The following is a 115,343-nucleotide window of genomic DNA, read 5'->3' on the forward strand; positions in this document are numbered from 1 at the left end:
ACCTGATGTTGCGTTGCGCCTTGCGCTGTGCCGTCTCAGTGGTTGCGCATTATAGGGAGATTCGATTCTGGTGCAAGACTTTATTTGAAGTTTTTCACACTTTTCTATTAATCACTCAAAAAACAAACAATGCGTTTACTTTATCTTCACTAAGGTGCTGGCAAATGCTGCTAAATCAGCATATTTGCCATTAGCGAGTGCTAAACCTTCTTCAGTTAACGCTTTACCCGTTTCAACCAATACATTAGTACCAACGCCAGCCGCAATGCCAGCCTGTATGTCTGCCGTTTTATCACCGACAAAATATGAATTGGCTAAATCGATACCTAGCTCTTTGGTTGCAGTGAGCAGCATCCCCGGAGCAGGTTTACGACATTCACACACTTGTTTGTATTCTTCAACTGTTGCTTCAGGATGATGTGGACAGTAATAGATGCCATCGAGATCTACGTCTCTGTCAGCAAGAGACCAATCCATCCACTCAGTCAAATTCATAAAGTCGTCTTCGCTATAATAGCCACGACCGATCCCTGACTGATTGGTTACCAAAACTAATAAGTAGCCTTTTTGTTTTATCTCTTGGCAAGCTTCTATTGCCCCTTCAACAAACTCAAAATCATCCACTTCATAGACATAACCGTGATCAACATTAAGCACACCATCACGATCTATAAATACAGCAGGTTTAGACACACATATTTCCTTCATTACTAAAACAGGACAGAAACCAATAATCTATTGTTGATAATAATCACGATACCAATCAACAAACTGACTGATCCCAAGTTCAATTGAAGTCGTCGGCTTATAACCTACATCTTCAATCAAGGCATCGATATCAGCAAATGTTGCTGGCACATCACCAGGTTGAATTGGCATCATATTCTTTTTCGCCTCCATATCGAGGCTTTTTTCAATTTGTTCAATAAAATAGCCTAATTGCACTGGCTGATTATTGCCGATATTGTAAACACGATATGGTGCAGAGCTTTGCGCGGGGCTGGAGTGTTCCGGTGTCCAAGCCGCATTCGCTTGTGGCACTTTATACAGTGAGCGAACCACGCCTTCAACAATATCGTCGATGTAAGTAAAATCACGCTGCATTTTGCCATAGTTAAATACATTAATGGGCTTACCTTCCATAATCGCTTTAGTGAACAAAAACAGCGCCATGTCTGGTCGTCCCCATGGACCATAAACGGTAAAAAAACGTAATCCCGTGGTCGGCAATGCAAATAAGTGACTGTAAGTATGCGCCATTAGCTCATTTGATTTTTTCGTTGCTGCATATAAAGAAACCGGATGGTCGACACTGTGCTCGACTGAAAATGGCATTTGGGTATTAAGGCCATAGACCGAACTTGATGACGCATAAACCAGATGCTTAACTTGGTGATGACGACAGCCTTCTAGAATATTAACAAAGCCAACTATATTTGAGTCTACATAAGAGTGTGGGTTTTCTAATGAATATCGAACGCCGGCTTGAGCGGCTAAATTGATAACACCGTCAAATTGCTCTTGCGCAAACAACTCCGCCATGGCTTCTCTATCTTGTAAATCAAGTTTCACAAATCTAAAGCCGTCTTTACCTTCTAGCCTTGCTAGACGGTCGTACTTTAATTGTGGGTCATAATAATCATTGAGATTATCCAACCCAACCACTTGGTGGCCATCTGCTAGCAAGCGTAAGCTCGTATAGCTACCAATAAATCCTGCTGCGCCTGTTACTAATACTTTCATTCGATCGTCCCTTGAACCCGTAATTGGGCATGAGCCTATTTCATTATTATTGAGTATGGCTCTCATTCTAGCGATAAGTTGAGTTTTTGCCTATTCCCTTACTTTCTTTGTTTCTGCTATAAATGAATGTGTGTTAATCATTAAAGGGAAATTTTATGGACATGTCTGGATTAAAACAGCTATATCAAAACAATGAACTAATTGAAGCCAACGTGATCCCTGCTACTCAAGGCAATGGCTGGATAGTCGATTGCAGAAATGCAGCGGGAGAAGGTCTGATCCTCACCAATGCCGTTGGGCGGGAGTCCTGCTTTAATAGCCAAGAAATGGCAACTTCCCAAGCAAATGCTATTGGCTTTATTGACGTCAACTGCATTGATATATAGTCAATCCACACATGTAACGAATTCATCTCACTTAAATTAGCGGTAGCCAATGAAATATCACAAAATTCCACACAGCTCCTTAGAGGTAAGTAAGATTTGTTTGGGTACCATGACTTGGGGCGAACAAAATACCGAGCAACAAGCCCATCAGCAACTTGATTACGCTCTCGCCCAAGGAATCAACTTTATTGATACTGCCGAAATGTATCCCGTGCCACCAAGCGGCGAAACGCAAGGCTTAACGGAGCAATATATAGGCAACTGGCTCAATAAGACCCAGCAACGAGACCAAATAATACTCGCCACTAAGGTTGCTGCGCCATCTACTGGGCGCGGCATTTCTATCCGTAGCAACATGGCTCTTGATAGACGCAATATTCATCAAGCCTTAAATGATAGCCTAACCCGATTAAAAACAGACTACATCGATTTATACCAAATTCACTGGCCAGAACGGCAAACCAATTTTTTTGGTCAACTTAACTATCAGTATTCCGAACAAGAAACTTATACCCCCATCATCGAAACACTGGAAGCACTGCAAGAGCTAGTACAGGCAGGAAAAATTCGCTATATCGGGGTATCTAACGAAACGCCTTGGGGCGTAGCTCAATATTTACGGTTGGCAGAAAAACACAACCTACCGAAGATTGTCACCATTCAAAACCCTTATAATTTGCTCAATCGAACTTTTGAGCAAGGCTTGGCAGAGTTTTCTCAACGTGAAGGCGTAGAGTTATTAGCCTATTCTCCCCTTGCTTTCGGGGTGCTCTCTGGAAAATATCTCAACGGACAACGACCGACAGGTGCTCGGCTGTCATTATTTGAACGCTTCCAGCGTTACAGCAACCCGCAAGCGGAGCAAGCAACGCAAGCGTATGTGTCATTAGCTCAAAACTTGGAAATGGACCCCAGTGTGATGGCCCTTGCCTTTGTTAACCAACAGCCGTTTGTGGCGGCGAATATCATCGGCGCAACCACTTTGGCGCAACTTGAAACCAACATTAGTAGCATAGATGTCACTTTGAGTGATGAAGTGATTAATGAAATAAACCAGATCTTCCAGCGCCAGCCAAACCCTTGTCCGTAAATAGAACGCCTTAGTTGATATATCGACTAAGGCTATTTTTTCAAATCTGTCACTATCTTACTTCCCGGCATTGAATTATCTTTGGTACACTAAATGCTACATATTTCATTGCAGTAGGCTTCCATGCGCGCTTATATTTTACTGACCCCATTACTTCTCGTAGGTTGTAGTCAATACAGCTTTAACAGTAACGTTGACAAAGAAAATTTTGACCAATACTTTAAACCTTCACAAGTAACTGTCTATGACAAAGCACAGTTAGAAACTCTCAACTATATCCACCTAACAACTGTTGAGGGGTCGGTTTGCCAACAGCAAGCTAATGAGCCCAAGCCAACCCTTGCTGATGCTCGTACTCAAGCACGCCTTGCGGCCGCTGATGCAGGAGCTAATGGTATTATTTTTACGCGGTGTATCGAAACATCTGATGATATCTGTCTTGCTGCAAGCTTATGTTATGGCCAAGCAATCAAAGTAGCCGAGCCAGATGAGTGAGTTTGTCTTCAATCAAATAGGCATTATCGAGTCGCCATACCAGCAAAAGTTCGCCATCCCTCGCCAGCCAGGCTTAGTGCCTGCAGCAAAAGGCCGTATCAAATTAAGTTCACACTGTAATAACCTTGACACTTTAAAGGGATTAGAGCGTTCATCCCACCTTTGGCTGATCTTTGTATTCCACGAGACAATGGAGCAAGGTTGGAAGCCAATGGTCCGCCCGCCTCGTCTTGGCGGCAATGAGAAAATGGGGGTATTTGCTACTCGCTCAACGTTTCGCCCCAACCCTATTGGTATGTCAGTTGTGCGAAATGAGGGGGTTTATCGGGAAGGTAAGCAAGTCTACTTACAGATTAGCGCGCTGGATTTACTCAACGGCACACCAATCCTAGATATCAAGCCATATTTACCCTACTCCGATGCATTAACAGGGGTACAAACAGGCTTTAGCCAACCAAATGAAAGCGACATGATGGCGGTTGAGTTTGCGCCCTTAGCGCAGCAGCAATTGAAGCGGCTCTCAAATCAATACCCTGAATTACCATTATTCATTGAGCAAGTTCTGCAACAAGATCCAAGGCCGGCTTACAAAAAAAATAAACCCGATGAAAAAACCTACGCCATGAGCTTATATGATCTAAATATCAGTTGGCGCGTAATAGCAAACACGAATCAAGTATTAGAAATCGCGACCACGACCTCGCCCTAAGTAGATACCCCTTTGCTGGCTCCCCTAGCACTGGTAAACTCTGGCAATATTTTTAAAACAACAAGAATCAACAGGATTAACATGCGTACCAGTAATTACTTACTTTCAACAGTGAAAGAAACCCCAAGCGATGCTGAAGTCATCAGTCATCAACTTATGCTCCGCGCCGGCATGGTTCGTAAACTGGCCTCTGGTTTATACACTTGGTTGCCCACTGGTTTACGCGTATTACGCAAAGTAGAAACAATTGTTCGTGAAGAAATGAACCGAGCTGGCGCCATCGAAATATTAATGCCAGTGGTTCAACCAGCTGATCTTTGGCACGAAACAGGCCGCTGGGAGAAGTTTGGTCCTGAATTACTGCGCATTAAAGACCGCCATCAACGCGACTTTGTCCTCGGTCCAACCCACGAAGAAGTGATCACAGAACTGGTCCGTAAAGAAGTTTCTAGCTACAAGCAGTTACCGTTGAACTTGTACCAAGTACAAACCAAATTTCGTGACGAAGTTCGCCCACGTTTTGGTGTAATGCGTGCACGCGAATTCACCATGAAAGACGCTTACTCATTCCATACTTCACAAGAATGTTTAGAAAAAACCTATCAAGTCATGTTTGATGCTTACTGCCGCATCTTTGATCGCCTTGGTCTCGAATACCGCCCTGTTATTGCCGACACCGGCAGTATTGGCGGCAGTGCGTCACATGAATTTCACGTATTAGCTCAAAGCGGTGAAGATGACATTGTTTTCTCTGATGCCAGTGACTACGCGGCGAACATCGAAAAAGCTGAAGCGTTAGCACCAACAGAGCCTCGCGCAGCAGCCACTAAAACAATGGAATTAGTGGATACGCCAAATGCGAAAACCATTGAAGAGTTAGTGGCTCAGTTTGAGCTGCCGATTGAAAAAACAGTTAAGACCTTAATCGTAAAAGCGGATGAAGAATCTGAGCATAACTTAATTGCACTACTTGTGCGCGGCGATCATGAACTCAACGAAATCAAAGCGGAAAAACTAGAGCATGTTGCGTCGCCATTAACGTTTGCGTCTGAAGAAGAAATTCGCGCCGCCGTGGGCGCAGGCCCAGGCTCACTCGGCCCTGTTAAATTATCTATTCCTGTTGTAGTCGATCGCAGTGTTGCCGCAATGAGTGACTTCGGTGCTGGGGCCAATGAAGACGGTAAACATTACTTTGGCATCAACTGGGGCCGCGATGCCGCTGAGCCAGAAGTGGCTGATTTACGTAATGTGGTGGTTGGCGATCCAAGCCCATGTGGCCAAGGTGTGCTATCTATCGCTCGTGGTATTGAAGTAGGTCATATCTTCCAACTTGGAGACAACTACTCTAAATCAATGAACGCCGCGGTGTTAAACGAGCAAGGTAAAAATCAAGTGATGACCATGGGTTGTTACGGTATTGGCGTTTCTCGTATTGTTGCGGCAGCGATTGAACAAAATAACGATGACGCCGGTATCATCTGGCCTGAGTCTATCGCGCCGTTTACTGTTGCGATTATTCCAATGAATATGCATAAATCTCATCGCGTAGCCGAAGTAGCAGAACAATTCTACCAAGCGCTTACCGCAGCGGGCGTTGATGTATTGTTTGATGATCGTAAAGAGCGCCCGGGCGTTATGTTTAAAGACATGGAGCTATGTGGCATTCCTCACGCGATTGTCATCGGCGACCGTAGCTTAGACAATCAACTGGTTGAATACAAAAACCGTCGCAGCGGCGAGAAAGAAGAAGTGGCGGTTGACGCTGTCGTCGATAAAATTCTTGCTGCGCTCAAATAAGCTCGCTATTAAACTTTCTAAGGGTGCCTAGTGCGCCCTTTTTTAATGCCTGTTGAATAACATATTTTGGCAACCTACTACTCCCCCCATATGCCCTGCCAGCTTCAAGACACTTATCTATAAATATTAGTCGTAAAACTTTCATATACTTAGGTAAATAAAGCTAAGCTAAAGACATGAAAACAAAATCTTGCGCTTTATTATTAACCGGTGGCGGCGCGCGCGCGGCCTATCAAGTAGGGGTTTTAAAAGCCATAGCCGAGCTTTACCCAAGAAACCACCATAGCCCTTTTAATATTCTGTGTGGCACTTCCGCAGGTGGCATCAATATTGCCGCACTTGCCTGCTACGCCAGTTGTTTTAGGCTTGGAGTGAAAAAACTCGACTTCATGTGGCGAAATTTTCGCACCAATCAAGTTTACCAAACAGACATGCTACAACTCAGCGCGAAAATGCTGCGTAACTTTTGTGCCAGCTTCCAAGCCGATTATGCATACAAACCGGGCTTTTCATTACTCGACAATACACCACTGCGAGAGCTACTTAATCAATATATGGAATTTGAGAGAATTGACCGCAATATTCTTTCTGGCGCGCTTAACGCTGCCGCAATAACTGCTTCAGATTATACGACAGGGGATTCCATTAGCTTTTTTCAATCTAATGGTAATCATCAACCATGGCAGCGTGCCAAACGAAAAGGCGTCAATGCCATTTTAAATGCAGAGCACCTACTGGCAACATCCGCCATTCCGCTGCTCTTTCCGCCGTGCCAAATAGGACAGGATTATTATGGTGATGGCTCAGTACATCAACTTTCTCCACTGAGTCCTGCTATTCATCTCGGCGCTGAAAAAATTCTGGTGATCAGTTTAGAGCAACCAAGGATAAAACCTAATGCTCCCCGCCATGTGCCGAATATTTCAGAAATTTCAGGGCACTTATTAGATACTATTTTTACCGATACACTCAACTCCGATTTAGAGCGCCTTAATCGCGTTAACAGCACCTTAGCTCTGCTTGAGCAAGCACAACAACATCCAATGCAACTACAAACCATTGAAAGCTTTGTCATCAAGCCCAGTCAGGGCTTTAATCATATCGCCGATAAACATTATGATGCCTTACCATTAAGTGTGAAATTATTATTACGCAGTCTCGGCATTAAAAAAGGTAGCCAATCAACTTTGACGTCATACTTAATGTTTGAGCAAAACTATACTAGAGAGCTAATCCAACTCGGCTATCAGGACTGCCATAACCAAATGGCATCATTACAATCGTTCTTATTCGAGTAACTGTCGATCTTTAATCAATAGTAGCAGAGCCGCTTAACGCCCATTTAACAAATGATTTTCGGCAATTTCGATGTCCTTACTCTCACCTGACAATAACAAAATATCGCCTTGCTCAATCATCTCAAATGGGTCGGCCGTTTCGAAGATGTTTTTGCCATCGCGGCGCCATTCCATAATTTCAACATTAGCTAACTCCAACTGAACTAAAGCACGACCTATCGCCAATGAACCAGGTAACATTGTAACCGCATGTAAGCGTTCGCTCTGATGCTCAGCTTTATTTTCACTGGTTTCGCCATGAAAAAAACTATGTAAATGCTTATATTGATTTTCCCGCTCTTGCTGCATTTTTTTGATAATTTTGGAAATTGGCACCCCAGACATGAGCAGGACATGAGAAACTAACATTAAGCTACCTTCCAACACTTCTGGAACCACTTCAGCCGCACCATTAGCTTTTAACTCTACAATATCTTTATCGTCTTTGGTGCGTACCAAAACTTTAGCATCAGGATTTAATAACGAAATCGTATTCAACATACTCAAGGTTTTTTTATGGTTATGAAATGTGATAATCACCAGTTTTGCTTTGCAGACCCCTAGCATCAGTAAAATTTCACGGCGACAAGCATCACCAAATGCCACTGATTCGCCACCACTGACAGATTCTTTGATCCGCATAGGATCACGATCAAGGGCCACATAGCTAATGTTTTCTGTTTTTAAAAAGCGCGCAATAGTTTGGCCAACACGACCATAACCACAAATAATCACATGATCGGTGAATTCTCCAGGCAAAGGTTTGCGCTTTTTCAGTAACGCTTCAGAGCTATGCAAAAGATCAACACTGAGCTTATGGCTATATTTAACCAAGGGCGGTGTTAAAGCCATTGATATCACCCCTACGGCAACAATAATCGAAGACTGCGTAGCACTCAGTAGATCATATTTGTTGGCGAGGGCAACCAGCACAAAACCAAACTCGCCCACTTGACACAGCATCATGCCCGCTGCAATAGCATCTGTATTACGCTGCTTTAAAAGCTTTGCTAATAACGCCACTATGAGCATTTTCGTTACCATCAAGACTGCGACAATGCCAATCAACTCTAGCCAGTATTCGGCCAACACGGCTAAATCAATCAACATACCAATAGTGACAAAAAACAAGCCCATTAAGACATCACGAAAAGGCCGAATATCCGCTTCCAACTGGTGCTTATAATGACTCTCGCTAAGCATCATCCCCGCTAAAAATGCCCCCAAAGCCATTGATAAACCAAGCATGTGGGTAAGGCCTCCAGCTAATAACGCCACAAGTAAGGTCATTAAAACAAATAGCTCATCTGACTGGTCACTGGCTATCTCTTGAAACAAGCGTGGTAAACACCATTTCCCGATAGCTAATATCGATAGCACCGCCACTAGCCCTTTCCCCATCGCGATGAAGAGTGACAACGCAATTTCACCCGAACTCATCACTGGAACCGCCAAAATAGGCACCACAATCAGTAAAGGCATCACGGCAAGATCTTGAAATAGCAGCACACTCACCGCCAACTGGCCTCGACGAGTATGAGTTTTTTGTTGTTCAACCAGCTGCTTAATTATAATTGCCGTTGAGGACATGGATAATGCACCAGCAATCACAACCCCTTGCTGCCAAGAAACTCCAGCGAGTAAAGCCACAATAAAAAACAATATAGAGGATAAAAAAACCTGAGCGCCACCCAACCCAAACACCAAACCTCGCATGGTAATAAGCTTAGCTAAAGAGAATTCTAGGCCCAAAGAGAACATTAAGAAAGCAATACCTAGTTCCGCAATCAGGTCCATACCGTGAAAATCGACAAAGAAAGACAGCCCGGATGGACCAATGAGCAAGCCAGTAAACAGGTAGGCAAGGATAGCAGGCAAGGCCAAACGGCGGAAAATTGCCACATTGATAACAGCGAGTAATAACAACAGAACGAACTCTAACAAGCAGGTTTTCCTCTTAACTAGTTGTTTTAATGTTAGTCAATTTCTCCTTATTTACCTTTCCGAACACAAAATAATAACTGGCACGTTTTCTGCATATTTAAAACCAGTATTTTGCATAGTAATTTCGGCAATGAGGAAAATATGGATAATTTAAATAGAGTAGCAAGCTTGAATGAAGCAACAAGTCTATCCATAGCGTATAACAGTGACATTATTTTAAGCAGCGAGGATAAACTTGAAGTTCTTGAAGCGCTGCAACAGAGCCTAGAGCTGAAAGAGCTAATGCGCAATTTTGCTGCTCAAGCATCAAGGTTTGTTAAATTCATTGGCATTCGCTTCCAATCCGAACAGGGTTTTTTCACTGCTGACTTTCGTAAAAGCAGTGACTATATTGAAAACTTTGCAATCCACGACCGCAAACATGAACAGCTCGGTCATATGAGCTATCGCTGTGAAAAACCATTAGATGACAGGGCACTGTCGTTATTAGAAGAATTACATCGATTATTGTTATTACCCTTGCAGCACTGCCTAAGAATGTCTGAGCTTAAAGCTATTTCATTAAAAGACCATTTAACCGGTATTGGTAATCGTGCCTATTATGAAGAAAGTATTACACGATTAATTGAGCACAGTAGCCGTGCTAATCAAGGGCTAGCATTAATACTACTCGATCTTAATGACTTTAAACTGGTGAATGATAATTTAGGCCATCAAGTAGGTGACAGTGCATTAACGGCTTTTGCTCGTGTATTGACTAAAGCCGTACGTCATTCCGATATGGCTTTTCGCTTAGGTGGCGATGAGTTTGCCATTATATTGACGCCAACAACTCAAGATTCCACCAAGCTAGTTGAACAACGTTTACGTAAAATGATAGTGGCAGATAAAATTTTAACCGAGTTAAAGCTGAGTGCCAGCATCGGTCATGTAAATTGGCATCGAACTATGTCTGCCACTGAGCTATTTAGAAAAGCCGACATTGCCTTGTATAAAGATAAAAAAAGAAAATAGAGTGACATCTAGACAGCCCTCACCTTGTTGGGTAAGGGCTTTTTCGTATTTATGTTTCGTGCTAACAGTGCTGATTAATGATATATCTTCGCTAGCATCTATAACTCAAGAAGTAATTTGGCAATCGTGCGAACGCCATGACCTTTACCACCTGCGGCCCACAAATCATTTGGCGATTTTTGGTAAGCGCCAGATAAATCAAAATGCAGCCAATTCTTCTCTGGGTGCGTGACAAACTTAGATAAAAATGCGGCTGCTGTGCTTGCACCAGCTGTCCCCTCTGCACTTCCCGAGTTAGCAATATCCGCAAAGGCTGAGCCTATTTGCTCTGTATGCCAAGGAGCCAAAGGCAATGGCCAAGCTTGTTCATTTTCTTCACGCGCACAGGTTAGAGCTTTATGTACTAAGTCATCATCCATACTTAGAATACTATTATAGTCACGTCCAACTGCCATTTTCGCCGCCCCCGTTAACGTAGCAGCATCAATGATCACCTTAGCGTTTAACTCACAAGCCACAATTAGGCCATCGGCTAACACTAAACGGCCTTCAGCATCGGTGTTCAAAATCTCAACTGAAACACCATTTTTATATTGAATAATATCGCCTAACTTAAAAGCATGGCCACTGACTAAGTTTTCAGCGCAGCACAATAATAGTTTAACGCGCTTTTTTAACCCTTGGGTGATCGCTAATGCTAAGGCGCCGGTTACGGTTGCCGCGCCGCCCATGTCACTTTTCATCACCGACATACCGTCGTTACCTTTCAAGCTGTAGCCACCAGAATCAAAGGTGATCCCTTTACCTACAAGTGCCACGTCATAAGGTGCATCCGGATTGCCCGTTGGGTTGTAGTCAAGTTGCAGCATTGCTCCTTGACGTACACTGCCACGGCCTACGTTGTAGATACCAACATAACCTTGCTTTAACAGCTCTTCACCGTTAACAAAACGGTAAGTAATATGCTTACTGTCTAGTTCAGACAAAAACTCCGCCGCTTGTAACGCTAATTGACTAGGCCCAAGATCCTCTGGGGTCTTATTAATCATTTCACGCACCCACTCAGTGGTAAGTTTACGTGTATCTAACAGTGAAGCTTCTTGCTCTGAGACATCACCCCAGTTCACATTAGCACCGGTTTTGGGGTTATAAAAACCTTGATTGGCTGCCCAGCGCCACTCACTTTGCCACAGATCACCGGTTAAGGTTATCTCAGGGATCCCCATTGTTGCGAGCTTGCGAGCGGCTTTTTGAATTTGTCTAATGATGTCTTGCTCTTCATTTATGTGAATAGTGGCATGATCAGACTGAAAACTTAGCAGGGCAGATTCACCCCATTGCTCTGGAGCAGCGGACATTGAAATTTCAATAGCTAAAGGCACAGACATAACTTCCTCTTTAAGAATCGCATAAAGAGGCAGCATAGCAGAAGGATTAGAGTCACGAGAAGGAATAAACGAAATGTGATAAATTTAAGGCAATAAAAAAGGCGCGAAGCGCCCTTTTCGTAACTAAAAACAAAACCTAAGCTGTATTAGTGCCCTTCAGACACAATATTGACGGTATATTTAGGAATATCAACCACTAGGTCTTCATCCGCAACCTCAATCTGGCAGCTTAAACGTGACTCAGGCTCAAGACCCCAAGCTTTGTCTAGCATATCGTCTTCAAGTTCATCACTTTCTTCAAGTGAGTCAAACCCTTCACGAACAATGACATGACAAGTGGTACAAGCACACGACTTTTCACAGGCATGCTCAATGTGAATACCATTTCGCAGCGCAATTTCCAGTATATTGTCGCCCTGTTTGGCTTCAACGGCCAAGCCTTCTGGGCATAACTCTTGATGGGGTAAAAAAATAACCTTTGGCATACTAAACCTTATCGACAGATTGTCCTTTAAGCGCTTGGCGTATCGATCTATCCATACGACGAGCAGCAAACTCAGAGGTGGCTTGATCGACATGATCGATCGCCAATTTAATTTGTTTTTCATCATCACCAGCAGCCGCTTCTTTAAGACTCGCGATCGCTTGGTTGATATCTTGTAATTCCGATTCAGAAAGCAATGTCTGAGCATCTTTCCCTAGAGCCGCATTAAGCGTTTCGATAACTCGCTCAGCATCTACTTTTTGTTCAATCAACATTCTCGCGCGAATATCTTCCTTAGCATGAGCCATTGAATCTTTGAGCATATCGGCAATTTGCGTGTCCGCCAAGCCATAAGAAGGCTTCACTTCAATATGGGCTTGGACGCCGGATGATTTTTCCATCGCGGTTACACTGAGTAAACCGTCTGCATCGACTTGAAAAGTAATGCGAATATGGGCAGCGCCTGCAGCCATCGGTGGAATATCAGTCAGTTCAAAACGAGCAAGTGAACGGCAATCAGCCACCATTTCACGCTCTCCTTGAGTAACGTGAACGGCCATTGCCGTTTGACCATCTTTAAAAGTGGTAAACTCTTGCGCCTTAGCGACTGGAATGGTGGTATTACGCGGAATGATTTTTTCCACTAATCCCCCCATGGTCTCAATACCAAGTGAAAGAGGAATAACATCTAACAGCAACATTTCTGAATCGGGCTTATTCCCCACTAGAATGTCCGCTTGGATAGCCGCACCAATCGCAACCACTTTGTCAGGATCGATACTGGTTAATGGCTCTGCTGCGAAAAATTCACCGACCTTTTCACGTACATAAGGCACGCGCGTTGAGCCACCAACCATCACCACTTGCTGTACATCTGCAATACTTTGCTCGGCATCTTTTAATGCACGCCGACAAGCCAGCAGGGTTTTCTTTACCAAGGCTGCAATTAAAGACTCAAACGTGTCACGAGTTAATGTCACTTTTAGTTCAAGAGAATCGACTGCTACGGTCACTTCATCTGAGTCTGAAAGCGCCTGCTTCGCATCACAAGCGGCTTGTTTTAATTCACGCTGTAAAGAGTGTGAGAATGGCCCCTGAATTCCTGCTTGCTCGGCCAACCAATCAACAATTTGATGGTCAAAATCATCGCCACCCAAAGCAGAATCACCGCCGGTAGCAAGTACTTCAAACACACCTTTATGCAGGCGTAATATAGAAATATCAAAGGTACCGCCACCTAGGTCATAGACAGCAATGACACCCTCTTGACCCGAATCAAGCCCATAAGCAATAGCTGCCGCTGTTGGCTCATTTAACAAACGCAGTACATTTAAATTAGCGAGAATAGCAGCATCTTTAGTCGCTTGACGCTGGGCATCATCAAAATAGGCAGGCACGGTAATAACCACACCGCTAAGTTCATCTCCTAGGGTCTTAACTGCCGTGCTCGATAGACTTTTTAGAATTTCACTGCTGACCTGAACGGCGTTCACTTCCCCTTGACGTGTTTTGATTGAGATGCTGTCAAGCTCACCAAAATGATAAGGCAGTTGGCTTTGTTCTATATCGGCCAGAGATTTGCCCATTAAGCGTTTCACTGAAACTAAGGTATTGGCTGCATCTTTAACTGCAAATCCCATCGCATCTCGGCCAACTAATATACCCGATTCTGCATAATGCACCACTGAAGGAATGATATCCTGCCCTGATTCATCAACTAAGGTTTCAGCCACACCACTACGCACACTCGCAACTAATGAGTTTGTCGTACCTAAATCAATGCCTATCGCAAGCTTTCGCTGATGAGGGGCAGCACTTTGGCCTGGCTCAGCTATTTGAAGTAACGCCATAATCTAATTTATTCCAGGAGGGATTCTTCTAAACGTTCAAGTTCATCTTGTAACTTGAACATGAATTTTAATTTTCGTACTGAGACAGCTGCGGCTTCATAGGTCTGTGCGGTGAGTTGCGCTTCAAGCTCGGTTTGTAACTGCTGTTGACTGCACTTCAAAGCCTGTTCAAATTCAGCGATATCCGCTTCTGTTTGATTACTTTGCGCAATGTCTTCAAGCTGCTCTCGCCATTCCATTTGCTGCATTAAAAAGCCAGGGTCGCGTAGCGTTTGCTGCTCCGCTTTTAATTCGATCCCGGCAAGACTTAATAAGTACTCAGCACGACGCAGAGGGGATTTTAATGTTTGATAAGCATCATTGATTTCAGACGCTTTTTGCAGCGCAACTAAGCGCTCTCCTTTAGCCGCAGTTGCAAACCTATCGGGATGGAATTGCTTCTGCAATTCCCGATAAGTTACTGCGAGGGAGTGAGTATCAACAGCATAGTCTGGGGCTAAACCAAATAACTCAAAATAATTCACATGCAGCCCTTATACACTGAAACTCTCACCACAACCACACTCACCGTCTACATTAGGGTTGTTAAATTCAAAGCCTTCATTTAAGCCTTCTTTAACAAAATCCAATTGAGTGCCGTCTAAAAAAGCCAAGCTTTTAGCATCAACGATGACATTCACCCCATTTTGCTCAAAAACTTCATCATCGGGATTAAGTTCATCAACAAACTCCAATACATAGGCAAGTCCAGAACATCCAGAGGTTTTCACCCCTAGGCGAAGTCCTAATCCTTTACCTCGATTGGCCAAAAAGTCACGAACGCGTGCTTCCGCCGGTGGTGTCATCGTTACTGCCATGTTACTGCCTCGCTTTAATTACGCTTTTTTGCTTTTATAATCTTCAATTGCTGCTTTAATTGCATCTTCTGCAAGAATTGAGCAGTGGATTTTAACAGGTGGCAGCGCAAGTTCAGCTGAAATATCGGTATTTTTTATTGCTGCAGCTTCTTCAAGTGATTTACCTTTCACCCACTCTGTAATCAGTGAGCTTGAGGCAATCGCGCTACCACAGCCATACGTTTTAAATTTTGCATCTTCAATAATGCCGGTATCACTAATTTTCAACTGTAGCTTCATTACATCGCCACACGCTGGCGCGCCAACTAAACCAGTTGCAACCGTTGGGTCGTCTTTTGCAAAAGAACCAACGTTACGTGGGTTCTCGTAGTGATCAATTACTTTTTCGCTGTAAGCCATAATATATTACTCCAGTGCTTTAATGGTGTTAACGTGAAATTAATGATGAGCCCATTCAACTTTGCTCAAATCAATACCTTCTTTGAACATGTCCCAAAGTGGTGACATTTCACGTAGACGGCCTATATTTTTATTTATAATTTCAATTGCGTAGTCAATTTCTTCAGCAGTTGTGAAACGGCCTAAACTGAAGCGGATTGAGCTATGGGCTAATTCATCATCACGACCAAGGGCGCGCAGCACATAAGAAGGCTCAAGGCTTGCAGAAGTACAAGCACTGCCTGATGAAACGGCCAAATCTTTCAATGCCATTACCAGTGATTCGCCTTCAACGTAGTTAAAGCTCACATTTAGGTTACCGGCAATACGATGCTCCATAGACCCGTTAAGATACACTTCTTCCATATCTTTAACGCCGTTCCATAGCCGTTCTCGCAAAGCCAGAATACGAGCAGACTCTTCAGCCATTTCTAATTTTGCGATACGAAAAGCTTCACCCATACCCACAATCTGGTGAGTAGGCAATGTACCACTGCGCATACCACGCTCATGACCACCACCGTGCATTTGTGCTTCTAAGCGTATACGTGGTTTACGACGTACATACAAAGCACCAATGCCTTTAGGGCCATAAATTTTATGTGCAGAAAATGACATTAAATCGACTTTTAATTCTTGTAAATCAATCGGTAACTTTCCAACACTTTGCACGGCATCAACGTGGAAATAAATTTTGTTGGCACGACATAACTCACCGATTGCAGCAATATCTTGGATCACGCCAATTTCGTTATTAACATGCATGATGCTCACTAAAATCGTGTCATCTCGCAGCGCTGCTTTCACTTGTTCAACGCTAATAATACCGTCGCTATCTGGCTCTAAATAAGTCACTTCAAAACCGTCACGTTCTAACTGACGACAAGGGTCTAACACCGCTTTATGCTCAGTTTTGGAGGTGATGATATGCTTGCCTTTTTTGCCGTAGAATTCAGCAATACCTTTAATAGCAAGGTTGTTTGCTTCGGTTGCGCCAGAGGTAAACACTATTTCACGAGGATCAGCATTCACAAGATCGGCAATATCATTACGGGCGATATCTACCGCTTCTTCAGCCTGCCAACCAAAACGGTGAGAGCGCGAGGCAGGATTACCAAAATTGCCATCTAAGGTTAGGTATTGCATCATCTTTTCAGCGACCCGAGGATCTACTGGGGTTGTCGCAGAATAATCAAGATAAATTGGCAACTTCATTTTGTTCTCCATATAAGCACGTCTGTCATTTAGTGCTGCACATTGCTATAAGCGAAAATTCACTTCCAACTGTTCTAATTTGTTAACCAGCTTACTTTCAGTGCTGGCTGATTTCATTTTATTGTCTTGCGCAACGGCAATCTGTCTTACTTCTGCATTATTGACAAGTTCAGCCAAACTAATGCCGTTAAGAAAATCACTGATCCGATTACTGAGCTGATTCCAAAGGGAATGGGTAAGACACTGAACACCATCTTGGCAAGTTCCTGTGCCCATGCATTTTCTGGCATCAACTGACTCATTTACGGCATCGATAATCATACCGATAGAAATTTTGTCACCCTCTTTGCCGAGCAAATAACCGCCACCAGGGCCTCTCACACTCGAAACAAGGCCTTCTTTTCTTAACTTAGAAAACAACTGCTCTAAGTAAGACAAAGAGATACCTTGTCGCTCAGAAATTTCAGCTAATGGCACTGGGCCTTTTCCTGTGTGTAGCGCTACATCTAGCATTGCGGTTACGGCATAGCGGCCTTTAGAAGTCAGTCTCATTGCGCATCTCTGTTGTAAACTTAAGATGCATTATCAAATAACCGACTAAATTAGTCAAGTATAAAACCGACTAAAATACTCAGGTATTCTTTGGTTCACCTTTTACCCGTTTTTCTGGTCTTCTGATGCCCTGGACTGCTTTATCAATCGAGGTCAACATACCGCGTAAAATATTCAACTCTTGTACTTCTGGGCGAGCACGATTAAAGAAACGTCGTAACTTGTTCATCACTTGACCGGGATGCGATGGCACAATAAATTCAACCTTGGCTAAGGTGCTTTCTAAGTGCTGATAAAACCGTTCAAGATCCGCGCTAAGGGGATACTCTTGCTCTTGCTTTGGCCAGCTTTCTTGGGCTAAAAATGTCATACGCACTTCATAACATAAGGTTTGCACTGCCATCGCTAAATTTAGGGATGAATAGCCAGGATTAGCGGGGATATTTACGTGAAAATGACAACGTTGCAGTTCATCATTGGTTAAGCCCGTGCGCTCACGGCCAAACACCATCGCTACTTTTTTGTCCTTGCCTTCTTGTACCACTTTTTCAGCCATCTCACGTGGCCCAAACATCGGCCAATTTAACGTGCGAGACCGAGCGCTCGCGCCAACCACAAGTTGACAGTCAGCGATCGCCTCTTCTAAATTACCATAGGTCGTAATATTTTTGACCACATCTGATGCACCAGCAGAAAGTGCGATAGCATGGCTATCTACTTCACAATCCGGCGTCACTAATACTAAGTCGTGGATCCCCATGGTTTTCATTGCACGCGCCGCACTGCCAATATTACCAGGGTGAGATGTGCCTATCAGCACGATCCGTACATTTTCCAACATGAGACCACTCTACTACTATTTAAAAATGCGGATTCTACCACAGCAAAGCGCGTAAAAAACGCCTTTTATTACTTTACTATCCACGATGGTATTGATAAGATCCGCCGCCGTAATTTTATACAACGTTCTTTAACATCTAGTGGTGAATCCGATATGCATCCTATGCTAAATATCGCGGTACGTGCAGCACGTAACGCAGGTAATGTAATTGCTAAAGCTTATGAACAACTTGAAAAAGTTGAAGTAGAACAAAAAGGTTCAAACGATTTTGTAACCAATGTTGATAAAGAGGCTGAGTTAGCAATTATCAATACCATTCGCAAATCGTATCCTGACCACTGCATTGTGGCAGAAGAAAGCGGCGAGCTAGCTGGTAGCGAAACTGACTACCAATGGGTTATCGATCCACTAGATGGCACTTCTAATTTTGTTCGTGGTATCCCACACTTTGCCGTCTCTATTGCCCTTCGTGTAAAAGGTAAAACTGAGCAAGGTGTTGTTTTCGACCCTATCAATAACGAGTTATTCGCAGCCACTCGAGGCTCAGGCGCACAATTAAATGGTTATCGTATCCGTACGACTAACGCAAAAGACCTTAAGGGCACTTTGCTCGCAACAGGCTTCCCATTTAAGCAAAAGCATCATAGTGAGTCGTACATGGCTATTTTTGCCGATTTATTCACTGAAGTCGCGGATATGCGTCGTGCTGGCTCTGCAGCGCTAGATCTCGCTTATGTGGCCGCTGGCCGTTATGATGGTTTCTGGGAGCTTGGCCTTAAGCCTTGGGATTTCGCAGCAGGTGAACTGATTGCTAAAGAGGCTGGCGCGATTGTGACTGACTTTGCTGGTAACCATGAATATCTTAAATCAGGTAACCTAGTAGCAGGTAGCCCTAAGGTAGTAAAACAAATGCTGGGTAAAATTCGCCCACATTTGACAGAATCAATCAGCCGTTAATTATTTATATTGCTGATGATAACAAAAAGGCGCAATCGCGCCTTTTTTTATGCCTGTCGCTATTACACTTACTCAGCTATCTCATGGCCCGCTTCTTTCCAACCACGAAAACCACCATCCATACTAATCACCTTGGTATAGCCCATTTTCTGCAAGTTTTCGACCGACAAAGCAGAACGATAGCCGCCGCCGCAATAAACAACTATCTCTGTTGCTAAATCAGGACAACGTTGCTCAATATCGCGCTCTAATATCCCGCGTCCTAAATAAATTGCGCAGGGAATATGCCCTTTGGCCCATTCACTTTCTTCTCGATTATCAATCAGCACAAATTCCTTACCGGCATCTAGCCAAGCCTTAACGGTCGGGATGTCCGTTTCTTGAATTTGCGCGCGAGCTTGATCCACTAACGTTAAAAATCGTGTGCTGTGCTGCATAAAAGTCCTTATTAAAATGTTCCAAACAACGGTAATGTGTTGCGTATGGGTGGCTAACTTAAGTTAGCAGTTAAGCAAAATAACGATAATGAGCATCGTATGTCTATCCAAATATTACCCCGAATAGTCATAATAAAAAAACCCGCCGCAGCGGGTTTTGTCAGAAACTGATACTTATTGACCTAAACCACTGGCTCTTGATCAGCACCTTCTTTTTCAATTTCAACGGGGATCATATGCTCACGGGAAATGCCCAAAGCAATGGCTAGAGCACTAGCAACGTAAACCGATGAATAAGTACCGACAAAGATACCCACTAGTAATGCCGTAGCAAAACCATGGATCATCGCGCCACCTTTTAAGAACAAGGCAATCAATACGAATAATGTAGTGCCCGATGTAATTAAGGTACGACTAAGGGTTTGTGTCAGCGAAATATCCACAATCTCTTTTGGCCCACCCTTACGCACACGGCGAAAGTTCTCACGAATACGGTCAAATACAACAATAGTATCGTTGAGTGAGTAACCCACTACCGCTAACACCGCAGCTAACACTGTTAAATCAAACTCTAATTGAAACAGTGAAAAAACACCAAGTGTTAAAATAACGTCATGGCCTAGAGCTGCTACCGAGCCCAGTGCTAAACGCCACTCAAAGCGCATGCTCACATAAAGCAAGATACAGGCTAACGCGACAATAATCGCAAGACCACCATTTTCCGCTAGCTCAGCTCCGACATTTGGGCCAACAAACTCAATACGACGCATTTCTACGCCTTGATCTATGTTGGTCTTCAGTGCAGCCAGAATTTGCTGACCGATTACTTCACCTTTTACACCTTCAAGTGGAGCAACCCTCGCCATCACCTCTTTGGTACTACCAAAATGCTGCACAATGGCGCCTGGGAAGCCATTATCAGTTAGCACATCACGTACTTGATCTAAATCCGCGGGCTGTTCAAAACCCACTTCAATCAACGTACCGCCAGTAAAGTCCAAGCCCCAGTTAAATCCTTTAACTGAGATAATGCCGATTGCAAGCACGACTAAAAACAACGACAGAAATGACGCTGGTTTAGCATATCGCATGAAGCGGATCGTATCGCCTGGTTTTAATATTTGAAACATAATTGATACTTCCTGTTAAATCGATAGCTTCTTCAGACGTTTACCGCCCCAAAGCAGGTTAACGATAGCGCGAGTACCGACAATAGAGGTAAACATTGAAGTCGCAATACCGATCATCAAGGTAACAGCAAAGCCTTTAACGGGACCGGTACCAACCGCAAATAAGATAAATGCCGTAATCAAGGTCGTAATATTGGCATCAGCAATGGTTGAAAACGCATTACCATAACCTTCGTTAATGGCTTTCTGCACACTCTTACCATCCAGCAATTCTTCCCGTATACGTTCGAATATCAGTACGTTCGCGTCCACTGCCATACCAACAGTCAGTACAATACCTGCAATACCTGGTAAGGTTAATGTTGCGCCCGGCACCATCGACATGATCCCGACAATCATCACTATATTGATCAACAGCGCCACATTCGCCACTAAGCCAAATGCGCGGTAGTAAATCGCCATAAAAATAACCACAGCAGCCATACCGTACATCATCGCCGCCATACCGTTATCGATATTTTGCTGACCCATACTTGGACCAATAGTACGCTCTTCAACAATTTGAATCGGCGCAATCAAAGCACCCGCACGCAATAGTAATGCTAAATTATGTGCTTCAGCAGGGTTATCAATGCCAGTAATACGAAAGCTTCGACCTAGTTGCGCCTGAATAGTTGCCACGTTGATAATTTCTTCGTGTTTAACCAGCTTACGCTTGCCGTTTTCGTCTTCTTTACCCGTCGGTAGCCATTCAATAAATAAGGTTGCCATCGGCTTATTAATATTATTTTTGGTCACACGGGACATTTTTGAGCCGCCTTGTGAGTCCAAATCAATATTTACTTGAGGACGACTGTATTCATCCATGCTTGAGCGAGCACCTACAATATGATCACCGGTCAGCATAATTTGCTTTTGTAATACATAAGGTTGACCATCACGGTTCTTATAAACCTGCGATGTTGATGGTAAACGACCCGCAACGGCATCACGAACATCGGTTTTATCATCAACTAAACGAAACTCGAGCATCGCGGTTGCGCCAAGAATTTCTTTCGCTTGTGCCGTGTCTTGCACCCCTGGTAACTCAACAACGATACGATCAGAGCCTTGACGCTGTACTTGCGGCTCAGCAACGCCCAGTTGGTTGACACGGTTACGTATGATGGTAATGTTTTGCTCAAGGGCGTAATTCTTGGTTTCTTTAAGCTTATCTTCACTCATTGAAACTTTTAATAAGTAAACGCCTTCACTTTCATCATCTTCAAACACAAAACCTGGGTATTTAGGCTTTAGGAAAGTCTCCGCCTCACCACGTGTTGCTTCATCGGCAAAACGCAAGATCACCCCATTATTTTGTGCATCTTCACGCACACCGCGATAGCGGATTTTCTCTTCACGTAACTCAGAGCGAAAATCACTGACCATTTGTTCTTTAGCTTTAGCAATAGCGGCATCCATGTCCACTTCCATTAAGAAGTGAACACCACCACGTAAATCTAAACCTAATTTAAGCGGGCCAGCGCCAAGCGCTTCAAGCCAAGCTGGTGTAGCCGGTGCTAAATTTAATGCAGTGGTGAATTGAGCACCTAATAGCTCAGAGATAAGCTCTTTTGCTTTTAACTGGTCATCACGATTGACTAAGCGAACTAAAAATTTGCCTTCTTCAAGAGCAGCGCTTTTTACCGCGATATTAGCTTGAGAGAGTGCATCGTTAATTTGGCCCACGGTGCTCAGTTCAACTTCTGCGCCACGTTTGCCCGATACTTGTACGGCAGGATCCTCACCGTAAAGGTTGGGAGTTGCATAAAGTAAACCTATGGTGATCACACAGATCACCATAATGTACTTCCACAACGGATATTTGTTTAACACTATAAACGTCCTTGTAGACTTATAGAGATTTCAGCGTACCTTTAGGCAAGATAGCACTAACAAAGTCTCTTTTAATAACAACTTGATTGTTCTCGTTTAACTCAATTGTGATGTAATCATTTTCATCTGATACTTTCACAATACGACCAACCAAACCACCTTGCGTCAACACTTCATCTCCTTTTGACAGTGACGACATCAAGTTTTTATGCTCTTTTACACGTTTGTTTTGCGGGCGAAAGATCATGAAGTAGAAAATGGCAGCAAATACCACCAACATAAAAATCATCGACATGCCACCACCCTCGGCACCGGCGGCTGGAGCTGCATAGGCATTTGAAATCAAAAAGCTCATTTTTATTCCTCGTTCTTATTTAAAAATTATTTTTCTTCTAAAGGGGGGACCGGCTTACCAATCTTCCCGTAAAATTCAATCACAAACTCGTCTAATTTACCTTGCTCAATGGCGTTGCGCAAACCTTCCATTAAACGTTGGTAATAACGCAGGTTATGAATAGTATTTAACCGTGCACCAAGGATCTCATTACACTTATCTAAATGATATAAATATGCACGAGAATAGTTTTTACAAGTGTAACAGTCACATTCTTTATCTAATGTGTTGATATCTTCGCGATGCTTAGCGTTGCGGATTTTTACCACACCCTCACTGGTAAACAAATGTCCGTTACGCGCATTTCTCGTTGGCATCACGCAATCAAACATATCAACGCCGCGGCGAACCCCTTCTACCAAGTCTTCAGGTTTGCCTACACCCATTAAGTAACGTGGTTTGTCAGCAGGAATCTTCGGCGCTATGTGCTCAAGAATGCGGTGCATGTCTTCTTTTGGTTCACCTACCGCAAGACCACCAATCGCATAGCCATCAAAGCCAATGTTAGTTAGGCCATCTAGAGAAACGTCACGTAAATGCTCATACACGCCACCTTGAATAATGCCAAATAACGCATTGGGGTTTTGTTTCGCGTCAAATTGCTCGCGGCTACGTTTAGCCCAGCGCAATGACAGCTGCATCGACTTTTCCGCTTCTGCTTCCGTGGCCGGATACGGCGTGCATTCATCAAATATCATCACGATGTCTGAGCCGAGATCGTATTGAATATCCATTGAGCCTTCAGGGCTTAGGAAGATTTTTTCACCATTAACTGGATTGCGAAAATGCACCCCCTCTTCAGTGATTTTACGAATGTCGCCTAAGCTAAATACTTGGAAACCGCCTGAATCCGTCAATATAGGCCCCTGCCAATTCATAAAATCGTGCAGATCGCCATGTTTACGCATTACCGCTTGGCCTGGACGTAACCATAAATGAAAGGTGTTACCTAATAAAATTTGTGCGCCTGTTGCCGCCACTTCTTCTGGGGTCATCCCTTTTACAGTGCCATAAGTACCAACAGGCATAAATGCGGGGGTTTCTACCGTGCCTCGTTCAAAAACCAGACGACCTCGACGAGCGCGGCCGTCAGTGTTTAATAGTTCGTATTTCATTATTACCTCTTCAAATCAGAAAAACAGTCCGATTGAAATTTGGTTAGTTAAGAGAGAGTGAGCTCTCGATTATTTTAGGGTTTTACGGGTTAAAAACATGGCATCACCATAGCTAAAGAAGCGATACTTCTGTTCAATCGCCGTGGCGTAAGCAGGCATGATGTTATCAAACCCAGCAAATGCAGACACCAACATGATCAAAGTAGACTCAGGTAGATGAAAATTAGTGATCATGGCGTCCACTAATTGAAATTCATAACCTGGGTAAATAAAAATTTGCGTGTCGTCGAAAAATGGCGCAAGAGGTTTCCCTTGAGCAAGAGTGGCTTGTGCAGCACTTTCAAGAGAGCGAACCGATGTGGTGCCCACAGCAATCACACGGCCACCACGTGCTTTAGTGGCGATGATTTTTTCCATCACTTCGGCTGGCACTTCCGCATATTCCGAATGCATTTTGTGCTCAAGCACATTGTCAACCTTCACTGGCTGAAACGTACCTGCGCCAACATGTAAGGTAACAAAAGCTTGATCAACACCTTTGTCTTTCAAGGTTTGCAGTAACTTATCATCAAAGTGCAAGCCTGCAGTGGGCGCGGCGACAGCGCCTGGTTTTTTGTTATAAACCGTTTGGTAACGCTCTTTATCGGAGTCTTCGTCAGGACGGTCGATATAGGGTGGTAGCGGCATATGGCCGATACTTTCCAATACTTCCAGTACATTACGCTCGTCATTAATTTCAATCTCAAACAGCGCATCATGACGTTGCAGCATCGTTGCATTGACGGTGCCTTCAAGCAGTAGTTTGTTTCCGGGCTTTGGCGACTTTGAACAGCGAACATGGGCAAGAAAGCGTTTGTCGTCAAGCACACGTTCAACCAATACTTCCAATTTTCCACCAGACTCTTTTTGGCCAAACATCCGCGCGGGGATCACGCGGGTATCGTTAAACACTAATAGATCGCCAGCAGACAGTAAATCCACAATATCGGTGAAGTTTTTATGCGCTACGACACCTGTATTCCCGTCTAAAGCTAACAATCTGCTAGAACTGCGCTCTGGATTAGGATATCGCGCTATTAACTCAGGAGGGAGTTCAAAAGAAAAATCGGCTACTTTCATTACTGCATACCATCACAAAAGAAGGCCGCTAGTCTAGGCTGCAGCCCGCTTAATATCAAGTATTCTCAGCTCAGTTAAGCCGAGTTGATAGCACAGTTCGACGATAAAGAGTCAGTAAAGCAAGCCCACTAAGCCATAAAAAGCCTATTGTGCCCCCGCCGCCCGACAGCCCTTGCTGTTCAGCGATCGTGTTATCCGCATTAACTGCAATGCTAAAAGCTAATCGCGCCAGCGAACCGTCTGAAGCGTATGCGGAAATACTAACCAAATAAATATCATCTGGGCTACCAGCTAGGGTTAGTAGTAAGTCACAACTTTGCGCCGGTGCCAACACTTGACCGAGACAAGCTTCGTTATTCAATGCCAACGCGGTCGAGCCTTCTTGCACGATTTGAGTAACAGTGAGCGCCTCATTTGTCGGGTTAAATATTGATACCTTCTGCACTAACTGTTCGTCAGTAAAAATAGGGGCATTACTGAATAACAGACCTTGACGCTGAGCATTAATCCACTCCAAATAATCTGGTACAAAAGTAAACGCCGCTGGCAGCCCGGCTAGCCCACACGCGTCGGCTGCGCCAAAACTAACAATGCCAAATTGTTGTCGTCCTGTATCAGTTTCTGCTAATACAGGACCTCCTGAATCACCAAAGCAAGTATCTTGTAATACCTCACCGCCCGCACAGAATACAGAATCCGAAACATAGCCATAAGGACAAGGTTGATAGGGTAAAAAAACCGATTTGAGCTGATTCGGATAATGATTTCCTGCTTGGTTATCGGCTCCCCAACCTTGCGCTTCAAACAAGGTATTGCCAATACTAAACTGGGACAAATTACCTGTTCCAAGGGCAGTAATAAAGCTATTGATAGGCTCAGCCACATAAAGTAAGGCAATATCATCATTCAAGCGGCTGGCATTAAAGTTCGGGTGAATCAGTACCCGATCAATGTTAGCGCGTCGACTGTAATCACCTGAGTCACTTAACTTAACACCGCTGTAAAATATTTCGAGGGGATAGTCTTCAATGCCATCACGATTAGCATCCTGAGATTCTGCGTTGACGCAGTGTGCCGCTGTTAATAACCAATGAGGAGAAATTAAGGTAGCGCCGCAAAAGTGATACAAAACACCGTCTCGCCATACCTGCAAACTGACGATCCCAGTGTTAGGCTGTGTGACGGTTTGGCCACCGACGATTCTTGGTGCTATTGCGCCAGCACCAACCAAACAAAAGCTAATAGTTAACGCTGCCGTTATTCGGATCAACACGCCATGTCTTAAACATTTAAGCATTAGCCTATCTCCTTTGCCTGCTTATGTTTAAGCTTAGGCGTAAAGTGCAATAGCGGTATCTCACTAGCATAATTTAAAGGTCAATATTCAATTGCCCATAGCACCAAGCAATCCATAGACTGAAAGGAGTAATGATTTAAAAACAAATAATTATGCAAACATGATAAAGATCAACAGCAAAATATCTGCCATTGACTAGATTTAAAGTAATGTAATAGGAGGGTTCACTATGATTACTGTAGCCGATATCATGAGCACGAGCTTACACACCCTTAGCCCTCAAGATACCCTTGGCGACGCGGCCAAGTTTATGGCTGATAAGCGCATACGACATATCCCCATAGTCAACGAAGCAGAGCAACTGGTGGGTTTAATTTCGGAACGAGATCTACTCGCAGCGAAGCAATCAAGCGTGATTAAGGACACAGGCGACAATGCGCCTTGGACTAAGATAACCATTGCTCAAATTATGACGAGAAATTTAACCACAGTTGATCCAAAAGCCAGTGTTAAAAGCGCTGCCATTTATATCCAGCAGCACAGATTTGGTTGTCTACCGGTAGTCAGGAAGGAAAAACTTTTAGGTATCATCACCGATACCGATTTTGTTGCAGTGGCCATAAACTTATTAGAAATCGAAGAACTGCACGCCCCTAATGAAGTTTAACTTGTAATATAGTTTCATCATAAAGCATGAGTTTTGGCTAACTTAGCTCATCCGACCTTATTAATTGCATAAAATGGCCAGCTAATAAGTGATTAAATTACATTTTTGGCTTGCATTGTGAGATTCATCACATTAACATGCGCCCATATCATTTATCGATGTATTGCTTAGCAAGCCAATACAGGCACTCATGAAGTGAATTGCAGTGCAGGTAAGATGAGTTTTCCATTAAGTGGCATAGGATGTGAGCGCTTAATGCTAATGAGTAGACGATACTTGTTAAACTATTCCTTGTTTTTTTAACCCTGCTTAACCAAGCAGGGTTTTTTTTACCTTAAAAATAATCACTTAAACCGTTTCATCTAGTTTCTAACGACTCCGCTATTACAAATGCACTACCACCCAGTTATTTAAACGCTGAAAAACAGCTCTGCTCAAGCCAATCTTGTTGGCGTTTTGAAACCTCAACCTTAAGGATCTTGTCATATTCACTCGCCTGCTGTTCCATCAATGCTTCAAGTAAAGCGATGCGCTTGGCGATCCAGCGACAGCTAGGGGATAAATCTTGATGCAATGAAAACACATCATCTAACTCGCCAACGGGCTGATAGACCTGTTGTGACTGTCTCGTTGAATTTGCAGTAACGGGCTGTGTTTCTAAGCTGATCTCAAATTCCATAAAACGTTTATTTAACCGTACCTCTGGCGCAGGTGGCTTATCGGTATAGTGGATCACGCCCTTTTCATCAATCCATGAAAACAATGTTTGAGCAGAGCCTATTTCGCTCGATAACAAGGCTAACAAACAAGCACAACACCAAAAACGATGCAATAGAACCCTCATAATCACCTATCTTACTTAGCCTAACAACTGGATGCCATTACCTATACTAGTATAAATATAGGCACAAAAATATTTACAGTATAGTTAATATCAGACTAAACAGTCAGTTATAAAGCGCTAGGGTGAGAGATGAAAAAACCATCAAAGAAAAAATATGAACGAACGCTGCTCAAGCTACAAACTGAGTTAGTGATGCTGCAAAAATGGGTAGTCGAACATCAGCTTAAGGTAGTAGTGCTATTTGAAGGCCGTGATGCTGCAGGTAAAGGAGGAGTAATCAAGCGCATTACAGAAAAGCTTAACCCTAGGGTATGCCGCATTGCCGCCCTGCCCGCGCCAAATGACCGAGAAAAAAGTCAGTGGTATTTTCAACGCTATGTGGCACATCTGCCAGCAGGTGGAGAGATCGTACTATTTGACCGTAGCTGGTATAACCGAGCCGGCGTAGAAAGAGTCATGGGGTTTTGCGACGAGGAACAATATCGCGATTTTCTGCACTCTTGCCCTAAATTTGAACGCATGTTGACACAATCTGGCATTATTTTAATTAAGTACTGGTTTTCAGTTTCCGATGAGGAGCAAGAAAGGCGTTTTCTGGATCGTATTAATGACCCCTTAAAACGTTGGAAATTTAGCCCCATGGATCTTGAATCGCGTAGCCGCTGGGCTGCTTATTCAGAAGCTAAAGATGAAATGTTTGCATATACCGACACCACTTCTAATCCATGGTGGGTAGTCAATTCAGATAACAAAAAAAGCGCGCGACTCAATTGCATTAGCCACTTGCTTAGTCAAATTGATTATCAAGCTTTACCCGCCAAAGAAATTGTTTTACCGCCATTAAACAAAAAGGCGCAAGAGAAATATCTCCGCGCGCCTCTAGACAGTCAGAATTTTGTGCCTGAATTATTTTAAATTCGGACTAACCCTTATTTTACTTCAAAATAAGGGTTTAACAGGGATTCCTGATGATTATAAAGCAATGCACTGCCATCAAGTTGACACACCGTTGCCCCTGCTTGCTCTGCCACACAATGCCCTGCACCTGTATCCCAATTCATGGTAGGCCCTAAACGAGGATAAATGTGAGCGACACCTTCTGCTACCATGCAAAACTTTAACGAGCTGCCTACAGGTACCATCTCGTAGCGTTCAAAGCGAGTTAAATATTCCGCTAAGTCTGGGCTGGGATGCGAGCGGCTACCGACAATTTTAACCGTTTCACCCACTGCAGGTGCAACAACTTTCAGGCGACGTGTCGCGCCATTTTCCGTTAAGAACGAACCATTTTCATCAGCAAAGTACAGCTTATCTAATACTGGCGCATATACCACACCTAGCACTGGCTTATTGTTATGGATCAGCGCAATATTGACCGTGAACTCACCATTTTTTTTGATGAACTCTTTGGTGCCATCAAGGGGATCAACTAACCAAAAAGTCTGCCACGTTTGGCGCTCTTGCCAGCTAATATCGGCCGCCTCTTCAGATAATATTGGGATATCAGGTGTCGTCGCCTGAAGCCCTTTAACAATTACATTATGTGCGGCCAAGTCGGCTTCTGTTAATGGTGACTCATCAGACTTAGTTTGCACTTCAAAATCACGCTGATAAATCTCAAGGATCGCCTCACCTGCTAAACGTGCAATATTGCAAATATCAGCAATGGGTTTATCGATTAATGTAGCCATGTTGCTCCAAATATTGAATGATTTGATCGACTGCTTCAGACAATGGACGCTCGCCATTCTCTACTTGAATTTCTGGACTCTGCGGCGCTTCATACACAGAATCGATACCGGTAAAATTCGTAATCTCTCCGGCACGAGCCTTCTTATACAATCCCTTCGGATCACGCTGCTCACAAATATCCAGTGGCACATCGACATAAACTTCAGCAAACTCGCCTTCAGGTAATAATTCTCGCACCATTTGACGCTCAGCGCGGTGCGGTGAAATAAATGCAGTCAACACAATCAGGCCCGCATCCACCATCAGTTTAGCCACTTCACCCACGCGGCGGATATTTTCTTTGCGATCATCATCAGAAAAACCCAAGTCGCCACATAGGCCATGGCGCACATTGTCACCATCAAGTAAGTAAGTATGCACGCCCAATTGATGTAAACGTTGTTCAACTGCGCCAGCCACCGTCGACTTACCAGCACCACTTAGGCCAGTAAACCACAATACACAAGCCTTCTGATTCTTTTGCTGGCTTCGTGTATTTTTATCAATGGCATGTTCATGCCACACTACGTTTTCATCAGCCATGGGCGTCCTTGTTAATAAATAAAAGTGTTAAAAGGGGAATAACCAAATGATCATCGACAAAACCGTGATTGAATACCCTAGTGAAATAGGGATCCCAATTCTTAGGTAATCTTTTAAACGGTAGTTACCTGCGCTATAGACCATTAAGTTGGTTTGATAGCCATAAGGAGAAATAAAGCTACAGCTAGCGGCAAAAATAACCACCATAATAAATGCGGTGGGGTCAACCCCATAACCAACGGGAATGCTGTATGCGATAGGGAAAGCCAAGGCTGCTGCGGCATTGTTAGTAATCACTTCAGTTAACAACCAAGTGAAAACATACACCGCAATCAAGGCGCCAATAAGCCCCCAGTTGGCAAAATAGGTATGCATGAAGTTCCCCATCATGTCTGCCAAACCACTGCTGGTCATTAACTGGGCTAAGGTTAATGCTGAGCCTACAACAACCCATATTTCAAATGGAAAGCGACGTTTAACTTCGTTCCAAGTGATCGTGCCTGTCAATAAACAGGCTATCAATAATACTAATAATCCCTTGAGCAAAGGAACGGCATCGAACACAGCCAAAGCAATCACAGCTGCAAAGCCAAACATCACACCGCCACTGCGCAGCTTATCTAAACGAGTACTGGCATCCACACCACTGACGACAACAAATTCACGGTTCAATCGTTTCGTCTTATAAAAGTCGCGTCCAGGCGCTAATACTAAGGTATCGCCTTCGCGTAAAATAATATTACCAAGGCCGCCTTGTAGTGGTGTGTGACCACGGCGAATGGCCACCACTACGGCGTCAAATTCTTCACGGAAGTGGCACTCTTTAATGCTTTTACCTTTTATATCGGCGCTGTGACTAACAATCACCTCTACTAAATTTTGGCCTTTGAGCTGATTTTCTGCAAACAGGTCTAAACCAGGAATATCTTGCAATATTCCAACACTATGTACCGCACCGCAAAATAATAAAATGTCACTTTCTTGCAGGGCTTCATCAGGCGAAACTGGGCAAATACGCTGCCCCTTACGAATGATTTCCGCTAAATAAAGTTGCTGTAAATTTCTTAAATTGTTTTCGGTTATGGTTTTACCAATTAAGGGCGAACCAGGATTCACCTTCGCTTCAAGAAAATAATCAGCTTCTTCTACTACTTCTGCTTTGGTATCAGGCAGTGATGGGCTTAATAGCATGATCATTACTAGCCCTACAGTAAAGGCCACTAAGCCAACGATAGTAAAGTCAAAAAAACCGATGCTTGGTAAGCCAGCGTCAACCACAAAACTATTTACAATCAAGTTTGTCGATGTACCGATAAGGGTTAATGTGCCACCAAAAATAGCAAAATAAGAAAGGGGAATGAGCAAGCGGGAAGGAGCATGATTACCGTTGCGTTTGATGGCACCGATTAAGGATGCCACCACCGCAGTATTATTGGTAAACGACGACAAAAATGCCGTCGATATACCGAGCTTGAATAGCACCTGTAGCAAACTTCCAGAGGAAATTTGCTGGCTGATCCAAGAAATTAAGCGTGTCTTTTCAATGGCTGCTGAAATAATCATCAGCAATACCAACACCAACAAGGAGCTGTTAGAGAAGTTAGCCATCATGCTCGATAACTCGAGCATGCCGGCCAAATAACACAAAACAATGGCTGCGCCAAACAACAGAGCAGGCTTTAACCTAGACGTTATCAGTAACGTTATTAGTACAGCTAAAACACCTAATATCCCTATCTGGTTTAGCGCCATTATCCATTACTCCGCTAACTTACTGATATCTAACGCTTGCCAATGTGGGAAGTGTTTACGCACCAATGAGTTAAACTCAAGCTCAAATTCACTGAACTCGTGATTTTGCTCTTTCGCTGTCGCTGATTTAGTGATCATACCGGCACCAACGGTAACATTGGTTAAACGGTCAATGACAATAAAACCACCGGTGTCCCTTACGTCTTGATACAAATCAAATGCCACTTGCTCTTCAAGGTGAACAGTACAAGAAGCTATCTCGTTTAGCTCAAGTTGGCTCGCATCCGACTTCTCTAAGGTATTAACATCAACTTTGTAAGCAATACTTTCGATGTAACCAGGGGTTTTCTTACTGGCCAGTTTAAAGTCATATTGACGACCGGGAACCATGGCATCATCCGCCATCCAAACCAAGTTCGCTTCAAACGCATTACTTAATTCAGCTTCAGCGCCAGTTTTAACAATCACATCACCACGACTAATATCGATTTCGTCATTTAAAGTGATAGTGACTGCTTGACCGGCAAATGCCGAATCTAGCTCACCATCAAACGTTACAATCGACTTAACTGTTGATTTTTTACCTGAAGGCAGAGCGGTAACCGCATCACCTTTAGCTATCGTGCCACTTGAAACCGTACCCGCAAAGCCACGGAAGTTAAGGTTTGGACGATTCACATACTGCACCGGGAAACGGAAGTCTTGTGCAACCAACTCACCTTGTACTTGTACATCTTCTAAAATGCTCAATAATGGCGCATCTTGGTACCAAGGCATCGCTGGGCTTTGACTTACTACATTGTCACCTTTAAGCGCAGACAGCGGTACAAATTTAATGTCACGCTCACCTAAACCTTCTGCAAACGCTAAATAGCTCGCTTTAATTTCTTCATAACGCGCCTCTGAGAAATCAACTAAGTCCATCTTGTTGATCGCTACCACAAAGTGCTTAATACCAAGTAAAGAAGCAATAAAGCTGTGACGTTTAGTCTGTGTTAACACGCCGTAACGTGCATCCACTAAGATAACGGCCAGTTCACAGGTTGATGCACCCGTTGCCATGTTACGCGTGTACTGCTCATGTCCTGGGGTGTCAGCAATAATGAACTTACGCTTAGCCGTTGAAAAGTAACGGTAGGCAACATCAATGGTGATACCTTGTTCACGCTCAGCCGCGAGACCATCAACCAGTAGCGCTAAGTCTAGCTCTTCACCTGTGGTGCCCATTTTTTGGCTATCAGTGTGTAGCGATGCTAACTGATCTTCATAAATTTGCGCACTGTCGTGTAGCAGACGGCCAATTAAGGTGCTTTTACCGTCATCCACGCTGCCACAAGTTAGTAAACGTAATAAACTTTTGTTTTGTTGTTGGTTTAAATATTCTTCAATACCAACACTGCCAATTTCTTCTGCAATTACCGTATTCATATTCTGATCCCTTAGAAATAACCTTCGCGCTTTTTCAGCTCCATCGATGCCGATTGGTCACTGTCGATAAGTCGACCTTGACGCTCACTGGTTTTCGCCAGTAGCATTTCTTCGATGATTTCAGTTAACGAGCCCGCTTCTGACTCAATGGCGCCCGTTAGTGGGTAACAGCCAAGGGTACGAAAGCGTACTTTCTTCATTTCAGGCACTTCACCAGGCTCTAATGGCATGCGCTCATCGTCAACCATAATTAAAGTACCGTCACGTTCAACCACTGGGCGCTCTTCAGCCAAGTAAAGTGGTACGATTTCGATGTTTTCTAAGTAGATGTATTGCCAGATGTCCAGCTCGGTCCAATTCGACAATGGGAAAACACGAATACTTTCACCTTTGTTTACTTGGCCATTATAAGTACGCCACAATTCAGGACGTTGGTTTTTTGGATCCCAACGATGGTTCTTATCACGGAATGAGTACACTCGCTCCTTGGCGCGTGATTTTTCTTCATCACGGCGAGCGCCACCAAATGCGGCATCAAACTTATAGTGATTTAAAGCTTGCTTTAAGCCTTGGGTTTTCATGATATCGGTATGCTTAGAGCTACCGTGCACGAAAGGGTTTATGTTCATTGCTAACCCTTCAGGGTTTTTATGAACTAACAGGTCAAAGCCGTACTTCTCTGCGGTGCGATCGCGAAACTCAATCATTTCTTTGAATTTCCACGTAGTATCCACGTGCAACAGCGGGAACGGGATCTTACCTGGATAAAAGGCTTTACGGGCAAGATGCAGCATCACTGATGAATCTTTACCGATCGAGTACATCATCACAGGGTTGTCAAACTCGGCAGCCACTTCACGAATAATGTGGATACTCTCAGCTTCCAACTGCTTAAGGTGTGTTAACCTTTGTTGGTCCATTTTCTACTCCGTTAGGCAAGATTAACTAAAGATTGGGCATATGGTGTTGGTGCTTGTTCACCAAACCAAGTCAGCTTGTCAGCCAAACTCACCACTTCACCAACGATGATCAAAGCAGGCGGTTTCACCCCTTGAGCCATGTCAGCCAACTGTGCAAGTTGCCCCGTAATTACATGCTGATCCGTACGTGTGCCTTTAGACACAATCGCGACAGGTGTTTCACCACTACGTCCGTTCAACATTAAGTTTTGTTTAATTTTTTCCGATTGCATCAAGCCCATATAAAATACAGTGGTTTGATGCGGTCGCGCTAAAGAAGACCAATCAATCGGCTGGCCTTGTTCTTTACAATGCCCTGTCACAAAAACCACTGACTGAGCATGATCTCGATGCGTTAGGGGGATGCCAGCATAACTGGCACAGCCCGATGCTGCGGTAACCCCAGGTACGACTTGAAAGTCAATGCCGTGTTCAACCAGTACTTCTAACTCTTCACCACCTCGACCAAAGATAAACGGGTCCCCCCCTTTTAAGCGAACGACTTTATTACCTTGCTGCGCGTATTTCACTAGTAATTCATTAGTGGTTTCTTGGATCACACTATGTCGGCCAGCTTCTTTACCAACATTCACTAACTTTGCATCGCGTCGCACTAATGATAGCGTTTCCTCAGATACAAGCTGATCATATAAAACAACATCAGCTTGTTGCATCAATTGTAAGGCTTTCAATGTGATTAAAGATGGATCACCAGGCCCAGCACCGACCAATGCCACTTCCCCTTTCGGGTTAAAATCTGATAACTGCGCTGTCATCACCTCACGAGCTTGATCTTGTTTACCTTTATCTAACAAGCTGGCCACTTCACCCGCATTGAATATTTGTTCCCAATAACGTCGGCGACTTTCTACTGTGGGCAACAATTTTTGCACTTTATGACGAAACTCGCCGGCCAAACGTGCTAGTGGGCCTAAATAGTTTGGCAATACCGCTTCTAATTTAGCGCGAACAAGTCTGGCTAATACAGGCGTATTTCCACCACTTGAAACCGCCACGATAATCGGCGAACGATCCACAATTGAGGGCATAATGAACGAGCCTAACTCAGGTGCATCCACCACATTAGCAAAGATCCCCAACTGTTCGGCATCTTGTGCCACTTGTTGGTTCACTGCGCGATTATCTGTCGCAGCAATCACTAGCCAAACGCCCTGCAATGATGCTGCAGTATAAGCTTGTGCTACTAAGGATAGGTTGCCATTCTCTAAGCCTAATAGCTCATCGCAAAATACTGGAGAATGTACCGTGACTTTTGCCCCCACCTTTAATAAAAAGCGCACTTTTCTAACAGCCACTTCACCGCCACCTATAACAAGGCATTGGCGTTGGTCAAGCTTAGTGAAAATAGGCAAATAATCCATATAGACGTCCTTACTGCTTTAATTCGTGCAACTATAAATTGAGATCTATATCCCGTAAAATAATATAAAGGTCTTCTTTATTCCATAAAGGAATAAAAATACTTCTTTTTATAATCAGGTGCCGTTTTATGATAGAGGATATTACCTGTGCAAGACTTGTTATACCATGTAAATCAATGGCATTGGCTCGCTTTTTCGCTGTTTATGCTACTCATGGAACTGTGTCGTTTGAAAGGCTGGTCGTTTGTCGTCGGCGGCTCGGCTTTCATTGTTGGCTTGCTCATGCACTTTGAGCCCATTACTTGGCCATTTCAGTGGGCGTTGATGTTGATCGCGCTGCTAATTTTAGCTTTTATCCGAGCCATTGCACTGCAAATAAAATCACAATAATCGGGTCGTCATTTACTGCGCAATAAAAAAGCGCCCTAAGGCGCTTTTTAGTCAATTAGTTGATTAAATACCGCTACCATCAACTTCAATGTCTGCTTCATGTAGACCACATTCACGTTTTAAGCCAAAGAAACGAGTATCTTCTTCACTCATCCCCACTTCTAGTGGACGTGATGTTTGTACATCGCCAACCGACACATAACCTTGATCCCATAGTGGATGATATGGCAAATCAAAGTCTTTTAGGTAGTAATGAACGTCTTTGTTGGTCCAGTCAATAATTGGTAAAAACTTGAAGCAGCCGTTTTGTACACTCAGCACAGGTAGCCCTTCTCGACTTGACGATTGCGAACGGCGTAAACCAGAGAACCAAGTTTTTACTTTAAGTTCGCTAATCGCACGCTTCATTGGCTCTACTTTATTGATCTGGTTATAACGCGTTAAGCCTTCAACACCTTGCTCCCAAAGTTTACCGTAACGCGCTTCTTGCCAAGCGGCACTTTGCGCTGCGCGATACACTTTAAGGTTGAGGCCCAAACGCTCAGTTAGCTCATCAATAAATTGGTACGTTTCAGGAAACAAGTAGCCAGTGTCCGTTAAGATCACTGGCACATCCGCACGTTGTGAACTGACCATGTGCAATGACACTGCCGCTTGAATACCAAAACTAGAAGATAAGGCAAACTCACCCTCTAAGTTTTCAAACGCCCATTGAATGCGTTCAACAGCAGTCATCGTCTCAAGCTCAGCATTCACCTCGGCCAACGCTAAAACACGCTCTGCAGCATTAAGCTTAAGTAACTCTGCTAAATTCAAATTAGGCATAAAAATCCCGTGAAGCTACTACTACTTCTTCAACAATGCCGGAGCGAACAGTAAAATCACCAAATCCTTCATTTGGATTGCGTTCAGTTGCCCAGCGACCTATCAAACTATCAAGCTCATCTAGAATTTGTGTTTCATCCGCATTTTCCAAGTAGGTTTTTGGAATACGTGTCCCTTCGCGATTACCGCCCAATAAAATATTGTAGCGACCAGGGCCTTTTCCTACTAAACCAAATTCTGCCAGCGCGGCGCGGCCACAACCATTTGGACAACCGGTAATACGAAGCACTAAATGCTCATCTGCAACCCCGTATTTATCAAGCATGCCTTCAACTTGAGTCACTAGCCACGGTAGATAACGCTCTGCTTCTGCCATTGCTAAAGGACACGTTGGAAACGATACACACGCCATTGAGTTTTCGCGCTGTTTGCTTAAATCTTCGGTTTTCAAACCATGCTCAACGGCTAACTGCTCTATTTGCGCTTTATCTTTTTCAGCGACACCGGCAATAATTAAATTTTGGTTAGCGGTTAAACGGAAGTCACCTTTGTGTACTTTTGCTATTTCACGCATACCGGTTTTTAACGGCTTGCCAGGGAAGTCCAGTATACGGCCGTTTTCGATAAACAGAGTCAGATGCCATTTGTTATCGATACCTTTGATCCAACCAATGCGATCGCCGCGGTATTCAAACTTGTAGTCTTCACTTGGCGCAAACTTGATGCCACTGCGGCCTTCAACTTCAGCTTTAAACGCTTCTACGCCCACACGCTCGATGGTGTATTTGGTTTTTGACAAATGACGATCGCAACGGTTACCCCAGTCACGCTGTACTGTCACAATCGCCTCAGCAATCGCAATCACATCATTTTTGGCAATAAAACCAAAGTCATCAGCTTTACGCGGGTGCGTTCGCTTATCGCCGTGAGTATGGCCAAGACCCGCGCCCACTAACACGTTGTAACCCACTAACTCGCCATCACGTACGATAGCAACGAAGCTAATATCGTTTGCATGTACGTCGATGTCGTTTTGCGGCGGCATAACAAAAGCAATTTTAAACTTACGTGGTAAGTAAACATTCGAGTAAAGTGGCTCACTTTCAGCTTCGTTACTCGCTACTTTTTCACCGTTTAACCAAAGGTCAGCAAATCCCTTGGTATTTGGTAAAAAGTGCTCACTGGTTTGTTTTGCCAGCTCGTACATCTCGGCATGGAATTCAGATTCCACTGGGTTAGACGTACATAAGGTATTACGGTTTACGTCACCAGCAGTAAAGATAGAGTCAATACCAACTTCGTCTAGGCCTTGGAAAATCGGCCGTAAGTTACGCTTTAAAATGCCGTGGTATTGAAAGGTTTGACGCGTTGTTAAACGAATACTGCCTACCATGGTGCGCTCTTGCGCGTACTTATCAATTTGTAGCCATTGCTCTGGCGTACAAATACCACCCGGCATACGGGCGCGTAATAAGAAACTATGACGTGGGTCTAATTTCTGCTTTTTACGCTCGCCACGTAAGTCACGGTCATCTTGCTGGTATAGACCATGGAACTTGATTAGCTGAATATCGTCTGGACTAAAACCACCATACACTTGGTCATCTAGTGCTTCGGCAATGGTGCCGCGTAAAAAATCACTTTCGGTTTTAATGCGTTCGTTGTCTGATAACGCGCGTCCATCAAGGCTATTGTCTGGACTGGGTTTTGGCTGATAGCTCATTAGTAAACATCCCTCTGATAACGCTTGGCACGACGTAACTCACTTACGTATTCTTCAGCTTCTTCGAAGCTCTTCTTACCTTGCTCTTGTACTATTTTAACTAATGCATCGTTGACATCTTTAGCCATGCGATTGGCATCACCACAAATATAGAAATGGGCGCCGTCTTCAAGCCATTGGTAAACTTGCGCAGCGTTTTCTAATAAACGGTGCTGAACATAAACCTTTTCTTCTTGGTCACGAGAGAAAGCCACATCCATCTTAGTCAACAGGCCTGAATCTAGGTAGCCACGCCATTCCACTTGGTATAGGAAATCTTCTGTGAAGGTTTGATCGCCAAAGAACATCCAGTTTTTACCACCCGCGCTTTGAGCATCACGCTCTTGCATAAAGGCTCTAAATGGTGCCACGCCTGTACCAGGCCCCACCATGATCACTGGGGTTTCAGGGTTAGCTGGTAAACGGAAGTTATCATTGTGCTCGACAAACACTTTCACTTCGCCGCCTTCTTCTAGACGTTTCAAAAAGCCTGTTGCACCGCCGCTGCGAGGCTCGCCCTGCTCGTTCTCAAACTCAACCATGCCAACAGTTAAGTGAACTTCTTCATCCACTTCCGCTTGGCTGGAAGCAATTGAATATAAACGCGGCGTAATACGGCGTAACATTGCGATAAGTTGCTCCGCTGTTAGGGAAGCATTTTTCTTCACCGCTAAAATATCAAGGATTTGGTGGCTATTAGCGTATTCACGCGCTTGTGCTTTATCGGCTGCGATTTTCGCTAGCTTTTTACTGCCTGAAATTTCGGCGTATTTCTCCACAAATCCAGGGTATGACTGGGTTAACTCATAATGGCTAATCAAGGCTTGGCGTAGTGATACCTTCTCGCCATCAACCTCAACTTGTTCATCACCGCTAAGGCCGACTTGTTTAACCACTTGGTCAACTAATTCGCTGTCATTTTCAAACCAAACACCCAACGCATCACCGGCACGATATTGAATGCCTGAATCTTCAAGAGAAATCTCAAAGTGGCGAACATCTTTTTGCGAGTTACGCCCCGTGATTTTTTGATTGGTTGCTAAGGTTGCTGTATACGGGTTTTTCTTATCGTATTGGCTCGCGGTAAGCGGCGCTGGCGCAGAGAATACCTGTGCAGCCGGAGCTGTTTGAGCGCTAGTCACTAACGTTTCAGAGACTAACTTAAGTGCTTTATCACCCCACTCTTTAGCTGGCGCTTCGTAATCAACGTCGCAGTCAAGACGCTCAAGGAAACTCTGCGCACCAGTTGCTGCTAAACGTTCATCGAAGTCTTTACCGGTTTGACAGAAAAACTCGTAACTAGAATCACCAAGCGCAAGTACTGCGTAATTAAGTTCAGGCAACTTCGGTGCTTTTTTAGAACCTAGTAGTTCATGAAGCTCTATCGCATCATCAGGCGCTTCACCTTCACCATTGGTACTGACCACGATGATGAGGTGGGTTTCCGTTTTTAAATCTTTTGCCTTGTAGTTGGCCATTGATTTAACTTGAACTGGTAGCCCTTGCGCCTTGGCCGCTGCGGCCAGCTCTTCGGCAACGCCTTTAGAATTGCCTGTTTGTGAGCCAAATAGCACAGTCAACTGGCCAGCAGGTGCGGCGCTAACGGCTGCAGCACTCACGGCACCCGTTGCAACAACAGCACCACCTTGACTAATACCCGAAAGATATCCACTCACCCAAGCGAGTTGATTTGGATTTAACTCAGCGATTGCCTGTTGCAGCTGATTAAGCTGTAAGTCAGACAAAGGGCTGGTTAATGAAGAGAGTTCCTTTAACAGCATGCCTAAGATTTCCACTATCCCAAAATGAATTGCAGACAGTTTACTGGGTGGAAAGAATAACAACAAAGAATAAATAGGGATTTTTTATAAGAAAAAGGAATAAGGAGAGAGCAGCTAATAATTGAATTTAAGGGGAGAAAGCCCCCCTTGACAAGCAGCTAACAAAAAACGCGTTTAGAAGTTAACTTCAACACCAACAAAGATACCGTCGTACTCAGTGTTCAGTTTAACGTCATCTTTTAGTTTAACTTCTTGGTAACGATAGCCACCACGTAAGTTAACTTTAGTTAAACCTTCAGGGTTAAACGCATAACTCACGCCAATCAAAGCATCCACCACTTCATCATCGGTTACAGAGCCCGCAGTCACATCAGTGAACACACTTAGGCCAGTATTTGGTATGTGAAACTTTGCGGCACCGTAAGCTTGGGGGATCGTACTGTTAAAATGATTGTTAGATAAAGTATGCAAATCGCCGCTGATGTATTTTACATTTAAACCAAGATCAGCCTCGAATAAGCCATTATCAAATAACTGGTAATATAAAATGGTATCAAAACTACTCATGTCTAGCGTTACATCACTGGTACTTGAAGAGCCTTTACTGTCTAAATTCGTGTAGGCGAATTTCACATTAGGTAATAAAATAATACCGTGTTCAATGGCCACATAACCACTTCCACGCCAATCATTTTTCAAACTAAGAGAATCGCTATCAAGCTTACCATCGGTAACGGGTTTAGCGATATCCACTCCCGCAAAAATGCCCCAATCATCTGCTGATGCGGAATGACTGATCGCTAAAGTAAATAGAGTTGCTGCAAGATATTTTTTCATTTTAAGACACCTTTATAGTTAGGCGAGTATTGTAGCCGCTAAAAAAACAATGGCAATCAAGGTATTCCTTGATTGCCATTGAATTTGAGAATGATTAAGCCAAGGTTCAGCTTACTAACAATTTGTTTCGTCTAACTAGCCCTTATTAAGTAGCTCAGATAAATCGATCACCGCAGCATTAGCGCGTGAAATATAATTCGCCATCACTAAAGAGTGATTCGCCATTAGACCAAAGCCACTGCCATTTAATATCATTGGACTCCATACGGTTTCTTGCGTTTCTTCCAACTCTCTAATGATTTGGCGTACGCTCACACTGGCATTTTTCTTCTCAAGTACACCTTTAAAATCAACCTCAATGGCTTTCATAAAGTGCAATAGCGCCCAACTTGCTCCGCGAGCCTCATAAAATACATCATCTGTTAAGAACCAAGACGTCTTAATCAACTCTTCTTCTGGGGTATAAGTTGACTGCTGTGCGGCAGAATCACCAGCTAGGCCATCATTAATCGCATGGCGACCAACACTTGAACTCAGTTTCTGCGATAAGCTACCCAAGCGACTTTGCACCTCTTTTAACCAAGCGGCCAAATTATCTGCCCGAGCATAAAATTGTGCATCAGATTGATTAGGATCCGCTAAACGAGTCCGATAGCTATAAATTGCTTTAATCGCTTCACGGTACTCGGCTTCTGCACTGGGTAAATGCCAACTTTTACTATCAATATTAAACTTTGGCTGAGCGACTTTTAGATCTTTATCTTCCATCGATTGACTTTGTGAGCGACTAAAGTCCTTGCGCATAATCAATGATAAATCACGCACTTGCTCTAACACCCCAAGCTCCCACGCAGGCATGTTATCCATTAAGAGACTCGGCGGTATAACATCATTACTCAAATAGCCACCGGGTTTATCAAGCAAGGTTTCTGCAACGGTGATCAGTGTTGTTGTGGTGGTGTAACCCACGACAAGCTTTTTACCCTCCTTAGCAGCCTCATCTTTTGACTTAACCACCAATTCCGATATATCCATCACATCGGGCTCAAGTCCCCAGTACACAGATGTACCATAACCCAAAAAAAAGAGAACGAGAAAAATACCCAGCACACGTTTTGCGGTAAAATTTTCCATAGATAGGCCTTAATGGTTATGTTTCATTTTAGGTTTATCACCCTTAACTGATTTCACTGGCGCAACAAAAGAGACTTGCTCACCCGACGAAAAACCTAAGGTAAAGCTAACCTCTTGTCCTTCGGTCAAAGGCTGTTTTAAGCCCATTAACATAATATGGTACCCACCTGGCTGCAGTGATACAGTTTCCATCGCGTTGATTTTTATACCATCTACTTGACGCATCTTCATCATGCCATCAGCCATAATATGGTTGTGTAACTCAACCTTTTCTGCAATGTCACTCTTAGCCGAAACCAGTGTAGCGAGCTCGTTTGAGTGATTCATTAATTGTAAAAAAGCCGCACTGTTTTGCACGTTCGGCGGTGTCGCTCGCACATATGCCCCATCGACCATGATCTCAGCTTGCGATGCACCGCTTAATAAGGCTAGCCCTAAACCAGCCAATACAAAAAACTTTTTCAAATTTAAATCCTTAATGTAACCACTTAGATAGCATCAATTTAATCTAAAGCCAGTTGAACTGCAACGTACTAGCTTTGATTACAACGTTTATCACTCACTAACCAATAGATAATAGCCGCAGCCAAAATCCATGGCGCCCATTGGATTAATATGCCAATTGCGCCAAAAACCAGCAATAACACCGCGGCAATACAAACCACCACAATACAACCCACTAAGGTAAAACCTGTCAACGCCATCGCTCCTAACATGAGCAACACAAATATTAATTCAAACATAACATCACCTTTAAATAATCCAAAAATGCTAGTTTGAGTTAATCAAGGTTTATGCCAGTTTTACAACACACTAACCTCATGTATTTAAAGAATAAAAACCATAAACTCAATCCACAACATTAAACAGTGATAGATTTCACCACAATAGTTCGTCATTTTAGCCACAAAAAAACCAGAACAAGTCTGGTTTTAAACGAAGTGCAAATTGAATAACCTGGTCGCTAAGGACGCAACGAACGCTCCCCGCGTGCGATGCCACACACACCAGAGCGAACGACTTCAATAATTTCAGTTGCTTCACCCAATGCAGCAATAAATGCGTCTAGCTTGTCTGTGGTACCACTTAGCTGAACCGTATACTGGCTCTGCGTGACATCCACTATCTGACCACGGAAAATATCTGCATTGCGTTTCACTTCATCACGCTTAGTGCCGCTGGCTTTCACTTTCACCAACATTAATTCACGCTCAACATGTGGACCATCTGTTAATTCCGATACTTTGAGTACATCCACTAGCTTGTGTAACTGTTTTAAAATTTGCTCAATTTTTCGCTCATCAGCATGGGTTGTAATCGTCATTCGCGATAGAGTGGGATCATCCGTTACCGCTACCGTTAACGATTCAATATTATAGCCACGTTGCGAAAACAGGCCAACGACTCGAGATAATGCGCCGGCTTCGTTTTCAATTAAGATAGAAAGGATACTGCGCATTAGGTTCTCTCCGTTTTACTTAAAAACATATCTTGCATGCTGCCAAATTTCACTTGCATCGGATACACGTGCTCTTCCGGATCCACCGCTATATCCAAAAATACCAAGCGGTCTTTCATGGCAAAGGCTTTCTCAAGTGCTGGCTCTAAATCTTCTGGTTTGTCTACCCGAATACCAACATGATGGTAAGCCTCTGCCAGCTTGACAAAATCTGGCACTGAATCCATATAGGAGTGAGACTGGCGACCTTCGTAAAACATTTTTTGCCATTGCTTAACCATGCCTAAGGAACGGTTGTTTAGTGACACAATTTTCACCGGAATATTGTATTGCATACAAGTGGATAGCTCTTGGATATTCATTTGAATTGAGCCATCACCAGTAATGCACACCACTTCTTCATCAGGTAAAGCGACCTTGCATCCCATTGCAGCCGGAAAGCCAAAGCCCATGGTGCCTAGACCACCAGAATTAATCCACTGGCGAGGCTTCTTAAATGGGTAATAAAGTGCGCCAAACATTTGATGTTGACCAACGTCAGAAGTGACAATCGCATCTCCTTTAGTTACTTTATAGAGAGCTTCAATGACTTGCTGTGGCTTGATCACTGTATCTGATTTCTCATAAACCAAGCACTCTCGTTCACGCCAAGTATTAATTAGTTGCCACCAAGCCGACAAATCTTCTTGCTCTTTTAATGCATCCATTTCAGCAATCATGGTTTGCATTTGGCCCAGCACCACTTCAATTGAACCAACAATAGGAATATCGGCATTAATGATTTTTGAAATCGAGGTCGGGTCTATGTCGATGTGCATGATAGTCGCATTAGGACAGAATTTATCTACTGCATTAGTGACACGATCATCAAAGCGTGCGCCTACTGCAAAGATTAAGTCCGCATTATGCATCGACATATTGGCTTCATAAGTACCATGCATTCCCAACATACCAATAGATTGATTGTGCGTACCAGGGAAGGCACCAAGTCCCATCAGCGTTGTGGCTACAGGTAGATTACATTGCTCTGCTAAATGAATAACATCGGCCGAAGCATTGGCATTAATCGCACCGCCACCGACATACAGTACAGGGCGTTTCGCCGCCATTAAGGCTTTAACCGCACGCTTAATTTGCCCTTTATGACCACTTAGCGTTGGGTTGTACGAACGCATATGCACCGCTTCAGGGTATTGATAAGGAAACTTTAACTTCGGGTTTTGCACATCTTTTGGTAAATCTACCACCACCGGGCCGGGGCGACCGCTGGCAGCTAAATAAAATGCTTTTTTTATCGCAATCGGAATATCTTCGGCTTTTTTACATAAAAAACTGTGTTTAACCACAGGGCGCGAAACACCAATCATGTCTGTTTCTTGAAACGCATCATCACCAATAAAATTGGTCGGAACCTGACCCGATAGCACCACCATAGGAATCGAATCCATATAAGCTGTCGCGATACCTGTAATACAGTTAGTAGCACCTGGACCAGATGTAACTAATACACACCCGACTTTTCCTGTGGCGCGTGTGTAGCCATCAGCCATATGCACTGCGGCTTGCTCATGACGTACTAAAAAGTGTTCAATGTCACTGCATTGGAATAATGCATCATAAATATCCAATACTGATCCACCAGGGTAGCCAAAGATGTGCTTCACACCTTCGTCTTGCAGTGATCTGATCACCATTTCGGCGCCCGATAACATTTCCATAAGCTCTCCCAGCTGAGTTCCGGTTGTTTTTTATTAATAACAGCTTCCCTGCAAACACAAGGGCGCAATAAGATTGAGTGTCAGTTTAATAATTTTTTACTTTACACGTCTACGCTTTTTACCAAATTCCCTTTAAAAACCAAGATTAAGTTATCAACACAAATTCCAATCAAGATGCGTGTTAGGTGAAAGTAGCTTAGATATGACAAGGGCTACAAGAAAGTAGCCCTAGGAAAGTATAGATAATCAGCAAAACAAGCCAGATTAACTTTTCATTCTTGCGTTTTACTGATCTGGAACTTCAGGCTCTGACAGCCATATTGAATGATTTGGGTCTAATTCTTCAGAAATAGAAATGCTCACCCCCATATCTTGCAACTCTTGCAATGTAAGGTTATCAGCTAAGCTCATCGTCTCGCCATTTTCATTACTAAATTGCATCTGCTACCCCCTATTTACTAGTGCCTGCGTATATAATGATGGCACAGCGTGCTGATATTTCCATCGTACTCAGTAAAAGGCTTATAACCATTTAATCTGATGCATATACCCAATCAACCTGGAGAGGCTTGATTTCAGCAAGATTTTACACGCGTTTAGGCAAGGCATTGATTGCAGGTAATGGCTTCCCCTTATCAAAATCAATAACACAGCATAAACGCGTGTAAAACTTGCCCTTTGGAATCACCACCGTGTTTCCACTACGTTGTTACGCTAATTTGAAAGGTGCCTAGTATTGAAAACACCGTGGTGCTCTGAAACATGCATCTTCAAGTTGATTGGGTATACACTATTAAACTGCATTTACGCTGCGTTGATACTTCGTCTGTTTTAATCACGCAGTGCGATATCCCATGCCAAAGACGCTGATTTATTCAAGCTTTGCTCAGGCAATTGATCTAATACGTTTTCCGGGAACACGGTCGCCTGCCAAAGCCGATCGACAAGGTGTTGAAAGTTATCTTGTCTATCATTTTTGAGCCACAACGCCAATGCTTTAGCAACATCAGGAAACCTTACCTTGCCGGCGCTTTCTGTTGGTAACCAAGCAGCGATCTCAGACTGCTCTAATCCATTCATTTTTGTCGCTATCCCCATCATTTCTAGGGTTGCCACATTACTCTGTTGTTCAAACTGACCAGTTAATGGCTTGAGTAACATTTTCTTGCCCATCTGCATGGCCTCTGAAGGCAACTCAAAGCCACCGTTGGCAATCACCCCTGAGCAGTTTTCAAGGTCGGCTTGAAATCCCACTCGACATAACTTACGTAGTCGAACGTTTTCAACATCCATGTCTTTGGCATCTGGGTGATAACAATAAAATTCATGGGTAGAAAAGCGACGTAACAGATCAACCACCTTACTTAGCGACTCAAAAGGCAAATAGACCAAAATTTTATTTTCTATCTGCACATCCGTTGTCAATATTTCAACAATAGGCGGCAAAATAGGGAAACCAAAGTGATACCAATGAACACCAATTGGTAACTGCGTCGGCGCGTAGTATTTCATTAGTAACGCATTACCAAAATGATAACCTTGTTTCGGAACCTGGTAGCGAAAAGCATTCTGATGAGACAAGCCGATGGAAGGCACATTATGCTTTTTTGCCGCCCAAGCAGAGACTGGCTCAAAGTCATTAAGTACTAAATCATAATCCTTGATATTTAATTCTTTAATATCACGCCACAACTGCCTTGGTTGACTATTAAACAAGGTTCTAACGGGATTAACTTCTCCATTTGAAGAGTTAAACGTTAGTCCCGATTTAGTCCTATACTCGCCAAACGGCAACATATCAAAATAAGCATCAGATTGACGGCCAGTAAATAGGTAATCAACTTCTAACCCAACATCAGCTAAAGCCCGTGACATTTTTCTGGCGCGGGTAATATGCCCATTGCCTGTCCCTTGAACGCCGTAAAGAATGCGCATTAATAAATTGCCCTTGCTAAAGCATCAGTTGAGAAAATAAAAGTCACGCCTAAGCATTCCTTCATGGAAGAGTTTGTGATCACTAAAAAGCTCCCGTCAAAACGAACGATAAATACGCAAATATCATACCCAGCCCAGCTCCAGCGATAATATCACTGACAAAATGCACCCCTAACAATACTCGCGACAAAGCAATGCAACTTGCCCAAATAAAGACCAATGACAGCACTAGTGGATAAAACCAAGCTAACTGGCTTGCTATCATAAACGCAGCAGCACTGTGTCCAGACGGCAAACTGTATTGGTCTGAAGGACGAATAAAACACGGTAAATTAGTAGGCCGACTGCGCTTAAACGTGCGTTTTAGTAAAACATACACAGGGAGCTGCATGGCAAAGCCCAATAAACAGCTTTTAAAGAAGGAGGGACCGAATTCAGCTTCAAAACACAGCAGCAATAGACCAAGAACAACATAAAAATGGCCATCACCAGTATGGGAGATACCTTTGCTACAAAACGCCACTTGGCGGTTAAATTTATGTGCTAGGCAATAGTTTGATAACGCATAGTCAAGATCTGCAATCTGTTGTAGCTTCATCAACTTTCCCTCTTTATTGACTAAATAAAGAATAAAAGCAACTCGTGACACTTACATGACGAAATCTCGACAGAACAATGACAATGTGATGGCTTTTTGTTATGACTTTTGTTGTACCGCGCGAACAGCAAACTCAGCAACAAATTCACCAAGAGAAATATAATCTTGTGATTTCGGTTGACCACCAAAGTGATCATTAAAATATCCCGTCATCGCAAAGGGGTGAACCATTAAACTAAGCAATACAATTTGTAATTTATCTATGTCCACATTTTCGGCAACTTCTCCATTATGCTGCAAGGCATGCAGCATGCGGTTAAATCGCGGTAATATTCCCTCACCGAGAATACTTTTTAAGTAATCTTGGCCAACTTCCGACTCATTTTGCATGATCCTCATTAACAATGGGGGAAACTCAGGAAAGCGGGCCATGGTTTTGTAAAAAGCACGTATCAGGCCCGCTAAACTACTATTAGTTGGATCCGCCAATCGACGTTTTAAATCATCATCAAACGGCTTCAACGTTTCCGACAACATAGTCAAATAGAGGTTCTCTTTGTTGCCAAAGTAATAATGGATCATCGCGAGATTGGTGCCAGCATACTCTGCAATAGACCGAGTAGTGACCTTACGGTATTCCTCATTAACAAAGCAATGACGTGCACTTTGCAATAACATATCTCTGGTGTCTGATGCACCTTCTGGGCGTCCCGGCTTACGTTTTGCCACGTACTGTTCCTTTAGTGCTGCCATATAGGGTCATCTCCGAATAAGTGATGCGTCATGTATTAAAAATAGAACAAAATCATCAAAACGTGACTCTATCAAATATAAATCAACACAAACATACCGATATGCCACTATCTCAACAACTTGACTAATCCTGGAAAAAAAAGTAATCATCATTCCACCAGTACTCAAGTTATACTTACGCAATGCATATCTTGTTGATATATAGCGACGTCAGATTCAAAGCAACCCAGCTCAAGTACATTAGACACTCAAATAGCTTGGGTTGGAACAACATATAATTTTTTATAAAACAATTAAAAGTCCTATTAAAGGGTATTTCTCTTGGTCGAATCATAATGATAGTGGCCAAAGAAAGGACACGAGGAAAGATAAATGACAGATCAGGTGATCATATTCGATACAACCTTACGCGATGGTGAGCAAGCCCTTGCAGCAAGCTTAACTGTAAAAGAAAAACTGCAAATAGCATTAGCACTGCAGCGTTTGGGTGTTGATGTGATGGAACTGGGTTTTCCAATCTCCTCTCCTGGCGATTTCAAGTCTGTTCAAACTATCGCCTCGCAGCTAACCACCAGTATTCCTTGCGCGTTAGCTCGCGCCTTAAGCAAAGATATCGACGCAGCAGGCGAAGCGCTGCGCGTTGCCGAGCGCTTTCGTATTCACACCTTTATCTCAACCTCGACCATCCACGTAGAAAACAAACTACGTCGCGGCTTTGATGATGTATTAGAAATGGCCGTTAAAGCCGTCACTCATGCTAAGAAATACACGCCTGATGTCGAGTTTTCATGTGAAGATGCTGGCCGGACGCCCATAGACAATTTATGTCGCATGGTAGAAGCCGCAATTAAAGCTGGCGCCACCACAGTGAATATACCCGATACCGTAGGCTACACAGTGCCGAGTGAATTTGGTGGGATTATCCAAACGTTATTTAATCGCGTCCCCAATATCGATCAAGCCGTTATTTCTGTGCACTGTCACGATGATTTAGGCCTATCTGTGGCTAACTCTATTGCCGCTGTACAACATGGCGCAAGACAAATTGAATGTACTATCAACGGTATCGGCGAACGAGCCGGCAACTGTTCATTGGAAGAAATCGCGATGATCTTAAATACGCGTAAAGATCATTTAGGGTTACATACCAACATCAAGCCAATTGAAATTCACCGTACCAGCCAATTGGTTAGCCAATTGTGTAATATGCCAATTCAACCGAACAAAGCGATAGTTGGCGGCAATGCATTTTCACATTCATCAGGTATTCACCAAGATGGTGTACTTAAATCAAAAAATACCTATGAAATAATCACCCCAGAAAGCATCGGCCTGACCCAAAATAACCTTAATCTCACATCTCGCTCTGGCCGCCACGTGATCAAGCACCGTATGGAGCAGCTTGGTTATGGCGAAGCTGACTATAACCTTGATGAGCTTTATGCTGATTTCTTAAAGTTGGCCGACAAAAAAGGCCAAGTTTTTGATTACGACCTTGAAGCGCTGATGTTCTTTAATAACATTCACGAAGAGCCTGAGCACTACAGCTTAGACTACTTAAGTGTTCAATCTGGATCTGGTGTACTGGCAACAGCAACGGTTAAACTCAAAACGGGTGAGCATGGTCATACTGTCGAAGCCGCCACCGGAAATGGTCCAATCGACGCGGTTTATCAATGCTTAAACCGTATTGCTGGCTATGAAGTAACGATTGATGATTATAAAATTTCATCAAAAGGCGAAGGCAAAGATGCACTAGGTAAGGTGGATATCGTCGCCCGCTATCAAGGCCGAAAATTTCATGGTATTGGCCTAGCAACGGATATCGTCGAATCATCAGCCCTAGCCATGGTGCATGTTTTCAACCATATTTATAGGGCGCAAGCCGTTGAAGAAAAGAAGCAAGCTCGCTTAGAGATTAACGATCAAGTCTAATATTTACTTTTCAATTCAACACTTAAATTTACTCAATGAGGGCGCAAAGCGCCCTTTTTTATTAGCGGCATAATAAATTTAAGGAGCGAAAATGACTAAAAGGAAGTTAACAAGGCTATTATTGAATCAGCTGACTGCCTCTGCTTGTTTACTGTGCTTTTTTGGTTTTCCAGCTTTAGCCGCACAACTGAGCTTTAACCAACAAAACCAAAAGTTACACTATGTTTGGAGCGATGCCGAGCAAACTCGACATCAAATTACAGTAGACATAAGCCAAACGCAGTTTACGTTAACTACATTTCAACGATATTCGCCAAAATTGATGCAACAAGCATTGCAGCAACAAGCCATGCAATGGTTTCAACAACAGAAAAAAACTGATGTATTGCTCAAACGTGAACGCATTGGCCTCAACTACGAATTACAAATCACCGGCCCAGACCCCAAACAAGTACGAGAAATAACTAACGCACTACGACAACAACAAAATCAGGCTTACCAAGATTACCTGACGCAACATCATTTTCAGATATTTAAGAATTTTTCCAACCAGTGGGCCGTAAAACCCAATCACACCGCAATAGCATTACTCAGCCAAGCTGATGTCGCCCCCTTCGTCAACGCATTTAAGCCTCTTGTAGCCGATAAAACCGAAGCTGAGGGCATCGAGCTATTGCTCAGCTTTATTCAATCGATCCCTTACTCAGCTTTAGGCGCAGACAAAACTCAAAGAGGCACAGGTTTTTCACCTCCCGCACAGTTACTTATCAATAACCAAGGAGATTGTGATAGTAAGGTAACCCTAATGGCAAGTGCGATGATGCAACTCTACCCGAACAGAGAAACCATTATGGTGATCGTACCCGGTCATGCCTTAATCGGCATCGATTTACCGCAACAAGGAAACCAAAAAATACTGACAGTACAAGGAAGAGATTATGTGCTAGCCGAGCCGACGGGCCCAGCTAACCTGTTGTTAGGAAAGGTAGATAAAGGGAGTGCTGTAGCGATTGCACAACAACAAATGCGAGTTGAAAAATTCATAAAACCAGCATCTGCTCAGTAAACTCGTATCAAGCTACTTAATCACCGTCAACTCAACGGCAAGCACGTATTTATTACCCTGAGCACTCACTCGGATAATTTTAGCCTCTCCACTTAAAGGTGGCGCAGTAGCTGTGCCATTACCTAAATGAACTTCTATCATATCGCCAACTTGAAACTCACTTTCGGACACTTCAATAGACATCCCTGTAGCACTCAAGTCTAAACAAATACCTTGTCGAGTCTGGCCCTTAAACACTATCTGTAAAGGTGACTCTATCGCCATACGTCGAAAACCACGGCGATCATTAATGGGAGTAATCACATTAGCTCCTTACACTGCTCACAATTAATACGTTATTAACTAAAAATGATGCACAGCCCAGCTTGGGTCAAGGTTTATTTAAACCTAGGCGATAACTTTGAGAGAAGGGTAAAAGAAAAGTCCAACGAAAGGGGCTCAGTCAACCTATCACTGAGCCCGCACTAGAATAAACGGTAAGCTGTAAGTTATAAATTTTCTTCGGCAAAAGAAGCCAAGCGACTCCTTACCACCCCATTTAAATACACATTCGCACTGCCTTCAAAGTGCTTAAATCGCTCAACGATATAGGTTAAACCAGACGTCACAGGGGTTAAATAATTACTGTCAATTTGCGCCAAGTTGCCAGAGCAAACCAATTTAGTACCTTCACCACAACGGGTAATAATGGTTTTAAGTTGTGACGCAGTTAAGTTCTGACACTCATCCAGTAATACAAATGAGTTTTGGATGCTGCGGCCACGCATAAAATTCACCGACTTAAACTGAATATTTGCTTTTTCCATAATGTATTCTAGTGAGCCATTGGGACACTCGTCATTTTTATGCAGCACTTCTAAGGTGTCCGTAACGGCAGCTAACCAAGGCATCATTTTTTCTTCTTCAGTGCCCGGCAAGAAACCAATATTTTCTGCTATGTCTGGCGTATTGCGGGTCACAATCACCTTATCGTAGATCCCCTTTTCAATCACCAACTCAAGAGCCGCGGCCATCGCGAGTAAGGTTTTACCACATCCAGCTGGGCCGGTCAGAATAACCAAATCGACACTAGGATCAAGCAGCGCATTTAACGCCATACTTTGGTAGACATTCTTTGGGTGTATTCCCCAAGCATGGCGCGCCAACATGCGATCTCGGCCAATATCTAATAGCTTTACCTTGCCATTTTCATGTCCCACCACTTTTGCGGCAAATAATTTTGTTTCATCAATCAAATATTCATTGATGTACGTGTTTTCTATTAAATGCTCATCTAATTCATGCCAGGTATCACGGCCATCAGTGGTGGTTTCACAATCCTCAACACTATCCCAAAAACTCCCCGGTAATTGCCTAAAGCCTTTCGACAATAAATTAATATCATCAATCAGCTGATCGGTCCGGTAATCTTCAACTTGTTTAAGCCCTGCACCTTTCGCTTTAAGGCGCATATTAATGTCTTTGGTAACTAAAATAACTTGCGCTGGCGCCTTGCTGCGCTGTAAAAATAACGCCACATTAATAATACGGTTATCAGGCTCATCTTCAGTAAATAACTCTTTTGCTTGCGTCATATTATGATCAGCAAAAATACTAATATGCCCCACCGCTGAATCTTCTAGTTTAGATAGGGGTACCCCTTCCACGATATCTTCGGGTGTTGCGTCTTTAAAAATGTCTTCAAGTGAACGGATTGCGACGCGGGCATCACGGCTAACGTCTTTCTGCCTGTCTTTGATACGGTCTAACTCTTCAAGGACCGTCATGGGAATAACTACGTTGTGCTCTTGGAAGGAATAAATTGCTAAGGGTTCATGTAACAACACGTTAGTGTCTAAAATAAAATACTTACTCAGGTCACGGTTAGCCATAGGCATTCTCCTTAAACTCCGAATTTAGACCGTTATACTTAACACGATCCAATGGAGCCCTAATGTCAGCTTAGTTGATGAATCCTTACTCTAGCGAGAAATTGATGGCAATTTTATGACAAGCTAGGAAGATTTGTAATTTGTGCCAACTAAGACGCTTATTTCATATCAGTGCTGGCCGCATGTTTCTATTTGCCTAATATTGGGTAGAATAGCCATAGACTTATGAGGATTTAGTGTATGCGCATTCGTATTATTCCAGTGACCCCATTCCAACAGAACTGCACCTTGCTAATTTGTGACAAGACCAAAAAGGCCGCCGTCGTCGATCCCGGTGGTGACGTAGCAAAAATTCTAGCTGCCATTACCGAAGAGCAAGTAGCAGTCGAAAAAATATTCATTACTCATGCTCATTTAGACCATGCCGGCGGCACCCAAGAGCTAGCCCAGACACTTAAAGTACCCATTGAAGGCCCCCATCAAGATGATATTTTTTGGCTGGAAGGTTTTCCAATGCAAAGCCAAATGTTTGGCTTTCCACCCGTTGAACAATTCACCCCAGATCGCTGGCTCAAGCAAGACGACAAGGTCAATTTTGGCGAGGTTGAGCTAGAAGTGTTACATTGCCCTGGCCACACTCCGGGTCATGTCGTGTTTATTGACCACCAAAGTAACCAAGCCCTAGTAGGAGATGTATTATTTCGCGGCTCCATCGGCCGAACAGACTTTCCGATGGGTAACCACGACCAACTGATCACCGCGATCAAAACCAAGCTCTGGCCTTTGCCTGATGATATGGAATTTGTCAGTGGTCATGGGCCTAAATCAACCTTTGGCAAAGAGAAGAAAACCAATCCGTTTATTTTCTAATCCGATGACTAAATGCCGCCGCCAATGCCGCGGCATTTACTGATAATCGCTACACTTCAAGTAGCTGCTGCAACTGCTGTTCCGTCAAACTTCCTTGCCAATCAAACTCGGCTTCTTTTTGTAAGGCCGCTTGCACATCTGCACGCGCATCCATGGTCGCTAAATATCGCATAATATTCGGAAACAGGGTGATGTCTTGCTTTTGCTTGTCGTGTAATCGCACCCAAGGGTAAATAGCCATATCAGCAATAGAATAATCTCCCGCTACATAATCTTGCTCACTCAGCTGCCTATCCAACACACCATATAAACGCGTGGTTTCGTCTGTATAGCGCTTAATACCATAAGGCACTCGGTCTGGCGCATAATAATTAAAGTGGTGATTTTGCCCCGCCATTGGCCCTAACCCACCTATTTGCCAATTAAGCCATTGCAATACCTCATAACGCTCAGGGCCCGCTTCAGGAAGAAAAGCTAAATGCTTTTCCGCTAAATAAGTCAATATAGCGCCCGATTCAAACACACTTTGACCATTTTCATGATCAATTAACGCTGGCATACGATTGTTCGGCGCAACTTCTAAAAACGAAGGAAGGAACTGATCATTCAATTGAATGTTAATAGGCACAATACGATAAGGCACCTCAAGAGCTTCTAGCATCAAGGTAATTTTGTGACCATTAGGAGTTGGAGCATAAAACAAAGTGTACATAAACATTCCTTCCGATAATGATGAAAGTTAACAGTAACAACAGATTTAGATTACCATCTAATGACAAGTTAAAGTGATACGAAAAACACCTCAAAAGTAATAATTGCAGAGCAGAATTTGATTTACATCATCACAAACCCAAACATCTGTTGCGAGTCGGTCGCGGTTGTGGGATTTTGCGGCTATTGATATTTAGGAGCTAACGATATGAGCAATAACGTCCACGTTCACGATATTTTAAATCTAATGGAAGCTTCTCAAGCAACCTACAGTAATGAATCTTTAACGGCAGCTTTGAATCAGGTATTTGGCGAACAAGCACAATACCGCAGCTGTAAAGTGCAAGGAATGAATGTTGTGGAAGCCATTGAATTTTTAAAGAACAAAGGCAAATTTGAAGGCACAGAAACAGCATTCAAAAAAGCGGCAGGCCACTGTTGTTCACATCACTAATAAAACTTATAACCAAGCTATCTTCGTTGAGTTGCAGGGCTTTGAGCAAAGCGTTCAAAGCCCACTCACCACTAATACAAATAACTCACCACCGCTGATACTCCTGACACACTGCATAAGGTCAGTGACATCATTCTTATCTGCTGTTTCGAAAGTAAATGATTGGTTTTTTTAGCGACATAATGGCCAACTAAACAAGCAGGGATCAGCGGTAAAGTTAAGCTGAAATGATGCCAGCTTAAATAACCTGCGCCACCTTGCACCAGTAACGATAAAACGGAGCTAACCACAAAAAACGCGGACAAATTGGCGCGAATAACATTCGCTTCACCGTGTTGCATAAGTAGCGCCATCGGCGGTCCACCGATGCCTGCGCTGGTGCCAAATAAACCAGAGAAAAATCCCGCAATGGCTAAGCGCCTTGGCGTTGGCTCAATTTTCATTGGCAGTAAACTCACCAGCACTGCCGCTATCACCGATAGCCCAATCAACAAGGTTAACTGCGCTGCATTGACCCACATCAGTACTGCACCACCAGCTAACGAGCCCGGCACACGGCCAATCAAGGCGTGCAATAACCCTTGTAATGAAAAGTTACTGCGATATTGCCAAGCGTTAAACAAAGACAGGATCAAACCAATGATGGTGATTGGCGCGGGTACATAATCTATCGAAATAAAGATAAGAATCGGGTCGGTGGCAATCGCCAAACCAAAGCCTGTGGCAGATTGGATAAACGATCCCATTGCAATCACCACCACCGCAAGCATGATACTTGGCTCCACGGTCACTCTCCTTTTTCAAATAAAATCAGACACCACCAATTTAAACTTAGGGAGCCTAGGGGCTCAGGTCTCATCAGTGAGTAGAAACGAAAAAGCCCCAAGCGATCGTCACCGCTTGGGGCCTCCATGCACACCCGCTAAAATTAAGCGAGCGGACGCATATGAGGGAACAAGAGTACGTCTTTAATCGATGGGCTGTCAGTGAAAATCATCACTAAGCGATCGATACCAATACCTTGCCCTGCTGTTGGCGGTAGACCAAACTCGAGTGCAGTGATGTAGTCTTCATCAAAGTGCATTGCTTCATCATCACCGGCATCTTTTTCTTCTACTTGTTTACGGAAACGCTCCGCTTGATCTTGTGCATCGTTAAGCTCTGAGAAACCGTTCGCGAGTTCACGACCACCGATGAAGAACTCAAAACGGTCAGTAATAAATTCATTTTCATCGTTACGACGCGCTAATGGCGATACTTCCCACGGATATTCAGTAATAAAAGTAGGTTGGATCAGTAAGTGCTCAGCGGTTTCTTCAAAAATTTCACACAATACGCGGCCTGGGCCCCATACATCAGCACTTTCAGGGAACTTAACGCCGACTTGTTTGGCGTACGCTTTGAGTTGCTCAAAGTTACCTTGTGGGTCACGGATAACCGCTTCATCAAAGTCAGGGTTATGCTGAATAACCGCGTCAATCATCGAAATACGTGCGAATGGCTGACCAAAGTCGTAGAACACTTCTTCAATCACATTGCCTTCAGCGTCTTTTTTGGTATTACGGATCGAAGTTGTACCTAAGATGTCTTGTGACAAGGTACGCAACATATCTTCCGTTAAGTTCATCAGATCTTTGTAATCTGCGTATGCTTGGTAGAATTCGATCATAGTGAATTCTGGGTTATGGCGCACACTCAAACCTTCGTTACGAAAGTTTCGGTTGATTTCAAATACACGCTCAAAGCCACCCACCACTAAACGTTTTAGGTATAACTCAGGGGCAATACGTAAAAACATGTCGATGCTTAGGGCGTTATGATGTGTCACAAATGGACGCGCACTCGCGCCACCAGGGATCACTTGTAGCATCGGCGTTTCAACTTCCATGAAATCACGGTCGCTTAAGTAACGACGAATACCTTCAACGACTTTAGAGCGGATTTTAAAAGTATCGCGCGTTTCTTGGCTCATCATTAAATCGATGTAACGCTGACGGTACTTGGTTTCTTGATCGGCTAGGCCGTGAAATTTCTCCGGCAATGGGCGCAGTGATTTAGTCAGTAATTCATACTCACCCATGTTGACATATAAATCGCCTTTACCCGATTTATGCAGCTGACCTTTTACGCCGATAATGTCACCCACGTCTAATAAGCCATACTTTTCTTTCAGATCTGCTTGTACTTTCTTATCTGCATAAGCTTGAATTCGCCCTTTCATATCTTGTAACACAAGGAAAGGACCACGCTTAGCCATAATACGACCTGCAATGGCAACGATAATACCCGCGCCTTCTAGCTCTTCTTTGCTCTTTTCACCGTATTCAGCTTGTAAGTCTTGGGTGTAATGCTCACGGTCAAAGGTATTCGGGTGGCCATTGGCAGGGCAGTTCACACGAATTTGGTCAAGTTTGCCGCGACGTTCGGCGATCAGTTTGTTTTCGTCTTGTACTTGTTCAGTCATGATGTCATTCTCAAAAAGTGATTAAAGGCCAGATTTCAAACTAGCTTCTATAAATTTGTCTAAGTCACCGTCTAATACTGCTTGAGTATTACGGTTTTCGATACCAGTGCGTAAGTCTTTAATACGCGAGTCATCTAATACATAAGAGCGAATTTGGCTGCCCCAACCGATATCAGACTTGTTATCTTCATTGGCTTGTTTTTCTGAGTTTTGCTTTTGTAGCTCATGCTCATACAACTTAGCTTTAAGTTGCTTCATCGCCTGATCTTTGTTCTTGTGCTGAGAACGATCATTTTGACACTGCACCACAATATTGGTTGGCACGTGAGTAATACGCACCGCCGATTCTGTGGTGTTTACGTGCTGACCACCCGCACCTGAAGCACGATAAACATCAATGCGCAGGTCTGACGGGTTGATATCCACGGCAATATTGTCATCTATTTCAGGGTAAATAAATGCCGACGCAAACGAAGTATGGCGGCGACCACCTGAGTCAAACGGCGATTTACGCACTAAGCGATGCACACCGGTTTCGGTACGTAGCCAACCATAGGCGTATTCACCTTCAAAACGAATAGTGGCACTCTTGATACCTGCGACATCGCCATCTGATACTTCAATCAGCTCGGTTTTAAAACCATGAGCCTCGCCCCAACGCAAATACATACGCAATAACATACTGGCCCAATCTTGGGCTTCTGTGCCACCCGAGCCAGCTTGTAAATCCAAGTAACAATCACTGCTATCATGAGGGCCAGAGAACATACGACGAAATTCAAGCACTTCTAACTTCGCTTCTAAGTCAGCTAGCTCTGTCTGTGCTTCGTTAAAGGTATCTTCATCTTCCGCTTCAACCGCTAGCTCAACTAAGCCTGCCACATCTTCTAGGCCTGACTCCATCACATCGATAGTTTCCACCACAGCTTCAAGAGCACTGCGCTCTTTGCCCAGTGCTTGAGCACGCTCTGGCTCATTCCACACTTCAGGTGATTCTAGCTCACGGGAGACTTCTTCAAGGCGTTCTTTCTTGGCCTCGTAGTCAAAGGTACCCCCTAAGAAGCTCAGTCCGCTCAGACAGCTCCTTAATTAAATTGTTTACTGGATTTACTTCGAACATGTCGTTACTCGAATTGGATTATAAAATAGGCGCGAAATTTTACCTGAAACGCGCGCCAATAGACAGTGGCAAGAAGCAAATTAGGCTTAATCGCAAGGATCTTTTTCCTCATCAAGTCGTATATACCCTAAGTAGAAAAATGAGATAGAAAAAATGAAATACAAACCCTATCGACTCGGTCTACTCATTTAAGCGCCGCCATTTTATATTGACGACAGCGCATTAACGCTTATTGATCAAGGCACTCTATATTATGACAAAAAAAATTCTCAGCTCAGATATTACTCCCGAGTCGCTTTACCTAAACCGACGCAATATCATTAAAGCTTCAGGCTTAATTGCGGGAAGTGCAGCCGTCAGCCCAGTCGCACACGCTGGTATTTTTGGCTTATTTGCAGATGAAGTGGTGGTCCCAGAGCAAGCGGTTTACCAGCCCAAACCACTAACTATTGCCAAGAAAGTGGCGAATAATTTAACCGAAGTGCTGACACCAGAGAGCAAAGTAACCAGTCATAACAACTTCTATGAGTTTGGCACGAACAAAACCGACCCAATCGAAAATTCAAAAGCATTTAACCCTGAGCCTTGGTCCATCACGATTGATGGTGAAGTGGAGAAACCTCGCACCTTTTCAATGGATGACATATTGAAAAACCATCCAATTGAAGAGCGCATCTACCGCTTACGCTGCGTTGAAGCTTGGTCGATGGTGATCCCATGGCTGGGCTTTTCTTTGGGTGACTTAATCAAAAAAGTCAATCCAACCTCCAAAGCCAAATATGTTGCGTTTCAAACCTTGTACGACCCTAAACAAATGCCAGGCCAAGCCTCTCGCCTCGGTGGTGGCATCCCCTTCCCTTATGTTGAAGGTTTAACCATCGCCGAGGCAATGCACCCACTCTCGCTATTATCAGTTGGCCTGTACGGTAAAACCTTGCCAGCGCAAAACGGCGCGCCAATCCGTTTAGTTGTGCCCTGGAAATATGGCTTTAAAAGCATTAAAAGTATTGTAAAAATCACACTTACCGAGAAAGAGCCTCCTACGACTTGGCAGGCATTAGCACCCAACGAATATGGCTTCTTTGCCAATGTTAATCCACAAGTTGATCACCCAAGATGGAGCCAAGCCACCGAGCGCCGCATCGCTGATGGCTTTCGCGCTGAACGTATTGATACCTTAATGTTCAATGGCTATGGTGACGAAGTGGCATCTTTGTATAAAGGCATGGATTTAAGGAAATTTTATTAATGGTTAAAGCTTGGGCTGCTAAACATATCACCGCCATTAAGGTAATGCTGCACGGGGGGGCGTTATTGCCTTTATGCTGGCTAGCGTGGCAAACTTTTAGTCAGCAGCTCGGGGGCGACCCAGTGCAGTACCTTACTCACTTTACAGGGAAAGGGGCATTAAACTTATTGTTTGTTACTTTACTGATCAGCCCCGCTGCCAAGTGGATAAAGTGGGGATTTTTACTGCAAACCCGGCGGCTATTAGGACTTTGGGTGTTAGCCTATGCCCTCATTCATGTGGCTATATTTTGGTTGCTTGATTTAGCGGGTCGCATTGATCTTTTCGTTGAAGAAGTGATCAAGCGTCCTTACATCACTTTGGGCTTAGTTGCCCTGCTATTGCTGATGGCTCTGGGTGTAACCTCAGCCAATCGCATTCGACGCAAAATGGGCAGAAACTGGCAAAAACTGCACAACTGGGTTTACCTTGTAGCGCTGTTAGTGCCCATCCATTATTACTGGTCTGTAAAGTCTGCAGTCCTTGAGCCTAGTATTTACATTCTTATCGCGGCATTCTTATTACTACTACGGCGACACAAGTTAATGTCACACTTGCCGGCCAAGGTAAAAGCTAAAGTGGCGTAGATAAAAGTTACTCAGTTAAACGTGTGGGCTAACGCACTCAGTTTATCTGCACTTTTATTAAGTGATTCAATATCTTGGCTAACCACGTTCGATAAACGCACACTTTCATTAGCGCCATCATTGAGATTATTGATATTGCGATTAATTTCCTCAATTGTCGCGCTTTGTTCTTCACTGGCGGCTGAAATTTGAATCGCCAAATCCGATAATACAGCCATTTGCTCACTAATATCATTAATCATAAGCTTACTTTGCTCAGTACTCTTAAGGGTTAATTGCGCTTCTTGTGCGCCCTCTGTCATCGTTTCCACCCAGAGTTGCAACATTTTTTGCATACCCGCTATTGACGTACCAATCTGCTCTGTCACTTTATGGGTGCGCATACTTAAACTGCGCACTTCATCTGCGACCACGGCAAAACCACGACCATGCTCACCTGCTCTTGCCGCTTCAATAGAAGCATTTAGGGCCAGTAAATTAGTTTGATCTGCCACCCACAAAATCTCTCCCATAAAACCACTAATTTTGTCCGCTTCTGCGGCTAATTTAGGCGCTGAGTCGGCTGAATTTTGCATCTGTTTGGCCAAGTTCGTCACAGTACGAAATGTTTCATCTACTTGTACTAATGAACGCTTACAATTGTCATTAACCACGTTAATCCGCTCTGCACTGCTTACGGTGGTATGCGCAATTTCCGCTGTTGCCGTCGACATTTGATTAATCGCAGCGGCCACTTGTTGCAGTTCAAATGATTGTTTTTCAATCGACGCTTGGCTCTGCTCTGCGGTGATTTGTAACGAGGTAGCAACCTCTTTGACATTATTTGCCGAATCATTGCTGCGACCTAAAATGGTGCGTATTTTTGCTTGATATAGACCGATCGAAAAGTCTACTACCGATACGGGACCATAGCCGGAGTAAACGTGGCGCGAGACACTATCGCAGCTTTGCTTTAATTTAGCGATATAACGTGGCACATCAAATAATTCAGGCTTTAACAATCCCGTAAGCAAAGCCAGTAAAACCCCATTCGCTAGGGTTAACGTTAAACCTGACAAAAATAACGGCGCTAGCAATAATAACAACACCGGGATGGCAACAAGCGCCCATTTTATATGATTATGCTCGCTTAAACGCCAAGGTAATGATTTACCGACAGTTAAGCGTTTATATAATAACTGCGCTTGTTGTTTTAGTTTACCCGTGGGTAACACGCGTACCGATTGATACCCCACCACCTTACCTTGCTCCACCATAGGCGTAACATAGGCATCCACCCAATAATAACGTCCATCTTTACAACGATTTTTTACCATGCCGCGCCAGTGCTTACCGGCTTTTAAGTTACCCCATAAGTCTGCAAAGGCAGCAGATGGCATATCAGGGTGACGCACAATATTGTGATTTTTATTATTCAACTCTTCTAAGGTATAACCCGCCACTTGGCAAAAAATCGGGTTGGCATAATTAATAACCCCGCGTAAGTCCGTAGTTGATACTAATTGCTCTTGAGCTGAGTAACTCACTTCTTGTGGATCATAGCTGGTGGAATTCGTTGTCATAATTAACCTTGTAAAAAGTATGCTTAATCCCTGTTAAGCATAGCGATAAAATCAACTAATTGACTATAAAGCTGAAACAGAGAAATCCAGCAGAACAATAAACCAACAACAACGAAATATCAGAGTGAATTTAACCACAAAATAAACAAATAAAAACCAAAAACACTGAGCAATAAAAACATAAAAAACAAAAAAGCCCAGTCGAAACTGGGCTTTGGCTAGATAATCAATTTATCCAATAACAATTAGTCTACTTTGGCTTTACGCTCTCGCTTACTAAATATTTTCTCTACTATGACAAAGAACAGCGGCACAAAGAAAATACCTAAGAAAGTTGAACTTAACATGCCACCCAATACCGCCGTACCAATCGCGTTTTGGCTTCCTGAGCCCACACCCGTACTAATAGCAAGGGGCACCACACCTAAACCAAATGCTAGTGACGTCATAAGAATAGGACGCAAACGAACGCGCACAGCGTGCAATGTTGCATCCATTAAATCGGCCCCCTTCTCATAGAATTCTTTGGCAAACTCGACAATCAAAATGGCGTTCTTAGTTGCTAAGCCAACGGTTGTTAGTAGGCCTACTTGGAAGAACACGTCGTTAGGTAAACCTCGACCGTTCATCGCTAATAGCGCACCAATAATGCCTAACGGCACCACTAACACAACTGAGAAAGGCACCGACCAGCTTTCATACAAGGCAGCTAACACCAAAAACACCACCAGGATAGACAAAGCATATAAGAATGGCGCTTGGTTTCCTGATAAACGCTCTTCATAGGATAAACCATTCCATTCTATACCAAAGCCTGGAGGTAGCTGTTTCGCCATGTCTTCTAGCATAACCATGGCATCACCCGTACTGTAACCTGGCGCAGTGCCACCTTGAATATTCATTGCTGGTAAGCCATTAAAGCGCTCTAGTCGCGGCGAGCCAAAATCCCAATGACCACTCGCGAACGCAGAAAAAGGCACCATTTCATTGTTGGCATTTTTAACGTACCAAGAGTCAAGATCTTCAGGTTGCATGCGATAACCTGCTTCACCTTGCATATAAACCTTCTTCACTCGACCGCGATCGATAAAGTCATTCACATAAGCGCCACCCCAAGCGGTACCGAGTACACTGTTCACATCATTAATATTAATGCCCAGTGCTCGCAATTTGGCGTGATCAATATCAATTTGATACATAGGCGCATCTTCTTGACCATTGGGCCTTACGCCGACCAAATTAGGGTTCTGCATCGCCATTCCCAGCAGCTGATTTCGCGCAGCAAGCAAAGCATCATGACCCAAACCATTTTTATCTTGTAGATAAAAATCAAAGCCATTGGCCGTACCTAGCTCAATAACCGCTGGTGGCACAAAAGCAAAAACAAAGGCTTCTTGTATTTGAGAAAAACTGGCCATCGCTCGTCCAGCCACCGATTTAACATCAAGTCCCGGCGCTTCACGTTCAGACCAGTCTTTCAAGTTAACAAAAGAAAGTCCCATGTTTTGGCCGCTACCCGCAAAACTGAAGCCGGCAACACTAAACACAGAATTAACACTGGCTGCTTCATCTTCAAGGAAAACCTTGTCAATTTTACGCAACACCTCAATGGTGCTTTCTTGCGTTGAATTGGTCGGCAAAATAACTTGCGTAAAGAGTACCCCTTGGTCTTCATCTGGTAAAAAGGCCGTTGGCATGCGCAAGAAAACCCAAGCAACTAAGCCCACTAAAGCAAGGTAAATAAGCATAACGCGGATTGATCGTTTTAAAATGCCGGCAACAGTTGACTCATAACGCGCGGTCATTTTGTCAAAGCTGCGGTTAAACCAACCAAAAAAGCCAGTTTGAATATGGCCATGACCTTTTGGAATAGGCTTAAGCATAGTGGCACATAACGCAGGCGTGAGCACCATGGCCACAAATACCGATAGCGCCATCGCAGAGACGATTGTGATAGAGAACTGGCGATAAATAACACCCGTTGAACCACTCATAAAGGCCATAGGTACAAATACCGCAGACAAGGTTAAACCGATACCAACCAGCGCACCGGTGATTTGATCCATTGATTTACGTGTTGCCTCTAGAGGGCTTAAGCCATCTTCTTGCATCACACGTTCAACGTTTTCCACTACCACGATAGCATCATCTACCAGCAAGCCGATAGCCAGTACCATGGCGAACATGGTTAAGGTATTAATAGAGAAACCCGTTGCCGATAAAATAGCAAAAGTACCCAGCAATACCACCGGCACCGCAATAGTTGGAATTAATGTCGCGCGGAAATTCTGTAAGAACAGGTACATAATAATGAATACCAGTACCACCGCTTCAATCAGTGTGTGCACAACGCCTTCAATAGATTTTTCTACAAATGGCGTGGTGTCATAGGGATACATCACCTCTAAACCTTGCGGGAAAAAGGGCTTCATCTCAGCAAGACGCTCTTTAACAGCCTCTGCTGTATCAAGAGCATTCGCCCCAGTTGCCAGCTTAACCGCTAAACCAGAAGCAGGCTTACCATTATAGTAAGACTCAACAGCATAACTCTCTGCCCCCAGCTCTACTCGGGCAACATCGCCTAAATAAACTTTAGCGCCGGTCACATCGGCCTTAATAATAATCTTTTGGAACTGCTCTACCGTTTGTAGACGGCTTTGCGCCGATACTGTGGCATTAAGCTCTTGACCAGGTAACGAAGGTGCCCCCCCTAATTGACCTGCGGAAATTTGCGCATTTTGCTCGCGAACCGACGCCATAATATCTTGGCTGGTCAGGTTGTATTGCGTTAACTTAAGAGGGTCAAGCCAAATACGCATAGCATATTGGGCACCAAATAATTGCAATTCACCTACGCCAGCAACTCGACTGAGTGGGTCTTGAATATTTGACGCAACATAATCCGATACGTCATTTTTGTCCATTGAACCATCAGAAGATACAAACGCTGCAACCATTAAAAAGCCAGAACTTGACTTGTTAACATCTACACCTTGGCTTTGTACTTCTTGCGGTAGTAACGGCATCGCCAAAGACAGCTTGTTTTGAACTTGAACTTGAGCTATGTCGGGATCGGCTTCAGCATTAAAAGTTAAGGTAATTTGTGCATTACCAAAACTGTCACTGGTTGAAGAGATATAACGCAAATTATCAAGACCTGTCATTCGCTGCTCAATCACTTGAGTCACCGAGTCTTCCATGGTCTTGGCTGATGCCCCTGGGTAAAAAGCACTGATTTCAATCGTCGTCGGTGCAATACTAGGGTACTGAGAAACAGGTAACCCTTTGATGGCAAGAATACCGGCCAACATTATAAGAATCGAGATCACCCATGCGAAAATAGGGCGATCGATAAAAAATCGAGCCATGAAAATACCTTACTGTTGGGCTGGAGTTTCTGATAACGGCGTAGGGTTAACCACGGCGCCAGGACGAATTTTTTGTAATCCTTCAACTATCAGCTGATCACCCGCTTTTAAACCTTCGGTAATACGCCACTCATTGTTAATCGCTTCTGCTGTCGTAACGACTCGCGATTCAACTTTGTTTTCCGCACCAACCACCATCGCAACAGCTTCACCTTTGGTGTTACGGGTAATCGCTTTTTGCGGTACTAAGATAGCCATAGGATCGCTACCAGCGTTGAGAATAGCGCGCACATACATGCCTGGTAATAAAATTCCATCAGGATTAGGAAATTCTGCACGTAAGGTAACCGAGCCGGTATTCTCATCAACACTCACCTCAGAGAACTGCAGTGTTCCTTCTTGGGCATAAGTAGAGCCGTCTTCAAGTACTAATTTAACATTCGCATTCTCAGAAGCCTGTAACTGACCTTGTTTCAGCTTTGCTTTCAAACGTAACATCTGAGCACTCGACTGAACGATGTCTACGTTGATCGGGTCAAGCTGTTGAATCGTCGCTAAGGTTTGGGTTTGGTTTGCAGTCACCAAGGCTCCCGCAGTCACATTTGATTTACCGATACGACCTGAAATCGGCGCTTTCACCTTAGTGTATTCTAGATTGATTTGTGCAGTATTAATGGCCGCTTCAGCTACCGTCACATCCGCTAGCGCTTCTTTGTAAGCAGCCTTCGCTTCATCAAAGTCTTGCTTACTAATCGAATTTTTCTTAACCAAGGCCTGATAACGTGCTGCTTTGGCTTTAGCTGACTCTAATTTAGCGTTAGCACGAGTTAAATCGGCTTTGGCACTCACTAATTCAGCGTTGTAAGTGGCAGAATCAATTTGATATAGAGAGTCGCCAGCAGTCACGTTAGAGCCTTCGATAAACGCCCGTTCAATAATGATCCCACTCACTTGTGGGCGAACTTCAGCAACCAAGTGCGCCTTGCTTCGGCCCGGAAGCTCAACACTAATGTTTTGCTCAACCGTGGTAACCTCGATAGTACCAACCTCTACCGGTGGGCGCTCTTTAGGAGCTTCTTGTTGTGCGCTGCTTTTATCACAGGCTGTAATAAAAAGTGCTAAACCTACAATTGAGGCAACTTTCGCTATTTGCCGCATATATACTCCTACCCAAACCAAAGAATCAAAAATAGAATAAATGACTAAAAATCTAAGACAAATTATATGACCCCAGATTTTGAATAGCTACAGTTTAATTGCCTATTAATAAGCAAAAAATAAGAAATATCAACCAGTAGTATTCATAAAAGATATAATTCAAACGACATAATTAAGGTTTGAAAATTATAATACCGTAAAGCATCATAGGATGCTCATGCCTAGGTTTTTTTATGAGGGAATAATCCCCTTTTTTGCACCAAGGGGATTACGTAAATCAATACTCAATGGATCAAAAGCGTTTTACTTACACCATCTTAGTTACGATAAACATGATCGATGCCGCCCGCTTTTTTTAGCGGCACTAGCTTACTGATGTCAAGGTGGACAAGCTCTTGTTCATAAAAGCTATCTTGCTCTGCATTATTTTTGGTTATTTCTTTTCGTACGGCTGATTTCTTACTGTAAGCATTCTGACTCATCCAGCCGCTAACCTGCTCGCCATTCACTTCTGTCACTTTAAATACACCGTATTTATATTTATCGTCAGTATTTTGATAGAAGTGAGAGAAATCCACTAAGTACTTATCATTCACGGCAGGTGCTGATAAAAATACAAGGTCATTTTTATCCGTTTGCTGATTGTTATAGTCCGCCCAAATAAAAACAGCCGGTAAAATAATCCCCCAATACTGTACAGGAATAAAAAACAGGCTGTGTGAAGGGGCTTTAGCAACCACATTACCAGCTTCATCAAGCACTACCTTACGTTTTTTAACGTTAATGTAGTAACCAAACAAGCCGATAAATGCCCCCGTCATCAATAATGTAATAACTGTCGATAAATATGTTGATGAGCCACCTGTAATTGCATTTACAGTAAACCCGCTAATAAAGAAACCCACTACCGCAACAACGATAGTTAACCACCCCCAGCCTCGCCAAATAATCATGTTGTAATTTCCTAGCAAATTAATTAGGCGACCAGTGTAAGCATTTTTAGGTAGGTGCAAAGAGCAGAAATCACATTTTGTTGATTTTTACTTCACATTAATTTCTTTGGGAATAAACAGCTCAACCCATAATCCATGCTCAGCAAGGGGCGAGTCATGTAACAGAATGCGATATTGCTGACGTTCAACAATCTCTTTTACAATAGATAGACCCAAGCCACATCCCGTCACTTGCTGGTGAGCCGCGCGATAAAAGCGCTCAAACACACGCTGTTTTTGTTGCTCATCTAAACCGGGGCCAGTGTCCATCACCGAAATACTCATTCCGTCAGCAGAATCCGTCGCAGTTATCCGTATCATGCCATTCTCATCACTGTATCGCACCGCATTATCTATCAAATTACGCAGCAAAATTGACATGGAGTTTTCCGGACCAAGGCAGACAAGATCCGTTGCAACCGCATTATCTACCTGTAAATTTTTAACCTTAATTTGCTCAGACAAAGGAAACAACTGCAGGTCTACTAATCCGTGTAGTAGCAGCTTTTTACTGCTTTCACGTCCCCCTTCCTCTTGTAGCTCTGTCTCCATTTTGCTTAAGGTAATCAGCTGGTTAAATAAATGGGTTAGTTTATCCACCCCTTGCACTATTTTTTGCTGAATGGATTGGGTGCGCTCGTCTTGCGGGTATAAGTTTTGTGCATGTACCTTAATAGCGGCCAGTGGCGTTCTTAATTCATGAGCCGCGTTACTGGTAAAACGTTGTTGGCGTTCAATAGAATGACCTATTTCACCTAACAGTTGATTGAGGGCATGCACTACCGGCATTATTTCAGACGGCACTTCACGCTCATCCAGTGGTGCTAAATGATTTGGATTACGGCTCTCAATTTCTTCACCGACGCGCAACAGGGAACGAAACCCCATTTGAATAATGACCACCATCAGCACTATCATCACCAGCAACATTAACAACAAACTTTGTACATTCAAGCTCGCGATTTCATGGGTGAGCTCTTCTCGAATCTCCATTTGTTGTGCGGTTTTTATCCATACCTTTAGCGACTCGCTATAACGTGTAAAGCTGCGCCACTGCACACCCGCGGTATCATGCTCAATTTGATAACCGGGTTTACGCACCAGCTTTGTCATGTCTAAACCATGACCCGATCCTAATAGAAACACACCTTGGCTGGTCCAAACTTGAAAGCTGAGCTTTTTTTCATACTTGTGGCCATATAAATCAAACTCGCCACGAGCATGCACATCAGGTGGGTTGATAACGCGATCTTTTTCGTCTAAAGAGGCAAGATTTGTGTTTTGAGTATAATCCAGCTGAATGGATAATAAGCTTTCCAACACGCGAGAAAGTTGCGCAAGTTCAGCGTCATAAAGCTCTTCGGTTTCATGAGACACTTTATGATAGCTAATAAAAATAGCGCCAAGCATGGAGACTAAAATGGCACTGGTTAGCATCACAATCAGCCAAAAGCGAATCGACTTCATGACATTTTTCCTAACCGATAACCTACCCCGCACACCGTTTCAATCACCGATTTACCCAGCTTTTTGCGCAGGTGATGCACATAAACCTCAACCGTATTACTGCCAATATCTTCACTCCAGCTGTACAGCTGCTCAACCAAAACCTCACGGCTGAACACGCGAGTGGGATAAGTCATAAAATGGGATAACAATTCAAACTCATGACGTGACATTGCGATAGGTTGCCCTTGGTATATCACGCTATGCTCGGCCGGATTAACCTCAATACCTTGATAGGACAACACCGGCTCGACTCGTCCAGCATGGCGGCGAACCAAAGCGCGTAATCGCGCTAATAGCTCAGGTAAATCAAAAGGCTTGGCCATGTAATCATCGCCGCCGCGATCTAGCCCTAACACTTTCTCATCACAACTATCTCGCGCGGTTAAGATTAACACCGGCGTATTTATTTTAACCTTGCGCAGCGCACTGAGCACAGCTAACCCTTCCATGTCGGGTAAGCCTAAATCAAGTACCACCACATCAAATACGCTGCCTTGAGCCAGTGTCAGAGCTTGCTGCCCACTACTGGCCCACTCCACCACATGGCCCTGATATTTGAAGGCGTCAGCGACGCCTTCACCGAGTAATGGATCATCTTCAACGAGCAGTATCTTCATTTCTTACCTTAGTTTTAATTCACCGTCACCTTATAGCGTCACTAACAGACGATAGATTTCGTCTTTACGACCTTTGTCAGCCACTTCTCGACCCGGACGAGGCGCCGCCTTTAACGCTTGTTGCAGTACTTTTTTCGCTTCTTGCTTTTTTTTCTGCTGAATTAAAAAGTCGCCATAAAAAAAGTTACTATCTATGCCATTAGGGTTAAGTTGCAAGGCTTTTTTAAAATAACTGCGCGCTTTATCGTCATCGCCAAAACCGATTGGCCAGCCTGGCACTTGATAATACAGACTCGCTAAACTGGTATAAGCAGAGCCATCAAGGGCTTTATCGTCTATTTCTAACGAACGCTCAAGTAAGCTCTTTGCTTGTTTGACTAAGCTTAACGCGCCCAAACCGCCTTTTTCACCAGCATACGTGCTTAGTATAATGGCGTTCCAAATCATTAAATTCGCTGACTTGGGATGTGCTTTTAGGGCCTCTTCTGCTTGTTTAACTAAGGTTTCAAAGCCTTTTTCTCGCTCTTTTTCATCCACTTCATATTTAATATGCGCCCAATCTTGCTGCAGTGAAACCATCATTTCATCAGCACTGGCAGCCCATAGTTGGCTTGAAAATAACATCATTAATGCAATTAGGTATTTCATGGTCATACTCCTTGTATGTTGAACTAGTTGATTCGTGTTTTTTTGTAGACCTGAGCTGCTCAGAGAATTGGTGATGTTCGCAGAGCAAGCTCAGCGCTACTGTGTGACTAAAAAGCGTTTAATCAACGCCAAGTTTTTATTAATGGATTTGTCGACCACGTTGGGCAGTAAACCGTTAATGGCAACAAATAATTTTTCTGGCCAGCCTAAATTTTGCCGAGCGACTTGGCCTTGTAATAGCGCCAGCAATTGACTCGCCACCCACTGTGGACTATCGGTATGGTTGCCCAGTGCTTGGTTCATCGCACTGGCAGCATCTAAGTTAATGCTGGTCGATGTGGTTCGTGGCGCGAGATATTTCACCTTGATATTGCTATCTGCAAGCTCCCTCGCTAAGGCTTCACTAAAACCTCGCAAGGCAAACTTACTGGTGCAATAAGTAACATAGCCGGGGTGGCCAATCGCCCCTAAAATCGAGCCGACATTGATAATAACAGCGCTGTCGGCGAGTTTTAGCTTGCTGAGCAGACCTTGTGTTAACAGCATGGTCGCCGTGACGTTGGTAAACAAGGTGTCTTCAATCGCCTGGGCTGATTGCTGTTCAAATAAAACAAACTGGTTCACCCCAGCTAAATTAATTAAGCCGGTTAAGGGCAGTGAATCAACCCGTGCAATTAAACGCTGGCGATCAGCGGCCAAAGTCAGGTCGGCACTGACAATCTGATGTTGCTGGCCCAATGCAGTATCAAGCTCAGACAATAGCAGCGCAAGACGCTCCTTGTTGCGCCCTTGCAATACTAAATTGGCGCCCTGCTTAGCCAACGCTTTTGCTACGGCTTGACCTATGCCACCAGTCGCCCCCGTTAGTAAAATAGTCGCTGCTTGCTCACTCATCTTTCACCTCTATCGCCGAGGAAAGGACTTCGCCATACAAACGGTAAAACATCTTGGTGGCGTGAATAATGCAATCTTGATCGTCTTGGTCGGTGATCTTGTTCATTAAGCGTTCAAAAAAGGCGACATGTTCAATGTCAAGAGAGCCGTGAGAGCGCAAATAGCTGAAGGCGCTATCTGGCAAATTTAGCGCTTGCTGCACAATAGCGGCTGTTTCCGTGGCCATTGCCGTGCTGGTGCCTTCAAGCACATGCACCATGCCAAAAAAAGCCAATGGATTAACCCGCTCAATTTGATGATAAGCATACGCTACCATCACCTCAGTGCTCGGGTGCGGCTTAATATAAGGGACTCGGTCACGCTCGCCACCCGCCTCACCTAAATCATTTAATATCCATTGCTCATGGCCAATTTCTTCTTCGATATACTCAGCCACCGCAGCTTGCAGCCAATGATATTGCTGAGGTAAGCGTGAACCACATGCCATCAGTAGTGGCACCGTGTGCTTAACATGATGATAGGCCTGAGTTAAAAAGGCCTGATAATCACCTAAGCTAACATCCGCCTCACGGGTTTTTCTAAATACGTCTCGGCTCAAAAAAGCCTGCTGATCTGCTTGAGTTTCACCGATTAAGCGCTGAAAAAAGCTCATATCCATTCTCCCTAAAATTCTAGTTTTCTGATACGTATTGGCTAGACGAATAAACCGCTGCAATATCGTGTTGATACACGCGCCAAACTTGCTCACGGCGCAGCCGGCCATTACTGGTTAACAATCCATTTTCAAAGCTAAATGGCGTGGTCGCCACTAGCCAATGATGTATTTGTGCATAGTCAGGTAACTGCTGATTCAATTGAACTAATGCTGTGGCAAGTTGCGCTTGGCTTACATTAGGTAGCAGCGCGATCACCGCGGTAATAAAGGGCAACCCATCACCAAAAATGGCGCAGTGGCGCACGCCCGCAAGCCCATTCACTTCTGACTCAATCCACTCCGGTGAAAAATTGCGGCCAAAGCTGTTTATTTGCACATTTTTCTGGCGACCATTGAGGTGTAAAAAGCCCGCGTCGTCCAACCAGCCGAGATCGCCAGTGTGGATCAGCGCGCCATCAAATGGCTGATAAGGCTCACCAGCAGCGCCTAAATAGCCCAGCGCAGTAGCGCCTTTAACGCACACTTCACCACTTTGTGAAAAACTCAGTTCAATATGGGGCAAAGGTTTGCCAACACTGCCAAAACGCTGTGCGCTGGGCGTATTCAGCGCCACCACCGAGCCACATTCACTTAAGCCATAGCCTTGATAAACCGGTAAATTTAAACCTGCAGCTTGTTGTAATATTGCTTGCGGAACATGGCCTCCGCCAACGGCGATAAAATGCAGCTGATGCTGATAAGCTTTACTCGCCACTAGCATCAGCATGAGTTTGAGTAACTCAGGCGTTAAAATCAGGCTATTTGGCCCAAAGGTAGTTAAACAGCTGATCAAGGTAGGCACATCAATACCATTGGAGCCACTCAGCCCCGTTTGCTGCTGATCCACTAGCACCAAGGATTTACCTAGACATAAGGTGACAAACGCACCTGCGATGTTTTCCAGCATCACAGCTAAAGGCAACAAACATAAGTGTCGCTCTAAGGTTTGACTGGCTTCTAATTCCTGCATCACGGACATCAAGTTCTGGCACACTTGATCAATCAGCTGCTGGCTAATACAAACGCCTTTCGGCGCACCTGTTGTGCCCGAGGTATAAGTGATCAAACAGGTATTGGCGGGCATATTGGCAAGGCTGATGTCGGTATCGGCTAGCTTTAAGGTTTGGGTGCCTTCAAGCCATACTTCCTCAACCTGGTTCGCCCATGGAAAGTCATCCCCTCCAGCAAGCTTGTCAACAAACACATACTTTATTTGCCCTTGGCTAATTAAGTGTTTAACTTGCTGCTCACTGAAAAAGGGCGGGATCGGCGTCACCGTCACCCCCGCTTGCATCGCGGCTAACTCAACCACCAGCCATTGCCAGCTGTTACTTAAGCTAATACCAATATGGCGAATGGCTTGTTCGCTAAATTGCTGTGCTAGCAGCCCTATTTTCTGATGCAGTTGGCTGTAAGTTAGATCTGAATCGTGTCGCTCAGCCGCGCCGCCAAACACGGCGATGTTAGTTGGCGTTTGAGTGGCATAGTGAGCTATTTGGTCTAGCACTAACATACTTCACCCCACTGACAATGAAGATCCGCCATCACATCGGTGATTGGGCTATTAATTTGTTGTAATAACTTATTCAGCAGTGGGTTTGCCATTAATGACGCCACCCCCGCGACAATATCGATAGCCAACACCTGTGGTTCAAATTCATAATAACTCCCCCAATCAGAGGTTGGCTTAGTCAGCGCACTTATCTTGGCGTCAGCCAAAAGGTGAGAATAAGGATTCAAGCCCAGTTGAGAAAAGCTATTGCGCACTTGACTGGTGGCAGTTATGGTTAACCAACGATAACCTTGTTGCAGAAAATAGCCCGCTAAATTAAGAATCAGGCGGCGCGTGGCGCCATATGAATCGGAGGCTAGGTTACCCATTTCAACAATTTGTTCACGCTTTGGCGGCATGACGCATAGCGCATCAGCGATACAAAGCTCGACTGGCTGGGAGAGATATTGCTCTAGAAACAACGGACGTTGGCTCGCAGGCGCAAAGCCAAGTGACGCTTTGATATTGGTTTCACGGTCAACCAAGGCTAATAAGTGGGGCAGAAAATCCGCGACTTTAGCGCCATAAGCTTGATAAAAACGAGACTGAATAAAGCGTCTTACACAATCTCGATTATCTTCATTTAATAACAGCAGTATTTCTGGGTGAACTGCGTTTTCACGCGATAACTCAGAACATGGTCGCTCAGCAGAAAGTCGCTTGGAATAAGCTAACTCAGCGTCATAACGAGATGTTGTTAATTTCATGGCCACTCCTTAGTCTCGGGGTGATACATCCCTTGATGTATCACCTTAACGACTAAGTTAGTGGTGTTTTCTTAACGGTATCTTTAGGGGATAAGTTGCGACGGTTTAAATTAAAGATTTTTCTGCCAAAACATCGCGCTGCCCATTTCAGGATCGAGTTCATAACCGGCAAAGCCCGCTTTTAAGTAAGCTTTTTTGGCAGGTGTATTGCCTTCTAACACTTCCAGTGTCACCTTACAGCAGCCCTGCTCGCGGGCAATGTCTTCCACTTTATCCATAAGCTTTTTACTCAAGCCTAAACCACGAAATTCAGCTTTAACCGCAATATCGTGAATATTCACTAGTGGCTTGGCCTTAAATGTTGAGAAGGCAAAAAAAGCATTGGTTAAGCCAGCAGGCTTACCATCAACATAACAAATCAAGCTAAACGCGTGCGGTAACTTAGCCAGCTCAATGGTCAGATTGTTGAGCACTGACTCGCTGAGCGCCTCCCCCCCTCCCATCGGATCAAGGGCATAGGCATTCAGTAAATCCGTTAAATCTTTTGCTTGTTGCGGATGGTTGTAATCTACTTTTACTACTTTAATATCCATCTTTTCCCTCTTTGTTAGTTAACTCGAACCGGCGCTAACTGCGCTTTTACACCCGTTGGTAATAAAGCCAACGCCACTTTGCGACACGGATTCCAAAATGCAGATAACAATAATAATGCTGCGCCGATCAGTAAGGCGGTGGTGGCAAAGCCCATGCTGATATTGCCATGATGTGAGAACAAGGTCGACAGTGCATAAATTACATAGCCCAGTGCCGACACCATCAAGGCGCGGCGATCAATCGCCAAAGACACTAAGCCAATCAATAGATACACACCAATAATGATGGCAGACTGAGCGCTGCTGCTGTCACCACTAAACGCACCAAGTAGGGCAAACACGGGATGCACCATTAACGGCGCCGCCAATAAGTGCAGCCAAAAAGCGACATCAGCGCGGCGTGTTTCACGTTGTTGATCTGAAAAATCCCAATACAAAGCAAACGCAAATACAGATAAGCCACTCAGTAGTAGCATGACCAGTAATAAACCGTGAGAATCAGGGAAAAAACCTAAGATCAAACTTAGCACCAATGCCACCACTGACGCCGTTATAGCCGCAATGGTAATGGGCACCGAAAAACGCAGCCAATGTAACCCAGCCGATACGCCCGCTACCACACAAGTCAGCGCGACGTTTAAAGCCACATATAAGGCTAGATCTTGAAACACCCCATCACCAAACACCGATAAATCGTTAGATAAACCAATAAAAGGTAGCCATTCAAAGGCCGTGGTAGCCGCGCCCCAAACAAAGCAAAACATCAACACGATGGCAGGTAACGCCATACGACGCTGGCGGACAAAGAACTCGCTCAGTCCCCATGCTGTTACAGCGACCACCAGCGGACCAAAACCGACGCCAAAGCTGCTGGCAATAAAATTGGCCGAAATCAGTAACAAGCCACAGGCTATTACCACAAAAATATCATTGAAACCGGTGATCAAGCGAAACCGCTCTTCATCAGCGCTGCTGCTATGTTTTAAATTGGCCACGTGCTCGCGAAATGCCGCTGCCGTTTCGGAGCTAAAAATGCCGGCGCCCACAGCAGAATTAATGTCATCATCACTGTACATAGATTCGTTCCTTCAAAAAGATTATTAGGCACTATACAAGATTGACCTGAAAAATGAATCAAACTGGCAATAACAAGGGGGTTGTCGAAAGCAAGATATTCTATCCGGCGGAAAAGCCATGGTATAGTGAAGCAAAATATACTTGAGCAATCTGAGAAACAAAATGGCAAATATCCCACATAACTATGCGCAATTTGAGCAAGGCTACCGCGACAAAGCACTAAAGCTTTTTCCTTGGATCTGTGGTCGCTGCGCCCGTGAATTTACCTTTTCTAACTTACGTGAGCTAACGGTTCACCATATCGATCACGACCATAACAATAACCCGAATGATGGCTCAAACTGGGAATTATTATGCTTATATTGCCATGACAATGAACATGCTAAATACACCGAAGCACGGGAATACGGCTCATCGGTACAAGCAGGGGCAGATTTAAATCAAGAAGTGGCGACCAGTAACCCGTTTGCGAATTTACGTGAAATGATGAACAAGAAGTAAATGAAGCACAATGGTGATTGTCATCGCTTGGAGGTAAGGGGAAAATGGCTTGCGCCGCTCCCCCCATTAAGGCAACTTAAAGGCAAATTACTTTGCTTTTTTAAGTTGCTTAGCTAGCTTTTTCAGCTTGCCTTCTTGCTTAGCGATTTTAGCTTGACGTGCTTTGATTTCTTTTTTGATTTGCTTAGCTTTTGCCATGATGACATTTTCCTTTATGTAATAAATTATTCACTGGTGAAAACTTTCCACTCATCTATGAGGGGGATTTTCAGCCACAAAATTGCGTATAAATCGACGTATTTCCCGAGCAGCGCTGGTGTCTAATTGCTCACATAAGCTAACAAACTGATCTCGCTCAATGTCATTAATTCGAATCACCAATTGACTGTTTTTCTTCTTCACTTTCTTATTATCTAACATAACGTAGAACCAATAATTAGCTAAAAAAATCAGCTAGAAAGAGTAAAGATAGCCACAAACGCCTATCTCTTGCACATCAGATGTATATACAAAACACACCTTACCTATCCCCACTCAAGACATCAACACAATATAAAAAAGTTCACACAACTGAAATAAAAGTGTCATTAAAATTCCTCTTTGATTAAATCGCGCTATAATCTTGCCCCCTACATTCCCGGCTTACTTTAAAGGTTGCTATGCGCCATTTAACCACTCATGTTCATGCCAGTCTGACATCACTTGAAGGCCGCCGTTTTGAACGCCTTGCCGCGCGCGCGATTGTGCTCAGAGGTGAAGACATTTTAATGCTTTACACGCAAAGATATGATGACTACACCTTACCTGGCGGCGGTATCGATGCGGGCGAAAATATTGAGCAAGGTTTAATCAGAGAGCTACAGGAAGAAACCGGCGCCACCAACATAACTAAGTTACAAGCATTCGGTTGCTATGAAGAATTTCGTCCTTGGCATAAAGATGACGCCGATCTGATGCAGATGAAGTCTTACTGCTTCACGTGTGAGATTGACGCAAAGTTAGGCGCCACTAATTACGAAGACTATGAAATAAAAAATGGTATGAAACCAGTGTGGATCAATATCTTTGATGCTATTGCTCATAATCAACACACCTTAGATAACAGTGATAAAAAAGGCATGTCGCTAGCGCGCGAGTTATTTTTGCTACGCCTGATTGCTAAAGAATGCTTAACTGAGCTTTTACCAGATCTTGAGCCAGCGCACTGCCAAGCCTAGGCTATTTTAGAAGATAACTTATTGAAGGTAACATCGTAGTGAGTTTGAAATGAAACGGCCTACTTGATGAATAGACCGTATCATCATTGCGCTTACTTATTCTGCACTTGACGCTTTTTTACGCTTATTGCGCTCAGCCTGTTTGGCTAAAAAGCCTTTTAGCTCCGCTTCAGCCCAAGTTTGTGCCTCTTCTTCTGTCGCAAAACCGTCTTGGGCTTTTGATACTTGCGTTCTTTTTGAGGTCACTTGTCTTACGATTTCGGCTTTCCAACCGTTAGTTTCTTGGGTTAATTTAAAATCGTATTTTTTGCCGTTGGCCATGTATTTATTGTCCTACACTTGCGTGCTTAAAGAGTATTTAGATGAATTCAGTTTGTTATAAACTGTGCTGCTAGTTTAGCCTACAAGGCCCATTCACAGCAAAGGATTCATGACATGATTTAGTCGATAAAATAACCGCCCTGCTATACTTCATGACAAGATTAGACAGTAGATACCTTTATGCCCTATTTGCTCGTACTTGTTGCCTTTTTTTCCCTACTTTACCATGGCGTATGTCATGGCCAGACTCAGCTTAAATTTTGCGTTGAAGACAGCGAATATCCCCCATTTAACTATCAGCAACGCAACGCAAACTCTCAGTCTGAGTTGGTCGGTTATGATATCGATTTACTTAAAAGGGTATTTTTAGCAGAAAAAATTGCTTGTGAAGTCGTTGCTCTGCCTTGGCGTCGCTGCTTAAAAGAAGTAGAGCAAGGCTTTATTGATGGTGCGATGAGCGCGTCATTAAACGAACGACGTCAACGTCTATTTATTCCCTCTGTGCCCTATTACTTCCTTCATCCCAGTTATTATTATTTAAAACAAGCGTACCCCAATGGTCTCCCCTTAGAAGATGTATCACGGTTGCTCGAGTTTGGCCCCGTTTGCGGTATCAGTGGTTTTAATTACGACAATTTTGGCATTAATCATGTGGAAAAAATATATCGAATCAAAGATTTGTATTTGTTACCCAAAATGCTCGCTCAAAAACGTTGCCGCTTTTTTCTTGCCCGAAGTGAAGTATTTTCGGCAACAATTGCCATTAATGGACTACATGATCTTAAGCAGAGCTTAGCCAGGCAGCTTATTCCCAATGTCCCGCCTGAGCCGTTTCATCTTCTCGTTTCGCCTCTATCGCCCAACAAAGATCTAATACTCTCGCTATTTAATAGCAAAGTAACCAGCCTACAATCTGCGGGTCAGCTAGACCGATTATTGGAATATCACCTTTATATTATTCAGCAATTTGAACCATAAAGCGTTAACTTTTGTTTTGGCGAAATAGCAGGAAGCTAATACAAAAACATACTATTCTAGATGACTTTTATTGCAACCGAACTGAAGCTAAGTAGCCGCTTCAAGGCGTAAAAATAGCGCTGCTAATTGCTCAATTTTGCTATCAATTTGCGCCAATGCAATATTGCCAAAACCAAGTACCGCGCCATGCCAACCCCTTTTCTTGGTATATTCGCTTCGTTCGTAATAACTGAGGGGGCGAATGATAATGCCCGCCGCCTTGGCACGCTGTGTCCACGTTTGTTCATCAATGCCTTGTTGCCATTTTAGGGTGACGTGAAGCCCAGCGGCTTGGCTCACCACCTCAATTTTGTTAGCAAAATGCACAGCAATCGCCTGCAACATCGCTTGGTGTTTTAGCTTGTATAACCGGCGCATTTTATGAATATGGCGCAGTAAATGTCCTTCATTAATAAATTCCGCTAACGCAGCCTGATTGTAGCTTGGCAATTCACCAGAAAGTGCATCTTTCGCAGCTAAAGCGGTTGCGACTAACGCCTTAGGCACCACCAAATAACCCAAGCGTAAACTGTTAAACATTACCTTACTAAACGAGCCAATATACAAAATACGCGAAATCCCCATTTGCCCCGCCAGCCCTTGCATACTGCTATAAGGGCGATGAGCAAACTGAAACTCACTGTCGTAATCATCTTCTATCACCCAACGCGAATGGGTGCTTGCCCAATCAATAATTTTTAATCGTTGTTCGGTATTTAAACTGGTGCCCATTGGGTATTGATTACTCGGCGTCATATACACTGCTTGGGCATCACTGCTTAGCAATTGGCTCATATCAACACCTTGATAAGGCGATACCTTAAGCCCTTGCTGTTGATAGCCGAAAAAATTAACAACCTTATTAAGCTGCGCATAACCAGGTTGCTCCATCAAAATAGAGTCGTTGGCTTTAAGCACACACATCAATGCAATCACGATGGCTTGTTGCGCGCCATTGGTAATAATGACCCGCTCAGGGTCGCAATGCACCGAGCGACTGGAGGCCAAGTAATCTGACAAGGCAGCGCGTAAATCTTTATCGCCTTGCAAACACTGACTGCCAAGCAACACACTCCTCGAGCCATGATGCTGCAAACACTTTTGCCAGAGCTTGATTGGAAACTGCACTAAATCCGGTACGCCGGGCGCAAACGCAGTATTGATATCAAGGGTAGAAGTACTATGACTGGTTGCGACATACTGCTTTTCAACTTGGGCATTAAAATAATGTTGCGGCAAGGCCACCGCGACATAAAAGCCAGAGCCAACTTTACTTTCCAGATAGCCCTCGGCTACCAATTGTTCATAGGTAGCAATCACCGTATTGCGGCTGACAGCCAAATGCTGTGCCAGCGCGCGCGTTGACGGTAAGCGCGCCGATTTAGGCCAAAGCTGCTGCACAATTTTATCGCGAATGGCATGAAACAACCTATCTTGTTTTGAATTGGCGCCGTCCTGTAACACGAGGTCACCGCTATCGATCAAACTATTGGACAAATTGGACCCCTCAATTAGACAAAATTGGCTCTAAGTAAACTACCAGTTTAGCACTACATTGCAAGTCATGGCCAAGTGGCTAACGACCAAACAAGGAATACAATATGTTATCAAGCACACCTCGGACACAAATTAAGAAAGGAGCGCATAAAGCGGTCTTCGAACAGACGGCCTTACATCAAATTATTGATGAGAGTCTGATTGCTCATATCGCCATTAATGACAAGCTGTCACCAAGCCAACATGGCCCAATAGTGATCCCTATGCTGGCATGGCGCGTGGATGAGTACGTTTATATTCATGGCGCCAATAACAGTCGTCTATTGCGAGGTTTGCGCACAGGCGTTAGCACTTGTCTCACTTTCACACTATTTGATGGCTGGGTACTGGCGCGCTCTGCCTTCCATCACAGCGCTCATTATCGCTCGGCGGTAGTACTCGGTGAGTTTACCGAAATTACTGATAATCAAGAAAAAGACACGCTACTCAATCATTTTCTTGAACAAATCGCGCCCGGTCGGACTGAAGAAGTGCGCCTGAGTAACGACAAAGAGCTCAATGCAACCTGTTTACTGCGCATCCCTCTTACCGAAGCGTCGGTGAAAATAAGCCAAGGAGAAGTCAGCGATGATTTAGCCGATCTTGAATTACCAACCTGGGCAGGCTATTTGCCCTATCAAACCAAAGTTGGGCCACTGCAAGCTGTCGATGGGTTAGCGCAAGAAATTACAATGCCCGACTACAGCGGCGCCTATGGCAATCGCTGGCAAGATCAAGATAAAAGTAGGCCAACGTAATATATTACATACCTGACAGAATATTTTATATTACAGTGATTAACAACAAAATATCAGAATAAAACACATGAAAGGATAACGGTAAGTAGATAATATATCACTAACACTTAACTCATATTATGAAAACATGAAATTAACATTAAAGCAGAAGCTTATTGGTGCCAGCCTATCGGCTGTCGTGCTCATGGCGATGGTATTAACTTGGCTATCCGCAGATCAACTCTTTGCCCAAACTCGAAATGGTGTATATGCCCGCGCGGCAAGCTTAGCGACCACGGCATCGGAAGGTATTTCTGATTGGATTGCCATTCGAAAAGATATCACTGCAGCCTTTAATGACTACGCCAAGCAACCCGATGTGGTGCCATTTTTACAGCAAGCGCGTAATGCCGGTGGTTTTGATGATGTTTTTATGGGCACGCCAGCTGGCGAGATGTTTCGCTCACACCCTGAGCGAAATCGAGCCGACTACGACCCGCGCCAACGACCTTGGTATAAAGATGCATCCTCGGCTGGAAAACAAATCATCACCACCGCTTATCAAGACGCCATCACGCACTCGCTGCTGATCACAATTGCCGAGCCCGTCCGCCAAAATGGACAACTTGTTGGTGTAGTTGGTGCTGATGTACTGATTGATCAGTTAATCGAAGATGTGATCAATGTCGATGCTGGCAAGCATGCACAAGCGATGTTAATTGATGCTCAAAACGGTACTTTCTTAGCTCACCCAGATAAAAACTATTCCCTTAAGCCTGTCTCTTCGCTTGCATCGTCTCTCACTATGAGTGCCATTGAACAAGCTATCAATAAACGAACCATCGAAACGATAGCACTACAGGGCCAAGAAAAGCTTTTTTACTTTACCAAAGTGCCTGATACTAAATGGATTTTTGCTATCCAGATGGACCGAGCAACAGAAGAGGCGTCTCATACTAAGTTATTAACTGATTTGATCATTACCGCAATTCTTATCACCATTGCGGTAGTTGTGTTGGTATCGTGGCTGGTGAGCTTTTTATTCCGCGATTTGGGCCGAGTATCAAAAGCGTTAGAAGAAATAGCATCAGGCGAAGGCGATTTAACCCAACGTTTAGAGCCGAAAAGTAACGATGAAGTTGGTCAACTCGCCCTTAACTTCAACACCTTTGTCGGTAACATGCATACCATGGTGACTAAACTCAGCCATATCTCTGCCGTTTTATCAGAGCAATCAGCACATACCGCCAACAGTGCCAAAGAGCGCAGTGCCCGCATTCGTATGCAGCAAGATGAAATTAATATGGTCGCTACGGCGATTAATGAAATGGCAGCAGCCACACAAGAAGTGGCCGGCAATGCCGAAGATACTGCTCATAATTCAACGGAGGCCGTTAGCGCTTGTGTTCATGGTTCGGGTCAAGTTGCGCAAACACAGAGCTCAATTCAGAACTTAGCGCAAGAAGTGCAAGTGGCCACTGATGTCATTCAAGAATTGGACACTCATGGCAAACATATCAGCACGATCCTTTCGACCATTCAAAACATTGCTGAACAAACCAACCTACTCGCCCTCAATGCTGCCATTGAAGCCGCTCGTGCTGGCGATCAAGGTCGCGGTTTTGCCGTGGTTGCTGATGAAGTTCGCGTGTTAAGTCAGCGTACTCATGCCTCCACCAAAGAAATCCAGCAGATGATTGAAACCCTGCAATCCACCACCGGAAAAGCAGTTGGCATTATGAATGACAGCCACCAACTAGCGGGAACCAGTGTCGATGATGCGAACGCGGCCATGGCCAGCTTAACGCAGATCCACAGTGCGGTTGAGCGTATCAGTGATATGGCAACACAAATTGCCTCAGCAGCGGAAGAGCAAGCGTCTGTTACCTCTGAGATCACTCGTAATACTGAAGGCATTCGCGATGTTTCTAACGATCTGGCGCAAGAAGCACAAGAAGCCGCCAGCCAAGCAACCCAGCTATCAGAGTTGTCACATGAGTTAGAACAAGAAATCAGCCGCTTTAAGCTGTAATCAGCTTGAAGATGTTGTTTGCAGACAGTCAATAATAAGTCCCTATCACCTTGAGCAGCAATACGCTTGAGGTGATAAGGCTGCTTTATATCATTCAGTAACTTGTGCAGTTGGTACTTGGAGCGAAGGTACAACATACTTCAATTTTAAGTAAATACACGACTATTCCCATTATTTCTAGACATAGTTATGCCTCTTAAATTGAAGATTGAAAGCTCACTAGAGCTTTTTAAGAAAAAAGGCTTTCATGCTTATTTGTGCATCTTGTACGCTCTTATGTTTTTGTTGCTTAGCCTAACCTTTTGGTCAAAAACAAGGAACATAATGCTGTTAAAGTGGCTAATAAGACGAGGACACACTCTTAAATCTACAATCCAAACTAGCTCCCGTTTCTTAAGCAGAGTGCACCAGCTAACTAAATTAGAAAGTAAAAGATGCCCTGCTCTTGTTATTAATTTCATCGTAAGCAGATAATATTTGATGTATATCCCAGTTTTTCGTGATCCAAATTGTATATGCGACACAAGATAGGTGCCAATTGAATGAGCTTCGATCTGCAAGCTTATTGTAAACATGCTCCCTCGCCACCAGATTGCTTATCTTCAAGCTTGGATAATTTTGAAAACAGATCTCATCTTCGACAGCATTGTTCCCTACACAGTAAAATAATGCTGCATAGCCATAGGGAGAGATAGGTTTGCTCGTTGGTGTACCAGTGTTATGGTTAGTTAACCAAATTTCCAGCTCTCTTTCCTCGCTCTGTTTCACCTTAGAAGGCACAGGCAACCCATCTATTTTAGACAGCCCCCACCAGTATATTAGCTGCGGTGAAGTAGCAAGAATAAAGGTAAAAAATAAGAGACTCAGTATTAACTTTTTCATTGGTTACTGATCCGTTTTAGCACTCTAAGCATCACTTCCTCTGCTGCGCCTTCGACACGCTGTTACAAATCAACTCTCTGATCCATTGATGGCCAGGCTCATCGTTGTTGCGCTCGTGCCACAGTAAAACATAGGCCATTGGGGCAAAGTCAAACGGCAGGGGGATTTGCTTTAGTGGGTAAATTTTTTGTGCGTGCGCAACAAAGCTGGATGGCAAGGTAAACACCAAATCGCTGTAGGCACACACACTAGCAGCACCGTAAAAATCTGGTAAGGTGCTAATAATATTGCGCTGTTTATTTTGCGCTGCTAAAAAATAATCCAGCGCCCACCACTCTTTACCCTCACAGCGCACTTGCACATGGTTTTGCGCTAAATAGCTTTCAAGCGTCCATAAGTCCTGCTTGACTAAGGCGAGTACGGGATGATTTTCACGCACTAAGCAAATTTGCCGATCAACAAATAGAGTCGCGCAAGCAACGCCTTCGGGTAAATCATCTACCTTCAAGCGGCTATCATCGGTGAGATCTCGCCCAGTAATCGCAAAGTCTAACTTGCCCCGCTGCAACCCTTGCATCGAGTTTTCTGCCCAGCCAAAAGTATCAAGACGAATATTAGGCGCTTGTTGTAATAACGGGCCGATGTAGTCAGGCAGTAAAGTGGCATAGGCACTTTCGACCATGCTAATGGAAAAGTGCCGCTCGCTACTGGCGGGATCAAAGCTGGGCGCAAGGGTTAGTTGATGTAAACTTTGCAGCAAGCTCGGCAGCTGCTGTTTTAATTGCAAGGCATGAGCGGTGGGTTTTAAACCATAAGCCGTGCGAGTGAACAGCGGGTCTTCTAAGCTGCAGCGTAAACGATTGAGGCTTTTACTCAGGGCTGATTGGCTTAAGTGCAAGCGGATCGCGGCGCGAGTGACGCTCTCTTCTTCAAGCAGCACTTGTAGTATGACTAATAAATTAAGGTCTATTCGAGACAGGTGATCTGTATTCATTGTAATGCCTATGGGATCCAGTTTTATTTCAACTTAGTTTTTAAACTCAGTTATTCCAAATCAGAAAATCTTTATTGAAATAATGCCATTTCTGTTCATACCACGCATCTATTAAACTGCGCGCCTACACCTAAAAAGAGCATGTTATGAGCCGCAAGTTATTACCTATTTTAATGTCAATGGTGGTATTAAGCCCGTTAGCCATCGACATTTACTTACCTTCAATGCCTGAAATGGCGGCGGAGTTCAGTGTTTCTGACACCCAAATTCAGTCGACTTTAGTGCTATTTATCTTGGCCATGGGGATCGGGCAAATTTTGATTGGCCCCCTCGCCGACCGCTTTGGCCGCAAACCCATCGCGCTATTTGGTATCAGCTTATACATTCTGAGCAGCTTATTAGCCGTGTATGTCAGTGAATTTCAATTCTTGCAACTGGCCCGAGTACTACAAGGCATTGCCGCTTGCGCCACCTCAATTGTGGTGTTTAGTGCGGTGCGTGATAGTTTTTCCAATCAACAAAGTGCGCAGTATTACAGTTATTTAAATGGCGTAATTTGTGTGATCCCCGCGTTAGCGCCCACTTTAGGCGGCTTGCTAGCATTACAATTTGGCTGGCGCTCAACCTTTATGTTTATGATGGCTTACGCCATTATGGTACTAATGGTGGTGGCGTTTAAATTACCTGAGACGCGCCCAACTAACACCATTACAAACGGCCCTTTATACCGTTGGAGCCGCTATCAACCTGTGCTAGCCAACAGCCATTTTGTGTTTTATGCCCTGACATGTATGTTCGCCATGGCCGCCATTCTAACTTATGTTTCTTATGCACCAAGCTGGGTGATCAAGCATTTAGAAGTTTCAGAAATGAGCTTTAGTACGCTGTTTGGTATTAACGCGCTGATTAACATCGCCGCTTGTTTTACCGCGCCTAAAGTGATTAAAAAGCTCGGTAACCGCAGCACGGTGGTATTGGCATTGTGGTTAATGTTGGCCTCAGGAGTAATGCAACTGATCGCGCAAATGTTGCCCAGCTCAAGCGGCTTACTCTCTGCCATTTATTTTATGACGCCGATGTTGCTGCTATGTATTGGCTTTGCGCTACTATTAGGCCCTGCCACCAGCATGGCATTAAGTGGATTTGGCGAACGTGCAGGCACCGCGACCGCGATGCTTGGGTGTATGCAAATGAGCGGCGCAGCACTGTTAACCGGGCTGGTACAATTAACCGATTTAAGCGCCCCCTATGCCAATGTTTTAATGCTAGGTGGCGGCGCAATCACCTTATTACTTACCATGGCTATACCACGCCTTGGTCATTGGCATCATGAGCGACTAGAAGTCGCTTAATCCATCAAATTACTCACGTAGAAGCGCAGCGATTTCCTCATTATATTCGTTGATTTCATTAACAAGGTGTTGTCGCTGCGTCTGACTTAATAGATTATTCATACTAAGTAGAAATTGGCGATACTTAAGCACATTCGCTTGATGGCGAGTCTTAAGCTGCTCACTGCGATAACCCTCGGGAGTGAGTAAGTCTTCTGCTAAACGTAATTGCTTTTGCTGATCGGGTGCTTGGATGAGTTCAAGCAACTGAGTTTTCAACGCTGCTTGATAGCCTGAGCGATAGTCAAGCCACAACATGCGGTTATCCAAATAGTCATCAAGTGCGCGACTGGCTAGTTGTTCTTGCGCAACATTTAGGGAGCCAAGCCAATCATTCAGATCACTTGTTAATTCATCAAGGGCTTGCTCTTTTTGCTTTTGCGGTGATTTAGCGAGCTCTTTTAACAATTCATCACGCTTCTCAGCATTACGCTTAGCCAGCTCGGCAAAAAGCTGCTCCACCTGCTCCTTGCTTAACATAGGTGCCAATGCCACCAACTCCGGTACCACTTTTTGTTTAAGTCTTTGCCAATGCTCACTTATTTGTTGATGATGATATTCCAGCCTAGCCATAGTCAACGTTTGTTCAGCAACATCCTGTTGTAACTGTTTGAGGTGGGCTTGGTATTTAGGTAATTCTTGATAGCGATGCCACAGCTGCCAGTCGTAAAGTTTTTGGTCAATTACCTTTTTTTGCTCTGATGTTAATTCAACATAGTCATCAAGATACCAGTAAGCCAACCAAGTTAAATTGTTGTAAGTAAACTTAGTTGAGCAACCAGTCATCACTAGTACCAAGGCAATCAACAACGCTTTTTTCACAACAAAGGCTCCCATGCAACTGACGAATTGAGGTGAAACCTCATCATTTATAACATTACGCCGCCAAGCTTATTTTCGGTCAAATCTTGCCTTAAGGCTGAAAACGATAGTGCCCAGTAATGGGGTAATCAAACAGCATGCTCTCTCGTCGTGGTCCATAACCGATATTGTGCACCACCCAAGGCGTATCACCTTCACTATCGGGCGCGGGTACTAAAATGCCAATATGGGGTAAATTGCCTGGCAGCATCCAAGAGACTATATCGCCCGCTTGATAATCAGCTCCATTTTGGCTGATAGGTAACACTTGACCGTGACGGCTAAAGAAGGTTTGCAAGTTCGGCACACGGCGATGGTCAATATTGCGATCGGTGCGCGTTAAGCCCCAAATACGTTTCGACGGATACGCGCTAAAATTAGCCGCCATATCTTGATGTACTAATTGTTGTAAATCGATGCCGAGGGCGCGGTAGATGCGCACTAACACATCAGTACAGACGCCGATATTAGCTGGCACATCGCCATTAGGATAAGGAATGCTGATATAACGGCCGTCATAACGCACCTCTTGTGTGGTGCGATACAGGGCCTCTTCGACTAAGTTATCAGCAAAAGAATTGGCCCATACTAACGGTGCCATGAATATCAGTAAGAGGCTGGTTAAATAACAGAGACGCACGTTAAGCTCCTTGATTTATATCGCTAATACTATCCGTTGTTAGTTTTGACTGAATGCACCATCAGCCCAGCTTGGCTTAAGCCGACCAGCAAACTTGCATCTAATGCGACAGGTATAATCAATAAACGATGGGTTTGCTTCGCTACGAAGGCGCTACATCGCTGCGGGTATTTAATTTGCACTAACTGGTCGCAATATTCAGTCAATAACATGGTTTTATAGGATTGCGCATCCAATGTACTTAACACTTGCGCTTGAGTCATGCCCAGAGTGAGCTTGCTTTGCGCGCGATCTGGCGAGCTAACAGCCAACGCCATCAGGCCAACCAGCAAAATGAGCAAACCCCAACCTAGCTTATCGGCCCATTTTCAACTTTACCTTTTACCTGACGCACTGCCACTTCAGCTTGTCTTTGTTGCGCATTCTCGACCATAAATCACTGCCTTGAGCTTCACGCCAATAAGGCTGCGCAGGGTTAATGTATTCTTGGACTTCCACCGACACAGAAAACTGCTCTAGACGTAAACGCCACTTCCCTGTTAATTTTTTCATTACACGGCCTCCTTCTCTCACCTTAAGTCCACCAATAACGTACTAAATGAAAAAACACCGGCGCAGCAAAACACACAGAGTCAATACGGTCAAACATGCCGCCATGACCTTCTATCATGTTACCCCAATCTTTCACACCGCAATCACGTTTAATCGCCGACATCACAATACCACCGGCAAACCCCAGTAAGTTTACCAACAAGGCAAATAGTGCGGCCTGCCAAGGCTGAAAGGGCGTAATGGCATATAACGCCGCGCCCACTAACATAGAAAGGGCAATACCGCCGACAAAGCCTTCTACGGTTTTTGATGGCGACAGCGTTGGGGCTATTTTTGTTTTACCAAATAACTTACCACACACATATTGCAGCACATCAGATAATTGCACCACTAAGATCAGCCAAGCAATCAGTAATAAATTACGCCCTTCAAAACCTTTAATATCTAACAGCAACAACGCAGGAATCGCAGAAACACAATATACCGCAATCATTAATCCCCATTGTACCTTGCTGGTTCGCTCTAAAAAACGCGCTGTATCACCACCAAGAGAGGATAAAATTGGCAGCAATAAAAACAAATACACAGGAATAAAAATCACCCATAAGCTGTACCAACTAATGCCAATTAAAAAATACTGCATCGGCAAGGCAAAATAAAATGCCGCGAATAACGCTGGGTAGTCACTGTTACGAGTTGGCACTAAGGTGAGAAATTCACGCAGCGCATAAAACGAGATAAAGAAAAACAAGATGGTCACACCGAAATGGCCAAAATGAAAAGCAATGGCGAGAACACCGATCATCACCCACCAAGCATTGATGCGGGCAACAAGGTTTTCAAGTACTGGGCTTTCAACCACTGGCAACCCTGCTTTGCGATAAACGTGGGCACTACGTAGCTGCAATATTTTGCCAATGGCACTGGCCACACTTAAGAAAATGGCCAAACCCGAGAACAACCAAATCATATCCTGACTCATTGCGCTTCTCCCGGGGCTTGAGCTAATAGTGCGCGTTGCGCTCTGGCTAAAAAGGCGGCTTTATCTTCGTCGCCGTCATAAAGGATCGGCTCACCAAAATTCACCGTGCACAATAAAGGCAAAGGCAAACTGCGACCTTTTGGCATCACACGGTTAATGTTGGCTATCCACACCGGTACGCATTCTACTTGCGGGTGTTGCTGTAACAAATGAAATAAACCTGCTTTGAAAGGAAGTAAAGGGGTTGTGCTTAATGCTGTAGCCGATGTAACGGGTTGCGCGGACGTTGGCTCGGTCAGGTTTCGCGTTCCTTCTGGGAATAATATAAGCGAGTCACCTTGGCTCAAAGCATCTAGCATAGGTTGCAATGGATTCACTTGCTCATTTTGCTCACTTTGGCTCTTTTTGCCACGAGCAATTAGCACACCATTAAACACTTGATGAATAATAAATCGGCGCACCTTGCTTGATTGCCAATAATCGGCGCCAGCGACTGGTCGCACACTTGAGCGTAATTTGGGGTTAAGCGAGGCCCACAATAAAACAAAGTCGCCATGACTGGTATGATTGGCAAAATATACCCTTGCCTTGGCTTTGGTATCAACTTTAGGAACTTGCCCTAACGCCTTCGCACCGGTGACTAACTTAGCAGCCGTGATTATCAGCCACCCCACCAAAGCCCCTAAAGGTTTAATAAAAAATGCCACTGAATGTCCTTTCGAATGAATAAATCATGATTACAACACTAGGCTGAGTAATAAAACAAGCAACATCAATAGCTGTAATACCACACAGAAAAACTGTCGTTTCAATAAGCGCAGCGCACCTTGGCAGCGAGATTGCAGTACCCGTGTTTGTTGCGGCGTTTTGATTAAACCAAGTGCCGCAAGTTCGCTGTCAAGCGCCCTTAGCATGGGGTCAGTATCTTGAGCGGTGGCCACGCCTTGCTGTTGCCACAACACGGCTAATTGAGTAAATAAGTCAGCATCTAAGCTTACCCGCAAAGCATACATTTTCTGGGCCAAACCCACTAACAGCAAGATAATCAATAACCCTAACTGCCACGGCGTTATCATTAAAGCACTTTGTAACATCAGCATCAAAATGCTAAGGGCCGTAACACAGAGCGATAATTGGTCTAGCTCTGCGCCGCGCCTAAGCAAGCTAATTTGAACACCTAATTTTATTGGTAAGCTCATTCTTGCTCCTTATGAGTCAAGGGTTGACGCTTATAATGCTGCTTGTTTTGCTTCGCCACGGCTGCGCGATGGCGCTGATAATTAATAAATTCAGGCAACAACTGCATCTGCGCCAATGCCGCTAGGTGATAAGCTTTGATCACTACTTGTGGCCGCGCTTGTTCGATTAACCCTTTAGCGCTCTCAGGTGTTTGCGCCTGACCACTTAACAACAACCACGCCATTAACGCCACACTGCTGCGTGAATAACCAAGGGCACAATAAACAAGAATAGGCTGATAATGTGCATGATTAAGGGAGTCGATGGCTTTTGCCGCCTGCCAACATTGCTGTGCACTTAAGGGCGTAAGGTCGAGCACATCAAGATGTTGATAGTGATTGCCTGTACTTAACTGCTTGGATAATCGAATCGGTAATTCCGGACACATATCCATTAAACCAACATATTGCGCCGTCTCACTCGCACTCGGTTTACGACCAAGCCAAACACCGTTCACCACTTCGTTCGCAGTCGCTTGTCCTCGGGTCCACAGTCTAGAATTAAGCCAAGCGCCCACTAAATAAGGCGTAAATAACACTGTCGCCGCTAAACTTAATCGCCCAGAGTCTTGTTTTTGAAAGCCCATGGCGCCGCAGAATGTGTAGTTAAATGCCACCAGTAACAATGACACGCAAGGCCAAAGCAGTATCAAGGTAACGCCCGAAAAGTGCGCCGCAACTACGCCACACAAGATGCCAGCGAGACCATAGTAACTAGCCAAAGCATAATGTGGCTTAACCTTGCCATGACGCCAAAACAGCAGTGGGCTGCGCCCTGTATTAGGCCAACACCAGATACAGAAAAAACCGGCTAATACGCCTGTTGGCAAGTCGATAAAATGATGCTGCCAAGTGGTGAGTACGGATAAACCGATTAAGGCAAACCAGCCATGGGTCAGCCAGCGCCACACCCCTTTAAGGTGCTGAGCAAAACAGGCCCACAACACAATGAGCAAGGTGATATGCAGTGATGGCGCTTGATTATAAGGCTTATCAAAGCCCATCAAAATATCAAATAGAGTGCCAAACACTCCAGTTAACTCTGGCCGCTCAACACTAAAATGCAACGGCCAAAGTAAAAAGCAGCTAATACAAACCACTTGCGCCGTAAGTAAACGTAGCCCTAACGCATCGACCAATTTTCGCTGGCGCGGCAATAAAAAAGCTAAACCATAAAGTAAGTCTATCGACCAATAGGGAATGATGGTCCATGGCAGCAAGGGAATGTGGCGCTCCCAAGCAAACACCACACTGCTGACTTTTGGCAAACTTGCAGCATACTGATTGGCAAAGCTGTAGGTAATAAAAAACAACGGGGCAAGCAGTGCCAACCAAGCCACCCCGCGCCACCATAAAATCGGAGCAGGCTGAACGTGCGAAAGCGGTTTTGACATATTCACGAACCTAACATTTGAATAAAAGCGTCATCAAGAATCGACCATGAGAAAATGGGATATTGCGTAGCAAAATGTCTTTTTCATGGATGAAAAAGCCAAGCTTACAAGGACGTACTTGCAGCGTTTTTGCTAGCAACATTTCATTTTCTAAGTGTGCAGGATTTCGCTGCTTTCGGTTTCACCTTAGTGGCTCCACCGTCGCAAGCTTATCCCCACTATCAATCCACTTTTTGCGCGATAGAAACAGTAAAAATGCCCATTTCGTCAATGCGCTGCTCAATCTTTTTAAAGCCCGCAGCCGCAACCAGCTGATCCATCTCGGCCTGACTGCGACGACGCATCACCCAAGCTTGGCCTTCACGGTGGCTGGTCAAGGCACGTGCAATCAGCTCTAACTGCGGATGCCAAGGCTGACCGGTATAAATCAAGTAACCGCCCTTTTCCATGCCTTGTGATAAGCCCGCCAACGAGCCCGACACCATAGTGTTATCACCAAATAGCTCATACAAGCCCGATACCACGGCTAAGTTAGGTTTTAGCGCCAGCGCTGCAAGATCGGCCTTATCAAAGGCATCGCCCTTAACAAATTGCACGATATCGCCAAGGCCTTTTTCTTCAATAAGGGCATTACCATCGCGGACATTTATATCACTGTAATCGCGCAGCAAAACAGCTTGCGGCTTCACCTCGGCTTGTTCAATGGCGGCTAAAATATAGCGGCCATGGCCCGCGGCAATATCCACCAGCTTCACTTCGCGCTGTTCATTTTTCAGCTTATCCATCGCCTTAGCGAGTAGCTCTTCTAAATTGACTTTGCGCTGGCGTATACCCTGCCAGCCCACTGAGTTTAAATAGTTTTGGTCAATTAGCTCGCCAATTTTATTAGTGCCTGTCGGCTTGTTGCGATAAACGTAATCTAAGGTGCTGCCCGAATCAAATCCGGTATCAAAGCCCAGCTTCACCCCGGCAGAATAGCGACTGGTAAACGCAAGCGTTGAGCGATAAAAATCCCAAAAACGCGCACGTAATGAACCTTTTGGCAACGGCGCGGCAAGGGATTCAGCCTCGGCGCAAAAATAACCGCTTTTATCGGCGTTAAGTAAATCATTGGTTTTGCGCGGCTCGGCAAAGCGCTGCTCAACAAAACGTTTAATGCGGGCTAATGCTTGTGGCCGCGCCAGCTCACCTAAGGTGTCATGATAAAAGCCAGGCAGAATGTGCTGCTCTTTACAATCGCTGCTTAAGCGTTCAAAAAATTGCTGCTGTGGCTTGCGACGTACCACCCAATCATCGCCTGAAATCAATAGCTGAGTGGGCACATTGATCGCAGCAGCATCAGCCACCACGCGTTTAGCTGCGTCGTGCAACCCTAAAAGCATTTGCACCGAGATAGGTCTAGCAATCAAAGGATCGTTATCAAAAGACGCAATACGCTCGGGGTCGTGCGTTAAAAACTTCGCCTTAACGTAGCTGTTAACAAAGAAGTTGCCTTTAAACTGCTTTAACAAACGCAGACCCGGTATGGCAAACGGCACATATAATTTAATGCTAAATGCCGGTGATGCTAACACCAACGCGCGAATATTCGGCGCGTAATCATGTACCCAAGTCGAGGCCAATACCGCGCCCACACTTTGCGCTAATACAATCGTTTGCTCAATATCCACTTGATGCTGCGCCGCTAAATGGTCCATAAAGGTTTGCACATCACGCACACTGGTGCCAAAGCTTGGGCTGTCACCGCGCTCACCAGGCGATTCACCATGACCACGGGCGTCCCAAGCAAAAAAGTCACAATCATCAAGGCCCAGTTCATCAACTAAATGTGCCATTCGCCCGCTGTGCTCATGGCCACGGTGAAACATCACCACCGTTTTACGCACCCCTTGATTTGGCGATTTTGCGGGCCAGTAACGGTATTTCAGCGCGACGCCATCATGAGTTGTAAAACTTAAGAGGGTTTCTTTTTCATTGATAGCCTCAGCAGCACTCTCTGAGTTTTCAACAACCTCCGCAACGGTTTGATTAGCTAAATCCTCTGTCTCAGGTCTATCAAGGGTTGCGTCATGTTCTGTAACGGTATTCATAATGCGTTTCCTAATTTGCAAGCTGTTAAAATAAACAGCTGAAAAATAATGACCTAGGTTGGTTCCGTTAAACGTGAGTAGCTGACTCAGCTAAACCGCGTCGAACCCGATTGACTATGGTAATGAGCAGTAATAACAAAGTAATAACTAAAATGGTGTTAAACCAAAAAGTTGAAAGCCAATTTAAGGGCCAAAGTGTCGCCAATAAACCAAATACAAAGGCGCGATCGCTTTTTCCCATCGGGCCATCGTAGCGCCGAGAAGCACCAATCATTAAACCCAGCACACCGGCAAACTCACTTAAGCTAGCCAAGAAGATAATCCCTAGCACCAAGGCGGGCTCAATACCAACCAGCAAAGCGAAAGGTAAAAAGAGTGCGGTGTCAGCAATCACATCAGACAATTCATTAAGGTAAGCGCCAAGACTAGACTGCTGTTTGAATTCTCGCGCCAACATGCCATCAATAGCATTAAACGCCATGCGCAAGAACATCCAAATCGGTAACAGAAAAAACCAGTTGGCATTTAAGGAGGGTAAACATAAAAAGCCGCCGAGTAGCAAAGAAATAACCATGGCCAGCAGCGTGACTTGATTAGCCGTCACGCCACGCTGATAAAGCCAACTCACACTCGGGCGCAGCAAACCCTGAAAGCGTGATTTTAATTTATAAATGGACAAATTTAAGCGCCTCACAGCACATGGGGAGTTTATATTAACGAATTAATAACAATCGTTTAAAGCAATAAACCTAATTGAGGCGCAGATTATCAAAGCAATTGTTCGAGTCAATTTACTTATCATGCTTTTGTGAAGGTAAAATAAAAAAACTAACGCTTTATTGCGCTAACCATACCAATAGTACAGATAGTGTTACCGTGCTTAACATCGTCGACATCAGTATCGCCGCAGCTAACACGCCTTTAATTCGCTCTGCTTGTGGATGATTTAGATAACGCTGAGCAAATGCATAACTGCTAACACCTACAGGTAACGCCGCTGCTAGAATAGCTGTAGTCGACCATAACGGTTCGAGCTCAAAACAAAAAAGCACTAAACAAGCCACCAATAGTGGAAATATGCCCATTTTAAATGCCACTAAAAGTAATGCAGCAGAAAGGTGTCCATAAATTCGATATTGAGTTAATGACATACCCAATACGACAAGAGCCAATGGTATCGCCGCCTCTCCCACTAAGCTAATAGTTTTGAACAACGGCGGGTAAACCACAATATCAAGCAGATTAAACATCGCTCCAGCCAGTAAGCTTGCGGTGATAGGACCTAATAACAATTGTTTTAAAATGGTAAATAAACTTTGTCCTAAACGATGCAGAGATAATTGCTGCCATTGGGCGGTCACCTCCCCCAAAGTAAACAAGACCAAATTATGTATCGATATGAGTATAAATAAGGGCAGTAACGCCGCCTCACCTAAGCCGTAAATCGTTAGGGGAATGCCAATAATAGCAATATTTGAATAGACGCAGCCCATGGCAAAAATACTTTGCGCAACATGCTGATAAGAAAAATATTTTTTTACAATATGAACCGCTATCACAAACACCAGCAATAGTGCGCCATAATAAGCGCATAAAAAGGTCCAAGGAATGGGAGATGGTACAACGGCTTTAGCAACACTAACGAACAATAAAGCCGGCAAGGCATAAGTGAAAACAAACTTACTTAACGCTTGTGACTCCGCAGACGTAACTAAGCGAGACTTAACTAGACAAAAACCTAGTAAAGTTAACACTAACGGTGGTAATACAACATCGATTACTGGCAAAACACCCTCAAAAACGGCGACAGAGATAAGCAATCCCAATCAATAAAAAAGCCAACCTAAAAATCTAAGCTTTGAACAAATAAAATGAACAATATCACACACTGATAGGCTTAACCCGAGTGAAGGTTAATTAAAGTTAACAAAGCCTCTGCCATTGCGCCATGTCAACTGCTAACATATCGCTTAATTAAGCATGCTAGTTTAATAGTATCTAACAACCCGTTTTTATCTTTGATGCAAGCAAGGGATATATACCCTGTGGATTCCATGGACAACACTCAAGACAATGCTGAACAGGCATCTATTCCCGTTCAATCACAATATTCAATCGGCAAAATTATCAAATTACTATTTATTGTCTTGTCACTGCTAGTAGCAGTAATGGTTATCTATGAGACAAAAACTTCACATTTTCAATCTGAATTCATTTCAAACTACGCTAGAACACTCACTTATGAGGTAAAAGAAGGCCCCAGTGACAGTATCGTTTTTCCCAATCAAGGGCCTTTTGATCAACGCTTAGGCTACGTAAAACTGCCGATGATCCAGTCAAGGTTATTAGAACGAGGCTATGAAGTTGCTCAGCAAGCACACTTTAGCCCTGCTCTATTACACTATGCTAACCAAGGCTTATTCCTCCCTTACACTGAAAAAGTACAAACAGGCCTGACTTTGCAAGACTGTAGCGGTGCGCCGTTTTATCGCTATAACTATCCTTATCATTACTATCCAAGCTTTGATCAAGTACCGCCTTTGGTTATTAAGTCGTTACTCTTCATTGAAAATAAGCACTTGCTTAGTAGCGAAAATCCACTCGCTAATCCGGCTGTTGATTGGCCACGATTTGCCATGGCGGCATTTACCCAAGTCACTAAAGCATTGGGTTTGCCTGGCCAATCAGCAGGGGGCAGTACACTTGCGACTCAGGTAGAAAAATATCGTCACTCAGAAGATGGCTTAACCGATTCTCCGACAGAAAAAATCAGGCAAATGGTGTCGGCCAGCGTACGCTCTTATCACTTAGGCCCAAACACCCTAGCGGCGCGAAAATTAGTGGTATGGGCATACTTAAACTCTGTGCCCCTATCTGCGGCTCCGGGCTACGGTGAAGTACACGGCGTTGGCGATGGTCTATGGGTATGGTTCGGCGCTGATGTCGCTGAAGTTAATCGCTTATTAGACCCAAGTAAAAATCAAGATGACACGTTGAAAGATATTGGCTTAGCGCTGCGCCAAATTGTGTCTTTGATGATCGCCCATCGCCGCCCTTCTTACTACTTGACCTCTGGGAGAGAAGACTTATCGCGCCTAACGGACAGCTATTTGCGTATCTTTATGCAGCAAGGCATGATCTCTGGGCAGTTAATGGCTGCCACTTTAGAAGCAAAAATTAACTATCGAGATTTTAAAAAAAATCCAGCTTTAATGCGGATAGAAAGCAGTAAAGGCTTACAACTGACTCGCACGCGTTTAAGTCAATTATTAGGAAGCCAATTTTATGATTTAGACCGCATGGATCTTAGCGCAAATACAAGTTTGAACATTCCCCTGCAGCGCGATGTTTCCAGTTATCTAGCGCAATTAGCAAAACCTGAATTTGCCCAACAAATAGGCCTACTGGGCAACCGACTACTCACCTCAGAGAAGACCGCTGACGTCAATTACAGCTTCACTTTAATGCAACAGTCAGAGCAAGGTTTTAAAGTTCGGGTACAAACGGATAATACTAACCAACCCTTTGATATTAACGAAGGCAGTAAGCTAGAGTTAGGCTCTACCGCTAAAATACGTGTGCTGACCACCTACTTGGAGATCATCGCAGAGCTACATGAAACCTATGCTGACTTGAACGATATCAGTTTACGGAAAATTAGCATTCCCAAACAAGATATACTCAGTCGTTGGGCCGTTGATTACCTCAGTAAAAGCAAAGACCGCGATCTATCAAAGATGCTCAATGCTGCGCTCGAACGAAAGTATTCAGCGAACCCCAATGAGCGCTTTTTCACCGGTGGCGGGATGCATAGCTTTAACAATTTCAGCGCCAAAGATAACCAGCGCCATGCGACCATGATTGACTCGCTACGTGAGTCATTGAACTTGCCTTTTGTACGTTTGATGCGTGATATTGTGCGCTATAGCACCTACAAAGATGAAAACCGCACCCGCTTACTGGAAGATGATAAAAACCCACAGCGTCAAGAGTATTTGTCGCGCTTTGCCGACCGAGAAGGCAAGACTTTCCTACGTCGGTTTTGGCAAAAATATACCGGTAAATCAGATGCTGAACAGTTTGATATTTTTCTTAATGGTTTAAAGCAAACACCCGCAAGGTTAGCGGCAGTACATCGCTATATTTTACCCCATGCCAGTCAAGCCGAATTTAATGCTTTTATTCTTCAACGCCTACCGAATAAAGAGCTCGATAATAAAACCCTAGTGCAATTGTATAAACGCTATTCACCAGGTCAATACTCACTTCCCGATCAAGGCTATATCGCGCGAGTACACCCACTAGAACTTTGGCTCTTGGGGTATTTAATGCAAACCGATAATGTGACCTTATCCGATGCTATAGCAGCAAGCCAAGTTCAACGCCAAGAGGTCTATGGCTGGCTATTTAAGACTCGCCATCGCACCGCACGGGATTCACGCATTCGAACCATGCTCGAAGTAGAAGCTTTTTTAGATATTCATCAACGCTGGGCAAAAGTGGGCTACCCCTTTGACCACCTTGTCCCTTCCCTAGCAACCGCTCTAGGTAGCTCGGGCGATCGCCCTGTTGCCCTCGCGACCCTACTTGGCATCATTCAAAATGGCGGAATAAAATATCCAACTCAGCGCATCGAAAAGTTGGCCTTTGCCGATGATACCCCTTATCAGAGTCACTATAACCCCAAACCCATTGCCGGCGAGCGAGTAATGCGAATTGAAGTAGCGCAAGCACTTAAAAACGCACTAGCAGAAGTAGTCAATGCTGGCACCGCAAGACGCTTAGCAGGAGCATTTATCCAAGCGGATGGTGAATTATTAACAGTAGGAGCTAAAACCGGCACCGGTGATAACCGTATTGAAACCTTTGGGCGGGGCGGACAAGTAACCAGCTCTGTAGCACGTAACCGCACAGCGACCTTAGTCTTTTATATTGGTGATGATTACTTTGGCACCTTAACAGCTTATGTGCCGGGCAGTGCATCTGATAACTTTACTTTTACATCAGCGTTGCCAGTACAGGTGCTAAAAGGTATGGTCCCTATGCTCATGCCCTATCTTGACAAGTCCATCGCAAACGGCGCACATTACTGTCATTAACTCAAATCTGAATAACATAAATGATTATCAACCTAGAAGCTTTTTTGCTTGCGATAACAATATTGACCCTAACTCCGGGGTTAGACACGGCACTTGTCATACGTAATACCAGTCGCGCAGGAGTAACCGCGGGATACATGACAAGTCTAGGAATATGCTTCGGTTTATTTGTTCATGCTACCTTTTCAGCTATCGGGATTTCGGCCATATTAATGCAATCAGCAGAGTTATTTCTGCTCATCAAGTGGGCTGGCGCAGCCTATTTAATTTGGCTCGGCCTTAGTAGCTTTAAGTCACTGTTACAAGGTCAAAAAAATACGATTCATTTGCAACAAGTAAAGACGCCTTTAAAACACCAAAAAGCTTTTCGTGAAGGATTTTTATCAAATGTATTAAACCCAAAGACCGGTATTTTCTATTTAGCGTTTTTACCCCAATTTATTAATCCTGAATACTCACCATTGTTGCAATCATTGCTGATGGCAGGCATTCATTTCATTATCGCAATGGTTTGGCAATGTGGCTTGGCTAGCACACTCAATAAGGCAAAAAACTTACTACAAAGCCGGGCTTTTTTAGCTTGGATGGAAGGAATAACGGGCACAGTGTTACTCCTTTTAGGGGTGAAATTACTGCTTGAAGAATGACAAAGCCTTAACTTATCGGCCTAAGTGTTGATCAATTAACTCGGCGAGTTTTTCATTAAGATGGCTTTCAAATTCATCTAATTCTTTACCAAATAATGCTAGGTACTTACACGCTTGTTGATAGGTTAAATTCTTGGCTGCAAGTTGATACTGAGTCTCTGGCAAGGATTTATCGTAACGTGGCACGATTAACCAATGGACAAAGTCACGATCTATTTCCGTAAACTCTTGCTCAGCAAAGCGGCAAAACTCCTCAATGTAATTTTTCCCATCAGGCCCTAAACAACCAGGCTCTACACGACATAAAACCGTTAGTTTTTTCTCATCTGGCAATATTTGATTTTGGCTCATTCATTAGCAACTTAAATACTATTAATATGCCAAGTGTAGGTTATCTAGCCAGCCAGTTAAAGTTGATATTGTTCAGAACATCGCCAGTGAGCGATGGGCTTGTATCGATAAGAGAGCAACTTGTGAGCAAATTCATAGTATTCAAATAAACAATGTGACATCTACTGTTTAGGCTTATTTTTCTCTTCAATCCACTGCGACATGTATTGGGTGCTTTTCATACTGTGATGGCGCAACATCGCGCCAGTAAAATTAGCGCTGCGGTGCTCAGACAAGTGAGCTTGTAGTGCATTAATACGCGCAATTAGCCTCTTACCTAACTCGCTAGCGTCATACACCTGCTCAAGTAATGGCTGGCAGGCATCTTGGGCTTTCTGCCAAAACGCTTCATCTTGATATAAAGCGATCGCTGCCGCTATCAACTCATCATCGTTATTGGCAATCAAACCCGGCCAAGGCATGCTGTTGGTCATGCCTTCTGCGCCAATATCTGTGGTCACACTCGGCGTGCCCATTTGCATAGCATCAATGAATTTACCTTTAATACCCGCGCCAAAACGCAGCGGTGCAAGGCACACTCGCGCTTTTGCCATCACAGCAAAGGCATCATCGGCCCAGCCTTTTACTAAAAAACCTGCCTTCGGGTTATTAAGTGCGGTGGCTTTTGGCGGTGGGTAAGAGCCATAAATATGCAGCTGTGCATCTGGACATTGCTTGCGGATCGCAGGCCAAATTTGGCTTAACACTAATACCGCGTCCCAGTTAGGGGCATGCCGAAAGTTGCCAATACTAATAAAGTGCTGGCGCTCGTTAAAACCAAGCCGAGGTTGCGATGTGGTTTTTGGCTCAATCATAAACGGCAGATGATGCAGTAGTGCGCTGGGCACCTTAAACGTCTCCGCCAATAGCGTCATTTCATAACTAGAGATAATCAAAGACAAGTCACAGCGGTAAATGGCCGCGATTTCACGCTTAGCCAGATCGGAATGTAGGTCTTGCGGCATCAACTCGCGTTGCTTTTTCACCGCTTCACGGCGTGCATTACGTAAGCACTGTAAGTCTTCGGTATCTAAAATGCGCAGCGCGTTAGGGCAGTTTTTTTCCACCCGCCAGCCAAATTGCTCCTCCATCATAAAACGGTCAAACATAACCACGTCAGGTTGCAATTCACTAATAAACGCATCAAACGAGCTGCAATTTAAGGCAATGCTTTCGCTGGCAATATCTTCTTCGGCTAAATCAACCATGTGTTCGGTGCGCTGCGCGGGACTCGCAAACGTAACTTGCCAGCCTTGACGTTTAAATAAACGCAGCAGCGACATCATGTGGCTGCCAGCCGCTGACGAATTTGGCTCAGGCCAAACATAACCAATCACTAAAATTTGTTGCATCTGTTACTACTCACTTAAAGTGGATTGATTAAATCGACCATCAACTGAACGCTGCGATTACCACGAAACTCATTAATATCAAGGCGATAAGCTATTTCAGCCCAACGCACCATAGGGTTAGGCCAAAGGGCTAGATCTACATTAAATGCAATAGCATCAATGGCCACGCCACCCGCTTCTGGCTCCAGCACCAGTTTTAAATGCTTTTGTCCAACTAACCTTTGTTGTAACAATTTAAACTTGCCATCAAACAAAGGCTCAGGAAAGGCTTGCCCCCAAGGGCCGGCAAATTTAAGTAATTGAGCCAATTCTAAATTGAAGGCCTGTGGCGCCAGTGGGCCATCACTTAATAAGCTACCTTGTAGCACCGAGGGACTAATATGCTGATCGATAACTTGATTAATTTTGTCTTTAAAATCAGCGAAGTGCGCCAATGGCAATGATAATCCCGCCGCCATGGCATGGCCGCCAAATTTATGGATCAAGCCAGGGTTTTGCGTATCAACCTGATCCAACATATCACGCATGTGAATACCGGGAATTGATCGTGCCGACCCTTTAATCTCTCCTTCACCCGCACTGGCAAAGGCAAGGGTTGGTCGATAGTAGCGCTCTTTAATACGCGATGCCACTAAACCGATCACCCCTTGATGCCAGTCTTCTTGATATAAGCAAATTGCCGTTGGAATATCGAACTCATCCAGCTCAATTTTTTGCAGGCTATTGATTGCTTCTTGTTGCATGCCCGTTTCTATCTCGCGGCGTTCTCGGTTTAGCGTGTCTAGCTCAACTGCTAGGCTGCGCGCTTGAGGTAAATCATCACACAACAATAGTGACACACCTAAGCTCATCTCATCTAAACGGCCTGCGGCGTTAATACGTGGCCCCAATGCAAATCCTAGATCTGACGCCACTAACTGCTGCTGGTTTTTACCCGCCACTTCAATCAACGCTTGAATACCCGGACGACAGCGCCCTGCGCGAATGCGACCAATACCTTGATGAACCAGAATACGATTATTCGCGTCAAGGGGCACTACGTCCGCAACCGTGCCTAAGGCAACAATATCTAACAAGCAAGCCAAGTTAGGCGGTGTACCATGAAAACCATCACGCTGACTAATGTACTGGCGCAGCGCCAGCATCAAGTAAAACGCGACCCCAACCCCAGCCAAATTTTTGCTCGGGAAGCCACAGCCATGTTGATTGGGGTTGACGATGGCATCGGCATTGGGTAATTCTAAACCCGGTAAATGATGATCGGTAACCACTACTTGTAAGCCCAGTGCTTTAGCTGCACTCACCCCTTGAATACTGGAAATACCATTATCAACCGTGACAATCATGGCCGCGCCCATGTCAGCGGCTAGTTGCACGGTTTCAGGACTTAAACCATAGCCATAATCAAAACGATTCGGCACTAAAAAATCAACGTTAGTACAGCCCAACATCTTTAATGCCAATACACACAATGCCGTACTGGTGGCACCATCGGCATCAAAATCACCCACGATGATAATACGCTGCTTAGCATTGATGGCCTGATATAAAAGCTCGCACGCTCTGTCTATACCCATAATGTCCTTAGGCGTAAACAAGGCGCTCGCAGCCATGTTCAACTCACTCGCATCTTTAATGCCCCGATTAGCATAAATCTGCTTTAACACGGGGTGAAGTTCATCAGGTAAAAAGCTAGCGTCGACTGGATCGCGGCGCTGAATACTAAGCTTAGGCATGAATTTAAAGGGCTCTTGAATAAAAAACTAAAAGGCGACCGAAGTCGCCTTATTTAAGTCACAATAAAATGGTTTTATTGGGTTGCTGTCGTTGTCTCTGTCGCCGCGTTGGCTAATTCTTTCGCGGCCATTTGCTCAAGTAAAGCTGATAAGCGATCCGCTGGTACATATCCTGGCTGCATGGTGCCATCCGACAGCACCATGGCTGGAGTACCATTTACACCAAACATACCGCCCAATTCATATTGTTTTAACACATTATTGTCACATGTCTTAGCTGGGATATCTTCACGATTTTTCGCTGCATTCATCGAAGCACGTTGATCCTCAGAACACCAAATAGACACCATGTCACGATAAGTTTGTGAACGCTCACCACCACGTGGGAATGCAAGATATCTAATTGTAATCCCTGCTTTATTGTAATCAGCCATTTCATGATGTAATTTTTGACAGTAACCGCAGTCGGTATCAGTGAAGACGGTAACCACAAACTTTTCGTCTTTCGCAGGGTAAACAATCATGTCTTTTTCAAACGCTTTAAGCTGCTCTGCGCGCAACTTGGCTAGGGATTGCTCAGTTAAGTTAGTGACTTCTGTGTTGACCACTTCAAACAGGTTACCAAACAATAAATATCGACCTGTTGGGTTACTGTAAATAACGCCGCGATCCGTTTTCACTTCATACATACTTGGAATAATACTGCGCTCCAAGCTGAAGGGCTTGACTTCGATAGTCGCTAATTGCTCGCGGATCATCTCAAAGTGTTGTGATTGCTCACGAGCAGCCTCTAAGTCAGGGTGTTCGGCTTTTAATGCGCGCAGCTCAGTGGTGAGATCGCTATTTTTTTGATTTTGCTCATTCAGTGCTTGCTCTAATTGCGCAACACGTTGCTCAGCAGAACTGAGCTGAGCTTGTAAAGCCTTGGTCTGACCATCCGTAGTCTCTGCCATAACGTGGGCGTTTAATCCGCCAATTAATGCTACCGCAATCAAGGTTTTCTTCCACATAACAACTCCAAATACTGGTTGATTTAGTTTAAGAGCCTTCATGGCCATTAAACAAAAAATGGGTATCGCACAATTATGCACAACAAGATAAAAAGCCCAAGTAGTTTATTCCTGTTTGTTGCTGCCAACATTATCACATCATGCTCTCGGATGATGAATTTCATGTAAGCTTTTTAAGCGCTCGCCTGCCACATGGGTATAAATTTGCGTGGTAGAGAGATCACTATGACCGAGTAATAATTGTACTACGCGTAAATCGGCACCATGGTTTAATAAATGAGTCGCAAAGGCATGGCGCAAAGTATGAGGCGAAAGATGGGTACTAATACACGCCACTTTTGCGTAATGTTTGATCCGATGCCAAAAAGTTTGCCGCGTCATAAATTGCGCCCGCGTACTCGGAAACACCACATCTGAGCTGGTTTCTTTTAATAAGCTGGCTCTGGCTTCATTAAAAAATCGCTCTAGCCAATACACCGCTTCCTCGCCCATCGGTACTAAGCGCTCTTTATTACCTTTACCGACAATGCGCACCACACCTTGGCGCAAACTGACTCGGTCGGTACTTAAATTAACCAACTCAGACACTCGTAGTCCAGTGGCATAAAGCAGCTCTAACATGGCTTTATCACGCAGGCCTATCGCCTCTGATAAATCCGGAGCCATGAGTAACGCGTCAACCTCTGATTCGGTTAAATCTGCGGGTAGGTATTTTGGCAGTTTAGGATTCACAATCAATGCGGTGGGGTCGTCTTCACGCAGCTTTTCTCGGCATAAATATTGATAAAAACGACGTACCGCACTTAACAAACGCGCACTCGAGGTCGCTTTATAGCCAGCGTTTTGACGTACACTTAAATAGTCTTGAATATCACTACGCTGTAATGTCAGCAAAGCGTGGCCAGTTTTATCGCACCACAACGCCAAGTGGTTTAAATCATGACGATATGAGGAGGTAGTGTTATCACTTAACCCGCGCTCTAACCACATAGCATCTAAAAAATCGTCTATTAATGAGGACATAATCACGCTGTTATCATTGAATGAGTCAAGATTCTAATCCAGATACTCCTCAATACAAAGTTAGTCGACTCACTACCCTCGCCTCAGTGACCTTTTCCTTGTTAGAATGCGGCTCATATTAACAGGGGGGTAAAAATGAAAATTGGCTTGTTTTATGGTTCTACAACTTGTTACACCGAAATCGCGGCAGAAAAAATTCGTGATGCCATCGGTGAGGAGCTGGTTGATCTTTTTAATATAAAAGAAACCCCACTGAGCAAAACCCAAGATTACGACGTGCTAATTTTAGGTATTTCCACTTGGGATTACGGCGAGCTGCAAGAAGACTGGGCTGAGCTTTGGCAACAGTTAAATGGCCTGACAGTGCAAGGCAAAATCATTGCGTTATATGGTATGGGCGACCAAGAAGGCTACAGCCAATGGTTTCAAGATGCCCTCGGCATGCTACATGATGAACTACTGCCACAAAACCCAACGTTTATCGGCTACACCAGTGTTGACGGTTATAAATTTGAAGCTTCTAAAGCGCTCACTGCAGACGCCAGTCAATTTGTCGGCCTCGCCTTAGATGAAGATAATCAATACGATTTATCGGACGAGCGCATTCAAAACTGGGCCATTCAAGTGCTTACTGAAATTCAGCAGCATATATAATTGCCGCTACTCGCTTACTGTGCAAGCACTAAGGCGAGTATCACTTTTGCTAAAAAATATTCGAGCCAGCTCCTGTTTTGATGACTTCTTTGTTAGCTATGAATCACTTAAACGTTATGATTCGGACTCAAACTAGGATTGAGAGATATTTTCAAGGAAGAGTCATGGCTTACCGACTGTTAAAAATACAACATTTATTGCTATTAACCACCTTTCTTATCGCGAGCATGTTGATCCATAACACAGCCCAAGCCGCTGTCTATAAATGCCAAGTAAGCGGAAAAACCGTTTACCAATCCTCGCCGTGTTTCAAAGGTAAACAAACCGTCTTAAAACCTACCAAGCATGATACAGGGTTACATGCCTCTTGGTTTTCGCGTCCACCACTACTACCCGATACCGCCACATGCAGCGGTGACATATGTCAATGCGGCACGCAAACACTACCTTTAAGTGCTGACAGCCAAGCCAATGTTGAAAAATCGCTCTCGGGCCTAATCAATGACTGGCAACAGCACCATGAGCTCTACCAAACCTATCTTAACTTGTCGGATGAAGAACAAAAAATTTCAAACCAAAGAGCCGATATTGCTAATAGCGCCTGTATGATCGCCATGCATCAAACGTTACTCAATCAATCCTACCTTGAAGTCATCAATCCAAAAGCAACACCCCCCCTCTCCGAAGAGGAGTTAAACGCTAAGCTTGCTGAACGTTGCTCGCAAGGTTTAGATGATGATATGCCTTTGAATGAAGCAGAGATCAAGTTTAATCAATGTGTAAGTGTTGAAAAAGATAACAACAATCGCCTAATTGAACAGCAAGCAGCGAGTAATAACGCGCCGAAATTTCCAACTCAAGTCGCAACATTAAAGTTAAAAAATCCTTATGAAATTGAATAAATTACCAATAAAAAAATTAAATTTAGCATTATTATACCTAGTAACCTTAACACTGCTTATTTCCTACCCCGCCCTTAGTGCGGTTTATAAATGCCAGGTAGGCGGCAAAACCATATACCAATCAACGGGCTGCTTAGAAGGAAAGGAAATTCAGCTTAAATCTTCGCAACATGCGACAGGGTTACACGCCTCTTGGTTTAAGCGACCAGCGCTGCAACAGGCAACAGCCTTATGTGGTGCACAATCTTGCCAATGTGGCGATGTATTAGTTAATAATCAAAAAGAGCCAAAATATACCTTGATGAATGCCCTCGCTGATTTGCCCGAAAAATGGCGCTTCTATCATCAAGAATATCAACGTTATCAAGACATGGAAAATAGGGAAAGTTTCCCTGCGCAAAAGAGCAACTTGGCAGAATCAGCCTGCCGGATTGCGATTAACCAAGCCTTGATAGAAAAGTACTACAGCTCAGTCATGTCCGAAACTCAGGCGCAATATAAAACAGCGAAGGCTGCATATGATGAGGTTAATAATAGATGTGTTAAGCCCGATGAAACGGGCTGGACGCAAAGTGACGCAGCAAAAGAATATGTAAAATGCAGCAAAGCAAATATGGCGGCGCAAAACAAAGCAAATAAAAAACTCAGAAGCCAAGGCTGGCATAAGTCATTGTTAGCTGACGCTGCCATTTTACAACAACCCAATCCTTACTAATCAACCAAGTAGCAGCGCGCCAACAAGAGGCGCGCTGCTAGACAATATGCTGTTTCAAGCCAAAAAAAGAACTCAGCTTTAAATTATGCCCGCGACAATGCAGCTTTTTGACAAGGTACTTTTTTAAACGCCAAAAGCGCAATAACCAACGCGACAGCAGTGGGTAGCAACCAAGCCAGCCCTTTATCAAATAGCGGTAAAAAATTAAAAGCATGCATATCTAACCCTGCCACTTTTAAACCATCCAGCACACCAAACATCAATGCAATGGATAATACAAACTTATATGACAAACCTTTATTACCCAGTTTTTCTTGTACGAATGTTAAAGCTATCAGCGCGATGGTTACCGGATAAACAGCAAATAGCACTGGAATAGATAGCGTAATAAGCTGAGTTAACCCGACATTTGTCACCAAAGCACAAACAACACAGTTAATAAGTACCAAATAGGTATAGTTCCAATTGGGCTTCAATTTAGTCAGAAACGCAGTCATAGCACTGACTAGACCCACCGCGGTAGTTAAGCAAGCCATGACCACCACAGCCGCTAGCGCATAAGTGCCGCGCTCTTCGAACATGCCAAACACATAAATAGTTAGAATATCAGAGCCTGACTGAGCGCCTGCTGCAATCACTTGACTCGTTGCGCCTAAGTAAAATAAAGAAATGTAAACAAAAGCCAAACCTGCGGCTGCAATACAGCCCGCAATGATTAGATATTTGTATATATAAGACTTCGCGGTGACGCCCTTACCGGTAAGCACATTAACAATCAGCATACCAAACACCAATGCGCCAAAGGTGTCCATGGTGTTATAACCTTCTAAGAAACCTTTAACAAATGCATCGTTGGCATAATCAGCATTGGGCGTGCCCAGCTCACCTAACGGCGCCATAAAAACAGCTACCGCCAGTGCTAACAGTAATAGCACCAAAAGAGGCGTTATAAATTTACCCACGTAATCAAGTAGCTTGCCCGGTTTAATCGACAACCACGCTACTAGAGCGAAAAACACGACAGAAAACAAAGCTAAATAATCTTGCTCAATAAAGGGTTTAATGCCGATTTCATAAGCAACTAAGCCAGTACGTGGCGTGGCAAAGCTAGGGCCAATAATGATATATACCGCTAATGCTAAGGTGGTGGCGAGGGATACAGGTAAATGCTTAGCCATGGTGCTAATTCCCCCTCCCGCCTTTGCTACCGCAATCAGAGTGAGTAAAGGCAAACCCACCGCAGTGGCTAAAAAGCCCAGCATTGCAGGCACCATCTCAGCTCCTGCATGAGTACCAGCTAAAGGGGGGAAAATAATATTGCCGGCCCCGAGAAAAAATGCAAACGTCATCAGCCCAAGACTGAGTATGTCTAGACTACTTAACCTGTTATTCATCTTGTTGTGTTCCTGTTTATTATAATAAGTTAGTCAATTACAAGCTAATACGCATAAAAACCAAACAATAAGGTTAACGCAGCCATAAAAACCAATATTGATACTAGCTACAGGATAAAGAAAGAAACCACAGGTTCAAGTATGCAGATACATATAGATGAAATAAAATATAACCAAGATCAAACTTTGCCAACATAAAGTCTAATAGTGCTACATTTTAAGGTAGTACTCCCTAGTTAAATTGATGAAATCAGCAGAATAACCACCATCATCACTATGGATAAATAACTGAGATAAGCATAACGCTTGAGCTTGCTTACTTAAACTGAATAACATGCGATGAGGCTGGCTGCGTTTCTTAGTCATCACATCGACACGATGGACTAAATGCAAGCCCACCTCACTTGCCATGTCGATATACTCTAGCGCGACATCAAATGGCAACACCAAATCACAGCGCCCACTAGGCGATAACAGCAGTAAAATTGCCTGCATCAAATCTCGCTTGTTTAAGCTGCCGTTATGGCGCGCTTTTGCTCTGGCTTGGTCGGGAAAATCTTGTCCGGCCGGAAAATACGGAGGGTTAGAAACAATCAGATCAAACTGCTGCTGATATTGAGCTTGGGCAGCAAATCCCTGAAGCGTTTCACACCTCACTTTAACTTTGTCAGGCCAAGGGCTATTTGCTACATTTTGTTCTGCCTGTGCGGCCGCATTAGGATCAATTTCGATGGCCACAATGTGGCTATCAGGCTGCGCTTTCTGTGCCAGTTGTAAGGCAATCAGTCCACTACCGGTGCCAATATCTAAGATTCGACCCGCCAGCCCAACCTCTGCCCATGCGCCTAACAAAATGCCATCCGTTCCTACTTTCATCGCACATAAGTCATGTTCAATATGAAATTGTTTGAACGTGAATCCACGGCTTTTGACCATTTAGCTTGCTCCGATAAAAATTTCGCTACAATCTAGCAAAGCTATTCAACAACAACCACTAACTTGTCATACCCAAGTAGAGCGAGATCCTCTATAATCCCCCTCCAATTTAGTTACACTGGAAATCACTATGTCTTTTGCCGATCTTGAGTTAGATCCCCTACTCGTCGATGCCTTAACCAGCATGGGGCTCGACAAGCCAACAACTATCCAACAAGAAGCCATTCCTCATGCGTTGGATGGCCGCGATCTAATGGCAAGCTCACCCACTGGAACCGGCAAAACGTTAGCGTTTTTATTACCCGCTATCGAGCACATGCTAAATTTCCCAAGACGCAAACCCGGTTCACCTCGGGTGCTCATTCTCACGCCAACGCGCGAATTAGCAGTACAAATTCAAGTTGAAGCCACTAAGCTGTGTAAAGATACTCCACTTAAAGTCGGTGCTATTATCGGCGGTATTAGCTACCAAACCCAAGAAGAAGTGTTAACTAAAAACATGGATCTAGTGGTCGCTACACCTGGGCGCTTAATGGAATACATTGAGCAAGAAGCTTTTGACTGTCGCGAAATAGAGATTCTTACCTTAGATGAAGCAGATCGCATGCTAGACATGGGCTTTATTAGCACCATGGAACGCATCGCTGAAGAGGCGCGTTGGCGCAAACAAACCTTCTTGTTCTCTGCAACATTAGAAGGAAAAGGGCTGCGTCAATTTGCTGAAAAAATCCTAAAAGAGCCTATCAGTATTGAATCTGCCGCGCCGCGTAGCGAGCGCGCCAAAATTATTCAATGGGTTCACTTAGCTGACAACATTAACCATAAGTTTGAACTGCTAAAAGCAACCTTAAAAAAAGAAGAAGTACAGCACGCTATTGTATTTGTTAAAACCCGCGATCGCTTAACTGAACTAGTGACAAAATTAGAAGAAGCTGGCATTAAATGTTGTTTCTTGCGTGGTGAAATGGAGCAGTCAAAACGCACCACCGCCATCATGCGCTTTAAAACCGGTAAGGTGAATGTACTGGTTGCTACCGATGTTGCCGCCCGCGGTATTGACGTGCCTGAAATTAGTCACGTGATTAATTATGACATGCCGCGCACTGCCGATATTTACTTACACCGAATTGGTCGAACCGCGCGTGGTGGTCGCAAGGGCACGGCAATTTCATTAATTGAAGCTCATGATGTAGAAATGCTCGCAAAAGTTGAGCGTTACATGAAAGAGCCAATTAAACGTCGCATTATTGAAGGGTTGCGACCTAATAATAAAGAGGCCGCTGTGCCCGCGAAGAAAAAGCGCGCCCCACTGAAAACCGATACCAAAAAAGCCACAGTTAAAATAAAAAGCAAGTCGAAAAAAGATAAAGGTAAACCGAGCTGGGCTAAAAAAGCAGCCAAATCATAAAAAATAGCTTTTAGTGCTCACTCTTACAGCAAGCAATGATGTAAGGGTGAGTTATATTTACTATAAAGGTACTGTTTTTTAAACAAAAATAAATCCGATATCAAGCCAACTTTAACTATTTAGTACTAAACTATGGATTAACCTTGGTCATATTCGGAGCACTGTATGCTATCAGTGGATGATTACTTTTCCCCGACATCTGTCGACCTTGATCTCGCATTTCTTTGGCAGAACATTGCTGAATATTACCTAACTGAAGAACACAATTTAGTAAAACAACTGCAATATTATGCCAGTATCAGTAGTTGGGAAATGTCTAAAACGACCCATCTAGCCGCTACCATAGTGGGTAAAATAAGAGCCGATCATCGCCACACCAATCTAACAGAAGCGTTTTTACAGGAGTACCACCTGAGTAGCCAAGAGGGAGTTATGCTAATGTGCTTAGCTGAAGCCTTGATGCGCATTCCCGACTCAGAAACTGCAGATGCCTTAATCAGAGATAAACTAACCCAATCTGATTGGTCGTCACATTTACAACATTCCGATTCTTTTTTAGTTAACGCTTCCACTTGGGGATTATTACTGACGGGTCGGATCACACCACTAGACAATCCAACACAGAGCATAAAACAAACCATTAAGTCTTTGGTTAGCAGTCTCACTGAGCCCATCGTTCGCAAAGCCCTAAACCATGCAATGCGCCTAATGGCACACCAATTCGTTATGGGGAAAAACATTACCAATGCCCTGCAACAGGGTCTTAAATATACGAATGACCCACGTTTTGGCAATAAACCACATTTAAATTTCGATATGCTCGGTGAGACAGCCATCACCAGTGAAACTGCACAACATAATTTGGCCGCACAAATTCAAAACCTCCACCAGATCGCAAAGCATAACCAGCAAAATCAACGTCAGGATTCAATTTCGATAAAGCTTTCAGCATTGCACCCCAGATTTGCGCCAAGCCAATCTCAACGGGTATTAACTGAGCTAAAAGATAATTTATTACAACTACTTACTCTGGCAAAAAGTCTCAATGTGGCGGTGACTATCAATGCTGAAGAATCTGAACGCCTTGATTTGTCACTGCAGGTATTTAGGGAAGTATTCCAAACCACAAGTTTAATGGGCTGGGGCCGATTTGGGCTCGCTGTGCAAGCTTATTCAAAACGCGCACTGAGCGAACTAGCCTGGTTGACAGCGCTGGCCAAAAAGCACCACACTCCGATTCAAGTTAGGCTGGTAAAAGGGGCTTATTGGGATACCGAAATTAAAAACAGCCAACACTTAGGACTGGCGAACTATCCCGTTTTTACGAGTAAGGCCGCGACTGATATTAACTACCTCTGCTGCGTAAGGTATTTGCTATCGAGTCATGTTCGACCCTATTTGCAGGCCCAATTTGCCACTCATAACGCTCATACAGTTGCCGCCATCGAAGTGATGGCCAATGGCCAAACGGTAGCGTTTCAAAAACTACTGGGTATGGGCGAAGCTCTTTACCACCACCACCCGCAACCTAACTTGCGCGTTTACGCTCCCGTCGGTCATTATCAAAGTCTGCTGCCCTATTTGATTCGCCGCTTATTGGAAAATAGCGCTAATAATTCATTTTTAAGTGCCATCACCAATAAAAACGTCCCTATAAGTGAACTGATTAAACACCCGGTTGACCAATATTTTGACTCCCACCATACCAGTAACGCTCATTTCCCCCTGCCATCTGACCTATTTGGTCCAGCGCGAAAGAACAGTGCTGGCATTAACTTTGCCTGTAATCGCACTCTGGATTATTGGCAAAAACGTGTCACACCATACTTTAATGAACAATACATTAGTGGCCCTATTATTGACGGTGAAGCAATATTTCTTGACACGGATGGAAACATTCACCTCGCAGATCGAAACCAAAAGGAAATGACCAAGCCCTATCAACTTGATGAAGTAATGGGTAAACAAATTGAGGCGTCACAGGAAGATATACATCGAGCCTATAAGGTCGCTTTAAATGGTTTTATTCCTTGGTCACAGACTAACATTGAAATGCGCGCGAGTTTACTCAACAAACTAGCGGATAAACTTGAGCTACAGACTCCGAAATTGACGGCATTGTGCATGATGGAAGCTGGAAAAACACTATTTGATGCCCATTGCGAGCTGCGAAAATCGATCGATTATTGCCGCTATTATGCTGATCAAGGCTTGTCGTTATTTCAGCAATCACCATTATCTATGCCCTCTTTAACGCCCACAAACTGGCGTAGAAAAGGCCAAGGCGTTTGGCTATGCATTAGCCCATGTAGTGAACCGCTGGCTGTGTTTGTTGGCCAAGTCTGCGCAGCCTTGATCTGTGGCAATACCGTTATCGCCAAACCCGCCCCAGAATCAAGTCTAATTGCCTATCAAGTGATTAAACTCATGCTGAGTGTTGGTTTTCCTCCTTATACTATTCAGCTCTTGCCAGGCACAGACAAGGTCGCGAAGCAGCTTTCAACGCAGCCTAACCTAGCCGGTATCGCCGTGACAGGTCGTCTCACAACAGCACAACAGATTCAACAAGCTTGCTACCAAAGCAAGCCTCCCTTTCCAAAACTAATAGCTGAAACTTCGGGAGTAAACTGCATGCTAGTGGACAGCTCAGCGCTCCATGAACAAGTGGTTCAAGACGCTCTCAAGTCTGCTTTTTCTGCCGCAGGTCAGCACAGTTCAGCATTAAGGGTTTTATGTTTACAAGATGATGTTGCCGATGCCATTATCAAGCAGCTATCCGATGCTATGATAGAGCTTGCAGTCGGCAACCCCGAGCAAATCTACCAAGATTTAGGCCCCATTATAGATAAGGAAACGTGGTTGCACTTGCAACAATATTTGGTGCACTTAAATAACAGTGCTCGTTTAATACGACAAACGCCACTGCACCATGACTTAAACGGCTATTTCATCGCACCATGCCTGTTCGAAATAGAACAAATAAACGACGTTAA

General features: G+C 44.1%; 111 protein-coding genes (1 of these 111 running past the window's edge). 30 read left to right on the forward strand and 81 right to left on the reverse strand.

Annotated elements, in window-relative coordinates:
* Positions 1–135: 135 nt before the first annotated feature.
* Together gmhB and Q4519_RS02040 are read right to left on the reverse strand one after the other, a co-directional pair.
* Complete coding sequence (gene gmhB / locus Q4519_RS02035) at positions 136–693, reverse strand: D-glycero-beta-D-manno-heptose 1,7-bisphosphate 7-phosphatase (protein ID WP_232802696.1); 558 nt, start codon at positions 691–693, stop codon at positions 136–138.
* Positions 694–735: 42 nt separating this feature from the next.
* A complete protein-coding gene (locus tag Q4519_RS02040; RefSeq protein WP_232802697.1) occupies positions 736–1,743 on the reverse strand; it encodes an NAD-dependent epimerase in 1,008 nt (335 codons plus the stop codon).
* 155 nt (positions 1,744–1,898) lie between these two features.
* On the opposite strand from Q4519_RS02040, the gene Q4519_RS02045 reads away from it, so the two are divergent.
* From Q4519_RS02045 to Q4519_RS02070, 6 genes are all read left to right on the forward strand, one after another.
* Positions 1,899–2,129, forward strand: a complete 231-nt coding sequence (locus Q4519_RS02045) for a hypothetical protein (protein WP_232802698.1) — start codon at positions 1,899–1,901, stop codon at positions 2,127–2,129.
* A gap of 49 nt (positions 2,130–2,178) precedes the next feature.
* On the forward strand, positions 2,179–3,219 hold the full coding sequence (locus Q4519_RS02050; RefSeq protein WP_303508961.1) for an NADP(H)-dependent aldo-keto reductase: 1,041 nt from the start codon (positions 2,179–2,181) through the stop codon (positions 3,217–3,219).
* Between the two features lie 123 nt (positions 3,220–3,342).
* Positions 3,343–3,714, forward strand: coding sequence for an Rcs stress response system protein RcsF (gene rcsF, locus Q4519_RS02055; RefSeq protein WP_232802700.1), 372 nt, complete (start codon positions 3,343–3,345; stop codon positions 3,712–3,714).
* Positions 3,707–4,423, forward strand: coding sequence for a tRNA (N6-threonylcarbamoyladenosine(37)-N6)-methyltransferase TrmO (gene tsaA, locus Q4519_RS02060; RefSeq protein ID WP_303508965.1), 717 nt, complete (start codon positions 3,707–3,709; stop codon positions 4,421–4,423). The genes rcsF and tsaA overlap by 8 nt, the downstream gene beginning before the upstream one ends.
* Before the next feature lie 81 nt (positions 4,424–4,504).
* A complete protein-coding gene (locus tag Q4519_RS02065; RefSeq protein ID WP_303508967.1) occupies positions 4,505–6,220 on the forward strand; it encodes a proline--tRNA ligase in 1,716 nt (571 codons plus the stop codon).
* Between the two features lie 176 nt (positions 6,221–6,396).
* Positions 6,397–7,518: a patatin-like phospholipase family protein gene (locus tag Q4519_RS02070; RefSeq protein WP_232802703.1), complete on the forward strand. Its 1,122-nt coding sequence runs from the start codon at positions 6,397–6,399 to the stop codon at positions 7,516–7,518.
* A 33-nt stretch (positions 7,519–7,551) separates the two neighbouring features.
* On the opposite strand, the gene Q4519_RS02075 is transcribed toward Q4519_RS02070, so the two are convergent.
* Positions 7,552–9,501, reverse strand: a complete 1,950-nt coding sequence (locus Q4519_RS02075) for a cation:proton antiporter (RefSeq protein WP_303508971.1) — start codon at positions 9,499–9,501, stop codon at positions 7,552–7,554.
* A 141-nt stretch (positions 9,502–9,642) separates the two neighbouring features.
* Between Q4519_RS02075 and Q4519_RS02080 the strand changes: the two genes are divergently transcribed.
* A complete protein-coding gene (locus tag Q4519_RS02080) occupies positions 9,643–10,515 on the forward strand; it encodes a GGDEF domain-containing protein (protein ID WP_303508973.1) in 873 nt (290 codons plus the stop codon).
* 98 nt (positions 10,516–10,613) lie between these two features.
* On the opposite strand, the gene pepB is transcribed toward Q4519_RS02080, so the two are convergent.
* The 9 genes from pepB to trmJ form a co-directional block, all read right to left on the reverse strand.
* The gene (pepB, locus tag Q4519_RS02085; protein ID WP_303508975.1) at positions 10,614–11,903 is read right to left on the reverse strand and encodes an aminopeptidase PepB; all 1,290 of its coding nucleotides are present in this window, start codon (positions 11,901–11,903) and stop codon (positions 10,614–10,616) included.
* Between the two features lie 146 nt (positions 11,904–12,049).
* Positions 12,050–12,388: an ISC system 2Fe-2S type ferredoxin gene (gene fdx, locus Q4519_RS02090; protein WP_232802707.1), complete on the reverse strand. Its 339-nt coding sequence runs from the start codon at positions 12,386–12,388 to the stop codon at positions 12,050–12,052.
* A 1-nt stretch (position 12,389) separates the two neighbouring features.
* A complete protein-coding gene (gene hscA, locus Q4519_RS02095; protein ID WP_303508978.1) occupies positions 12,390–14,237 on the reverse strand; it encodes a Fe-S protein assembly chaperone HscA in 1,848 nt (615 codons plus the stop codon).
* A gap of 8 nt (positions 14,238–14,245) precedes the next feature.
* Complete coding sequence (hscB, locus tag Q4519_RS02100) at positions 14,246–14,761, reverse strand: co-chaperone HscB (protein WP_232802709.1); 516 nt, start codon at positions 14,759–14,761, stop codon at positions 14,246–14,248.
* A 9-nt stretch (positions 14,762–14,770) separates the two neighbouring features.
* On the reverse strand, positions 14,771–15,094 hold the full coding sequence (iscA, locus tag Q4519_RS02105; RefSeq protein ID WP_232802710.1) for an iron-sulfur cluster assembly protein IscA: 324 nt from the start codon (positions 15,092–15,094) through the stop codon (positions 14,771–14,773).
* Between the two features lie 18 nt (positions 15,095–15,112).
* A complete protein-coding gene (gene iscU / locus Q4519_RS02110; protein WP_232802711.1) occupies positions 15,113–15,493 on the reverse strand; it encodes a Fe-S cluster assembly scaffold IscU in 381 nt (126 codons plus the stop codon).
* A gap of 39 nt (positions 15,494–15,532) precedes the next feature.
* Positions 15,533–16,747: an IscS subfamily cysteine desulfurase gene (locus Q4519_RS02115; protein WP_232802712.1), complete on the reverse strand. Its 1,215-nt coding sequence runs from the start codon at positions 16,745–16,747 to the stop codon at positions 15,533–15,535.
* A gap of 45 nt (positions 16,748–16,792) precedes the next feature.
* Positions 16,793–17,299: a Fe-S cluster assembly transcriptional regulator IscR gene (gene iscR / locus Q4519_RS02120; RefSeq protein ID WP_232802713.1), complete on the reverse strand. Its 507-nt coding sequence runs from the start codon at positions 17,297–17,299 to the stop codon at positions 16,793–16,795.
* A 79-nt stretch (positions 17,300–17,378) separates the two neighbouring features.
* Entirely contained in the window at positions 17,379–18,140 is a 762-nt protein-coding gene (trmJ, locus tag Q4519_RS02125; protein WP_303508985.1) for a tRNA (cytosine(32)/uridine(32)-2'-O)-methyltransferase TrmJ, read from the reverse strand.
* 153 nt (positions 18,141–18,293) lie between these two features.
* On the opposite strand from trmJ, the gene suhB reads away from it, so the two are divergent.
* Positions 18,294–19,097 (forward strand): inositol-1-monophosphatase, encoded by an 804-nt coding sequence (suhB, locus tag Q4519_RS02130; protein ID WP_232802715.1) that lies wholly within the window; start codon positions 18,294–18,296, stop codon positions 19,095–19,097.
* 68 nt (positions 19,098–19,165) lie between these two features.
* Here suhB and Q4519_RS02135 read toward each other — a convergent pair whose 3' ends face one another.
* From Q4519_RS02135 to Q4519_RS02165, 7 genes are all read right to left on the reverse strand, one after another.
* Complete coding sequence (locus Q4519_RS02135) at positions 19,166–19,534, reverse strand: rhodanese-like domain-containing protein (RefSeq protein WP_303508989.1); 369 nt, start codon at positions 19,532–19,534, stop codon at positions 19,166–19,168.
* A gap of 182 nt (positions 19,535–19,716) precedes the next feature.
* Positions 19,717–20,664, reverse strand: coding sequence for a protein translocase subunit SecF (secF, locus tag Q4519_RS02140; RefSeq protein ID WP_303508992.1), 948 nt, complete (start codon positions 20,662–20,664; stop codon positions 19,717–19,719).
* 15 nt (positions 20,665–20,679) lie between these two features.
* On the reverse strand, positions 20,680–22,539 hold the full coding sequence (secD, locus tag Q4519_RS02145) for a protein translocase subunit SecD (protein ID WP_303508994.1): 1,860 nt from the start codon (positions 22,537–22,539) through the stop codon (positions 20,680–20,682).
* Positions 22,540–22,558: 19 nt separating this feature from the next.
* Positions 22,559–22,894, reverse strand: a complete 336-nt coding sequence (yajC, locus tag Q4519_RS02150) for a preprotein translocase subunit YajC (RefSeq protein ID WP_232802719.1) — start codon at positions 22,892–22,894, stop codon at positions 22,559–22,561.
* Between the two features lie 26 nt (positions 22,895–22,920).
* A complete protein-coding gene (gene tgt / locus Q4519_RS02155) occupies positions 22,921–24,048 on the reverse strand; it encodes a tRNA guanosine(34) transglycosylase Tgt (RefSeq protein WP_303508999.1) in 1,128 nt (375 codons plus the stop codon).
* 69 nt (positions 24,049–24,117) lie between these two features.
* The gene (queA, locus tag Q4519_RS02160; RefSeq protein ID WP_303509002.1) at positions 24,118–25,167 is read right to left on the reverse strand and encodes a tRNA preQ1(34) S-adenosylmethionine ribosyltransferase-isomerase QueA; all 1,050 of its coding nucleotides are present in this window, start codon (positions 25,165–25,167) and stop codon (positions 24,118–24,120) included.
* Positions 25,168–25,237: 70 nt separating this feature from the next.
* A complete protein-coding gene (locus Q4519_RS02165) occupies positions 25,238–26,464 on the reverse strand; it encodes a trypsin-like serine protease (RefSeq protein ID WP_303509005.1) in 1,227 nt (408 codons plus the stop codon).
* 229 nt (positions 26,465–26,693) lie between these two features.
* On the opposite strand from Q4519_RS02165, the gene Q4519_RS02170 reads away from it, so the two are divergent.
* Positions 26,694–27,131 (forward strand): CBS domain-containing protein, encoded by a 438-nt coding sequence (locus Q4519_RS02170; protein WP_232802723.1) that lies wholly within the window; start codon positions 26,694–26,696, stop codon positions 27,129–27,131.
* Positions 27,132–27,537: 406 nt separating this feature from the next.
* On the opposite strand, the gene Q4519_RS02175 is transcribed toward Q4519_RS02170, so the two are convergent.
* Positions 27,538–27,975, reverse strand: a complete 438-nt coding sequence (locus tag Q4519_RS02175; RefSeq protein ID WP_232802724.1) for a DUF4124 domain-containing protein — start codon at positions 27,973–27,975, stop codon at positions 27,538–27,540.
* 129 nt (positions 27,976–28,104) lie between these two features.
* Here Q4519_RS02175 and ppk2 point away from each other — a divergent pair, with 129 nt between their 5' ends.
* Positions 28,105–28,890, forward strand: coding sequence for a polyphosphate kinase 2 (gene ppk2, locus Q4519_RS02180; RefSeq protein ID WP_303509012.1), 786 nt, complete (start codon positions 28,105–28,107; stop codon positions 28,888–28,890).
* A gap of 14 nt (positions 28,891–28,904) precedes the next feature.
* Here ppk2 and cysQ read toward each other — a convergent pair whose 3' ends face one another.
* Genes cysQ through cysG form a run of 6 tightly spaced genes read right to left on the reverse strand, consistent with a single transcriptional unit; the run spans position 28,905 to position 35,770 of the window.
* Positions 28,905–29,666 carry a 3'(2'),5'-bisphosphate nucleotidase CysQ gene (cysQ, locus tag Q4519_RS02185; protein WP_303509014.1) on the reverse strand — a complete coding sequence of 254 codons (762 nt, stop codon included), beginning with the start codon at positions 29,664–29,666 and terminating at the stop codon, positions 28,905–28,907.
* Positions 29,647–30,249: an adenylyl-sulfate kinase gene (gene cysC / locus Q4519_RS02190; RefSeq protein WP_303509016.1), complete on the reverse strand. Its 603-nt coding sequence runs from the start codon at positions 30,247–30,249 to the stop codon at positions 29,647–29,649. The genes cysQ and cysC overlap by 20 nt, the downstream gene beginning before the upstream one ends.
* A gap of 27 nt (positions 30,250–30,276) precedes the next feature.
* On the reverse strand, positions 30,277–32,001 hold the full coding sequence (locus tag Q4519_RS02195) for an SLC13 family permease (protein WP_232802728.1): 1,725 nt from the start codon (positions 31,999–32,001) through the stop codon (positions 30,277–30,279).
* Between the two features lie 6 nt (positions 32,002–32,007).
* The gene (cysN, locus tag Q4519_RS02200) at positions 32,008–33,429 is read right to left on the reverse strand and encodes a sulfate adenylyltransferase subunit CysN (protein ID WP_232802729.1); all 1,422 of its coding nucleotides are present in this window, start codon (positions 33,427–33,429) and stop codon (positions 32,008–32,010) included.
* An 11-nt stretch (positions 33,430–33,440) separates the two neighbouring features.
* On the reverse strand, positions 33,441–34,349 hold the full coding sequence (gene cysD / locus Q4519_RS02205) for a sulfate adenylyltransferase subunit CysD (RefSeq protein ID WP_232802730.1): 909 nt from the start codon (positions 34,347–34,349) through the stop codon (positions 33,441–33,443).
* Positions 34,350–34,360: 11 nt separating this feature from the next.
* Positions 34,361–35,770 carry a siroheme synthase CysG gene (cysG, locus tag Q4519_RS02210; RefSeq protein WP_303509023.1) on the reverse strand — a complete coding sequence of 470 codons (1,410 nt, stop codon included), beginning with the start codon at positions 35,768–35,770 and terminating at the stop codon, positions 34,361–34,363.
* Between the two features lie 147 nt (positions 35,771–35,917).
* Between cysG and Q4519_RS02215 the strand changes: the two genes are divergently transcribed.
* Complete coding sequence (locus Q4519_RS02215; RefSeq protein WP_303509025.1) at positions 35,918–36,160, forward strand: hypothetical protein; 243 nt, start codon at positions 35,918–35,920, stop codon at positions 36,158–36,160.
* Positions 36,161–36,223: 63 nt separating this feature from the next.
* On the opposite strand, the gene Q4519_RS02220 is transcribed toward Q4519_RS02215, so the two are convergent.
* The 13 genes from Q4519_RS02220 to Q4519_RS02280 all read right to left on the reverse strand — a co-directional run bounded on the left by Q4519_RS02220 (position 36,224) and on the right by Q4519_RS02280 (position 48,962).
* Complete coding sequence (locus Q4519_RS02220; RefSeq protein ID WP_233052090.1) at positions 36,224–36,985, reverse strand: phosphoadenylyl-sulfate reductase; 762 nt, start codon at positions 36,983–36,985, stop codon at positions 36,224–36,226.
* Positions 36,978–38,708: an assimilatory sulfite reductase (NADPH) hemoprotein subunit gene (cysI, locus tag Q4519_RS02225; RefSeq protein WP_303509031.1), complete on the reverse strand. Its 1,731-nt coding sequence runs from the start codon at positions 38,706–38,708 to the stop codon at positions 36,978–36,980. Before cysI ends, Q4519_RS02220 begins: the two co-directional genes overlap by 8 nt.
* The gene (locus tag Q4519_RS02230; protein ID WP_303509034.1) at positions 38,708–40,528 is read right to left on the reverse strand and encodes an assimilatory sulfite reductase (NADPH) flavoprotein subunit; all 1,821 of its coding nucleotides are present in this window, start codon (positions 40,526–40,528) and stop codon (positions 38,708–38,710) included. Before Q4519_RS02230 ends, cysI begins: the two co-directional genes overlap by 1 nt.
* A 174-nt stretch (positions 40,529–40,702) precedes the next feature.
* Complete coding sequence (locus Q4519_RS02235) at positions 40,703–41,365, reverse strand: TIGR04219 family outer membrane beta-barrel protein (RefSeq protein ID WP_232802736.1); 663 nt, start codon at positions 41,363–41,365, stop codon at positions 40,703–40,705.
* 135 nt (positions 41,366–41,500) lie between these two features.
* Complete coding sequence (locus Q4519_RS02240) at positions 41,501–42,499, reverse strand: DUF2333 family protein (RefSeq protein ID WP_303509038.1); 999 nt, start codon at positions 42,497–42,499, stop codon at positions 41,501–41,503.
* A gap of 9 nt (positions 42,500–42,508) precedes the next feature.
* Entirely contained in the window at positions 42,509–42,964 is a 456-nt protein-coding gene (locus tag Q4519_RS02245) for a copper chaperone PCu(A)C (protein ID WP_303509041.1), read from the reverse strand.
* 68 nt (positions 42,965–43,032) lie between these two features.
* The gene (locus Q4519_RS02250) at positions 43,033–43,242 is read right to left on the reverse strand and encodes an envelope stress response protein PspG (RefSeq protein ID WP_232802739.1); all 210 of its coding nucleotides are present in this window, start codon (positions 43,240–43,242) and stop codon (positions 43,033–43,035) included.
* Positions 43,243–43,463: 221 nt separating this feature from the next.
* A complete protein-coding gene (gene ilvN / locus Q4519_RS02255) occupies positions 43,464–43,958 on the reverse strand; it encodes an acetolactate synthase small subunit (protein WP_232802740.1) in 495 nt (164 codons plus the stop codon).
* On the reverse strand, positions 43,958–45,676 hold the full coding sequence (locus Q4519_RS02260; RefSeq protein WP_303509047.1) for an acetolactate synthase 3 large subunit: 1,719 nt from the start codon (positions 45,674–45,676) through the stop codon (positions 43,958–43,960). The genes ilvN and Q4519_RS02260 overlap by 1 nt, the downstream gene beginning before the upstream one ends.
* A 285-nt stretch (positions 45,677–45,961) precedes the next feature.
* Positions 45,962–46,117, reverse strand: a complete 156-nt coding sequence (locus Q4519_RS02265) for a hypothetical protein (RefSeq protein ID WP_232802742.1) — start codon at positions 46,115–46,117, stop codon at positions 45,962–45,964.
* A gap of 390 nt (positions 46,118–46,507) precedes the next feature.
* Positions 46,508–47,611: an MJ1255/VC2487 family glycosyltransferase gene (locus Q4519_RS02270; protein ID WP_303509049.1), complete on the reverse strand. Its 1,104-nt coding sequence runs from the start codon at positions 47,609–47,611 to the stop codon at positions 46,508–46,510.
* An 82-nt stretch (positions 47,612–47,693) separates the two neighbouring features.
* Positions 47,694–48,209, reverse strand: a complete 516-nt coding sequence (locus Q4519_RS02275; RefSeq protein WP_303509052.1) for a phosphatase PAP2 family protein — start codon at positions 48,207–48,209, stop codon at positions 47,694–47,696.
* Positions 48,210–48,308: 99 nt separating this feature from the next.
* Positions 48,309–48,962: a TetR/AcrR family transcriptional regulator gene (locus tag Q4519_RS02280; protein ID WP_303509055.1), complete on the reverse strand. Its 654-nt coding sequence runs from the start codon at positions 48,960–48,962 to the stop codon at positions 48,309–48,311.
* Between the two features lie 372 nt (positions 48,963–49,334).
* Between Q4519_RS02280 and leuA the strand changes: the two genes are divergently transcribed.
* Together leuA and Q4519_RS02290 are read left to right on the forward strand one after the other, a co-directional pair.
* Positions 49,335–50,897 carry a 2-isopropylmalate synthase gene (gene leuA / locus Q4519_RS02285; RefSeq protein ID WP_232802746.1) on the forward strand — a complete coding sequence of 521 codons (1,563 nt, stop codon included), beginning with the start codon at positions 49,335–49,337 and terminating at the stop codon, positions 50,895–50,897.
* Positions 50,898–50,988: 91 nt separating this feature from the next.
* Complete coding sequence (locus tag Q4519_RS02290) at positions 50,989–51,963, forward strand: hypothetical protein (protein WP_303509060.1); 975 nt, start codon at positions 50,989–50,991, stop codon at positions 51,961–51,963.
* A gap of 12 nt (positions 51,964–51,975) precedes the next feature.
* On the opposite strand, the gene Q4519_RS02295 is transcribed toward Q4519_RS02290, so the two are convergent.
* A complete protein-coding gene (locus Q4519_RS02295; RefSeq protein ID WP_232802748.1) occupies positions 51,976–52,266 on the reverse strand; it encodes a PilZ domain-containing protein in 291 nt (96 codons plus the stop codon).
* Positions 52,267–52,451: 185 nt separating this feature from the next.
* On the reverse strand, positions 52,452–53,834 hold the full coding sequence (locus Q4519_RS02300) for a PhoH family protein (protein ID WP_232802749.1): 1,383 nt from the start codon (positions 53,832–53,834) through the stop codon (positions 52,452–52,454).
* A 240-nt stretch (positions 53,835–54,074) separates the two neighbouring features.
* On the opposite strand from Q4519_RS02300, the gene Q4519_RS02305 reads away from it, so the two are divergent.
* On the forward strand, positions 54,075–54,704 hold the full coding sequence (locus Q4519_RS02305) for an MBL fold metallo-hydrolase (RefSeq protein WP_232802750.1): 630 nt from the start codon (positions 54,075–54,077) through the stop codon (positions 54,702–54,704).
* 49 nt (positions 54,705–54,753) lie between these two features.
* Here Q4519_RS02305 and Q4519_RS02310 read toward each other — a convergent pair whose 3' ends face one another.
* Complete coding sequence (locus Q4519_RS02310) at positions 54,754–55,416, reverse strand: glutathione S-transferase N-terminal domain-containing protein (RefSeq protein ID WP_303509067.1); 663 nt, start codon at positions 55,414–55,416, stop codon at positions 54,754–54,756.
* Positions 55,417–55,623: 207 nt separating this feature from the next.
* Between Q4519_RS02310 and Q4519_RS02315 the strand changes: the two genes are divergently transcribed.
* The gene (locus tag Q4519_RS02315; RefSeq protein ID WP_232802752.1) at positions 55,624–55,869 is read left to right on the forward strand and encodes a YecH family metal-binding protein; all 246 of its coding nucleotides are present in this window, start codon (positions 55,624–55,626) and stop codon (positions 55,867–55,869) included.
* A gap of 71 nt (positions 55,870–55,940) precedes the next feature.
* Here the strand turns inward: Q4519_RS02315 and Q4519_RS02320 are convergent, their stop codons facing one another.
* The 3 genes from Q4519_RS02320 to prfB form a co-directional block, all read right to left on the reverse strand.
* Entirely contained in the window at positions 55,941–56,654 is a 714-nt protein-coding gene (locus Q4519_RS02320) for a sulfite exporter TauE/SafE family protein (RefSeq protein WP_303509068.1), read from the reverse strand.
* A 143-nt stretch (positions 56,655–56,797) separates the two neighbouring features.
* Entirely contained in the window at positions 56,798–58,333 is a 1,536-nt protein-coding gene (gene lysS, locus Q4519_RS02325) for a lysine--tRNA ligase (protein WP_232802754.1), read from the reverse strand.
* 21 nt (positions 58,334–58,354) lie between these two features.
* Positions 58,355–59,453, reverse strand: a protein-coding gene (gene prfB / locus Q4519_RS02330; RefSeq protein ID WP_303509071.1) for a peptide chain release factor 2 whose coding sequence is annotated in 2 segments (ribosomal slippage) — positions 58,355–59,377 and positions 59,379–59,453 — 1,098 coding nt in all. Because the reading frame shifts where the segments join, the coding sequence is not laid out codon by codon here.
* 253 nt (positions 59,454–59,706) lie between these two features.
* On the opposite strand from prfB, the gene msrP reads away from it, so the two are divergent.
* Complete coding sequence (msrP, locus tag Q4519_RS02335) at positions 59,707–60,702, forward strand: protein-methionine-sulfoxide reductase catalytic subunit MsrP (protein WP_303509074.1); 996 nt, start codon at positions 59,707–59,709, stop codon at positions 60,700–60,702.
* Entirely contained in the window at positions 60,702–61,328 is a 627-nt protein-coding gene (msrQ, locus tag Q4519_RS02340) for a protein-methionine-sulfoxide reductase heme-binding subunit MsrQ (RefSeq protein ID WP_303509077.1), read from the forward strand. The genes msrP and msrQ overlap by 1 nt, the downstream gene beginning before the upstream one ends.
* An 11-nt stretch (positions 61,329–61,339) precedes the next feature.
* Here the strand turns inward: msrQ and Q4519_RS02345 are convergent, their stop codons facing one another.
* The 13 genes from Q4519_RS02345 to Q4519_RS02405 all read right to left on the reverse strand — a co-directional run bounded on the left by Q4519_RS02345 (position 61,340) and on the right by Q4519_RS02405 (position 76,698).
* Complete coding sequence (locus Q4519_RS02345; RefSeq protein ID WP_303509080.1) at positions 61,340–62,890, reverse strand: PAS domain-containing methyl-accepting chemotaxis protein; 1,551 nt, start codon at positions 62,888–62,890, stop codon at positions 61,340–61,342.
* A 245-nt stretch (positions 62,891–63,135) separates the two neighbouring features.
* Positions 63,136–66,258 carry an efflux RND transporter permease subunit gene (locus Q4519_RS02350; RefSeq protein ID WP_303509083.1) on the reverse strand — a complete coding sequence of 1,041 codons (3,123 nt, stop codon included), beginning with the start codon at positions 66,256–66,258 and terminating at the stop codon, positions 63,136–63,138.
* Between the two features lie 9 nt (positions 66,259–66,267).
* A complete protein-coding gene (locus Q4519_RS02355) occupies positions 66,268–67,416 on the reverse strand; it encodes an efflux RND transporter periplasmic adaptor subunit (RefSeq protein WP_303509086.1) in 1,149 nt (382 codons plus the stop codon).
* A gap of 317 nt (positions 67,417–67,733) precedes the next feature.
* Entirely contained in the window at positions 67,734–68,369 is a 636-nt protein-coding gene (locus Q4519_RS02360; protein ID WP_303509088.1) for a hypothetical protein, read from the reverse strand.
* Positions 68,370–68,456: 87 nt separating this feature from the next.
* A complete protein-coding gene (locus Q4519_RS02365) occupies positions 68,457–69,875 on the reverse strand; it encodes an ATP-binding protein (RefSeq protein ID WP_303509091.1) in 1,419 nt (472 codons plus the stop codon).
* Positions 69,872–70,534, reverse strand: coding sequence for a response regulator transcription factor (locus Q4519_RS02370; RefSeq protein WP_303509094.1), 663 nt, complete (start codon positions 70,532–70,534; stop codon positions 69,872–69,874). Before Q4519_RS02370 ends, Q4519_RS02365 begins: the two co-directional genes overlap by 4 nt.
* Positions 70,535–70,564: 30 nt before the next feature.
* Entirely contained in the window at positions 70,565–71,182 is a 618-nt protein-coding gene (locus tag Q4519_RS02375; protein WP_232802764.1) for a TRAP transporter TatT component family protein, read from the reverse strand.
* Between the two features lie 96 nt (positions 71,183–71,278).
* Positions 71,279–72,076 carry an SDR family oxidoreductase gene (locus Q4519_RS02380; RefSeq protein ID WP_303509097.1) on the reverse strand — a complete coding sequence of 266 codons (798 nt, stop codon included), beginning with the start codon at positions 72,074–72,076 and terminating at the stop codon, positions 71,279–71,281.
* The gene (locus Q4519_RS02385) at positions 72,069–72,728 is read right to left on the reverse strand and encodes a TenA family transcriptional regulator (protein WP_232802766.1); all 660 of its coding nucleotides are present in this window, start codon (positions 72,726–72,728) and stop codon (positions 72,069–72,071) included. Before Q4519_RS02385 ends, Q4519_RS02380 begins: the two co-directional genes overlap by 8 nt.
* A gap of 19 nt (positions 72,729–72,747) precedes the next feature.
* A complete protein-coding gene (locus Q4519_RS02390; RefSeq protein ID WP_303509101.1) occupies positions 72,748–74,283 on the reverse strand; it encodes an AMP-binding protein in 1,536 nt (511 codons plus the stop codon).
* Positions 74,277–75,029: a thermostable hemolysin gene (locus tag Q4519_RS02395; RefSeq protein WP_303509104.1), complete on the reverse strand. Its 753-nt coding sequence runs from the start codon at positions 75,027–75,029 to the stop codon at positions 74,277–74,279. Before Q4519_RS02395 ends, Q4519_RS02390 begins: the two co-directional genes overlap by 7 nt.
* 110 nt (positions 75,030–75,139) lie before the next feature.
* On the reverse strand, positions 75,140–75,622 hold the full coding sequence (locus Q4519_RS02400; RefSeq protein ID WP_232802769.1) for an N-acetyltransferase: 483 nt from the start codon (positions 75,620–75,622) through the stop codon (positions 75,140–75,142).
* 14 nt (positions 75,623–75,636) lie between these two features.
* Complete coding sequence (locus tag Q4519_RS02405; RefSeq protein ID WP_232802770.1) at positions 75,637–76,698, reverse strand: hypothetical protein; 1,062 nt, start codon at positions 76,696–76,698, stop codon at positions 75,637–75,639.
* A gap of 163 nt (positions 76,699–76,861) precedes the next feature.
* Between Q4519_RS02405 and Q4519_RS02410 the strand changes: the two genes are divergently transcribed.
* Positions 76,862–77,200 (forward strand): YajD family HNH nuclease, encoded by a 339-nt coding sequence (locus tag Q4519_RS02410; RefSeq protein ID WP_232802771.1) that lies wholly within the window; start codon positions 76,862–76,864, stop codon positions 77,198–77,200.
* A gap of 249 nt (positions 77,201–77,449) precedes the next feature.
* Here the strand turns inward: Q4519_RS02410 and Q4519_RS02415 are convergent, their stop codons facing one another.
* Positions 77,450–77,620, reverse strand: a complete 171-nt coding sequence (locus Q4519_RS02415) for a hypothetical protein (RefSeq protein WP_232802772.1) — start codon at positions 77,618–77,620, stop codon at positions 77,450–77,452.
* Positions 77,621–77,859: 239 nt separating this feature from the next.
* Here Q4519_RS02415 and Q4519_RS02420 point away from each other — a divergent pair, with 239 nt between their 5' ends.
* Complete coding sequence (locus Q4519_RS02420; RefSeq protein ID WP_232802773.1) at positions 77,860–78,417, forward strand: NUDIX hydrolase; 558 nt, start codon at positions 77,860–77,862, stop codon at positions 78,415–78,417.
* A 96-nt stretch (positions 78,418–78,513) separates the two neighbouring features.
* Here Q4519_RS02420 and Q4519_RS02425 read toward each other — a convergent pair whose 3' ends face one another.
* Positions 78,514–78,738: a DUF3622 domain-containing protein gene (locus Q4519_RS02425; RefSeq protein ID WP_232802774.1), complete on the reverse strand. Its 225-nt coding sequence runs from the start codon at positions 78,736–78,738 to the stop codon at positions 78,514–78,516.
* A 180-nt stretch (positions 78,739–78,918) separates the two neighbouring features.
* On the opposite strand from Q4519_RS02425, the gene Q4519_RS02430 reads away from it, so the two are divergent.
* Positions 78,919–79,716: an ABC transporter substrate-binding protein gene (locus Q4519_RS02430; protein WP_303509114.1), complete on the forward strand. Its 798-nt coding sequence runs from the start codon at positions 78,919–78,921 to the stop codon at positions 79,714–79,716.
* Between the two features lie 87 nt (positions 79,717–79,803).
* Here the strand turns inward: Q4519_RS02430 and Q4519_RS02435 are convergent, their stop codons facing one another.
* Positions 79,804–81,252 (reverse strand): PLP-dependent aminotransferase family protein, encoded by a 1,449-nt coding sequence (locus Q4519_RS02435; protein WP_303509117.1) that lies wholly within the window; start codon positions 81,250–81,252, stop codon positions 79,804–79,806.
* 104 nt (positions 81,253–81,356) lie between these two features.
* On the opposite strand from Q4519_RS02435, the gene Q4519_RS02440 reads away from it, so the two are divergent.
* Positions 81,357–82,049, forward strand: a complete 693-nt coding sequence (locus tag Q4519_RS02440; protein ID WP_303509119.1) for a pyridoxamine 5'-phosphate oxidase family protein — start codon at positions 81,357–81,359, stop codon at positions 82,047–82,049.
* A gap of 127 nt (positions 82,050–82,176) precedes the next feature.
* Positions 82,177–84,060, forward strand: coding sequence for a methyl-accepting chemotaxis protein (locus tag Q4519_RS02445; RefSeq protein WP_303509121.1), 1,884 nt, complete (start codon positions 82,177–82,179; stop codon positions 84,058–84,060).
* A 420-nt stretch (positions 84,061–84,480) separates the two neighbouring features.
* On the opposite strand, the gene Q4519_RS02450 is transcribed toward Q4519_RS02445, so the two are convergent.
* Both Q4519_RS02450 and Q4519_RS02455 read right to left on the reverse strand, forming a co-directional pair.
* The gene (locus Q4519_RS02450; protein ID WP_303509123.1) at positions 84,481–84,942 is read right to left on the reverse strand and encodes a hypothetical protein; all 462 of its coding nucleotides are present in this window, start codon (positions 84,940–84,942) and stop codon (positions 84,481–84,483) included.
* 31 nt (positions 84,943–84,973) lie between these two features.
* Positions 84,974–85,936, reverse strand: coding sequence for a LysR family transcriptional regulator (locus Q4519_RS02455; RefSeq protein ID WP_303509125.1), 963 nt, complete (start codon positions 85,934–85,936; stop codon positions 84,974–84,976).
* A gap of 146 nt (positions 85,937–86,082) precedes the next feature.
* On the opposite strand from Q4519_RS02455, the gene Q4519_RS02460 reads away from it, so the two are divergent.
* Positions 86,083–87,288, forward strand: a complete 1,206-nt coding sequence (locus Q4519_RS02460; RefSeq protein ID WP_303509127.1) for a multidrug effflux MFS transporter — start codon at positions 86,083–86,085, stop codon at positions 87,286–87,288.
* Positions 87,289–87,297: 9 nt separating this feature from the next.
* Here Q4519_RS02460 and Q4519_RS02465 read toward each other — a convergent pair whose 3' ends face one another.
* The 11 genes from Q4519_RS02465 to Q4519_RS02515 all read right to left on the reverse strand — a co-directional run bounded on the left by Q4519_RS02465 (position 87,298) and on the right by Q4519_RS02515 (position 96,871).
* Positions 87,298–88,149: a DUF6279 family lipoprotein gene (locus tag Q4519_RS02465; RefSeq protein ID WP_303509129.1), complete on the reverse strand. Its 852-nt coding sequence runs from the start codon at positions 88,147–88,149 to the stop codon at positions 87,298–87,300.
* A gap of 91 nt (positions 88,150–88,240) precedes the next feature.
* A complete protein-coding gene (locus tag Q4519_RS02470; protein ID WP_303509132.1) occupies positions 88,241–88,789 on the reverse strand; it encodes a DUF1287 domain-containing protein in 549 nt (182 codons plus the stop codon).
* Positions 88,790–88,857: 68 nt separating this feature from the next.
* Positions 88,858–89,169 carry a hypothetical protein gene (locus Q4519_RS02475; protein WP_303509136.1) on the reverse strand — a complete coding sequence of 104 codons (312 nt, stop codon included), beginning with the start codon at positions 89,167–89,169 and terminating at the stop codon, positions 88,858–88,860.
* Between the two features lie 40 nt (positions 89,170–89,209).
* The gene (locus tag Q4519_RS02480; RefSeq protein ID WP_232802784.1) at positions 89,210–89,380 is read right to left on the reverse strand and encodes a hypothetical protein; all 171 of its coding nucleotides are present in this window, start codon (positions 89,378–89,380) and stop codon (positions 89,210–89,212) included.
* Between the two features lie 22 nt (positions 89,381–89,402).
* Positions 89,403–90,362 (reverse strand): phosphatidate cytidylyltransferase, encoded by a 960-nt coding sequence (locus Q4519_RS02485; protein WP_232802785.1) that lies wholly within the window; start codon positions 90,360–90,362, stop codon positions 89,403–89,405.
* Positions 90,359–91,069, reverse strand: a complete 711-nt coding sequence (locus Q4519_RS02490; RefSeq protein WP_303509138.1) for a 1-acyl-sn-glycerol-3-phosphate acyltransferase — start codon at positions 91,067–91,069, stop codon at positions 90,359–90,361. The genes Q4519_RS02485 and Q4519_RS02490 overlap by 4 nt, the downstream gene beginning before the upstream one ends.
* 30 nt (positions 91,070–91,099) lie before the next feature.
* Entirely contained in the window at positions 91,100–91,561 is a 462-nt protein-coding gene (locus tag Q4519_RS02495) for a hypothetical protein (RefSeq protein ID WP_303509140.1), read from the reverse strand.
* Positions 91,558–92,994 carry a phosphatase PAP2/dual specificity phosphatase family protein gene (locus tag Q4519_RS02500; protein ID WP_303509143.1) on the reverse strand — a complete coding sequence of 479 codons (1,437 nt, stop codon included), beginning with the start codon at positions 92,992–92,994 and terminating at the stop codon, positions 91,558–91,560. The genes Q4519_RS02495 and Q4519_RS02500 overlap by 4 nt, the downstream gene beginning before the upstream one ends.
* Before the next feature lie 221 nt (positions 92,995–93,215).
* On the reverse strand, positions 93,216–95,084 hold the full coding sequence (locus tag Q4519_RS02505) for a bifunctional alpha/beta hydrolase/class I SAM-dependent methyltransferase (RefSeq protein WP_303509145.1): 1,869 nt from the start codon (positions 95,082–95,084) through the stop codon (positions 93,216–93,218).
* Between the two features lie 67 nt (positions 95,085–95,151).
* Positions 95,152–95,763 carry a CDP-alcohol phosphatidyltransferase family protein gene (locus Q4519_RS02510; protein WP_303509146.1) on the reverse strand — a complete coding sequence of 204 codons (612 nt, stop codon included), beginning with the start codon at positions 95,761–95,763 and terminating at the stop codon, positions 95,152–95,154.
* Between the two features lie 157 nt (positions 95,764–95,920).
* Positions 95,921–96,871 carry an AEC family transporter gene (locus Q4519_RS02515; RefSeq protein ID WP_303509147.1) on the reverse strand — a complete coding sequence of 317 codons (951 nt, stop codon included), beginning with the start codon at positions 96,869–96,871 and terminating at the stop codon, positions 95,921–95,923.
* A gap of 267 nt (positions 96,872–97,138) precedes the next feature.
* Between Q4519_RS02515 and Q4519_RS02520 the strand changes: the two genes are divergently transcribed.
* Complete coding sequence (locus tag Q4519_RS02520) at positions 97,139–100,183, forward strand: transglycosylase domain-containing protein (protein ID WP_303509148.1); 3,045 nt, start codon at positions 97,139–97,141, stop codon at positions 100,181–100,183.
* 20 nt (positions 100,184–100,203) lie between these two features.
* Complete coding sequence (locus tag Q4519_RS02525) at positions 100,204–100,830, forward strand: LysE family translocator (RefSeq protein WP_232801896.1); 627 nt, start codon at positions 100,204–100,206, stop codon at positions 100,828–100,830.
* A gap of 12 nt (positions 100,831–100,842) precedes the next feature.
* Here the strand turns inward: Q4519_RS02525 and Q4519_RS02530 are convergent, their stop codons facing one another.
* From Q4519_RS02530 to xerD, 5 genes are all read right to left on the reverse strand, one after another.
* Entirely contained in the window at positions 100,843–101,181 is a 339-nt protein-coding gene (locus Q4519_RS02530) for a hypothetical protein (protein ID WP_303509154.1), read from the reverse strand.
* Between the two features lie 161 nt (positions 101,182–101,342).
* Complete coding sequence (locus Q4519_RS02535) at positions 101,343–102,572, reverse strand: glycosyltransferase (protein WP_303509157.1); 1,230 nt, start codon at positions 102,570–102,572, stop codon at positions 101,343–101,345.
* A 14-nt stretch (positions 102,573–102,586) separates the two neighbouring features.
* On the reverse strand, positions 102,587–104,308 hold the full coding sequence (gene recJ, locus Q4519_RS02540; RefSeq protein ID WP_303509158.1) for a single-stranded-DNA-specific exonuclease RecJ: 1,722 nt from the start codon (positions 104,306–104,308) through the stop codon (positions 102,587–102,589).
* 74 nt (positions 104,309–104,382) lie between these two features.
* Positions 104,383–105,318: a bifunctional protein-disulfide isomerase/oxidoreductase DsbC gene (dsbC, locus tag Q4519_RS02545; RefSeq protein WP_232801892.1), complete on the reverse strand. Its 936-nt coding sequence runs from the start codon at positions 105,316–105,318 to the stop codon at positions 104,383–104,385.
* 138 nt (positions 105,319–105,456) lie between these two features.
* Entirely contained in the window at positions 105,457–106,341 is an 885-nt protein-coding gene (gene xerD, locus Q4519_RS02550) for a site-specific tyrosine recombinase XerD (protein ID WP_303509160.1), read from the reverse strand.
* 135 nt (positions 106,342–106,476) lie between these two features.
* Here xerD and fldB point away from each other — a divergent pair, with 135 nt between their 5' ends.
* The 3 genes from fldB to Q4519_RS02565 all read left to right on the forward strand — a co-directional run bounded on the left by fldB (position 106,477) and on the right by Q4519_RS02565 (position 108,612).
* Complete coding sequence (gene fldB, locus Q4519_RS02555; RefSeq protein WP_303509162.1) at positions 106,477–106,995, forward strand: flavodoxin FldB; 519 nt, start codon at positions 106,477–106,479, stop codon at positions 106,993–106,995.
* Between the two features lie 164 nt (positions 106,996–107,159).
* Complete coding sequence (locus tag Q4519_RS02560) at positions 107,160–107,897, forward strand: hypothetical protein (RefSeq protein ID WP_303509163.1); 738 nt, start codon at positions 107,160–107,162, stop codon at positions 107,895–107,897.
* Entirely contained in the window at positions 107,884–108,612 is a 729-nt protein-coding gene (locus Q4519_RS02565) for a hypothetical protein (RefSeq protein ID WP_303509165.1), read from the forward strand. Before Q4519_RS02560 ends, Q4519_RS02565 begins: the two co-directional genes overlap by 14 nt.
* A gap of 83 nt (positions 108,613–108,695) precedes the next feature.
* Here Q4519_RS02565 and brnQ read toward each other — a convergent pair whose 3' ends face one another.
* Together brnQ and Q4519_RS02575 are read right to left on the reverse strand one after the other, a co-directional pair.
* A complete protein-coding gene (gene brnQ, locus Q4519_RS02570) occupies positions 108,696–110,006 on the reverse strand; it encodes a branched-chain amino acid transport system II carrier protein (protein ID WP_303509167.1) in 1,311 nt (436 codons plus the stop codon).
* A gap of 210 nt (positions 110,007–110,216) precedes the next feature.
* Positions 110,217–110,942, reverse strand: coding sequence for a tRNA1(Val) (adenine(37)-N6)-methyltransferase (locus Q4519_RS02575; protein ID WP_303509169.1), 726 nt, complete (start codon positions 110,940–110,942; stop codon positions 110,217–110,219).
* 130 nt (positions 110,943–111,072) lie between these two features.
* Here Q4519_RS02575 and srmB point away from each other — a divergent pair, with 130 nt between their 5' ends.
* Positions 111,073–112,350: an ATP-dependent RNA helicase SrmB gene (srmB, locus tag Q4519_RS02580; protein WP_232801885.1), complete on the forward strand. Its 1,278-nt coding sequence runs from the start codon at positions 111,073–111,075 to the stop codon at positions 112,348–112,350.
* A gap of 165 nt (positions 112,351–112,515) precedes the next feature.
* On the forward strand, positions 112,516–115,343 hold the 5' portion of the coding sequence (gene putA, locus Q4519_RS02585) for a bifunctional proline dehydrogenase/L-glutamate gamma-semialdehyde dehydrogenase PutA (protein WP_303509175.1). It continues 301 nt past the right edge of the window; 2,828 of the gene's 3,129 nt are visible here — the first part of the coding sequence; the start codon lies at positions 112,516–112,518; its stop codon lies beyond the right edge, outside the window.

The organism is Motilimonas sp. 1_MG-2023, assembly GCF_030547455.1.
GTDB lineage: Bacteria > Pseudomonadota > Gammaproteobacteria > Enterobacterales > CBDFNC01 > Motilimonas.

Excerpts from the sequence above, each read along its gene's own strand:
- Q4519_RS02400 (WP_232802769.1), bottom strand. The coding sequence starts at position 75,622 with ATGGATATTAAAGTAGTAAAAGTAGATTACAACCATCCGCAACAAGCA.
- cysI (WP_303509031.1), bottom strand. The coding sequence starts at position 38,708 with ATGAGCTATCAGCCAAAACCCAGTCCAGACAATAGCCTTGATGGACGC.
- Q4519_RS02315 (WP_232802752.1), top strand. The coding sequence starts at position 55,624 with ATGAGCAATAACGTCCACGTTCACGATATTTTAAATCTAATGGAAGCT.
- Q4519_RS02530 (WP_303509154.1), bottom strand. The coding sequence starts at position 101,181 with ATGAGCCAAAATCAAATATTGCCAGATGAGAAAAAACTAACGGTTTTA.
- Q4519_RS02050 (WP_303508961.1), top strand. The coding sequence starts at position 2,179 with ATGAAATATCACAAAATTCCACACAGCTCCTTAGAGGTAAGTAAGATT.
- Q4519_RS02525 (WP_232801896.1), top strand. The coding sequence starts at position 100,204 with ATGATTATCAACCTAGAAGCTTTTTTGCTTGCGATAACAATATTGACC.
- Q4519_RS02360 (WP_303509088.1), bottom strand. The coding sequence starts at position 68,369 with ATGATTATTTGGCGAGGCTGGGGGTGGTTAACTATCGTTGTTGCGGTA.
- Q4519_RS02535 (WP_303509157.1), bottom strand. The coding sequence starts at position 102,572 with ATGCAACAAATTTTAGTGATTGGTTATGTTTGGCCTGAGCCAAATTCG.
- cysC (WP_303509016.1), bottom strand. The coding sequence starts at position 30,249 with ATGGCTGATGAAAACGTAGTGTGGCATGAACATGCCATTGATAAAAAT.
- Q4519_RS02045 (WP_232802698.1), top strand. The coding sequence starts at position 1,899 with ATGGACATGTCTGGATTAAAACAGCTATATCAAAACAATGAACTAATT.
- Q4519_RS02380 (WP_303509097.1), bottom strand. The coding sequence starts at position 72,076 with ATGAGTGAGCAAGCAGCGACTATTTTACTAACGGGGGCGACTGGTGGC.
- rcsF (WP_232802700.1), top strand. The coding sequence starts at position 3,343 with ATGCGCGCTTATATTTTACTGACCCCATTACTTCTCGTAGGTTGTAGT.
- fldB (WP_303509162.1), top strand. The coding sequence starts at position 106,477 with ATGAAAATTGGCTTGTTTTATGGTTCTACAACTTGTTACACCGAAATC.
- Q4519_RS02040 (WP_232802697.1), bottom strand. The coding sequence starts at position 1,743 with ATGAAAGTATTAGTAACAGGCGCAGCAGGATTTATTGGTAGCTATACG.
- Q4519_RS02250 (WP_232802739.1), bottom strand. The coding sequence starts at position 43,242 with ATGTTTGAATTAATATTTGTGTTGCTCATGTTAGGAGCGATGGCGTTG.
- tgt (WP_303508999.1), bottom strand. The coding sequence starts at position 24,048 with ATGAAATACGAACTATTAAACACTGACGGCCGCGCTCGTCGAGGTCGT.
- Q4519_RS02450 (WP_303509123.1), bottom strand. The coding sequence starts at position 84,942 with ATGAAAAAGTTAATACTGAGTCTCTTATTTTTTACCTTTATTCTTGCT.
- Q4519_RS02070 (WP_232802703.1), top strand. The coding sequence starts at position 6,397 with ATGAAAACAAAATCTTGCGCTTTATTATTAACCGGTGGCGGCGCGCGC.
- Q4519_RS02115 (WP_232802712.1), bottom strand. The coding sequence starts at position 16,747 with ATGAAGTTGCCAATTTATCTTGATTATTCTGCGACAACCCCAGTAGAT.
- Q4519_RS02415 (WP_232802772.1), bottom strand. The coding sequence starts at position 77,620 with ATGTTAGATAATAAGAAAGTGAAGAAGAAAAACAGTCAATTGGTGATT.
- xerD (WP_303509160.1), bottom strand. The coding sequence starts at position 106,341 with ATGTCCTCATTAATAGACGATTTTTTAGATGCTATGTGGTTAGAGCGC.
- msrQ (WP_303509077.1), top strand. The coding sequence starts at position 60,702 with ATGGTTAAAGCTTGGGCTGCTAAACATATCACCGCCATTAAGGTAATG.
- Q4519_RS02135 (WP_303508989.1), bottom strand. The coding sequence starts at position 19,534 with ATGCAGCACAGCACACGATTTTTAACGTTAGTGGATCAAGCTCGCGCG.
- Q4519_RS02240 (WP_303509038.1), bottom strand. The coding sequence starts at position 42,499 with ATGGAAAATTTTACCGCAAAACGTGTGCTGGGTATTTTTCTCGTTCTC.
- Q4519_RS02270 (WP_303509049.1), bottom strand. The coding sequence starts at position 47,611 with ATGCGCATTCTTTACGGCGTTCAAGGGACAGGCAATGGGCATATTACC.
- Q4519_RS02470 (WP_303509132.1), bottom strand. The coding sequence starts at position 88,789 with ATGGCACCGTTAGTATGGGCCAATTCTTTTGCTGATAACTTAGTCGAA.
- queA (WP_303509002.1), bottom strand. The coding sequence starts at position 25,167 with ATGAAAGTAGCCGATTTTTCTTTTGAACTCCCTCCTGAGTTAATAGCG.
- recJ (WP_303509158.1), bottom strand. The coding sequence starts at position 104,308 with ATGCCTAAGCTTAGTATTCAGCGCCGCGATCCAGTCGACGCTAGCTTT.
- Q4519_RS02425 (WP_232802774.1), bottom strand. The coding sequence starts at position 78,738 with ATGGCCAACGGCAAAAAATACGATTTTAAATTAACCCAAGAAACTAAC.
- Q4519_RS02410 (WP_232802771.1), top strand. The coding sequence starts at position 76,862 with ATGGCAAATATCCCACATAACTATGCGCAATTTGAGCAAGGCTACCGC.
- Q4519_RS02485 (WP_232802785.1), bottom strand. The coding sequence starts at position 90,362 with ATGAGTCAGGATATGATTTGGTTGTTCTCGGGTTTGGCCATTTTCTTA.
- cysN (WP_232802729.1), bottom strand. The coding sequence starts at position 33,429 with ATGAATACGGTAATTGCAGAAGAAATTGGCAGTGTTGGTATTGAAGAA.
- leuA (WP_232802746.1), top strand. The coding sequence starts at position 49,335 with ATGACAGATCAGGTGATCATATTCGATACAACCTTACGCGATGGTGAG.
- Q4519_RS02355 (WP_303509086.1), bottom strand. The coding sequence starts at position 67,416 with ATGCGGCAAATAGCGAAAGTTGCCTCAATTGTAGGTTTAGCACTTTTT.
- msrP (WP_303509074.1), top strand. The coding sequence starts at position 59,707 with ATGACAAAAAAAATTCTCAGCTCAGATATTACTCCCGAGTCGCTTTAC.
- Q4519_RS02365 (WP_303509091.1), bottom strand. The coding sequence starts at position 69,875 with ATGAAGTCGATTCGCTTTTGGCTGATTGTGATGCTAACCAGTGCCATT.
- ilvN (WP_232802740.1), bottom strand. The coding sequence starts at position 43,958 with ATGCGCAGTATCCTTTCTATCTTAATTGAAAACGAAGCCGGCGCATTA.
- Q4519_RS02300 (WP_232802749.1), bottom strand. The coding sequence starts at position 53,834 with ATGGCTAACCGTGACCTGAGTAAGTATTTTATTTTAGACACTAACGTG.
- Q4519_RS02175 (WP_232802724.1), bottom strand. The coding sequence starts at position 27,975 with ATGAGGGTTCTATTGCATCGTTTTTGGTGTTGTGCTTGTTTGTTAGCC.
- Q4519_RS02375 (WP_232802764.1), bottom strand. The coding sequence starts at position 71,182 with ATGAAATACCTAATTGCATTAATGATGTTATTTTCAAGCCAACTATGG.
- lysS (WP_232802754.1), bottom strand. The coding sequence starts at position 58,333 with ATGACTGAACAAGTACAAGACGAAAACAAACTGATCGCCGAACGTCGC.
- Q4519_RS02520 (WP_303509148.1), top strand. The coding sequence starts at position 97,139 with ATGGACAACACTCAAGACAATGCTGAACAGGCATCTATTCCCGTTCAA.
- Q4519_RS02305 (WP_232802750.1), top strand. The coding sequence starts at position 54,075 with ATGCGCATTCGTATTATTCCAGTGACCCCATTCCAACAGAACTGCACC.
- Q4519_RS02350 (WP_303509083.1), bottom strand. The coding sequence starts at position 66,258 with ATGGCTCGATTTTTTATCGATCGCCCTATTTTCGCATGGGTGATCTCG.
- iscA (WP_232802710.1), bottom strand. The coding sequence starts at position 15,094 with ATGGCAGTAACGATGACACCACCGGCGGAAGCACGCGTTCGTGACTTT.
- Q4519_RS02280 (WP_303509055.1), bottom strand. The coding sequence starts at position 48,962 with ATGGCAGCACTAAAGGAACAGTACGTGGCAAAACGTAAGCCGGGACGC.
- Q4519_RS02235 (WP_232802736.1), bottom strand. The coding sequence starts at position 41,365 with ATGAAAAAATATCTTGCAGCAACTCTATTTACTTTAGCGATCAGTCAT.
- Q4519_RS02165 (WP_303509005.1), bottom strand. The coding sequence starts at position 26,464 with ATGCTTAAATGTTTAAGACATGGCGTGTTGATCCGAATAACGGCAGCG.
- Q4519_RS02560 (WP_303509163.1), top strand. The coding sequence starts at position 107,160 with ATGGCTTACCGACTGTTAAAAATACAACATTTATTGCTATTAACCACC.
- yajC (WP_232802719.1), bottom strand. The coding sequence starts at position 22,894 with ATGAGCTTTTTGATTTCAAATGCCTATGCAGCTCCAGCCGCCGGTGCC.
- Q4519_RS02565 (WP_303509165.1), top strand. The coding sequence starts at position 107,884 with ATGAAATTGAATAAATTACCAATAAAAAAATTAAATTTAGCATTATTA.
- Q4519_RS02440 (WP_303509119.1), top strand. The coding sequence starts at position 81,357 with ATGTTATCAAGCACACCTCGGACACAAATTAAGAAAGGAGCGCATAAA.
- Q4519_RS02390 (WP_303509101.1), bottom strand. The coding sequence starts at position 74,283 with ATGTTAGTGCTAGACCAAATAGCTCACTATGCCACTCAAACGCCAACT.
- Q4519_RS02420 (WP_232802773.1), top strand. The coding sequence starts at position 77,860 with ATGCGCCATTTAACCACTCATGTTCATGCCAGTCTGACATCACTTGAA.
- cysG (WP_303509023.1), bottom strand. The coding sequence starts at position 35,770 with ATGGATTATTTGCCTATTTTCACTAAGCTTGACCAACGCCAATGCCTT.
- fdx (WP_232802707.1), bottom strand. The coding sequence starts at position 12,388 with ATGCCAAAGGTTATTTTTTTACCCCATCAAGAGTTATGCCCAGAAGGC.
- Q4519_RS02080 (WP_303508973.1), top strand. The coding sequence starts at position 9,643 with ATGGATAATTTAAATAGAGTAGCAAGCTTGAATGAAGCAACAAGTCTA.
- secF (WP_303508992.1), bottom strand. The coding sequence starts at position 20,664 with ATGTTTCAAATATTAAAACCAGGCGATACGATCCGCTTCATGCGATAT.
- srmB (WP_232801885.1), top strand. The coding sequence starts at position 111,073 with ATGTCTTTTGCCGATCTTGAGTTAGATCCCCTACTCGTCGATGCCTTA.
- Q4519_RS02395 (WP_303509104.1), bottom strand. The coding sequence starts at position 75,029 with ATGAAATTAACAACATCTCGTTATGACGCTGAGTTAGCTTATTCCAAG.
- iscU (WP_232802711.1), bottom strand. The coding sequence starts at position 15,493 with ATGGCTTACAGCGAAAAAGTAATTGATCACTACGAGAACCCACGTAAC.
- hscA (WP_303508978.1), bottom strand. The coding sequence starts at position 14,237 with ATGGCGTTACTTCAAATAGCTGAGCCAGGCCAAAGTGCTGCCCCTCAT.
- Q4519_RS02505 (WP_303509145.1), bottom strand. The coding sequence starts at position 95,084 with ATGAATACCGTTACAGAACATGACGCAACCCTTGATAGACCTGAGACA.
- Q4519_RS02575 (WP_303509169.1), bottom strand. The coding sequence starts at position 110,942 with ATGGTCAAAAGCCGTGGATTCACGTTCAAACAATTTCATATTGAACAT.
- Q4519_RS02345 (WP_303509080.1), bottom strand. The coding sequence starts at position 62,890 with ATGACAACGAATTCCACCAGCTATGATCCACAAGAAGTGAGTTACTCA.
- Q4519_RS02065 (WP_303508967.1), top strand. The coding sequence starts at position 4,505 with ATGCGTACCAGTAATTACTTACTTTCAACAGTGAAAGAAACCCCAAGC.
- Q4519_RS02260 (WP_303509047.1), bottom strand. The coding sequence starts at position 45,676 with ATGGAAATGTTATCGGGCGCCGAAATGGTGATCAGATCACTGCAAGAC.
- Q4519_RS02460 (WP_303509127.1), top strand. The coding sequence starts at position 86,083 with ATGAGCCGCAAGTTATTACCTATTTTAATGTCAATGGTGGTATTAAGC.
- iscR (WP_232802713.1), bottom strand. The coding sequence starts at position 17,299 with ATGAGACTGACTTCTAAAGGCCGCTATGCCGTAACCGCAATGCTAGAT.
- Q4519_RS02500 (WP_303509143.1), bottom strand. The coding sequence starts at position 92,994 with ATGTCAAAACCGCTTTCGCACGTTCAGCCTGCTCCGATTTTATGGTGG.
- pepB (WP_303508975.1), bottom strand. The coding sequence starts at position 11,903 with ATGTCTGTGCCTTTAGCTATTGAAATTTCAATGTCCGCTGCTCCAGAG.
- Q4519_RS02445 (WP_303509121.1), top strand. The coding sequence starts at position 82,177 with ATGAAATTAACATTAAAGCAGAAGCTTATTGGTGCCAGCCTATCGGCT.
- Q4519_RS02405 (WP_232802770.1), bottom strand. The coding sequence starts at position 76,698 with ATGTACAGTGATGATGACATTAATTCTGCTGTGGGCGCCGGCATTTTT.
- trmJ (WP_303508985.1), bottom strand. The coding sequence starts at position 18,140 with ATGTTGGAAAATGTACGGATCGTGCTGATAGGCACATCTCACCCTGGT.
- Q4519_RS02480 (WP_232802784.1), bottom strand. The coding sequence starts at position 89,380 with ATGAAAAAATTAACAGGGAAGTGGCGTTTACGTCTAGAGCAGTTTTCT.
- Q4519_RS02430 (WP_303509114.1), top strand. The coding sequence starts at position 78,919 with ATGCCCTATTTGCTCGTACTTGTTGCCTTTTTTTCCCTACTTTACCAT.
- Q4519_RS02230 (WP_303509034.1), bottom strand. The coding sequence starts at position 40,528 with ATGCTGTTAAAGGAACTCTCTTCATTAACCAGCCCTTTGTCTGACTTA.
- Q4519_RS02275 (WP_303509052.1), bottom strand. The coding sequence starts at position 48,209 with ATGAAGCTACAACAGATTGCAGATCTTGACTATGCGTTATCAAACTAT.
- dsbC (WP_232801892.1), bottom strand. The coding sequence starts at position 105,318 with ATGTGGAAGAAAACCTTGATTGCGGTAGCATTAATTGGCGGATTAAAC.
- Q4519_RS02265 (WP_232802742.1), bottom strand. The coding sequence starts at position 46,117 with ATGCAATTTAGTAATGAAAATGGCGAGACGATGAGCTTAGCTGATAAC.
- Q4519_RS02170 (WP_232802723.1), top strand. The coding sequence starts at position 26,694 with ATGATTACTGTAGCCGATATCATGAGCACGAGCTTACACACCCTTAGC.
- tsaA (WP_303508965.1), top strand. The coding sequence starts at position 3,707 with ATGAGTGAGTTTGTCTTCAATCAAATAGGCATTATCGAGTCGCCATAC.
- Q4519_RS02370 (WP_303509094.1), bottom strand. The coding sequence starts at position 70,534 with ATGAAGATACTGCTCGTTGAAGATGATCCATTACTCGGTGAAGGCGTC.
- Q4519_RS02310 (WP_303509067.1), bottom strand. The coding sequence starts at position 55,416 with ATGTACACTTTGTTTTATGCTCCAACTCCTAATGGTCACAAAATTACC.
- suhB (WP_232802715.1), top strand. The coding sequence starts at position 18,294 with ATGCATCCTATGCTAAATATCGCGGTACGTGCAGCACGTAACGCAGGT.
- brnQ (WP_303509167.1), bottom strand. The coding sequence starts at position 110,006 with ATGAATAACAGGTTAAGTAGTCTAGACATACTCAGTCTTGGGCTGATG.
- Q4519_RS02455 (WP_303509125.1), bottom strand. The coding sequence starts at position 85,936 with ATGAATACAGATCACCTGTCTCGAATAGACCTTAATTTATTAGTCATA.
- cysD (WP_232802730.1), bottom strand. The coding sequence starts at position 34,349 with ATGGACCAACAAAGGTTAACACACCTTAAGCAGTTGGAAGCTGAGAGT.
- Q4519_RS02220 (WP_233052090.1), bottom strand. The coding sequence starts at position 36,985 with ATGCCTAATTTGAATTTAGCAGAGTTACTTAAGCTTAATGCTGCAGAG.
- cysQ (WP_303509014.1), bottom strand. The coding sequence starts at position 29,666 with ATGGCTACATTAATCGATAAACCCATTGCTGATATTTGCAATATTGCA.
- Q4519_RS02290 (WP_303509060.1), top strand. The coding sequence starts at position 50,989 with ATGACTAAAAGGAAGTTAACAAGGCTATTATTGAATCAGCTGACTGCC.
- Q4519_RS02195 (WP_232802728.1), bottom strand. The coding sequence starts at position 32,001 with ATGGCGCTAAACCAGATAGGGATATTAGGTGTTTTAGCTGTACTAATA.
- ppk2 (WP_303509012.1), top strand. The coding sequence starts at position 28,105 with ATGAAAAAACCATCAAAGAAAAAATATGAACGAACGCTGCTCAAGCTA.
- Q4519_RS02385 (WP_232802766.1), bottom strand. The coding sequence starts at position 72,728 with ATGAGCTTTTTTCAGCGCTTAATCGGTGAAACTCAAGCAGATCAGCAG.
- Q4519_RS02495 (WP_303509140.1), bottom strand. The coding sequence starts at position 91,561 with ATGAGCTTACCAATAAAATTAGGTGTTCAAATTAGCTTGCTTAGGCGC.